This window comes from Vibrio sp. ZF57 (assembly GCF_001691235.1).
Taxonomy (GTDB): Bacteria; Pseudomonadota; Gammaproteobacteria; order Enterobacterales; family Vibrionaceae; genus Vibrio; species Vibrio crassostreae_C.
The window spans coordinates 1-81,504 of sequence record NZ_MAKD01000041.1 but is presented as its reverse complement, the minus strand read 5'-3'; the positions used below and the strand labels follow the sequence as shown (position 1 = coordinate 81,504).

The window sequence follows — 81,504 nt, the reverse complement described above, 5'->3', positions numbered from 1 at the left end:
GGTGCCTGAAATAGAATCCGGCGTAAATGCATTATCTGGATTATCAACATCGGTACTGGTGAGGGTTCCAGAAGTTGTTATGGCGCTGTCCGTTTCATCCACACTGACTGTTACGGTACTGACTGTCGCTGCGTCATTAGTGCCGTTAATCGTAACTTTAATGGTCGAAGGGGTGCCATCAACAGACGACACCGTGAAGATTTCTTCGACCTTATCGCCGACGTTTAATTGGTTAAACGAACTGTTGGCGGTGAACACCCAATGACCATTGGCATCAATAATAAGGTCGCCATTGGTGCCTGAAATAGAATCCGGCGTAAATGCATTATCTGGATTATCAACATCGGTGCTGGTTAGGGTTCCTGAGGTAGTTACCGCTTTGTCGGTTTCATCGATGGCAACGGTCGCACTGCTGACAGTAGCTTTATCATTAGTGCCATTAATCGTCACCTTGATGGTCGACGGTGTGCCATCAACAGATGACACAGTGAAGGTTTCTTCGACTTTGTCGCCAACGTTTAATTGATTAAACGCGCTGTTAGCTGTGAAGCTCCAATGACCATTGGCGTCAATAGTCAGGTCACCGTTAGTGCCTGAAATGGAATTCGGTGTGAACGTATTATCGGCGTTATCCACGTCAGTACTGGTTAGCGTACCTGAAGCCGTTACCGCTCTGTCGGTTTCATCTATACTGACCGTTGCTGTACTGACCGTCGCTTTATCGTTGGTGCCATTGATATAAACATTAAGTTCAAATACCGATCCATCTTTTGTATGTATTTTAAAGCGCTCGGTTAGCGTGTCGCCATTATTCAGTTGTTCTATATTCGGATTGTTATTGTTAGCAATGTAAGACCAAGTGCCTTGACTCGTAAGTTTTAATTCGCCATAAGCCCCATGTAGATTCTCAGGCAAAAATGTTGATTCGTTGAAGTCTTTATCATCAACATGTAATTGACCGCCGGTATGTAAATGGCCATTTTGCACATTTACATCCTCATATATGGTTTTCCCCAGTCCCGAAGGAGGTGCACTAATATTTGCCTTTGAGGGGAGGTGTGGAGATTGACTGCTTACTACTGGATTATCATTAGTGCCTCTCACGTTGATAGTTACGTTGTGAGGTGTACCGTCGGCAGAGTGAACAGTGACGATGTCTGTCGCAGTTGAACCTTGGCCAAGTCTTTGAACTACTGGGTTATTGTTGTCTAAATTGTATGTCCACGCACCGTCTTTGGTGATGCTTAGCGTACCGAAATTACTAGTCACTTGTGAGGCTTGAAAGTGGTCCTCTCCAAGATCAGAGTCCGTTACCGAAAGCTGCCCTTGAACTTGTGTCGTTAAATCTTCAGTTAACGTGCCAGCATCCACACCCGTAATTACGGCATTGTCGTCGTTTCCGCCAATCGTCATATCGATCGTTTGCGGTGTGCCATCTTTGGTGTGAATTGTGAAACTTTCATGCAGTGAAGTGGCTGCGGTTAAAGCTTGAACATTAGAGAGCGAGTTATCAACTTGATACTGCCAATGTCCATCAGCATCGATAGTTAATGAACCATATTTACCTGAGATAACTTCCGGCGTAACCGAACTTTCATTTTGGTCAGGGTCTATGACATCGATTTTGCCGTTCGCATGTAACAAGCCTTGTGAATCAATATTGTGATCTTCTGTTACCACACCTGTTAAGTCTCCAGAAATATTTGGCGTGTCTTGCTTACCTGTTACCGGTATCTGAACAATGATGCTCGAGCCGTTAGATAGATGTAACGCAAAATGATCAGTACCTGGTTGGTGCTGGTTTAACAGGATGTATTGAGGAGAATTTGGATTCAATACGAATGTGTATTGACCATTTGCATCAACATGAAGCTCTCCGTAGGTACCTTTTATGACTTCTGGCATAAAAGTGACAGGTAAAGCGGGCGTCGTAGACGCATTCGAATGAGTCGGCTGACCGTTACTCCCTGAGGAGATAGTCGGCATCGATACCGAAGGAATGTAATGGACTTGCGGGTGAGAAAGCGTCGACAAATGATGAGAAGGAACCAAGTGAGAGCTCGAACCATGGGCGGCATGACTTGCACTTAAGGTGGAGTTTACGTCGCTGTCACTCGTCTGAGCTTTTTGGAGAGCAACCGCTGATGAGTCCGCCTTGCTATGGTCATCGGTGACATCTTTTTCGGTCACGTTATTTGCGGTTACTTGATCTGCAGCGTCGCTGGAATTGTCTATACTTTCTGCAGCAGCGTGTTTAGCCAATGATGGCAAAATCATAATGAGTGACTGAAAAAGTGGGATATTCACTTTTAGATGTGAATGCAGTCTGCGCTTCTTTTTTTGTGTTGGTTTCTTTTGTTCTAGCTTGTTACTTTTCTTATTTTTGATTTCTGTATTTTTCTTGTTTGCTTCGACGTTTTTTTTGTTAGCCATTTTTATCATCCGTGAATCGTGGTTGCACTATCTTAAGTAAAATACACAGATAGAGGTTTCGCTAGCTAATTGGATAATTTTTAAAGAAAAAACTGCAAAGTCGAAGAATTATCTCATTTTGATGAAAGAGAGGATGAATACTTTTTCAACGGTCAGGTAAATATCGGCACAATGGCATTGACCTTACCCTAAGGGGAACGTTTATAGTTGCGTTGTAAATTCAAAGGTAAACTATGACAAACACATTCCGAAAAACTTGGATTATTGTTTTCAGCATCATTGCGATGTTGATGTCTAGCTATGCCTCAAGCTCCTCAGCCTTGATGACTGAAGTAATGATGATGGAAATGGGGTCGAGCAAGTCGGCTTGTTACCACAGCGATACTTCGGTTAATGATTCAATGGCAGGGTGTCATGTGATGAGTGAAGAAGTACACGCTGAAGACTCTAACATGAGTGCCCATGCTTTGATGGCTCAATTCGATATGTCTTCAATGAGCGAAGACGGCAGTCCGATGATGGGTAACCATTGTTCGAGTGCCGATTGCTGTGCCTCAATGTGTTCTGCAAGTCCCTATCCAATCCAGGCTGTTCAAGCCGTTGATCAACTTTCCTTTTCATTAGCTCGTTTTCAATCGGTCACGATTGGCCAGAAAGTCGCACGCGCTCAATCTTTGCTACGCCCACCTTCCGCATAAATCTATATCTAAAAATACAGCTATATCAGTTAGATAAACCTGATAAGCCATTCTTTTTTATGCGCTAATTAGCGCTAGATATGGACATTCATTGTGAATATGAAACCAACAACCTCTGTGTTTGTCATGAACACGAGCTTAGTGGTTGCTGCTGCCTTGCCTATGGCCTTGTTTTCAAGTGCTACGCTCGCGGCTACCACGGCGTCAGCTTCAAATGCTCAACACATTTCAGCACATGACCAAGCAAGCTCGACGCAGCAACTCAATACACTGATTGAGATAGCGTTAAGCGAAGATGGAAATCGCAAACAGTACTTTGCTCAGTCTCAAGCGATGCGAGAAACGGGCATTGCCAGCTCGACCTTAATGGACCCGAAATTGAAAGTTGGATTTGGCGGTTTGCCTGTCGATAGCTTTCAATTCGATGAAGACCCGATGACCAATATATCGGTAGGGCTGATGCAGCAGTTTGAGCGTGGCGATACGCTTAACCTCCAACAGAAAAAGGCAGGCCAGCAGGCTGATGCTTTAGCTTTGCAGGTGCAAGCAAGAGAATTGACGGTTGCGAATAGCATGACGCAGCTTTGGCTTAAGTTAGGTTATCAGCAAAAGGCTGAGTCGGTGATTCGTCAAAATCGTCGTTTGTTGGTTGAGCTTGAAAACTATGTACAAACCAATTACTCGATTGGTAAAAGTGAAGCGCAAGATCTGCTTAACGCTCAGCTTCAAGTGAGTAAGCTTGATGAGAAACTTCAGGCAAACCAGCAGGTTCAGCGTCGTCTAATCTCTCAGCTTTCTGAATGGTTGGGTTCTGATTGGCTAGGCTCTCAGGTTCTTGATTCTCAGGGCACACTGAATGCAACTAACCAAATCGATTGGTCGTTGTTGGAAAGCAAATTAGCGACCAATATCGATTCAACCAAGCACTACCAGCTACTGACTGACCATCCTTTGGTTAAGATCTCCGATGTCAGTATTTCCTCCAATCAAACTCAGGTCGAGTTAGCCGAGCAAGCTTATACCCCGCAGTTTGGGGTGGAAGTGATGTATGCACACCGTCAAGCCAATAACATGGCGGGTGAACCTGCTTCTGACCTGGTGAGTGCTTATCTGACAGTCGACATCCCGCTGTTTACAGGGAGCCGACAAGATAAGAACTTATCGGCTGCTCAGTATCAAGTTGGTGCGGCCAAATCTCAAAAAGACACCTTACTTTCCCAAATGAACGCGCAAGTGAACGCATTGCTGGTGGACAGATCAAATCTGATCCAGCGATTAGATCGCTATCAAACGTCCTTGCTTCCTCAAACCGCAGCACGAATCAGCGCGGTTGAAAGGGGCTATCAAAACAATACCGCTCAGTTTAACGATGTCATTTTAGCAACGACCGATGAGCTGGCGCTTAAGTTAGAGCAACAACGTTTGATCACCGATCTCAACATCGTTAACAGCAAACTGGCGGCGTTAGTCAGTGGCTTTGAATACCAAGTAAACCAACCACAACTCAGCTCAAGCGCAACTAAACACACAGCCAATCAATAAGGGAATAGACAATGAGTACAGTAAAAGTAGCAACAATCGCTTTATTGGTCGGTGGTGCATTGGGTTTTGGTGTGAACCATTTTCTAATTAATCCAACACATAACATGTCAGCAATGGCAACGAGTACAGGCGCAGATGTAAGTAAACAGGCCAGCGATGAGCCTTTGTATTGGGTAGCTCCGATGGACCCAAATTATCAGCGTGATAAGCCGGGCCAGTCGCCAATGGGGATGGATCTTATCCCTGTGTATGCAGACGATGTGAACGGCGGAGCTAAAGATAAGCCCGGAACCGTGTTTATTGATTCTTCCGTGGAAAATAACCTTGGCGTGAAAACCGCACAAGTCACACGAGAAGCGCTATCACCGCGCATTGAAACCGTGGGTTATGTGGCGTTCGATGAAAGTACATTGTGGCAAACCAACGTAAGAGCAGCTGGTTGGGTTGAGAAGCTCTACATCAACGCAGTGGGTGAGAAGGTAAACAAAGGTGATGTACTTTTCACACTCTATTCTCCAGAGCTTGTTAAAGCACAAGAAGAGTTGATCAGTGCTTATAAAACGGGTCGTAAAGGTTTGATCAAGGGCTCGACTGAACGCTTGGTCACCCTAGGTGTAGATAAAGCGCAGATACGATCCATCGCTCGTAAAGGGAAAGCCTCGCAAACCATCGAAATCAAAGCGCCTGCGGATGGTGTCATCGCTAGCCTGAATATTCGAGAAGGTGGTTATCTTTCACCTGCACAAGCGGTGATCAGTGCTGGCCCATTAGGCGAGGTATGGGTTGATGCTGAGGTGTTTGAGCGCCAAGCACACTGGATCTCATCAGGCAGCAATGCCGAAATGACACTGGATGCGATTCCCGGTAAGGAGTGGCAGGGCAACGTCGATTATGTCTACCCAATTCTGGACCCGAAAACTCGAACCTTGCGCGTTCGTTTGAAGTTCTCCAATCCCCATGGCGAGCTTAAGCCAAATATGTTTGCAAATATTGCGCTGAAACCCATTAGTGATGAAGCGGTTCTTACTATCCCAAGATCTTCGGTGATTCACTCCGGTGGTATGACTCGAGTGGTGATGTCAGAAGGTTCTGGCAAGTATCGCTCTGCTCGTATTGAGGTTGGTCGTGAAGCTGGCGAAAAAATAGAGGTGCTTCAAGGGCTAGAGCAAGGTGAGAGTATTGTCACTTCTGCACACTTCATGTTGGATTCTGAATCGAGCCAATCAGCTGATCTGTCACGCATCAATGGTGTTGAGGAAGAAGCGGAAACCGTATGGGCAAACGGTGAAATTTCCGATGTTATGCAAGGCAGCCGTATGGTGACGATTAACCATCAGCCTGTTCCAGAATGGGATTGGCCGGGCATGGTGATGAATTTCACCTTTGTGGAAGGCTTGGACATGAGTGACGTGCAACGTGGTAAGGCAATTGACTTTGAGATGAGAAAGACAGAGTCAGGGCAGTACGAGGTTGTGGATTACAAGGTGAACAAACACAAGATCGCTGGCGAAGTTTGGGTAACGGGTGACATCACTATGTTGATGGCAGATTTTGGCATGATCACCGTAAAACATCAGCCAGTCCCTGAGTGGAATTGGAAAGCGGGTGAAATGAATTTCCAAGCCAGTGATGACCTTGATTTATCTGAGTTTTCCGAGGGTCAAACCATTCGGTTTCTAGTGGCGAAGCAAGGTTCTGATTATGTGCTCAAATCTCTCGAACCGACGAATAGCACGGGTGAGGGCGAACTATGATCAATGCAATCATTCGCTGGTCTATTAGCAACCGCTTCTTAGTGTTGGTTGCTACTGTAGCCATCGTATTTGGCGGCTTATACAGCGTTAAAAATACACCTGTCGATGCCATTCCTGATTTGTCAGATGTTCAGGTGATCATCAAAACCAGTTATCCGGGGCAAGCCCCACAAGTGGTCGAGGATCAGGTGACCTATCCATTGACCACCGCCATGTTAGCTGTACCGGGTGCTGAAACAGTTCGTGGCTACTCGTTCTTTGGTGATTCCTATGTCTATATCATCTTCAATGACGATACCGATATGTACTGGGCACGTTCACGAGTGTTGGAGTACTTAAGCCAAGTTGCACCTAACTTGCCATCGAGTGCCAAGCCAACACTAGGACCCGATGCAACCGGTGTGGGCTGGGTTTACAGCTACGTGTTGCAAGATAAAACAGGTCAGCACGACTTAGCGGAACTTCGTAGTTTGCAAGATTGGTTCTTGAAGTATGAATTGCAAACTGTAGAAGGCGTGTCTGAAGTGGCGACCGTTGGTGGCATGGTGAAGCAGTACCAAGTACAGATTGATCCTGCCAAGTTACGTGCTTACGACCTAACGCTTCAGCAAGTCAACAAGGCAATCCAAGATGGTAATCAAGAAACAGGAGCGTCTGTTGTTGAGATTGCGGAAGCCGAACATATGGTTCGTACCACCGGTTACCTGACAAGCATTGAAGACATTCAATCTTTGCCGCTAAAAGTGACTGACAAAGGTACTCCTTTGTTATTGGGCGACATTGCCGATATTAACCTTGGCCCACAAATGCGTCGTGGTATCTCGGAACTCAATGGTGAGGGCGAGGCGGTTGGCGGCGTTATCGTGATGCGCTTTGGTGAAAATGCCAGTGAAGTGATCGACTCGGTTAAATCCAAACTCGCTGAACTGCAAGCTGGCTTACCTGATGGTGTCGAGATTGTCGCGACTTATGACCGTTCGACTTTGATTGATTCAGCCGTTGAAAACCTTTGGAAGAAGCTGGCTGAAGAGTTCATCGTGGTCGCCGTGGTGTGTGCGCTGTTCTTGTTCCATATCCGCTCATCACTGGTTATCGCACTAAGCCTGCCTGTTGGTATCTTGGGTGCATTCATTGTGATGCATTGGCAGGGTATTAACGCCAATATCATGTCTCTTGGCGGTATAGCGATTGCGATTGGCGCCATGGTGGATGGTGCCATAGTGATGATTGAGAACGTTCATAAACACATTGAACGGACTCCGCTCACTGACAAAAACCGTTGGCAAGTGATTGGTAAGGCAGCAGAAGAAGTTGGCGCGCCGCTGTTCTTCTCTCTGATTATCATTACCTTGAGTTTTGTGCCTGTGTTCGCGCTAGAAGGGCAAGAGGGCAAGATGTTCTCGCCACTTGCGTTTACTAAGACGTATGCAATGGCCGCTGCAGCCGGTTTGGCTATCACGCTTGTGCCTGTGCTAATGGGTTACTTCATTCGTGGCAACGTGCTACCTGAACACAAAAACCCAGTAAACCGCAGCCTAGTGGCGATGTATAAACCGCTTCTGAACCTCAGCCTCAAGTATCCCAAGGTGATGATTGTTATCGCACTTGGCTTAATGGCGTCTGCTTATTACCCAACCAGTAAGCTTGGTAGTGAGTTCATTCCTCCTTTGGATGAAGGGGATTTGATGTACATGCCAACCACGTATCCGGGCATCTCAATTGGTAAAGCGCGTGAGTTGTTGCAACAAACCAACAAACTCATCAAAACCATTCCAGAAGTCGAAACCACGTGGGGCAAAATTGGCCGAGCAGAGACAGCAACCGATCCTGCACCGTTAACCATGATTGAAACGGTTATTCAGCTTAAACCGCGAGAACAGTGGCGTGACGGTGTCACTACGGAGTCTCTGCGTAAAGAGTTTGATGATCTGATTCAATTCCCCGGTTTGACCAACGCTTGGGTCATGCCAATCAAAACGCGTATCGACATGTTGGCGACCGGTATTAAAACGCCAATTGGTATCAAAATCGCAGGCCCAGATCTGAGCGTGATTGAGGATATTGGCTCTCAACTTGAACCCATCCTCAATAGCGTGAGTGGTACGGCTTCTGTCTACGCTGAGCGTGTGGCTGGTGGTCGCTATGTCACGATAGACATCAAGCGCCGCTCTGCTGCTCGTTACGGATTAAGCGTCAAAGAGGTTCAGCAGGTTATTTCGACCGCAGTTGGCGGTATGAACGTGGGCGAAACCGTTGAGGGGCTAGAGCGTTACCCAATCAATGTCCGTTACCCACAAAGCTATCGTGATTCTGTCGTTAAGCTGCAGAACCTGCCGTTAGTGACACCAAATGGAGCGCGAATTGCTTTGTCTGATGTCGCGGATATTCGCTATGAAGATGGGGCACCAATGATTAAGACGGAGAACGCGCGTCCTAATGGTTGGGTGTTCGTGGATATCGAAGGGCGTGACCTTGGTTCTTATGTGGCAGAGGCACAAAAAGTCGTTACCGATCAAATTGTTTTTCCTGCGGGTTACTCACTGGCTTGGTCTGGTCAATACGAGTACATGGAACGCGCCAAAGATCGCTTAAGTGTGGTCGTGCCTATCACCATTGCCATTATTATGTTGCTGCTGTATTTGAGCTTCCGCCGTGTCGGTGAAGTGATGATGATCACGCTGACATTGCCACTCGCAATGGTGGGTGGTTTATGGCTGATGCATGTCCTCAATTACAACTTCTCGATTGCGGTGGGTGTGGGCTTTATCGCCCTTGCCGGGGTAGCTATTGAGATAGGCGTCATTATGTTGGTCTACCTAAACCAAGCATGGCACTACAAAAAATTGGATGCGGAGCAGAACCAGCAAGCACTTCAGAGTGAAGACTTAACGGATGCGATTCGTGAGGGTGCAGGACTGCGTGTTCGCCCAGTGATGATGACAGTACTTACGGTGATCATTGGCCTCATTCCAATTATGTATGGCGAGGGAACGGGCTCAGAAGTGATGCAACGAATCGCCGCGCCAATGATAGGTGGTATGGCTTCTGCACTACTGCTTACCTTACTGGTGTTGCCTGCAATCTTTAAGCTCTGGAAACAGCGTGAGATTACGCAAAGCCAAAGCGTGACAAAAAAATAACGTATTGACTATTAGCCCTTACTTACCAAAAACAGAGAGGTAAGGGCGCATTACATGAATATGTGAAACTAACATAAAACAGAATTAATCTAAGGAACGACCATGAAAAAGACACTAATTGCTATCGCTCTAACACTGACCACTGCAACGGCTTTTGCTGAAATGGATCACTCAATGATGAAAAATGGAGAGTTGGATCATTCAAAAATGGATCACAGCATGATGAAGGATGGAAAGATGGACCATTCGATGATGAATATGGAAGGCATGTCTGAAGTGGGTATGCCTGCGACAGGCGCAAAGCCGGATAAAGTGGTTCATGTTCTGTTAAGTGACGATATGAAAATCACATTTAAGAACAAGGTTGATATTGAGCCAAACGACGTGGTGCAGTTTGTTGTGATGAATACGGGCAAGATTGATCACGAATTCTCGATTGGTTCTGCTTCAGAGCAGCTAGAGCACCGTGAAATGATGAAAAACACGGGTAATCACGCCCATGACTCGGGTAGCACAGTTACAGTTAAGCCGGGTAAAGCGAAGCAATTGCTGTGGCATTTCCATGGTGATAATAACGTAGAGTTAGCGTGCAATATCCCTGGTCACGCTGAAGCGGGTATGGTGAAGTCGTTAACGCTTTAGACGTTAATCAATAGCGCTTTGTTGAATTAGAAATTCAATGAGGGCTAGAAAATTAAAGATAAGTCTTAACTTATACCTTAAAGCGCTTTGCTGTGAGGGATTCGCTGAGGCTTATCTTTATTTATAGTCACTGTAGCAAGATAGAAGTTTCAAGCAGATGGTGTGCTTCGCCGCTCAGATGCGGTAGCTCTGCCATGATCTTTTTAAACTTGTCATCGATTGACTCTGCTTCATTCAGCGATCGAAAAGCCAGTACAGCCTGTTCAGGCTCGCTGTTCACATAACCTTTCAATGTATCTAGCTGAATTTTATTGGCATTTTCAACTTTTGCTAGCGCGACATTAATTGCTTCGATGCTAATTGTTAACTCATTGCTTTTAAACATTTTTTATTATTTATGGGTTGTTGCTAATGCGCGCACATTAACACAATGATTTTTGCAGATATTGACCAAGATTATTAAATTGGAACAATTTTGAAAATCATTAAAAGCTGAACTGCAATGTGTGATTTGGATAGGTGTCAGAAATACGAAGCGAATTAAGGAGTTAATAGCTTTGGTTGGTCAATCTAAGCTTAAACAAAATAAGTTTAATCAGTATAGATTTAATGACTATGGATTTAACTAACGGAGAAAGTTTTTGAATAGCGTGTCGCTGAAAGAAAGCACGTCATGGAGCGTAAGGATAAGTTGGAGCGTGCAGCGGGAATCGAACCCGCATCATCAGCTTGGAAGGCTGAGGTAATAGCCATTATACGATGCACGCACACTGTCTTAAGAGTAAGACTGAGGTATCAAGAAGACTGGAGCGTGCAGCGGGAATCGAACCCGCATCATCAGCTTGGAAGGCTGAGGTAATAGCCATTATACGATGCACGCACATCGTCTTAACGAGTTTGATAATGCCACATCTAACTGAAAACGAAACCTTTTTCTTTCATTTTTATTCTAAGTGCTCGCATAACCACCACTCCGCTAGTTTTTCCATCATGTTCGGCGTTTTCAGAGTGAATAAAATGTGACTAAAATCTCTAAAAAAGGAGGGCGAGAAATAATAGTAAATGTCATGTTGCTTTTTGCGATAAATCCGCCTTAATTTATAAACCTGTTTCAGTGGTGCTTGGTTGTCATAAATCTCCTGAAAATTAAGGAATTTGGAGTGTTAACATAAACTGATTTTTATTCGTGTTTTAGCATCCGATAATAACAATCTGAATGCATAAATTTAACTTATCAGCCTGTCAAAACATTCAGTAAACTAATCCCAAATGAGTAGAGTTATAGACACTTATAAGCCTTTGCAGAAAAAAGTAACGAGTTCAGTTGATAATTCACGCAAAAGTCTCGTCATTCCGTCTATCGTTTGGTACATTTGCCGCACATTTTGTCTCCCCTAAAATTCCCATGCCTTCTCAGTTCCGAATTAACAAAATTGTTGAAATTGGTGACACTCTTCACCGCAGTGGCTGTGCTCCTTACAAGCTAGAGAAATACACTCAATTCTATGCAAAAAAGCATGGTGTGGATGTGATGATCCAAGCAACGCCAACTGCGATTAACTATCAATTTCCAGACGATAACAACGCCGTTATTCTTAAGCGTCTAAAGCCTGCGTCAATTAACCTGAGTTTGTTGGCCAATACGATCATTCGTATTAACCAGCCAAGCAGTGAGCCTGTACCAGAACCTGTCGGTTACTCAAAATTTGTGACTGCACTTGCCAATATGGGTATTCCGCCTGCTTATTTGATGCTGGTGGGCAGTACGTTGGAAGCGGTGGGCTTTTCTGCGTTATTGGGTTTGATGGTGTGGGTATGTCAGCAAGTTCTTCATTCACGTCGTGCTATCGCGGTTGAGTTCATCTCGGCACTGCTAACCGGTATCTTCGTGGCGTTTCTGGCGAGCACAGGGTTGCCGATTCCGGTGTGGGCGTTGTGTATCGCCTCGATTGTCTTGTTTGTCCCCGGGTTATCCATAGCTAACGCATTAGAATGTTTGGCGTTTAATGACTTGGTTTCTGGTACCAGCTTGCTAGGGCAGAGCGCCTTAACCCTGATTAAGCTGTTTGTCGGGATTATCATGGGGCTCAACATCGGTGAAGCGATATGGGGACAAGCGGTCTCCATCGACTATACCAACGCGGTACCGATGTGGATGCACATATCTGGCTTGGTGCTGATCTCTGTGTCTATCGGTGTGATGTTCAATGCTCGCCCTAAAGACATCTTACTTGGTTTGCCAGTTGCCGTTCTCGGTATGTGGGGCCCATTCTATCTAGGTTTTGATAGTGGTTGGGTTGTCGGCACTTGGGTGACGACGGTTCTTATTACTTTGTACGGAACTTGGATTGCCAAGAAGATGGAGCTCACGGGTTCTATTTATATCGTGCAAGGGATCATCATCTTGGTTCCGGGTAGCCGAGTATTAGTGAGTGCCAGCCAGTCGGTGTTTGAACAATCGATTTTGCCTATCCCGAGTATTGGTTTATCGGCGTTATTCATGTTCTCGGCAATCGTGGCAGGGCAAATTACCGCTTACTCGATTTACTCACCAAAAGTCGAACGTTAAGCCGTTCCGCTTTTCAAACCTTTAAACAAACACAGCTTAGCGGCTGTGTTTGTTCGTTTTAGGTGCTGCTCTTTTTTGAAGACAATTAGCTCTCCGTAAAACTTGTTAGATTTATGCTCGCTAAGCCTGACAAGAGCCATTAAAATGGAACAAATTCTATTTAAATTAAGTATTAACGTATGTCTCTACCTCCTTGCCCGCAATGCCAATCTGAATATGTTTACCCAGACCAAAACAACCTAATCTGCCCTGAGTGCGCCTACGAATGGAACCCAGAAGAAGAGCGTTTAGAAAGAGAAGCCGCGCGTGTTAAGGACGTGAATGGCGTTGTATTGGAAAGTGGCGATAAAGTTACCTTCATTAAAGATCTAAAAATTAAAGGCAGTTCTAGCGTATTGAAAATTGGTACTAAAGCTGTGATTCGACGCATCAATGAAGGCAAAGATCACCAACTAGATTGCAAGCTGGATGGTGGCGGTGAAATGCTGGTTACGGCGAAGTACGTTAAGAAGCAGTAGTCGATAATAGGTCAAAATTGCGAGTCGCTCCTGAACTAAATAGCGTAGAAGCCGTTGGAGAATCAACATCATATGGACATGGTTAAAGCTGCTCTTTCACATTCAACGGCCTTTCATTACTATGTGAACGCTTGCGCTGAGGATGGGGTAGATATTTACACGGGGATTTCCGATGGCAGTGATGCCTATTTAGAAAGACGAATTGCTTATTCAAAAGGCGAGGGTTTGCCAGAAGGGTGGACGCCTGCTTCTACGTATTTTTGTATCGACTCTGGTCAAATCCTTGGTGTCATAAGAGTTCGTCATGGTACCAGTCCGCACATTCACGATGTTATTGGACATATCGGATATGAGACGCTGCCACAAGCCAGAGGGCGGGGTATCGCAAGTCATATGTTGTCTTGGGTTCAACGACACGTATTGACCGAAAGCGCTATTATTACGTGTGAGAGGGGCAATATTGCTTCGCAAAAGGTGATAGAGAAGTGCGGTGGACAATTCCTGAATACCTTTTATTCAGAGCAAGATAAACACGAAGTCTTACGTTACCAACTAGAACCAAAATGAACATTTAAGCGTGGCATCTTTTGGTTTGATCGGGGTTACTATGTCCCGGTTTAAACGAAAATGAAGCCATAGCCAATTATTGTTGGAGGTATTTTGAAGTATTCAACAAGACCTGCTCAGTCATCAGATTATGAATTTCTGTTCGAGCTTAAGAAGGCCGCTGAGTTTGAACCAATCAAGGCCGTATTTGGCTGGGATGAACAAATTCAACGAGATATACACGCCGAAGAGTGGGCAGAAGAACGCCCTGAAATCATTGAATATCAAGGTAAAACGATTGGTAGTGTGTTGTTGCAAGACAAAGGCGAGCACTTCTATTTTTGCCGATTCTTCTTACTACTTGAGTATCATGGAAAGGGCATTGGCAGCCAAGTATTGAAAGATTGCTTAACTAAGGCTGACAGCCTCAATAAACCCGTCGAACTTTGTTACCTGCAAGGTAATCGAGTTGGGGAGTTGTATTTAAGGTTTGGCTTCGAAATCACCTCGCAAAACGATCAGTTTGTCTATATGTGGCGTAAATAGACACTCATTCAAAATGATCACACCGTGTCGGTAACTTGATAGGCACCTGACACTTATCTAACGTAAAACCTTGTAAAGCTCCCTATGCTTGATGACTAAGCGATTACACTTAGAAAAGATCGAGCGTAAGGGAGTGTGCAATGAATTATTACCCGACTTCAAAAATCGTGGGTGAACAAAGGTTTGGCTTTGGGCCAAAACTAGGTCAAACAACCTATTATTCTCCTGTAGAACAGTTGGATAAAAAGCCATTCGTTCACCAAGCTATACAAGACTTACCGAGTACTGAATCTACTCTGATTAAAGTAGGAGAGAATCGTGTACAACGAATGAAGGCCAAGGGTGACGAACAACAGATGCAAGCCACGAAGAAAGAAGCGCAGTCTTTTCTTCGAACGCAGTATCGACAACAAGCTCAAGCTCGCCACCTACAAAGTGTTGAAACTCCTTATGGTTTTCAAGAGCGCATCATTCAGTTTTGGAGCAATCACTTCGCCATCTCGGTCGATAATCGAAAACTGATGCCCTTGGCCGCCAGCATTGAAAACGATGTGGTTCGCCAGCATTGGAATGGTAACTTTGGCGAGATGCTGATGGCTTCTTCTAAACATCCTGCGATGCTTCTGTATCTCGATAATCAACTCTCGATTGGTCCCAATTCAAAAGTCGGAAAGCGCCGTAATAAGGGGCTCAATGAGAACCTCGCTCGTGAGATCTTAGAACTCCACACTCTTGGCGTTGACGGTTCTTATACTCAGCAAGATGTTATTGCTTTAGCAAAAGGCATTTCAGGCTGGGGCATTAAATTCAAATCTCCTGATGCTGGTTTTCGATTCGCTAATAATCTGCATGAGCCAGGAAGTATCACACTGCTTGGAAAGTCCTATTCTCAATCCGGGGTCTCGCAAGGAGAGTCGTGTTTAAAAACCTTAGCGACCCACAAAGACACTGCTGCGCACTTGGTTGATAAGCTTTGCCAGCATTTCATTGGCGACATATCTAAAGAACTCTCAGAGCAAATGGTTGCTGAATATCTGAAAGGCGAGGGAGATTTACTGCCTATCTATCGCTTGTTATTGAACAGCGCTGAGGCGAGTAAACCTAACCCTAATCGTTTTAGACCGCCGAAGGAGTGGCTGTTTGCCGTTCTTCGTAGTGCCGATATTTCTTTAAACGAGAAACAGGCATTCAATGCACTCAACAATTTAGGGCAGCCTCCTTTTAAACCGGGTTCACCTGCAGGCTGGTCGGATCAAGACAGAGACTACAATAGCCCTTCGGCGTTGACTCAACGTATGCAAGTTGCGAATAGGCTTGCGTCTGTTGCAATAAAATCGGCTAAAGCGTCAGGAGTTAAGCCGAAAGCGGTAGTGGATAAAGTGATCGCGGGTTTATATGGCGATGCTATTGATGAACACACCCAAATTGTATTGAACAAAGCCGACAGCGCTGCAATGCAACTTTCCCTGTTGTGGCTAAGTCCGCAGTTTCAATATCGTTAGGAGTGGGTATGAAAAAGCCAGATTGTTCTCAGAATAAAGCACCACATAGTATTAACCGCCGTCAGTTCATGGGCATTGCAGCGGCTGTTGGCGTCAGTGCGATACTGCCATTTCCAAGCTTTGCAAAAACAGCTTCAGACAATATCTTCATTTGGGTATCACTGCGTGGCGCGATGGATGGTTTAAATGTTGTAGTGCCGCATACCGATCCGGATTACTCTAATTTGAGACCCAACATCGGATTGAAACCAGAACAGCTACTGAAGTTGGATGATTTCTTTGGGCTCCATCCGTCTCTAAAGCAGTGCCATCAATGGTATAAAAGTAACGAACTCAGCTTTGTACACGCTTGTTCAACCGCTTATCGCGAGCGCTCACATTTTGATGGACAGAAAATATTAGAGAATGGCACTTCCGACCCGTTTAACACCGTAGGGTGGATTAACCGTTTACTCACGTTGAGCTCAGAAAAATACGATGGAATAGCGATTGATTCGGGCTTACCACTTATCATGCAGGGCGAATCGACCGTGGCAAGTTGGTACCCAAACCGCTTAAAAACACGTGATAAACAAACGGAACTGCTGGAAGAGTTGTTTCAAAGTGACCAAATGCTGTCTTCAAACTTTGAAAGTGTCATGAAGATAGATCAACTGGTAGGCGACCAAGGTGTCGGCAAACAGTTTAAATCATTGATGGGTAAAACAGGCGACATATTGTCGGCTGATAACGGACCAAACATCGCAGCGTTAGAACTCGGTGGGTGGGACACTCACGCCAATCAAGGTAACGTAAATGGACGGTTGAGTAATCAGCTTAAAACTTTGGATGTTGGGTTAGCGGCTCTCAAGGCTTCACTTGGTGATCGTTGGCAGAAGACAGTGATCATTGCAGCCAGTGAATTTGGTCGAACAGCAAAAGAAAATGGCACTAAAGGAACCGACCATGGCACCGGCAACGTCATGTTTGTTGCAGGTGGCACGATGCCATCGTTGAAAGGAGCGGGTGGTAAGGTTATTGCCAATTGGCCGGGCTTGAGCCAAAGCCAACTATATGAAGGCCGAGATCTTAATCCAACGATTGATATGCGTTCGGTTATCAAGGGTGTGCTCAACCGACATTTATCGATAGAAGTGAAACAACTCAACGCTATCTTCCCTGATAGTGCCGATATTAGACCGATAAATCTTGTTTAGAGTTTTACCAAGACCCAGTTAGATGCGATTCAGTCGTTTGAATCGCTTTCTATTTCTGACTCGCTTGTTTACGATTTAATCGCCAACAGTGCTCCGAACGTCACTAAGCCAACCCCACACGCTTGATTGAGTCTTTTCTTGGCTCTCAATAAGTGCTTTTGTAACGTCTTCGAAGTGAAAAGCATGGCGACAACTCCAAACCATAATCCGTGAAGAAAAATCATATAAAGTCCATAGCCGAGTGCGACATGCTGGTTCTCTGCATCAGGTGAGATGACTTGAGTGAAGATGCTCAAGAAGAACAACATGGTTTTTGGGTTGAGCACGTTACACAAAAAGCCCTGGGCTAAATAGCGCCAAACACTGGTGCTTTGCTTCGTATCTTCCATCGGTGCAAGTTTGTTGTTTGCGCTCAGGATACCTTTTAGCCCTAGATAAATAAGGTAGGTTGCACCTGCGTATCTAATCATGTCAAACAGCTGCTCATTCTGTGAGATTAAGTAACTGATCCCAAGCATTGAATAACTGATGTGAACACAAATCGCTAAACTCACACCGATTGCAGTCCAAATCCCTGCTTGTCTTCCTTGATTGACACTGTTTTTCAAAACTAAAACGAAATCAGCGCCTGGGCTGATAACAATCAATAGTCCCAATACTGCTAGGCTTAACCACTCCATAATGACTCCAACTCTTTATATTTGATGAGCGAGCATTGTATGGTTTTTTATTGCTGCGTATAATCGAAATGAATTCCATCTGTCTGTGAGAAAAAATCACACATGAGACATTTGAAAGCATTTCATATTTTCCACGTAGCAGCGCATTCGAGCAGTTACAGTGATGCGGCGGATAAACTCAATATCACACATGGCGCAGTGAGTAAGCAGATCAAGGTATTGGAAAATCACTTATCTCACGCCTTGTTCTATAAACAGGGCAGGAATGTGTGTCTCACCAAAGAGGGGGAATTACTCAAAGGTTACACAGAGCAAGCGTTCCAAGCCTTGGAAACTGGAGTCCATAAGCTTAATCAGCTGAATCATCAAGCGTTGGAGGTTTCATGCGAACCCACATTGACCATGCGCTGGTTAATGCCTCGACTCGGTGATTTCTATAACGAATCCGGAATTGATGTTCGATTGTCTACCGCAGGTGGGCCTGTGACATTAGGCGCAACTGGATTAGATATGGCCATTCGCCGAGACGACTTCAACGTAACCGAGCATTACAAACAGATACCGTTAGTTGAAGAGTGGGTTGGCCCTGTGTTCTCGCCTGATTACTGGCAACAGGTCAAAGACAAGCTAGCCGATGTAAAATTACTGCACAGCAGCACGCGACCAAACGCTTGGAGCCACTGGGCATCCATCACCAAAGATAGTGAATTTGATCGCCGATTGGTGTTACAAACTATATCAAACCAGACCTTTGCACACTTCTATTTCTGCTTTCAAGCGGCTGTTGATGGGCTAGGAGCGGCTCTTGGTTCTTATCCATTGGTGGTTGATGATTTGAATAGAGGCAACTTAATCGCACCGTTCGGCTTTGTGCCTTCCGGTCATCAGTACATATTGCTCACACAAGATAACAAGCGCGATGAGCCAGAAAGCCCGTTTGTGGTTTGGCTGAAAAATGAGTTATCGCAGTGTGTTCCAACCTTAAAGGAATGACAGTCTTCGACCTAGAAGTTTACTTGTCTTATGTCAGACTCTAGTTCGTTATTGTGGAAATCACTCAATAGGTAAAGACAGCACGCCGCCATTGAGTTCGACTTGGTTTAACCATTCTGTTGGAATCGCTCCGGCTTCTTCATAGAAGCAAGCCGCTAATACCGCGCCAATCACGATCGCACGCCCGCAGCTATCGCCCCCACATAAAATGTTGTCGCGGATACCTTGTTTAAAGCTCTGAGCGCCAGCAATGATGCGAATCAGCAGCGGGAACGCGGCACTCAATTCGCAATGCAACCCGAACTTTTTCGCGGCATCTGTTATTGAAAGCTCAGGCGCTGAGAGGGCTTCATCGATTTGATCGTGTATAAACTTGCTGCAGGTTTGTCGTACCATCTCTACTGATTGTAATGGTGAATTGCCTTGTATCGCGGCTTGAATCAGTAGGGTGATGGCTTGTGCCCACTCTACCGCTTTATCATTATTATTAGTGACTCGTACCGCACTCTCTACCATTGCAGGTAAGGTGTGAGAGGTGTAAGTACACGCCACTAATGGAATGATCTTTGAGACTGCGGGGAGCTGTGTATCATCCGCGCCACAGGCAGTAATCGGGGCATTTGCCAATTCTAATTGATGGATGTTCAACAAGCTCATACGAGTCGCTTTATCAATATAGCCTCGCCAACTACCACCAAAATCAAACCAGAATCGGAAGTGCTTGATGTAGTTCGCTTCATCGTACTGTTGGTTGTCGACTAAACTGTCGACCATCGCCAATAGCTGAGCACCATACTGTGATTGTTCACCTGCGGTTTTTCCTTGGTGAGCAAAGTAGCCCTTGTCTTGATAATCGAACTGATTCGGTGAGCGAAATTCTGGCTCAAAACCTGCTACGTGTAAGATCCTCTCTTGGTCATATAGCCAGTGCAGCCCCATTGAAGCAGCGTCTCCAACTAATGCGCCGACAACGGCGTAAAAAGCTCTTTCTTTATGATTGTCCATGTTGAGCGATGTCCTTGAGATGAATCAACGTAGTTCGATACGTTAAGTATAGTGATTAGCCGAGCATTTTGCTGTGTTTCTAAGAAGAAATATGAAGGAATAAATCCTGACTGATCAATAACTTAAATCAATCAGGTGAAATGGGTAAGGGTGATGAATAGCTGGGCGAGTCGGTACTTCTTATTAATGACGTTACTGATGGTTAAGGTAAGCACTAGAACGTTGCTCAATCACTTTGAACAGACGCGAAAGCACAAAGCATAAAGCAAAATATACGAAGCCTACAATCAGCCAGATCTCGAAGATCAAACCTGACGAGTTTGCCATTTCAGTACCAACGAAAGTCATCTCTTGGATAGAAATCAGAGACACAATCGACGTGTCTTTAACCAAAGAGATTGCTTGGCCAGCCAATGGCGGTGTGATGGCCGTTAATACTTGCGGGCCAACCACAAATCGATACTTAGACAATGCCGATAAGCCGAGTGAATCGGCCGCTTCCCATTGCCCTTTAGGAATACTTTCTAAGCCAGCTCGAATCACTTCTGCGATGTAAGCCGAAGAGAGCAAACCAATACAGATAACACCAGACGCCAAGTTTTCCCAAAGGTTAGCTGGGCCGAACAGAAAATCTTGAACAGCATTAATCTCGCCGTTGTGTTCACGTAAAATGCTTTCTAAACCAAGCAATGGGATCAGCTGGTTAGAAACAAAGAAGTAAAAGATAAAGACAAACACCAGCGGCGGAATATTACGAACCAACTGAATGAAAATCAGTGCCGGTGTTTTGAAGAAAGCGATCTTTGAGTGTCTTGCCACACCTAACAATGTGCCAAAAGAGAGTGCTAACACCATACTCCATAAACTTAAGCGCAGTGTCGCGATCAAGCCTTGGAAAAAATAGGGAATACTGCCTTGAGAAGGCGGAATAAAAATCAGGGTAAACGCATCTTCCCAGCGCCATTGGTAGTTAATACCAACAGCAGAGCGATAATAAAGCCAGCCTGCAAATACACACATGACAGCGAGTAACACGCCATCCAAAAGGTTAAGGCGTTGATACCAAGGCTTCATATGAACGTTGGGCTTAGGTGTTGTCAATGCGCTAGTACTACTCACGTCATTCCTGTTTAAACAATAATAATTAGTAGGCTGTTTTGTTGAGTTTTAGATCATCAATAAAGCGAATCAAGTTGCCGATGAGAAGGCAGTGCAGACAACGCACTGCCTCGATTCACTAGCAAAAGTTCTGATTACTGACCTTGAGCAATCTGGTCTTGCCAATCTAGAGTAGAGAACCAGTACTCGTAACGCTCTTTCAACCAACCGTCTTCAGTACGTGCTTTGATCCATTCGTTGAAGAATTCTGCCTTGTCAGTTTCACCTAGGCGAACTGCAAATGCTTCGTTACCTTTTGACAGACGCTCTTCAAATGGAATAAATAGCGTGTCTGCGTTTTTGATCGTTTCGTGTTCTGGTTTCGGGCTAGACGCGATAACCGCGTGTGCGTTGCCGTTCAACACTTCTTGGAATGCTTGAGCATCGTCATCGAACTGTAGAACTTTCGCTTTAGGGAAGGTTTCACGAGCGACTTGAACTGTGAATGCTCCCCGACGTGCTGCAATTTTTATACGGCGAGAGTCAAAATCAGAGATCTGAGTAAAACCTTCCGCTAGCTCTTTATTAGCCGCCAGTTGAACGCCAGAGTGCGAGTAAGGTTCAGTGAACAATACGCTTTTAGCTCGAGCTTCAGTGATAGACATACCGCCAATGATCACATCAAACTTCTTCGATAATAGAGAAGGGATAATACCGTCCCATGCCGTAGGTACAAATTCGACTTTCCAACCAGAATCTTCGGCAAGGCGTTTCGCCACGTCGATTTCAAAGCCAACGAGATCGCCTTGTTTGTTACGCATCGCCCAAGGAACAAATGTCGACATACCAACGCGCAGTGAGCCACGTTCGTTGATTTTATCGAGGTTAGGCGTTTCAGAAGCAAGTGCAGGCAAACTTACGGAAAGCGCAAGTAGGGCTGTAATCGCGGTTTTAAATAGCTTCATGCTGATAAATCCTTATTGTGTTCGCCAGTTAGCTCCGAGCTTATGCTCAAGCCAAGCAGCAACGGCAGAAAGTGAAAGTGTAAGAGCAAGATAAATGATCGCCACAGAGAACCAAATCTCGAATGGCATCGCGGTTTCAGAAACTATGTTTCTGGCTTCGGTTGTTAGGTCAAAGATAGCCATGACACTCACAATCGAAGAGTTTTTGATAAGAGAGATCACTTCATTAGTCAAAGGTGGCAAGGTGCGTTGCACCACCTGAGGAAGAATCACATCCCAGTAAGTATAGGTCTTTGATAAACCCAAAGATTGAGCTGCTTCAAATTGTCCTCTCGCAATACCATTTAAACCAGCACGGAAGATTTCGGCGGTGTAAGCACCTTGGAAAAGTGCCAAGGCCAAAACGGCAGTGCTAAAACGATCCAGCCCTAACACGGGGCCAAACACAAAATAGAGCAAATAAATTTGTACTAATAACGGCGTGTTACGAATCAACTCAACATAGCTGGTGGCCAAGGTGCGTCCAACCACAGAATTTGAGTTTCTCAATAGCGCCGTCGTTAAGCCGATGATCAGTGTCGCGACCAAAGAAATCAGAGAGATATTGATGGTAACCAGTAGCCCTTCAACTAACTCTGCAGGCCACCATTCGCCATCTTCATAGAAAGCAATATAGTCCGGCACGCGCTCCCATTGCCAGCTGTATCCCATGGTTTGTGCGCCAGAATCGAGAATCCAGACAACAGCGGCCACTAGTACAACAATTTGTATTAGAGCGGAAAGGGCTGGTTTAATAATTCGAATCAACATCAATAAGTCAGGATCTGATTTAGGAACGCTTGAGTACGTTCATGTTGAGGGTTTTCAAAGAGCGCTTGTGGGGTATTCGATTCCACAATTTGTCCTTCATCCATGAAGATAACGCGGTCGGCCACTTGTTTTGCAAAGCCCATTTCGTGGGTGACACACACCATGGTGATGCCTTCGCTCGCCAGTTCAACCATCACATCGAGTACTTCGTTGATCATCTCCGGATCAAGCGCTGAAGTGGGTTCATCGAACAAGAGTAATTCCGGCTTCATACACAGAGAACGGGCGATAGCCACACGTTGTTGCTGGCCGCCAGAAAGTTGCACTGGGTATTTGTTGGCTTGTTCTGCAATGTGCACACGCTCGAGATAGTGCATTGCTATCTTTTCGGCTTCTTGTTTGCTTTTTTTAAGCGTACGAATTGGAGAAAGAGTAAGGTTCTCAAGCACGGTAAGATGGGGGAATAAATGAAAGTGCTGAAACACCATTCCGACTTGGCCCGGTGTGTTGAACTTACCCGGGAGTACTTTTTCTAGCACGGAAAGTTCGCCACTTTCGAAAGGTTCTAGCTGATTGATACAACGGATCAAGGTTGATTTACCCGAACCAGACGGCCCGCAAATCACCACTATCTCTCCTTGTTCAATATTTAAATCGATATCCTTTAGGGCATGAAAATCACCATACCACTTGTTAAGTGACTTAAACTTAACCATTTCCTTGAGATTGTTCAAATCGTTGTTCATACCTAGTAAAGAGACAGGTTTACCTTAACAATATAGAAATATGATTGCACATAAAATTAGGGACTTATGAGAATTTAATAGCATCTTGTAGGGCAAATTAAAAAGCAGCGCCCAAAATGAGCACTGCTTCTGTTGTACGAAAGAAAAAAGTAATGGGTTCAGTCAGATGTGAAAATTCATCGTTGTATGACCACTATCTTTACTTTCTCTCTATTTTCCCGATTCTTAGTGAATCGCAGACTCTAGAATCTCACGTGTTTTCTCTGGCGTGATTGCTTGATTCTCACCAAGTTGTAGGTAGCCGTGTGATTCAAGTTGAGCGACAACATTGTCAATCGCCGTTGCTTTGTTTGTTTCGTAGCCGTCAAACATGGTTGCTACGTCTAGGCTGTGGTAGAACGCTTCGATTGCAGCGATTGTGCGTTCTGCTAAATCAGCACCCGCTTCTAGGCCAAATACGTTACGACCCATTTGCTCAAGCTTGCCACGTTTTGCTTCGATTTGGTTACGAAGTAGTGAAGGTTGAACAATCGCAAGCGAACGTGCGTGGTCTACGTGCCATAGTGCTGTGAATTCGTGGCCAATCATGTGAGTTGCCCAATCTTGAGGAACACCCGTACCAATTAGGCCGTTAAGCGCTTGGTTTGCTGTCCACATTAGGTTTGCACGCCATGCGTCGTTGTCACGCTCGTCGTATTGCTTACCCAGTACAAGTAGGTTCTTAAGCAGTGTTTCCGCGTAACCGTCTTGAACCATCGCGTCTGTTGGCATCGTGATGTATTGCTCACACACGTGTACCCACGCATCAACTAAACCGTTGATCAATTGGCGCTCAGGTAGAGACTTCATTACATCTGGGTCCATAACCGCAAACTTAGGCTGTACTGCAGGGTTAAGGAAAGCAAGCTTCTCTTGAGTCGCTTTACGCGTGATTACCGCACCCATGTTAGATTCAGAACCTGTCGCAGGAAGTGTCAGTACCGCACCGATTGGCGTCGCTTCAGTTACTTGGTGTTTGCCCGTTAGGATGTCCCAACCGTCGCCGTCATATTTAGCCGCTGCAGCAACGTACTTAGAGCCGTCGATTACTGAACCACCGCCAACAGCGATAATGAATTCTACGTTTTCTTCTTTAACAAGAGCGACTGCTTTGTCTAGCGTCTCTTTGGTAGGGTTTGCTTCAACGCCAGAGAACTCGATCCAAGAGTGATCTTTCAAAGATTCTACAACTTGGTCGTAAACACCGTTGCTCTTGATTGAACCGCCACCATAGATGACCAGTACTTTCTTCGAAGTATCAACCGCTTGGCTGATAGCGTTGATTTGGCCTTGGCCGAAATGGATAACAGTAGGGTTAACGTAAGTAAATTGCATCAGAGATTCCTTGTGTAAAGCGAAATTTGTTATTTTGGTTTATTGCTCAATTTCTATATTTGCATATTAGTACAGTAATCTAGGTCAATGAAGAGCTGTTCCTCCAAATAAATTGCCTATTTCTACAAACTTGATATTCTTCCTCTGCTTTAGCTTACTTACTCTTAGCACTTGGAATGGAAAGTCGCCACTTATGAAAACACTCGCGCAGTTATTACAGTCTTATGTAGAACACAAAGGTTGGGATGATCTCGAAGGGATCAGAGAAACTGAAATTGGCGGTGTGTGGTTGTATAGAAGCAGTGGCGGGAATCAGCGTCAGCCATTTACTTACCAGTCGGGTATTATCATGCTCGGGCAGGGCAAAAAGAACATCTACATTGGCGACAGACCCGTTACTTACGCTGCAGGTGATTATCTTGTGGTGGGTGTGCCAATGCCGTTAGAGTGCGAAGCCTTGCCTGTTAATGGTGAACCATTGCTTGGCTTGTCGATTAGCATTGATTCTCAACGCTTGCATAGCTTAGTCAAAAAGCTCGAAGATCAAGGCTTCTTAGACAGCTACTGCAACAAGCACAAACAGAACTCGAGTGGCTTAGAATCGACGCCAATGGAAGAGCAAATGCTAGAGAGCTTTACCCGATTGGTGAAAACGCTGCATTGCGACATTGAGGCCAACATATTGGGCGATGCCATGGTAACGGAGATTGTCTACCGCGCATTAACCGGTTCAGAAGGGCGTGTGCTGTTTGATTTAGCTCATCATGATGGCCATTACGCACGTGTTGCCAAAGCGCTGTCTAAAGTGCATGAAGAGTACGACCAAACCATCACCGTTCAATCGCTTGCTGACGAAGCCAACATGAGCGTGTCTGCCTTCCACAATGCATTCCGTAATGTCACCTTTGAATCACCTCTTCAATACTTGAAAAAGGTTAGACTTAATAAAGCGAAAGAGCTGATTCAACTAGAAGGCCTTCGTATTAGTGATGCTGCACGTCGAGTCGGTTACTCCAGCCCATCTCAATTTAGCCGCGAATTTAAGCGCCACTTCAATACTACTCCAAGAGCGGTTTAGTTCTTCTTTCAACGAAACTATGTGTTGAGAGCTATAATGCCAAAAGCTATGGTGACGATTGCTCATATTTGTTGAATTATATGAGTAAATGTATCTAATCATAGGCATTGTCAGATTGTAGGTATTTGATTCTCGAATATATTATTAACGTACTTATATAAAATAAGCTCTCGAAAATAATTAATTAAATAGCCTAAGAGTTTATGCACAGGTATAGGGGAGAAACTCACTAACTTAGCTATTAACGAAGTTTTAGTGTGAACAACCTATCAAATATTATCTAAAATTCTGGAATTACTCACCGTACTATCAGAGAGAGTATTCAGGATTATTGAATAGACTTAAAATTAAAGATAATTTAGCAGTTGATAAAGCCTAGTACGACGGATAATTAGTCGTTTGATGACTAATTATTCTGTAACTTGCTGATTTATAGTCAACTGAGAGTCTGATGGATATCACGTTTACCCTAAAATAATTCACTTAACATGGCGCTACTTTAATCATTCTTCCAAATACGATTGTTAAATATAAATACGTATACCTATTTTATTTAAAGGATAATACCGATGAGTAGCGATATCATTAAAATTTCAAGAAACACTGAAAACGCGCCAATTAATTCTGTATCTACACAAACGGTCGCTTTTTCTCATTATAATAACTTTTCTGCTCAACTACCGATTGACCCTAAAACGGGTGAAATAGTCATCGGTGATATTAAAGATCAAGCAGCACAATGTTTGAATAATATTAAAGCGATTGTTGAAAGCATCGACCATGTTATGGATGATGTCGTGAAGATTCATGTTTTCGTTAAGAATATTTCTGATATCGATGCTATTGATGAAGTTTACAAAAGCTTCTTCCACAACAGTCTGCCAACACGCACTGTCGTGGGTGTCGCTGCACTGACAAACAGCGATGCGCTGGTTCAAATGGATGCTCTCATTTCTAACGGTGAAGGCACTAAACCACAAGCACCTTGCGCTCTAATTAAGGTATCAAGAAATACGGATAATGCACCTCAAAGTACTGTGTCCACGCAGACTGCTGCCTTTTCTCACTACAACAATCTTTCAGCTCAGTTGCCTATAGATGTAGCCACAGGTGAGTTGGTTGATGGTGGTATCGAAGCGCAAACAGCACAATGTCTATCAAACATCAAAGCTATTCTAGAAAGTATCGGTCATGTCATGAATGATGTGGTTAAAACGACTATCTACCTAAAAAATATCGCAGATGCGGAAGTGGTAAATGAAGTATGTGCTAAATTCTTCCCAAGCTACGTTCCTGCTCGTACTGTTGTTAACGCAGCTGAATTACCAATGGGTGCTTTAATTCAAATTGATACATCCATTTCACATGGCGACGGTACACCGCCGCAATTACCAGAAGACACTCGCTTACTGGTTATTGAAACCAATAATACTGTTTCTGCACCATTCATGCCTTATTCGCATACTGTTGCTTTCTCTCACTACAATCATATTTCAGCCCAATTACCTTTAGATCCGAAAACAAATGAAATCGTTGCTGGCGGGGTAAAAGAACAAGCGGAACAATGTTTAAACAATATTAAGGCGATAATTGAAAGCGTTGACCATAGCATGGACGATACGGTGAAAATTAATATTCAACTTAAGGATATTTCAGATATTGATGTGGTAAACGAAGTCTACACCACATTCTTTAATGCTGAGCTGCCTGCAAGAACGGTAGTAGGGGTTTCAGAAATCCCAATGAATGCTTTAGTACAAATTGATGCTGTCGTTTCTAACTGTGAAGGGACACCTCCACAAGACGTTGTTGCATAAATCAATTGAACCCTTCTCGATAATATCGATCAGATCTCGGTTTAGCTTCCAAATAGGGAGCAAACTCAACAGGCCGAGATCTGATCCGTTCACTTCATTACTCAAGTCCATCGAAGCGACACACCTAAGCTTATCCCGTAAACATGGTATTTATAAGGTTGAAGTGTTTTAATATGAAAAACGGACGCTTAACGTAATAAAGAAAACCAGTTTATGCAATTTCGAGCCATTTTACTGCTATGCCTTACCCTAATAGGGTGTTCGTCCAATCAAGAGTTGGTACCCGACCCAACAACCATCACGCTATTTTATGGTGATACATCCATCGCCGCAGGTGTTTTAGAGGATAAAACATTCAATTCAGTCCTTGCCGATAGGGTTGAAAGCGTTACGTTTTCGGGCTCAATATCAAAGAAAGACTCTGGCTATTTTGTCGATATGTTAGTGATTCGAGAAACAAAAGAGCCACGTTCAACACGACAGCTTAACACCTCGCTTCTAATGAAACCGGGAGAGTTAGTAGATGTTGGCGGCGTGAATAACGATGTGTTCAGGGTAATCCTCGAGTAACAAAAATAAAGTGTTCAATTAATCTGATTTTTTGCTTTACCTCAACCTAACTTCAAGTCTTAAGCTTCTCTTACTGATTAAGAAGGAGCTTATTATGCAAAATAACTACGTAAAAGAACTCGCCGTTAAAACTTACCAAGAAGACCTTCAAAAAGAGTACGTTAGATCTAAAGCTCAGCCATTCCACGCCCCAAGTTTTATCGGTGGGGTGCTGTTGTCAGTTGTGCTGGTGGGACTGTTTTAATTTATGCAGAATTTCTGATCCATTGCCAACTCTCAACATATCTATTTGCTGCACTTTAATGCTTACGGCACAATCTCTTAGGTTGAATTGTGACGCTAATGTCGAGAGGAAGTGAAGTATGGCAAGTCCAAGAGTATTAAAGTCACAGATTACTGATATTACCTGTGGCGAGAATGTCACTATCATCGAGCCAAGTAACGTTTATGGCTGTGAGCTTAAAGATGATGTGTTCGTTGGCCCCTTTGTTGAGATTCAAAAGAACACCGTGATAGGTGCGAGAAGCAAGATTCAATCTCACACCTTTATCTGTGAGTATGTGACCATTGGAAGTGACTGCTTTGTTGGTCACGGAGTCATGTTTGCCAACGACTTATTCAAAGAGGGCAAGCCAGATCCTAATCCTGAAAGTTGGGGGCGTACCTTGATAGCTGACAACGTCACGATCGGTTCTAACGCTACGGTTCTGTCTGTCAGCATTTGCGAAGGTGCAGTAATCGGCGCGGGCAGTGTGGTAACGAAAGACATCACCGAAAAAGGTATCTACGCAGGTAACCCAGCCAAGAAATTGAGAGGTTTACCGTAACCGTATTAATAAGCCGTGGTTCATGAATCATAAGGTGCGGCTTTTTAGGGAAACATTAGAGTATTTGTCATGGATGTATTTTTACACTTACTTCAACCGAATGACGCGAGTGCGCTTTTGGATTTTGAGGTCGAAAATCGAGAGTGGTTTGAGCAATTTATTCCAGTTAGGGGTGATAGCTTCTATTCAAATGCAGGTGTGACCGAGCAAATCACCAGCTTTCTAACTGAATACGAGAATGGTGAGATGATTCCTATGTTGATCAAAGACGCCAATGGCACTGTCTGTGGAAGAATCAACATCCGCGATATCGACCAGATCGCCCATAGTGGAGAGCTAGGGTATCGAGTAGGTCGTTCCTTTGCTTCAAAAGGCATTGCGTCTAACGCAGTAAAGCAGTTTCTACTCTATTTGGAGGAACAGACCAACCTTAAATATGTTGATGCCTATGCGTTAGTGGGCAATATCGGTTCCAACAAAATCTTATCCAATACCGGTTTTGAATTGGTCGAGTATGTTGAGAGCTACGCGGTGTTTAAAGGAGAACATCAAGATGCTAATTTTTATCGTAAGGTTTTAGCTGACTAGGTGACTATCAGTGCCTTATACATTAGAAGCTGGCAGCGTCCTTCTAGCCAGCTTCGAGTATTTTTATTTAAAGGTTTAAGGTTACTTCTAGGTTTGGCCACTTCTAGATTTACGGTTACTTCTGAGGTTTGTTATGTTCGATTACGCTAGTCGCGATAGCCAAAAACAGGATATCTTTCACTAGGAAGAAGTTAGTGACTAAGATGCCATCCGATACTTTCCAAGCGTTTGGCGTTGTAACCAGGAAGCTAAGTGTCACAACAAAGATAGCCGATGCAGCAATGCCTGAGTAGAAAGCTACTGTCGGCTTCTTAAATCCAACGATCAATCCAATCGCGACGATGATCTCCGCGCCACCCACCATGTTAGACACAGCTTGTACTGAGAACAGATTGTAAAGCCAGTTCATTGCAGGATGGTTTGCGATTAAAGGCTCGATAAGCATTGCTTCGGTTGGCGTAAACTTGTAAATACCAATCCAAGCTAACACCAACGCTACGCCAATCACGCCTAGGTTATATCCCACATTACTCTGTTTTAAATCATAGGTTTGAACATGCATAAAAGTACTCAATTTAATAAACTCCCTGAATATGACCGCAATAGCTCAGATTAAATTTCGCATTGAGAATAATAATTAATATATTTATCTAAAAACTTAATAGGTAGCGACTTATTGTCTCGATAGAAACTCAAAGGCTAGTGATGTTGAGAACCAAAGCAATGGGTAGGCGATAGTGCTGTTCAAAAGGTAACGCGAGCTTTCTAATTTTTGTTTTCAATATTCATGATTTGGATTAGATTACGCTGATGTTCACCCTAATTATAAGAAGAGTATAACCAGTGAAAATTCATAGAATTAACCCGACCAAACGTTGGTCTGATGTAACTGTTTTTAACGGTATTGCAAGCTTTGTGGAAGTGGCAGAGACGGATACAACAGCAGGAATTAAGAGTCAGGTTCAGCAAATCTTCGAACAAGCCGAAGAAATGATGAGTTTGGTAGACAGCGACAAATCTCGCGTATTGTCAGTGACTATTTATCTCACGGATTTCGCTAACTTTGATGCACTCAATGAAGTTTGGGAAGCGTGGTTCCCTGAAGGCTGCGCGCCAAGCCGTGCATGCGTGAAAGCAGAACTTGCTAATCCTGAGCTACTGGTTGAGATGTCGTTTATGGTTGCTGCGGGTGAAAAGTTTCAATAAGCCGAACTATCGATTGAAATAAGCTTCGTAGATAGAAGTAACGAACAGATAAAACAAAGCCACTCAGGTGAATCACTTGAGTGGCTTTTTAGTGTTCTACGCTACCCGAAACTAAATCGGGTCAGGTATTAAGCGATACCTTGATCTCTTGCCATCTGCTTCGCGATCTTCGGCGCGTGCCATAGACACGGGAGCAAGATAAACGATACCGGAACCGCTGTGATTACAATGAACGACTGTAGAGCGGAGATGCCGCCTGAACCCATCGAGATAAGTGTGATCGCTACCGCACCCATGATGATACCCCAGAAGGTACGTACCGCTGCGTTTGGCTCTGTCGTACCCGTCATTACCACACTGATGGTGTAAGTCATTGAGTCACCTGTTGTCACGATGAACGTGGTCGTCAGGATCAGGAACAGAATTGCAATCAGAGTTGGGAACGGCAGTTGCGCGGTAATTGCTAGAAGAACCGCCGGAAGGTTGAAGCCTTCGAACGCACTAGAAATCACACCTGGGTTCTCTAATTCAAACGCTAGACCACTACCACCAACGATGCTGAACCAGAAACACGTTACAAGCGGTGCAACGATGCTAATAGAAACGATCATTTGGCGAATAGTACGGCCACGTGAGATACGAGCAATGAAGATCGCCATCATTGGGCCATAACCTAAGAACCAACCCCAGAAGAACACAGTCCAGCCACCTAGCCATGCTGTATCTTGGCGGTATAGCGCCATTGGGATGAAGTTATCAACCATTTCGCCCATACCTTGCAGGTAGCCATCAACGATGAAGCTCGTTGGGCCAACAAGAAGGATGTAGCCGATTAGACACACAGACAAGATGATGTTGTAACGGCTTACCAGTTGGATACCTTTGTTCACGCCGCTCAAAGCAGAAAGCGTGTACATTGCGATAGCAAAGATAATAACAACACTTTGAGTTGCAAAGCTGTCTGAAATGCCAAATAGTTCGCTCAGTGCGTAGCTGATTTGTAGGCCAAGGAAGCCGATAGGGCCGATAGTACCTGCGGCTACAGCCACGATGCTGCATGCGTCGACAACGTTACCAACCCAACTGTTAATCGCTTTGTCGCCAAGTACTGGGTAAAGCAGAGTGCGAGGCTTAAGAGGAAGGCCTTTGTCGTAATGCAAGTGCATTAACACGATGGAAGACAAACCACCTAAGATTGCCCATGCAAGGAAACCCCAGTGCATGAAAGATTGTGATAGAGCATTGAACGCCATCGCTTGAGGATCTGCGTTGCCATACAGTGGCGGAGCTGAAACAAAGTGAGCGATAGGCTCTGCGGCTGCCCAGAACACACCACCGCCGGCTAGCAGCGTACATAGGACGATAGACATCCATTTAAAGGTGGTCATTTCAGGTAGGGCAAGCGTTCCTAAGCGAACGTGGCCGGTGCGACCTAGTGCAAGCACTAAACCGATAATGAAGTTGAGAAGTAGTAGGACTTGCCAGAAAGCACCGAACCACTTAGTTGAATAACTAAAGCCGATGTTTACAAGTTCGGACAACACGGAGGTGTTGGTGAAGGCTAGGATGACAAAGAGGGTTAAAAAACTGCCACTAAGCCAAAAGACTGGGTTTCCGAGTTCCAGTTTTTCACCCAAAGATTGAGCTTTATTGAAATCGATAGAAGTAGATTCTGCGTTGATGTTTTCGTTGGCGACTTGCGTCAAGTTGGACATTATTTCTTCGCTATATTTGGCTCTTTCGAGCCTATGTATTTCTCCCACACTTGCATTGGAAATGTGAGGTTCGTCAAAAAAATCCGCGATACTACCACAATTGTTAAGAAAAAGTGGGCAAATTTAGAAAAGAAATCAGTTCTACGGCGAAATCAATCCCTTTTGGTTAGTTTTAAAACGAAATTTCAGAACGAACAAATAAAGCAGATATGAATAGAGTTTTGTAATTAAGGATACGAATTAGGCGATATTTTTTAGCGTACCGAAATAAATTTAATATTAGTTGTTCGTGCAAAATAAGTGTCGACTCATTGCATGCTATAAACAAATTAATGCGAGTCATTTTATAAATATCGAATATTTTAGGTGTTAAATTGGCACTGTTACCTACAGTTGTTTTGCGAAGAGATTTAAGTGATGAGAAATATGACACTTAAATTAAGCATCTTGAAACAATAACTTAAGGGACAGCTAACATGCACCTAAACCAAGGAAGAGTGGCCAAGAAGGTTTTTACACTCAGTACTCTCACCGCGTCATGCTTAATGGCGTTCAACAGCTACGCGGCTGTGGATTGTTCAACGTTAGAAGCGTGGGATTCCGCCACGGTGTACACCGGTGGTGATCAGGTTTCACATGACGGCAGCGCGTACTCAGCGAATTACTGGAATCAAAATAACAACCCGAGCCAATTTGAGGGTGACTATGCACAATGGAAAAAGATTGATGTGTGTAGTGGTGGCGGTACGCCAAATGAAGTACCAACGGCTTCATTAACGGCACCCTCTGCTTCTGACGTGATTACTGAAGGCGATAATGTTGTATTGAGTGCAACAGCACTAGATTCTGATGGCAGTGTGGCTTCGGTTGAGTTCTTTGTTGATGGCGCATCTGTTGCGGTAGTCACAGCGGCACCTTTCGAAGCGACTTGGGCTGCAACGTCGGGTAATCATCAGGTTTCTGTTGTTGCAACGGATAATGAAGGCGCAGCAAGTGTTGCAAGTGCGGTTTCTGTTTCTGTTGATTCAGCACAACCAGGGAATGAAGCACCGACAGTTTCAGTTGCACTTTCAGTGACATCTGTTGATGTTGGTGGTGTAGTCACACTGACAGCAACGGCAGCAGATAGCGATGGCACGGTTGATAAGGTTGATTTCTACGTAGCGGGTGCTCTTGTGGGCACTGCTGCAACGAGCCCTTACACGTTAGATTACACAACAACTCAAGCGGGTTCTTTAGCGGTTTACGCGAAAGCAACAGACGACCAAGGTGCGACTGCAGATTCTGCGTTGGCATCTTTGACCGTGAACGGCGCTCCAACAGTGAGCACATGTCACCCTGATGGCTTATATCAAACTCAAGGTGTCGATGTTCCTTACTGTACAATTTACGATGATGAAGGCCGTGAGAAAATGGGCGCAGACCATCCCCGTCGTGTCATTGGTTACTTCACAAGTTGGCGTGCAGGGGATGACCCACAAGCTGCTTACCTAGTAAATGATATTCCTTGGGAACAACTCACACACATTAACTACGCTTTCGTGAGCATCGGTTCAGATGGCAAAGTAAACGTCGGTGATGTAAACGATCCAAATAACGCAGCGGTTGGTAAAGAGTGGCCGGGTGTGGAAGTTGATCCGGCATTAGGCTTCAAAGGTCACTTCGGTGCATTAGCGACAGCGAAGAAAAAACACGGCGTGAAAACGTTAATCTCAATCGGTGGTTGGGCTGAAACAGGTGGTCACTTCGCGACTGATGGCAGCCGTGTGGCTGATGGTGGTTTCTACACCATGACGACCAATGCTGATGGTTCTATCAACCATCAAGGTATCGAAACATTCGCGACTTCAGCGGTCGAAATGCTGCGTAAGTACCAGTTCGATGGTCTAGATATCGATTACGAATACCCAACCTCAATGGCGGGTGCCGGTAATCCATACGACAAAGACTTCATGGAACCACGTCGTCAATACCTGTGGGCTTCGTACCAAGTGTTGATGAAAGTGCTACGTGAGAAGCTCGATGCGGCGTCTGCGCAAGATGGCAATCACTACATGTTAACGATCGCAGCGCCTTCTTCTGGTTACCTATTACGCGGTATGGAAACATTCGATGTAACCAAGTACCTCGATTACGTAAACATCATGTCTTACGACCTTCACGGTGCGTGGAACGATCACGTAGGTCATAACGCAGCCTTGTTTGATACGGGTAAAGATTCAGAGCTAGCGCAGTGGAACGTATACGACACGGCGGCTTACGGTGGTATTGGTTATCTGAACACGGATTGGGCTTACCATTACTTCCGTGGTTCTATGCCAGCAGGCCGTATTAACATCGGTGTGCCTTACTACACTCGTGGTTGGCAAGGCGTAACGGGTGGTGAGAATGGTCTTTGGGGCCGAGCAGCACTGCCAAACCAATCTGAATGTTCAGCGGGTACGGGTGAAGGCGAGAAAAACAACTGTGGCCATGGCGCTATTGGTATCGACAACATGTGGCACGATACCGATCCAAAAGGTAACGAAATGGGCGCGGGTTCTAACCCTATGTGGCACGCGAAGAACCTAGAGAAGGGTATTTGGGGCTCTTACGCTGAAGCTTACAAGCTTGATCCTGTGAATGATCCTTCAGATGTTCTAACGGGCACTTACACGAGAAACTACGACAGTGTGGCGGTTGCCCCTTGGTTGTGGAACGCAGAGAAGGGCGTATTCCTTTCAACAGAAGATAAACAGTCTATCGACGTGAAAGCGGACTACGTTATCGACAAAGAGATCGGCGGCATTATGTTCTGGGAACTAGCAGGGGATTATAACTGTTATGTTCTCGATGCGAATGGCAACCGAAGCTCTATCGATACGACTGAGCAAGCGTGTAACAGCGGTAACGGTGAGTTCCACATGGGTAACACCATGACGAAAGCTATCTACGATAAGTTTAAGTCTGCAACACCATATGGAAACAAAGTAGCGACGGGTGCTATTCCAACAGAAGCGCTAGATATCGCGGTATCGGTTGGTGGCTTCAAAGTCGGTGACCAAAACTACCCAATCAACCCTAAGATCACGTTCACGAACAACACAGGGCAAGCTCTTCCGGGTGGAACTGAGTTCCAATTCGATATCCCAGTATCTGCACCTGATAACGCGAAAGATCAATCGGGTGGTGGTTTGACCGTGATTGCTTCAGGTCATACTCGCGCGGATAACATCGGTGGACTAGATGGAACCATGCACCGAGTGGCGTTTACGTTGCCGACATGGGAAGAGCTTCCTGCTGGCGGTGTGTATGAGTTAGACATGGTGTATTACTTGCCAATTTCTGGCCCTGCTAACTACGCGGTGAATGTCGGTGGCGTTGATTACGCGTTTAGCTTCGAGCAGCCAGATCTACCATTAGGTGATATCAGTTCAGGTGGCGGTAACCCTGGCGATGGTGGCACCAATCCAGGTACATGTGATACGGCAGGTTTAGCGGTTTACCCAGACTTACCTCAGAAAGATTGGGCAGGTAACCCAAGCCATGCAAACACAGGAGACCAAGTGGTTCACAACGGCAGTGTTTACCAAGCAAACTGGTGGACAAGTTCTGAACCGGGTAGCGATGGTAGCTGGACTCAAGTTTGTTCTTAATTTAATGCTAAGCAAACTATTTATAGACAATAGAGTGTAGTAATAGGTAATAAACACAAATGCTTTTAAGTCTATTTATCAGGAATTAGTATCAATTAAGTAATCAATCTAGACGTAAAATCAAAAAGCCGAACTGAATCCAGTTCGGCGTTTTTGTTATAAGTCACAGATTACGTATAGAAACCCTTAAAAATATCGACACTCGTTCAGTAAAAAACAAAAACATGATATAAAACAGTTTGTATATAAGAGAAGTCACAGCGTTACCTGAAATTATAAATCTACGGGGTAATCTTGAAAGTCAGACGTAAATACATTCTTAATTTTTCAATTGCGCTCGCCGTCGTGTCGATGATTCTTTCTGCCTTTCAATTTAATCGAACTGAAAGGTCATTGTTGGAATCTAACCAACTGTTTTTTCGTACGATTGTGAACGCGAGTTACGATATTGTCGACACCACAGTTAATGAGGCGATAAAGACATATCTTAAAGGAATTACGGATACCGTTGCGTCTCATGTATGGCATACCACGCCAGAACAAGAAGTTGAACAGGTAAGCCAAATTGCCCGTGAATTGCATATTGGACAATCGGGTTATATCTATTTGATGTCACCCCAAGGCGTCCATCTCTACCATCCATTCTTGCAAGGTCAGAAGCGTGGGCATCTTACTCATATCCAAAAACAGCTCACTATTGACTCTGGCATGATCGAGTACTTTCACGCTAACCCTCATGAGATAAGCCGCAGAGCCAAAGTCGCTTATTCGATGAGGCTACCGAGTGGTAATACTTTGGTTGCGACGACCTATAAAGAAGAATTGATGTATTTGGTCGATCTTGAAGGTTTAAAAGATAAACTTAGAAAGTATGCGTTTGGTGATAGCGGATATGTGTACATTGTCGATCTGCAGGGTAACTTAGTGCTTCATCCAGATTATGAGCACAAATCATTGAAATCCTTAATAGGCTACTCGTCTGAACTGCTTATTGATCGAATCGCCACCAAACCAGAAGGTCAATTCAGTTACTCGATTTCCAGTGATAGTGGCACGACCAACAAAAAAATCTTCTATAAGTTTTACCCTTATCTTAATTGGGTCATTTCTGCAGGTATCTTAGAGCAAGAGCTTAATCGAAATCATAGCCTATTGTTTATTAGCTTGATGGCTTTGGTTGTAAGTTTGTTGAGCATTATTGTCGTGTTGGTGCTTTACCTGCGGCATCGTCATCTTAGAATCTTGGATGTGGCAAGCCTCGATTACCTTACTGGGCTTCCTCGTCGACGGAGTTTTATCGAACAGCTAAAACTGAAAATTACTCAAAGGTCGCCTTATCCGCTAACAAATGTCGGTGTCATTTTGCTGGATATTGACCATTTCAAGCGGGTGAACGATCAATATGGTCATGCTCAAGGCGATAGGGTTATCTGTGAGGTCACAAAATCACTGAAGAGATTTGTTAACCGTCGTCGTTTGATTGCACGCTATGGCGGTGAAGAGTTTATTTTGGTGACGTTTGATTGTGATGAACATGAGTTATTCGAATTATCAGAGGCGTTACGGTTATGTGTTGAGCAACTTCAAGGCTTAGTGTCGCCAGTAACAATCAGCGCTGGTTGTTGCCATGCTCAAGCACTGACTGACATTGAAACCGCTATCGATAAAGCCGACAAAGCACTTTATCAAGCAAAAGAGAGTGGACGTAACAACACTCAAGCGTATCGAGAGAACGAATATCACGTTGCTTACATGTGATCGGTTGAAAGCCTCATTGAATTGAAAAGTTTTGTTCACACAAATCGAGCTCTTGAGAACGACAAACACAAAAAAGCCCAAATAGATCGCTCTATTTGGGCTTTTTCAGAATTATTTGAAAGGCTAATCGTTAATTTAAGCTTTCGCTGCTTTCATCGCTTTCGTTTTTTTTTCCTTTTGCATTTTTGCAAGGAAGTAGATGTTTACACAAGCGATAAAGCCGTTGGTGGCTGCAACTGGCCATGCGTCAATCATGATGCCGTATGCTGTGAAGAGTGCACAGCCAATAAAGTTAAGGACACGCAGACGAACGATATCTTTCATTGTTAATGAAATTGCGACCATAATAGACGCAGCGTAACCTAAAATTTCAACCATATTGAATTCCATTGTTTGACCCTCTTAAATTTGCCGATACTTTGTCGGTACCAATTCTTCTCTTCATGAGATGATTGAGGAAGCTCCGTGCCTCGAATGGTCTGGTTTTGTTTAACGGGGAGAACTATACCAACTCTGTTTTTGTGATTAAACCCCCAAAACAGACAGAGGTGAAGGTTAGCGATTACGCAAACGTTTAATGACCTTTCTATTAACATAATTACTATTTATGTTGGAGGTTGAATTGATAGTTATTCTTATATAGGTAAGGAAGCCTCGAATGATAAAACGATCCATTTGTGCAACAAAAAGCATAAAAAAAGCAGCACTATTGGCTTTGATGGCTATTGGGCTGACCGCATGCTCTACACAAGAAATACCATCCACACACAATTATGGTGTGGTCACTAGCGGTGACTTTGGTTTCATGAAACACGGCGTGATGACGTACTCCTGGCACCCTGAGTCAGAAAAGGTTTACCTTTCTCAAAAATACGACGAAACCGTGGTAACCGATTTAGTGCGTGATTCGATTCAAGAACAGCTCTCAAGTAAAGGTTATCAGTTAAAGCAGGATGGTGTCGGTGATGTTGTTGTAGGCTTTGGATTAGCGGAAGAATCGGAACTGAACGATGAGTCTATCTTCGATGCGATTAAGCTATCTACTGGTGTGCCATTTTACGATGGTGAAGGTAAAGTCGCGGAGAAAGGGTCGTTGTACATTGCGTTTTTCGTACCTAACTCAGAGGTCGTACAATGGCAAGCATTAGCACAGTCTGGCATCCAACCTGATTTAGAGCCAAGCGAGAGCAAACAGCGTATTACTGGCTTTGTTGAAATGTTATTTAGACGCATGCCTGAGCGATAGTATTAGGCGTTGAATGCATTCGTGGAGTAAATATTAGTTGTGGAAAATATGGTCAGATCGCAGATTATACTTTTTTATTTGTAACGAATGGTACAAATACGTAAAGCAACGTAAAGTTCGCGCTTCTTTTGCTAGCATTTGTCTATACTGCTCAAAACGTTAACTTAGGTTTGATTCAATGAAACTGTTTTCCAAATACTCTCTCCCTCTATTAAGTATATTCATTGTAAGTAACGCCGCGATGGTAAGTAATGCAGCTATCGCAGCACCTTCTATAGTACCAAGCCCACCTAGCCTAGGCGCAAAAGGGTATGTGTTAATTGATTTTAATTCTGGTGATGTGCTGGTAGAAAAAAACGCACATACGAAGTTAAACCCAGCAAGCTTGACCAAACTGATGACCAGTTATGTGGCAGGTCAAGAGATGAAGCGAGGCAACATCTCTGCTGATGATCAGGTACGAATCAGTGAGAACGCGTGGGCGAAGAACTTCCCAGACTCTTCAAAAATGTTCATCGAAGTAAACACCGATGTAGCAATGATGGATCTTTATCGTGGCTTGATTATTCAATCCGGTAATGATGCTAGCGTTGCGATTGCAGAGCATGTTGCAGGCTCACAAGATGCATTCGTTGACCTGATGAACTCTTGGGCTACCTCTCTGAAGCTAGAAAACACCCATTTTGCCAATGCACATGGTTTGGATGCAGACGACCTCTATTCGACTCCTTACGATATCGCGTTACTCGGTCGTGCCATTATTCGTGATTTACCGGATGTGTATGGCTTATACAGCGAACGCTCTTTCAGTTACAACGGCATCACTCAACATAACCGTAATGGCTTGTTGCGTGATAGAAGCTTAACCGTAGATGGCATGAAAACGGGCTACACCTCTGGTGCTGGCTACAGTTTGGCGAGTTCAGCGACACAAGGTGAGATGAGACTTATCGCGGTTGTGATGGGCGCATCAAGCGTTAAGAGCCGTGAATCAGACAGCAAACAGCTGTTGAGCTACGGTTTCCGTTTCTTCGATACACTAAACCCGCATAAAGGCGGCGATCAAGTGGCTGAAGAGAAGGTATGGTTTGGTGAGCAAGACACATTGAAATTAGGTGTGGCAGAAGACACGTTCATTACGTTGCCTAAGTCAGACAGTAAAAAGCTGACTGCATCTATCGAGCTTAACTCTGAACTGAAAGCGCCAATTGCAGAAGGTCAAACTCTAGGTGTGGTTCATTACACCGTTGATGGCGAAGATGTTCAAACTCAGCCTTTGATCGCGCTTGAAGCGGTTGAACAGGGCGGTTTGTTCAAACGTTTAATAGACTACGTTAAGCTGTTCTTCGCGAGCCTGTTCTAAATAGAGCCTGTGGCGATAAGCCGCGCTGAAAAGTCGAAATATTATGGGTGTTGTGAGTGAATCACAGCGCCCTTTGTTATTTCTACATCAATGAAAACGCCGCGCCGCACTATCTTTATTAGCCGTAGCGGGCGGTTTCGATTACTATACGCAAAATTTAGCAGTGTAGTCACTTATGACGATAGATATAAAGAACGTAACCGAACCCGAAGTAACCTGTGCAAATTGTCAGGCATGCTGTTGTCGTTTAGAGGTTATGATCATCACAGATACGGGCGTACCTGAAGAGCACATCGCTTATGATGAATGGGGCGGTGAAACCATGAAGCGCTTAGACGACGGCTGGTGTTCTGCGGTAGATAGAGAAACACTGATGTGTACTATCTACGAAAACCGACCATGGATCTGTCGCGAGTTCGAAATGGGCTCTTTCGAATGTGTTGACCAGCGCAAAGATGTGATGGGCTAGGCGTCTGCAGTATTGAACTCAGTAACTAAAGTACGCTAATGAACTGTGATAATCACATTAAAATTAAATATCAGGGTTCTATACCTTAAGCAGTTGTAGAACCTTGATGCGTTTTATGAGATCAAATATTGAGTGAGATAAGAGTCTTAGCTCGATAAGTTAGAGTTTAGAACTCGGAAGGCACTTCAAACTCCATCCATTCACCGGTTGTCGGGTGAATCAACTTTAAGTAGCCAGCGTGCAGGTGTAAGCGCTCGCGTTTGTATCCGTATAAGTCGTCACCACGAATAGGTACAGCAAGCCCTAATGGATGAGCACAGTGCACTCGCAGCTGGTGGGTTCGCCCTGTTTTAGGGTACAAGTGAACCTTGGTTTTGCCATTGTGAGTGCTAACCACTTGCCAATGGGTCTCTGCATTTCGGCCGTGTTGGTGACAAATCAGTTGTCTTGGTCTGTCCGTGATGTCGCCGCGCAAAGGAAGGCTGATATTGCCAGATTCGCCCGTTATCTCGCCATCTAACAAAGCGGTGTAGCGTTTCTCTACGGTTCTATTAATGAACTGCTTCTGAATATGCTTGTTTGATTCCGCCGTGAGCGCCAAGATCAACAAACCTGACGTCGACATATCCAACCTATGGATAATCAAAGGACCAGTCGCATCCGGGTAACGCGCTTTTATGCGGGTATAAACTGAATCTTCGATGAACTTACCGGGAACCGACAAGAACTCTTCAGGCTTATTGACGACTACGATTTCATCGTCTTCATAAACAATATTAAAAGACTTACCAACCGCAGGGTTCACGATAAGCGGGTTATCTTCTAGCTCTATGCCACTTAACTGGTGTTCGAGGATCTCAAAGCTTTTACTCTGACAAACAGGGTAGAGGTTTGCGTGTTGTCGAATGATGTCTGTAGGCGGTAATCCCCACCAAAACTCAGATAATGCTAACGGCTTGAACCCGTGTTCAAACGCAAAGTTAAGCAACTTAGGTAGGCAGCAGTCACCAGAGCCTTCAAGCGCGTCTTTACCATCGAGCAACTCGAGTAAATTCTTAGATTGCTTGGCTTGATTGATAAAGCGATAGTGAGAGAGGCGTTGAGTTTCCAACTGTTGTGAAACTGCTTGATGATCTTGCTTACGGTTTTTCAGTTCGCTTTCAATCAAATCAATTTGTGATTGGCGCTCTGCGATCTTCTGTTTCCACTCAATACGAAGTGCTTTTAGGTCACGTTTCTCTTGGCTACTTTGATTGCCCAGTTGTTTGAGCAAATTCGCCGCTGACTCTAGATTCCCTAATGCTTTTTCTTGATTGGCTTGTTCTCTGAGTTCGTTACGCTGAGCTTTGTTTGCGGCCATTGCTAACTGAAAGGCTTCGATAGCTTTTGCTGATTCGATTTTTAACCCTTCAAGCTCGGCCAATAATGTGTCTAGATTGTGCGACTGTTGCAGCTTTTCAATGTCGTCCGAGAGCTGCAATTGTCGAGCAAGGTTCGCACTGTTTTGAGATTGAAACTGTTTTGAATCGAAGGCTGGTGGAACAAAGTGAATGTTGTTTAACTGAGAGACCAAAGCCGGATCTAACTGCAAGCCTGAAAACGCAGAAAGGTAACCTAACCCTTGTGTGGTTGGATTCTGAACAAGAAGCACAGCGTAGAGATTACCTTGCGAGGTTTCATTCACACCACAGTCGACAAGTGATTGCTGAAGCTGCAGCATAGCGAATTCACACACAGGGTGCGGGGTATAGTAATACGGAAACGTAAAACGAGTCGGTAGCGCTAAATCGACATTCGTGTTTGCTAGGTGCAGAGGTGTGTATTGAGCGACGTTTGTTGGCATTAAGATCAGACTCTATGGCTGTTCAGTTAGAGTTCGGTATTGTTGTCGAAATGAAGACAAATGAGAAGCCAAAGCAGAAGATAAATCGGCTTTGGCTTCATTTAGTTTCTTGTGTTTACTCTAGCAAGCACGTGTTTGAGTGAAACTCGATCAGTTCGAGTGTTCTAGCTCTACTTGCTCAGCTTTTTGGTAAGCAGGGTGGCTCTTTAAAAGTTCACCGTATTTAGCGATGTTAGGGTAAAGCGCAGTTGCACCAAAGTTACCCACGATTTCTACGATGAACGACATCATAAAATCTGCACCTGTTAGTGTGTCTGCAACCAAGTAGGTTTTACCTTCAAGTGCATTATTCACGTAAGTGAGGATCTTTTGGTTTTCGTCGTCTGCATAACCGCCTAGGAAGTTAGTTTCGCAGCCGTCTTTCATCACAAAGATCTTAAGTAACATTGGCAAAATACCTGAACTCTCAGCGAAGTGAAGCCATTGCGAATACTCAACGTAGTTTGCGGTGCCGCGTGTAGGTGCGAACTTACCCTGACCGTATTTGTCGATTAGGTATTCCGTGATAGCACCAGATTCAGTGATCACGACGCCATCGTCTTCAATGACAGGAGATTTACCCAATGGGTGAATGGATTTGAGTTCTGGTGGTGCAAGAAAAGTGACACTGTCTCGTTGGTAGGGTTTGATTTGGTAATCTACCCCAAGCTCTTCCAATAGCCAGATGATGCGCTTTGAGCGCGACTTATTCAGGTGATGCAAAGTAATCATGATTCTACCTAGTTAACGGGTTCAGTTTATTGAATTTATTTAGCTTCGTTCGTTTTGATAACAAGCTTACCGAAGTTCTGACCTTCCAATAGGCCCATGAATGCTTGTGGCGCATTTTCTAGACCTTCAACCAGGTGCTCACGATAGTGCATCTTGCCTTGAGACAACCATTCTGTCATTTGAACAGCAAATTCGTTGTAACGGTGTGCGTAGTCATCAAAGATGATGAAACCTTGCATCTTAATTCGTTTAACCAGCAACATACCCATCAGGCTAGACATACGATCTGGTCCTTCAGGCAGTGAAGTCGCATTGTATTGAGAAATAAGACCACACACAGGAATACGAGCACCTGTGTTAAGCAGAGGCATTACTGCATCGAATACCTTGCCGCCAACGTTTTCAAAGTAAACGTCGATGCCGTTGTCACACGCTTTAGCCAATTGCTCCGCGAAGTCGTCAGCTTTGTGGTCGATGCATTCATCAAAGCCAAGAATCTCTTTCGCGTACTGACACTTCTCTTGACCGCCTGCAACGCCGATAACACGACAGCCTTTTAGTTTGCCGATTTGTCCAACGGTTGCGCCTACAGCACCTGTTGCTGCTGCAACGACTAGCGTGTCGCCTTCTTTAGGTTGGCCGATATCAAGCAAGCCCATGTAAGCAGTAAAACCAGGCATACCCATGATGCCAAGCGCGTAAGAAGGGTGCGTTGGTTCTTTACCTAGTTTGATAAGGCCTTCACCGTTAGACACACCAAGATCTTGCCAACCTGTGTAAGCCAGTACCCACTCGCCAATTTCGTAATCAGCGTGGTTTGATTCTTCAACCTGACATACGGTTGCGCCTACCATCACTTCATCAATCGCAACGGGATCTGCGTAGGATTTAGCATCGCTCATACGACCACGCATGTATGGGTCTAGAGAAAGGTAAACTGAGCGAAGTAACATCTCGCCGTCTTTGATGCTTGGCGCAGCTATTGTCTCTAAACGGAAGTTGTCTTGAGTCGGTGCGCCAACTGGGCGAGAAGCCAATACGATTCGGCGATTGTCTTGTTGAGTCATTGGATGTCCTTAATTGTGTATTTTATACATTTAGAATTAGACCAGTCGTCTAGTCTTGTTGTCTAAAAATCCCGCCGTCATCAAATTGATAAGAGGGCGGGTGATTTTTTTAAGTTAAAGCCAATAAAGCGCGCTGCGCGTTATTAGCTTTCACCTTTTAAAATTCGTTCGGTAAGGCTCAAAGCTGACTGTAAGCTATGTGAGCTTTGGCTCAGCTTGCTCAATAAGCTGGCGCCTAACCACATTGAGTATAGGTTCTGAGCTGCTTCTTGGCTCTCTTCAACCTTTATGGAGCCATCTTCAATACCGCCGACAATGCACTGTTCGATGGTATTCGTCACTTTTTCTGCACCCTTTAATAGCGCTTGGCGCATAGGATCAGAAAGATCAGAAACTTCCGCGCTGAGTTTAACGACCAAGCATTTATGAGCATTGCAGGTGCCGTTTTCAATCTGTGACCATCGAGTGAAATAACTGACAATTCTCTGGTAATGGTTGCCTTCACCATGAACCAAAATAGTTTCAACTCTGCTGATGTAGGTCTCAAAATAGTGCTGGATCAGAGCCTCGCCAAATTGCTCTTTCGATTTAAAGTAGTGGTAAAACGACCCTTTCGGCACGTCCGCTTCTTTAAGCAATTGCGATAAGCCAACGCCGTTAAAGCCGTTGTTCACTATTAATTGGTAGCCAACATCTAAAACATGCAGGCGTGTGTCATTCGTTTTTTCGTTCATGGGCGGTACTATAAGTTAAATTAGACCAGTCGTCTAGTGGTCGGTTTTCGAGGGTATATTTGGTCGTTGTTACAGTAGCTAAATAGCTAAATAGCTAAATAGCTAAATAGCTCAATATCTAAAGAGGCTTCAAATGTTCAGATATAAAAAAGCCCCGACATAGCGCGTATGTTGGGGCTTAAATCAGTAACTTCGATTATTTGATAGAGATGAGTTCTACATCAAAAATCAGAGTCGATGATGGTGGGATAGGGCCTGAACCGCCTTTACCGTAAGCTAGAGTGCTTGGAATAAATAGACGAACTTTTTGGCCTTCAACCATGTAAGTCAAACCTTCTTGCCAGCCTTTAATTACTTGCTTAAGAGCAAATGAGATTGGCTCGCCGCGCTCAACAGAGCTGTCGAAAACAGTGCCGTCGATTAGCGTACCGTGGTAGTGAACCGTTACTTTGCTGTTCTTAGTTGGGTGCTCTGTGCCTGTACCTTCTTCAAGAACAAGGTATTGAAGACCGCTTTCAGTCGTAATCACGCCTTCTTTAGTGCCGTTTTCAATTAGAAATTGTTGGCCTTGTTCGAAGTTTTCTCCGCCAGACTTATGATTCGTCCAAGTACGGTAAATCATGAAACCCGCCAAAAGAAAGACAATGACCGGGATGACAAATTTAGACATAGTAAAACCTATTTATATTGGGTGCTGAATTTCGTAGTTAATACAAAATGTGTTAATCAGTTGACTAAAGCCGTGATTATGGTTGAGTCAAAAGGTAGTTGATCGTTTTTGCAATGCCAGCAACGTCTTGGTGACCTGCTGTTAGTACTTGGTATTTACCGTTGATGATAAAGGTTGGTACTGAGTTGATCTGACCTTTTACTGAGATCTCTTCTGCTTGCTTAACGTAGTCGAAAAGAGCGACTTGCTGTTCTTTATTCAGCTGGTATGGGCTAACCAAACCACGAGAAGTAAACGCTGTCTCTAGTGCTTGTTGACGCTGCTCAGGTGTTGCATCTGCACCCATTTGAACGGCACCAAATAGGTCGTCCATGAATGCGTGGTCAGGCGTCGCATCAAGCTGCATCACTGCTGTGTAGTAGATCATTGCGCTGATTTGAGCGCTTTCGTTGAACGTCACGTGCATCTTGCCAATAGTTTGGTCTGTTAGAGATTCAATCTCTGGAATGGCACTTTCCATTTGACGGCAGTGACCACAGTTAAGAGAGAAGATTTCAGTGATCGGAGACAAGTTAAATTCTGTTAGAGCAGTAGGAAGCGCTTCGTATTGAACGCCTTTTTGTGGCTCGTCTGTTTCACTACAACCCGCGATAATGAGTACGGCAGCGAGTGCTGTGATGAATTTAGTAAATGGTTTAAACATAATGTTTGCTCTAGCGTTGAGAAGTCGTGAGATTCTAACTATTTAGTACGAATTGGAAAACAATTATAAGGTAAATAAATGCAAACAGTTCGAACTAGCGGCTGAAGACAAGCTAGTAGACGGTTAACTGTGATCAACAGCACTTTTTTTGGGTTCTGCTTTCTTTTCGTCTAAAGTTTTTCCCTCGGTGCCGATATAGACATTAGTGAATGGTTTATCTGCATGAGTGGTTGGTGAAGTAATGAGATATTTAGCGATAATGTTAAGCATAGCTTTGGCTGGGTGTGAAGCCACGTCACCAACTGACTTACTTGGCGGTGACATGCTAGAGACTGCACCACAAACCGATTACGACTTGATGCATCCTGAATGGGGTGTGGTTCAAACGACTCATGTAGCAAGCAATCGTGGGTACTCTATCCAGAGTAGCACTCATCAACACAGAACCATCACGACCAACTACGGACGTGGCGTTTCGACTAACGACCCACTGGAAGTCTTTTTAAGACAAAACCGCATCGATTTTGAAGTGTTGCCGGGTAACCATGTGATGGTAAAGCTTGAGCAGCACGTGAACTTTAAAACAGGTTCAGCATTCCCTGAGCCAGCGTATAATCAATGGCTAGATACGCTAGGCAGCTACCTTGCTCAACGCCAAGATATTGATGTGGTGATTGAAGGGCACACCGATAACACGGGCACAGATCGAATCAATGATCCGCTTTCAGAGCAGCGAGCAAAAGAAGTGAAGGCTCGATTAGAGAGTAACTATGTGTCGAGTCGTTCTATTTATACTCGTGGCTTCGGTGAGTATGTTCCAGCTTGCACCAACGCTTCTGCCCAAGGCAAGGCGTGTAACCGCCGTGTGGAATTGATGCTGATTGTCACGAAGTAGTCGTTTGAACTTTCGCGCCCAATTTGAAGCGATTAACGCCAAATAACAGACATAAAAAATCCCTCACATTCGAGGGATTTTTTGTATCTGACTTTTGTTGCTTTATTGCTTATGCAAACTGCTTTTCTAAGTAAGTCACGATATCTGAAGATTCGTACATCCACTCAGTTTTACCGTCTTTTTCGATACGTAGACAAGGCACTTTCACACGACCGCCGCCAGCTTCAAGCTCAGCACGGTGTTGCTCGTTGTTTTTTGCATCACGAAGTTCAAATTGAACCGACTGACGTTTCATCGCGCGGCGCACTTTCACACAAAATGGGCACGCTTCGAATTGGTATAACGTGTGCGTTTTTGCTTGCTCATTTACTTTGCTTTGTTCTTCTTGAGAACGCTTCACACCACGTGGGCTGAAAACAAAATTTAATAACAAGATGACACGACCTAAGAACCAACGGATAAACTTCATAACTCTCTCTACATATTTAAAATTAGCGTTACAATTTGCAGCATTATATACACAAGTTTTGTCAGATGCTCGCAACAAACCGCTAATATCTATTTTGTCCGTTCGATCGTATGAGACTTAGCCACATTTAGCCCTAAACGCTTAGACAGTCGAGTCAGATTTGCTCGGTCTGTTTTCAGAACTCGCCCTGCTTGTGCCCAGTTAAAGTTGGCATCTTCCAACACCTCAGTAATGATACTGCGTTGAAAATCGTCCGTTGCACCACGTAGCCCTGCAGAAAGGTCGATCGTTGGTGTCGATAATGGTGTGTTTTTCACCTGAGTCGTCGCAATTGGCTGATCTTGGTCTAGAGGACCACAATCTTCCTTGGTGATTGTCACCAGGTTTTTATTGGTGCTGCGCGCTAACGCTTTCAATGCGGAACGACTGATCACATGCTCAAGTTCACGCACGTTACCCGGCCAACCATAACGGTTTAGGAAAGAAAGAACGTCGGAGCGGAACTTAACTTGGTTGATACCAAGCTTACGACGCGCTTGTTCTAAGAAGAAACCCGCTAATAGGCTGATGTCGTCACCACGATCTTTCAGTGCTGGCACCGCGATAGGATACACACTCAATCGGTGGTACAAATCGGCTCTGAATCGACCGTCTTCAACTTCTTGTTTTAGATCTCGGTTTGTCGCTGCCAATACTCGCACATCAATGGTTTGAATGTTGTCTTGGCCAACCGGTTGGATTTCGTTGTTTTGCAGCGCACGTAGGAGCTTACTTTGAGCGGCCAAAGGCAATTCACCAATCTCATCAAGGAACAGTGTGCCACCATCGGCTAAAGCAAATTTACCTAAGCGGTTTTTGTCTGCGCCAGTGAACGCGCCACGAACGTGACCAAACAGTTCACTCTCTACTAAGTTTTCAGAAATTGCAGCACAGTTTACGTAGACGAGTGGGTTACGTTTACGTTGAGATTGGTGGTGCAGGGTGCGAGCCACAAGCTCTTTACCAACCCCGGTGTCACCATGAATCAAGATATTAAACTCAGATGGAGCTACAACAGCGATGTCGTTCTTAAGCGCGACCATGGTGTCACTGTTACCAATCAACTCACCGCCGTCACGTTCCCACGCTTCTACGTTCAATTCTTCGAGTAATTGCTTTGACTGTTTTGCTTGATGTTCAAGTTGCGAGAAGGTCAGTGCCATCTGCATGGTTGAGGCTGCAATAGCCGCCAGCACTTCAAGGTTACGCGCCGGAATATTCGCGAAGACATCAGGTTTCAAGCTGTCTAGAGTCAGAATACCTAAGAGCTTATCGCCAAATAGCAAAGGCAAGCCCATACAAGCATGCATTGGTAAATCGCCATCATGGTCAATAAGCAAACCATCGAAAGGATCGGGTAAGGAGCTGTCAGCATCGAAACGAACAGGAGAGCGAGACGCGCAGATCTCTTCAAACCGTGGGTGTTCTGAAATGATAAAGCGACGACCGAACGTATCTCGGCTGAGCCCTTGCATTGCGATAGGTACTAGCGTGTCGCCTTGAAGGCTTAAAAGCGCGACACAATCACACGTTATGGTTTTGCGAATGGCATCGATCAGGCGATTGAAACGATCTTGATCGTTGACACCACTTGCGAGGCCAATGGTCATTTCCATGAGGGTAGATGCGGAGATATCTTGCATAAAAAACTCTAACTGTGTGTGTTTATCTACATAATAGAGTCTTATTGACTTAAAAAAAAGGTCTTTTTGACATTTTTATAAGATGAGTTTTGAGAAGAAAACCAGTAATGACGGGGATTGATAAAGTTGGCACTGATTGTGCAGAAGATACAGAGAAGCCCAATTATAGCGCTGATTAAACAGACTATTCTTGATCTCAATCAATCAGGTTGCATTAATCAGGTTTCGCGATTTTTTGAAATGAAAACGAGTCAAAATAACTCAGTTTCTAAAAATAACTAAGGTTTCAGAAAATCGATAAGTCATTCTTAATTTTTAGTAGTCAAAATGACATATAGGTCATAAGGCTCAGTGTTCGGAGTAAATTCATGCTTAACAATGCACATATCGAAATCATCAAATCTACTATTCCTCTACTTGAGAGCGCAGGCCCAGCTTTAACTCAGCATTTTTATCAACGTATGTTCACGCATAACCCTGAGTTGAAAGATATCTTCAATATGACTCACCAAAGAACAGGTCGCCAAGGCGTAGCACTGTTTGAAGCTATCGCGGCATATGCAAAGAACATTGAAAATCTAGCAGCGTTAACAACTGCCGTTGAACGTATTGCTCAGAAACACACAAGCTTTAACATTCAACCAGAGCACTACCAAATTGTTGGTTTGCACCTGATTGAGACATTACGTGAACTAGCTGCTGACGCCTTTACTCCAGAAGTGGAAGAAGCATGGACAGCCGCTTACCTATTCTTGGCGCAAGTATTCATCGATCGTGAAGCTGAACTTTACCTACAGCGTAAGCAAGCTGTTGGTGGTTGGGAAGCAGCGCGTGCGTTTGTGATTGCAGACAAAATCGAAGAGTCAGCGCTAGTAACAAGTTTTATCCTTCAGCCAAAAGACGGCGGTGAAGTTCTGGATTACACACCAGGTCAATACATCGGTATCGAAGTGAAACCAGAAGGCTCTCAATACAGCGAGATTCGTCAATACTCACTGTCTGATAAGCCAAACGGCAAGCAATACCGTATTTCTGTTAAACGTGAAGGACAAGGCCAAGAGACACAAGGCGTTGTATCTAACCACCTACACGATAAGGTTGCTGTTGGTGATGAGGTTAGCCTATACGCACCAGCGGGTGACTTCATGTATCAAGAGCGCAGCAAGCCAGTAACACTTATCTCTGCAGGTGTTGGTGTAACGCCAATGCAGTCTATGCTTGAGTTCCTAAACACGGAAGATAAAAACGAGCCAGTACTTTACCTTCACGCTTGTGAGAACGTAGGCCAACACTCTTTCACGACTCGTGTTAAAGATATTGTTGCCGACAAAGGTTGGGAAGCGAAAACGTGGTACATGAACAAAGATGAATCTGCATGTGAAAACACGCATCAAGGTCAAATGGATCTAGCGTCTATCTCTGATACTAAAGGCTTTGAAGAGAGCGATTTCTACATCTGTGGTCCTGTTGGTTTCATGAAGAACATCGTAGAGCAGCTAGATGCAATGAAAGTTGACCGTTCACGCGTTCACTACGAAGTATTCGGCCCTCACGCTAACTTCTAATAGGTCTCGGCATTTCTAGTAACACTCGCCTGAACTATTAATACCTTGCCTATTCAAAGGCCTCACAGTGTGAGGCCTTTTTGGGTTTGGTTGGTTTTGTCTGACATCATCGACTACTGCAGAACACGATGGTTCAGCTAAGATCTTTTCGCTTCTATCTAAGAACGTTTCATCTTCTTGGACATGTAGTCGGAATCGAAAAACTCAGGCCAGTACATTTTTACGTAACCACCGGCAACCCAAATCACTAGAATGGTGGCGATGGTTAGCTCAAAGAAACCAAACTTGTGTAGCCAATACCATTGTGGGTATTCCGCGCCGAAAAATGTAGTTAGACGATGCATGGCAATAGCGCTGATCACAGATGGGAAGGTGACGGCAGCAATCGAAGGTTGGAACTTCAAACGCATCAGGCGGATGTAACACAAGTAAATCAACAAAGTCATGGTGATGGCAATGCCCGCCAATGCACCTGTTAGAATCGGGTCTGGGTTGTCGAAGTTAACCAAGTAAGCGGCTAAAGATAAGTTAACCGGAGCTGCCATGATAGCGAGTGTTGGTCTTGCTCGGCGAGGAAGATTGCCTTCGAACACCAAGCGGTACAACACCACTGGCAACATAAGGAAATAGATACCAATACAAGTGACCGCAAGTGTTTCTGAAAATACGGTGTGCCCGAACTGTGTGCCAGCTAAGGAACTGCTGATCAAACCGACCGGATACAGAAACCAACTCGGTACAATGTTCGACATTTTGAAGTTGATGATCTGAAAACTGAAGAACAACACCATCATGGTAAAGTGAAGCAATAGCGCGCAGAACCAAACTGGGTAGGCGATAGCTGGCGATATCTCGGCTAAATAGTCGCACAGAATCAGTAAAGCCATGCTCATTGGTGCCATCAAGCTTCCGCTTAACGGGTGGCGAATATCATTAATGAAGGTATTAAAGCTCGTTAAATAGCGCAGTAAAACAGGCAGCAATAATAGCGCGCCGAATGCAGCGAGGTAGGGACGAATTATCTCACCAATGCCCGGGATATATAACGCCCAAGCTTGTCCTAACCCAATAACGCCAAGTGCTAAAGACGCCTGAGATGGCGGCACATTTTTTACTTGGGTTAATCTTCTCCAGTTCAACGACTTGCTCCGACTTAGTTAATTACAGAATATTGGACTATTTGCCTTAGTTAGAGTGTGTAGGTCTTCCATCAATAGATTTTGAGGGCACTCAACTAATTTTGAGTGGATGATACCAAGTTTAACGTTTGCTTTTTTGATTTTGATACGGAATCGGGAGATTAAGCACGTTGAATGTGTGCTTTTGTTTCATGAGTCATTTGTAATTAACGTACTTCCTCTTGTTGAGGGAGATCTTGTTGTCTTAGTTTTTCGTTTTTCAGCGTACGGTTAAGCAGTTGACTGTAAATTGGCTGCCCACCTAACATTTGAGCAATGATTACCGCACCTAAGCAGGTGATGATCAACGGCAGGATCAGGTAGTAGTTATTGGTCATTTCGATAACCAACAGTATGCCAGTGATAGGCGCTCGCACGGTGGCGGCAAATAATGCTCCCATGCCAGCAATTGCAAACATACCCGGTTCAATATTAAGTTCGGGAAAGAATGCCGCTGCGATAAGCCCGAACGCATAACCAAAGAGTGTTCCTAGCGCAAGCATTGGTGCAAAGATACCGCCTGGCGCACCAGAGCCGAAACAAAGCAGAGTAGTGAGGACTCGGCCTAAGAAAATCAACAGCAACACATTGGCGCTGTAGCTGCCATTCGTGATGTTCGGGATGATACCAATACCACCACCAGTTAATTCAGGTATATAGAGCAGCAACAAGCCAAAGCAACCACCAAGTAGGGTACCTGTCATCAAGTAGCGTTTACGGTCATTCTTGTGGATCGCCACAAACAGGTCTTGGGAAAGCGTAATCAGCTTATTGAAAATTACACCAAACAGACCGAATAACACTCCTAACAATAAGAATAACCAAAGTGCGTCGAGTTCAGGCGGCTGGTACTGAGGCATTGTAATAACGGCAGATTGGCCATTGATAGAACGAAATACAATGTTGGCTGAAACTGCTGAGATGATGACGGCTTTGATTGATATGAGTGAGTAGCGAAACTGTGGTCTCATCTCCTCAACCACAAACATGATGCCAGCTAGCGGTGCATTGAATGCGGCGGCTAAGCCACCAGCGGCACCTGAAGCCAACAGTGAATGGCGAGTGTCATCATCTTTGACTCGAAAGATATCTGTGACCATACGACCGATACTGCCGCCCATTTGAACGGTTGGCCCTTCGCGGCCTAAAACCATACCAGAGCCTAACGCGCCCATGCCGCCAAAGAATTTTACGGGTAATACTCTCCACCATCGAACAGGGCGCATGCCGTCCATTGCACCTTCGATTTCAGGGATACCTGAACCAGCAGCTTCTGGAGCAAAGCGATGAACGAGGAAATAGCCAATAAAGGCGAATGCAGCACTAATAAGGAAAGCAGCAAGCCACAGTGGTAAATGGCTACCGATTTCATCTTTTAGCCAATCGGTACGAGTTTCTGTGATGAAATGAACCGCAACTTCGAAATAGGTACCCACTACACCCGCAAGTACACCCACAATACAAGAAAGAAAGAGAACTGAAGCTGGGGTCTTATCTCTTGAGAGAAATTGATTAATAGCATCCCTTGGCATCTTGGCTAGTAAGGACTGCTTAATTTTCTCTCTTCTGGTCATAAAGATAAGTTTCCTGAATGAGTTAAGGCGGGGTTGCATTAAATTATACGCTTCCTCTGCATATCCTATAGCAACAAAGTTGAAAAGTTGAATTTCATTTATGGAATGTACGTGTTACATAAATAGAATATATGCTCAATAGTGGAATCACCGTCACAGTTTTGAACGATTCTCTGGCGGCGGCTTGAATATCCCCAAAAATGAACCATAGTTAAATCGTAAAGCAACATAACGAACCGCAAGGAGAAGTGAGGTTTTACACACAATTTGGATGGATTCAGAAACAAAGTTTTAGTTCCTCGTTAAATGTTCAGGTCGATATTTAAGGCTTCCTGATTCGCGAACTCACGATTGAGTAACGAGGGTGAGGCGTACTGAGTAAGTACGCCTTTAGTTCGTCTGGAGCATCCCATTTCCACATTCTGCCTCTACTGTTTATCTCTTCTGATTATTTTCGCGCCAACCTCTATTAACGAATCTCAGTGTAAACAATCGATTGGGGTCAACTTTTTGGTGATTGAGTATATACTCCCTTAAAAAGGAGAACTGATATGACTAAAAAAGTTCCTACGAACATCATTACGGGTTTCTTGGGTGTTGGTAAAACGACAGCCATCTTGAACCTGCTAAAAAATAAACCTGAGAATGAAAACTGGGCTGTTCTGGTTAATGAGTTCGGGGAAATCGGTATTGACGGTGCATTAATGACAGATCAAGGCGCTTTGATTAAAGAAGTGCCGGGTGGCTGTATGTGTTGTACTGCGGGCGTGCCGATGTCGGTAGGTATTAATGCCTTACTTCGCCAAAAGCCAGACCGTTTATTGATTGAGCCGACAGGGCTTGGTCACCCTAAACAAGTGATTGCGACACTAACTTCAGAGCAATACACACCTTATGTTGATTTAAAAGCGACGCTTGGCTTGGTTGACCCACGAAACTTATCCAATGAAAAGTACACCTCGAATCAGAATTTCAATGATCAACTGGATAGTGCAGATGTGATTCTTGGTACTAAGGTTGACCTTGTTCATTCTGAAGATATCGATGTGTTTAATGATTGGGTGACGGATCAATCGCCAGCAAAAGTCTTCCATAAGCTAATTCACGATGGTGAAGTGCCATTGGAAGTGTTGGACATTGAAAGAGTATACGGCGGTGCTTCCTCTCATATTGAAGCGCATCATCATGATCACGCTGAACAAGAGCCTCAATTCCAACTTCCTCCCGGTGAAGCTTTCATCCGTAAAGAGAATAAAGGTCAGGGCTATTTCAGTTGCGGTTGGTTGTTTGGCGCAGAACATAAGTTCGACTTCGATGCGCTATTCTCTATGTTGTCAGATCTAACGGCCGAGCGTGTAAAAGCTGTCGTGAACACTGACCAAGGTTGCTATGCATTCAATGTGGCGAATCAAGTCGTGTCTGTGAACGAAATTACGCTTGATGGCTTTGAATCTCGATTGGAAGTGATCGACTCGCAGCTCATGCCATGGGGCGAGCTCGAGCAGATTCTACTCAAGCTGTGTGGTATCAAATAGCCCTGTTTTTGCTGTTTGAACCAAGGATCTCGGTGTTTACTTCGTTTAAGGTGGGGTAAACACCAGATTAAATGAGAAAGTTTGCGTTATATCACGATAAATGTGAGATAAATCACTCTAATTACTTTATAGTGCTCGGCTGAAATAAGAATGTAGGCTGTCTGCTTAAGGAACCCGTAACAATGTCATTTTCCTCTCAAGGTTTTGCTCCTGAATTAGTCAAAGCGTTGACTGAGTGTGGTTATGAAAAACTCACTCCAATTCAACAAAAAGCGATTCCAATGGCTCGTAAAGGCCATGATATTTTTGCTACTGCTCAAACCGGTACGGGTAAAACAGCGGCATTTTCATTGCCTGTTATCCAACACCTTTTGAACAGCGGTAAAAAGGCGTCTAGAGGAACGGCTCGCGGCCTTATTCTTGCTCCAACTCGTGAGCTTGCTGCGCAGATCGCTCAAAACATTAAAGACTACGTTAAATACACAGATCTAAGTGTTTCTGCGGTTTACGGTGGTAACAAGATGTCTTCACAAGTTCGTCAACTAGAACTGGGTGTGGATATTTTGGTTGCAACACCTGGCCGTTTAGAAGAGCACTTAGAAGCGGGTAACGTGTCTATTGCTAACCTAGAATTTCTAGTATTTGATGAAGCTGACCGTATCCTTGATATGGGCTTTATCAATGCCGTTCGTAAGATCATGTTGGATGTAGAAACATCACCGCAAATCATGATGTTCTCTGCAACGACTTCTACTCAGTTAAACCAACTGTCTGTTGATATTCTGCGTAAACCAAAACGTATTAGTGTTGAGCGCGAAAACTCAACGGCTGCTACGGTGGGCCACGTGGTTTATCCAGTGGATCAAGAACGTAAAACAGAACTGCTTTCTGAGCTGATTGGTCGTAAAAACTGGCGCCAAGTGCTTGTTTTTGTTAACTACAAAGAAACAGCGAACGATGTAGTTAAAGAGCTTAAGCTAGACGGCATTAAAGCAGTACTGTGTCACGGTGATAAAGCGCAAAGTGCTCGTCGTCGTGCTCTAGACGATTTTAAAGAAGGTAAAGCGCGTGTAATGGTAGCAACCGACGTTGCGGCTCGTGGTCTTGATATCGAAGACTTACCACACGTAATTAACTACGACATGCCTTTCCTAGCAGAAGACTATGTTCACCGTATTGGCCGTACAGGTCGTGCAGGTAAGCAAGGTCACGCTGTCTCTTTCGTTAACCGCGAAGAAGAGCTGACTGTCGTTCAAGTTGAAAAACTGATTCAACAGCGCATTCGTCGTGTTGAACAACCGGGTTATGAACCGAAGAAACGTGATGCTTACATCGAGAAGCTGAACACTAAATCGGCTTACAAAAACCGTCAGGGTCGTAAGAACAACGCGAACGAAGAGCCACAAGATCAAGCAAGCGCTGAACGTCGTTTGACTATGATGAAGCGAATTAAAAACCGTCGTAAGTAATTACGGTTGGTGATTGAAAAGAGCCACTGTTATGTGGCTCTTTTTGTTTGTATTGATCGCAATATTGTTTATTGTCATTACTGCTTCGTTTCAACCTCGCTTCATTTCAAGCCCGATCAAGAAACAAGAACTAATAAATAAAAACAAGTCGATAAGGTAATAATATGGATAGCGCACTACTTTGGGCTTTTATTCCCACGTTTTTCTTCGTGTCAATCACGCCCGGTATGTGTATGACTTTGGCGTTGACACTTGGAATGAGTGTTGGATACAAGCGTACATTATGGATGATGATCGGTGAACTGGCTGGTGTCGCTGTGGTTTCTATTGCCGCGGTATTGGGTATCGCTTCGATCATGTTGAATTACCCATGGCTATTTACGGGCTTTAAATTTGTTGGTGCGGGTTACCTGTTTTATTTAGGCGTTCAGATGTGGCGTTCGAGAGGCAAACTGGCGATCAGTACTGACAACCAAACAACAAAAGTCAGCAATGATTGGGACTTGGTGGTTCAAGGTTTTGTCACTGCAATTGCGAACCCAAAAGGCTGGGCGTTTATGATTTCTTTGCTGCCTCCTTTTATTAACAGCAATAAAGACTTAGCACCGCAGTTGTTCATTCTCGTGTCAATCATTCTGGTTTCTGAGTTTGTTTGCATGACCTTATACGCGACAGGCGGAAAGAGCTTAAAGCATATGCTGGGCAAAGCCGACAATGTTAAGTTGATGAACCGCATTGCAGGTACGTTGATGATGGGCGTTGGTGTTTGGTTGTTCGTGAGCTAATTCTGGTTAGCCTACAACGAGCAGAGATCCCCGACTCAGTCGTTCCTCCTTCTCGAGGGTGACGCGTACGTGGGATGATGACGACTTAGGATTACGGTGAGTTTTGAAAATTCGGATTCTTACTTAAACCGAAGAATGCATAGAATATAAAAAGAGCGATAGGGCATTTGGCCTTATCGCTCTTTTTGATTTTACTTAGCTAGATAACAGAAACTAGATAACAGAAATGTTTCTGATCTTAGCTAGATTTGCGTATTAAACCGCGATTTCACCGCCGTCTTCACGACGAATCACAACCGTAGATGCTCTTGGACGAACATTGCCTTGAGTTTGTGCTGTTGCATCTTCAGACGATGGCCAGTTTGCAGGGTGTTGAATGTTCACAAACAGTGATTTGAAATCTGGGCTGATGGTAAAGCCAGTCACTTCACAACCGTTTGGACCCACAAAGAAGCGTTTAAGCTGTGCTTGGTTGTTTGCATCAATCACCGCACTGTTGCCGTTGTCATCCGTTAACTGAGATGGAACCACTGCCAGCATTTGGTCATTGGTGTAGCCAGTGACTTCGTCTGCGCCGTTATCTGTCTGAATCCACAAGATGCCACGAGCATCAAACGCTAAGCCGTCAGGGCTCGCGAATTGGTTCATGTCTGTTAGACCAGAGCGGTTAATAGACTTGTCTTCCACTGCTGGTGAACCAAATACGAAGATATCCCAATCGAACTCGCCTGCCGTTTTGCCTTCATCCCAACGGATAACATGACCGAACTTGTTGTCTACGCGAGGGTTCGCAGAGTTCGCTTCTTTACGCTTGTTGTTATTAGTCAGCGTTAGGTAAGCCGTACCCGTCATTGGGTCAACAGAGCACCATTCAGGGCGATCCATTGGCGTTGCACCAACAAGGTCGGCAGCGCCCGCTGTATTGATGATAAGCGCTGCTTGAGAGTCAAATGAATCACCTAGCTTGCCGCCGTTTGTAGTCTTGCTGCCCAACGTTAGTGGTAGCCACGTACCTGAACCGTCATCGTTGAACTTAGCCACATACAGCGTGCCTTTATCCATGTACTTGTCACCCGCACTTAGGCGATTACTCGGTTCTGCGTCACGCGGGTCCCATTTCTCTTCAGAAACAAATTTGTATAGGTATTCAAAGCGAGAATCGTGACCAGAGTAGAATACGATTGGCTCGCCTTCGGTCAACTTACCAAACGTACAGCCTTCGTGACGGAAACAACCCAGTGCAGAACGTTTCTTAGCGCGAGAGTTTGCTGTGTATGGGTCTATTTCAACAATGTAGCCGTGACCGTGTGCTTCGTTACGGTAATCGTCCATTGCTGACTCACCTGTTGGTGTTACGTCAAAGCGAGCAAATTCGTCTAGGCGTTCTTGTTTGTTACCTGAAAGCGTGTCCCAACCGTAACGTGTTTTGTCAGTAGCGATACCAATACGTTCTTGCGCTGGTGTTGTCTCGCCTTTGTTAACGAAATAACCCGGCCAGTTTTCTTCACACGTTAGGTAAGTGCCCCATGGTGTGTAGCCATTACCACAGTTGTTCAACGTGCCACGAGCTTGGCTGCCGTCTTGTGAGAACTTGGTTTTGGTAAATTCACTGTGTGCAACAGGACCAGACAGATCCATTACGGTCGCGCCTGTGTAGCGGCGGTTCAGAGGATCGTTATCGACCATCACCCATTGGTTGCCTTCAAGTTTTACACGAACCACACTCACGCCGTGTGCGTTGATCTCTTTACGTACTTCATCAAGGCTAGGGCGGTTGCCTTCATCGTATGTAGGACCATTACCGTGCAGTGCTTTTTGGTCGATGTATTCGTGATTAATCACCAACAAACCGTCGTTGCTGTTGCCATTAAGCGGGAAGAAGTGCATGCCGTCGTGGTGCATGCCCAGTGAGTTTGCTTGATCTTGTGCGTTGTTGGTTCCATCTTTTAACCAAGCATTGCCTTGCTTGTTAAGTGGAGTACCCCAAGGAACCAATACTTGTGCTGTATAGCCTTTTGGCACAACGACACTGTCTGTCAGTGAGCCTTTAACCGATTCGAATGCAAGTGTAGCAGTGCTTTTTTGCGGTGCGCTAGATGATGCTGTCGCCGCGTGCGCTGTGCTGTGGCCTGCTAAACCAAAAGCACCAAACGCCGTCATTGCACTGATGCCTAAACCGCCTTTGAGAACATTTCTTCTTGAAAGGTTCGCATCTAAAACTTCTTCGAAGGGTTTGTTTTTGCTCTTATTAAAACGAGTGCTATCAAATGTTTCCTTGCTCATCTTTACTGCTTCCTATTGGCTGATTTTATTATTCGTTATTCATGACTTACCCACCTACTAACTAATTGGTTAATAAGTTGGGTCAATGTGTGACTAATCGTGAAGCAGTTAAGTGACAGATTTTTATAGATTTGATTAAGGTTTTGTTTCTGTAGCACGATTTTTGCCATTAACACCCTTGTGTAATACAAAACTCTTGGGGATTGATGTGGAACTGTGTATAAATGCTTTATCAAACGAAAAGAGAGGCAGTTATGAAATTAGATAAAATCGAAAACAAAAATCGTCGCCTACGCAAAAAGCTATACCTAGGTGAATTCGCGATTCTGGGTTTTGAAGTAAGCTGCAAGACATCGATTACTGATTTTGATCAATACGATGTGTTCATTGATGAGTTCATTGATTTCATCGACAGCATCGGTCTGTGCTTTGGTGGCGGCGGCCTTGAGCTGTTTGAAGGTTTCTTATGCTCAATTGAGCGCTACCGTTCAGTAACAGAAGCAGAACAACTGCAAGTTGCTCAATGGCTTGAAGCTCGTGCTGAAGTAAGCAAAGTGGAAGTTAGCGAACTGATTGACGCAAACTACGCGTTCTAATTTGATGTTGTGTTGTTAGCTCGATTGAAAGGCCAAATACGGCTTAGGAAAGAGTAACAACAGTACGCTAGAATAAAGGCCGAATCGTTAAATCGATTCGGCCTTTTTGCGTTTTATTCGTTCCATTTCTATTCTTTATCTTCTTTTCTATCCCTTCTGACGTAAATGATAAATTGATATTTTTCGATTAAATATTAGTACTTTATCGCTATTTTTATTTGCAGTAATAAGTTTGGATAAACTTGTGAGAGTTTTATGAGAATTCAATGAAGTTGCTGATAGATTTGATCGTCATTCTTAGAGTCAACAACACCACAGTTCGTTCTGGCAAAGGTAACGGTATATCGCTGTTATTCGTTTTGTTGGCAACGATAGGACTCGATAAAGGATGGAATCAAAATGAATAAACGTACTCAAATCAGCTTAGTGATCAGCTCGGCTATGTTGGCCTTCGGAGCGGCTCAAGTTCAGGCTGCTGAGCTTGAAGTCACTGTCACTAATGCAACGAAAGGGATCTACTTTACGCCTATCTTAGCGGCGGCTCATGACTCAAGCTTGTTCATGTTTAGAACGGGTGAAACGGCTTCTTCGGAACTAGAGTCCATGGCCGAAGGTGGCGATATTTCAGGTTTATCTGGTGTCATTGCCAACGCGGGAGGCGTGGTGGTTGAGAACCCAGCGGCCGGCATCCTCAATCCAGGCGTCGCAACTACGTTTGATATCAGTACTGGTGATTTAGAGTACCTATCATTGGGTGCAATGTTGCTGCCGACAAACGACGGCTTTGTTGGTCTAGATAGCTGGAAGATCCCAACTCAAGCGGGCACCTACAAAGCGACTCTAAATGGTTATGACGCAGGCACAGAAGCCAATGATGAGCTGGCGGGCAGTATGCCGAACCCTCCATTCATTACCTTTGGCGCTGGTGGCACAGGTGTAGAAACGGCAGTATCAAACGCTAAGGTTCATATTCATCCAGGTAACATTGGTGATGGTGATGCGGCGGGCGGCATCAGTGACCTCGATAGCAGTAGCCATCGATGGTTAAACCCTGTTGCAACTATCACCATTGTTGTGAAGTAAGGGGGATGTATGAAAGCTAGAATTCTATTTATCGCTGCATCAGTAGCTGTGTTAGCGGGTTGTCCGGACGATGACGACGATTACTATCGCTATGATGTGAGTGTTACTAACCTCACCCCCAATCAACCAATGTCACCACTCGCGGTGTTGACTCACAATACGAATTTTGATCTGTTTGAAGTTGGGCAAAGTGCCTCTGTCGATCTGGAATACTTGGCGGAAGGGGGTAGTAATGCACAATTGCTTGCGCTCAGTGACAGTGACGCCAATGTTTATCAAGGCATCTCAGGCAATGGACTGATTCTTTCAGGTGAGCAAGACACGGTGTCGATTCGTGTCGACCCAAATCAAGAAGGGTATATCTCAGTTGCTTCCATGTTGGTGAACACCAATGATGCGTTTGTCGGCGAATCCGGATTATCGCTCAAGTCATTAGCGGTGGGTGATACCTTTACCATGAACATGAATGTTTGGGATTCGGGAACTGAGCTGAACGATGAGCTTGCTGCAACCATTCCGGGACCAGCAGGCGGTGGTGAAGGTTTTAATACCACACGAGACGACACCGATATAGTGAGTTTTCACTCTGGCGTAATCAGCCAAGATGATGGCCTTACGACTTCTACTTTAAGTGCAAATCATCGTTTCCTTAACCCCGGTGCAAGAATCACCATTACTCGAACTCAGTAACAGGTTGAAAGCACGATGAAAGAATTCCTGCTCTGTTCCGGTCAATTGAAAGGTGGGCGGACTCAGAATAGAGCAGGGATCATGAATAGTGCTGCGGTAAATTTGATGGCAAACATATTGTTGGTTGAAGACGATGATGACTTGGCTGAACTGGTGCAGATGCATCTTAAGTTCCAAGGGCATAACGTAATCAGAGCTAATGTGATTGAAAAGGCTCAGGCGCTCTATAAAGAGGGTCATTTCGATTTGATCGTACTGGATCGTGGCTTACCAGACGGTGACGGACTCGATTTCTGTCGAATGTTGCGTCAGCAAGAGGATTGGACGCCAGTACTCATGCTAACCGCAAGAGACGCTGAGTTAGATAAGGTGTCAGGCTTAGAAGCCGGTGTTGATGACTACATAACGAAACCTTTCAGCGTTCTCGAGTTTCAAGCAAGAGTGAGGAACGTGCTTCGCCGTTTAAGCCATGTCGAATCAGCGACTCAAGAGGTTGTGACAGCAGAATCGATTATGAATTTTGGTGTGCTCACTATTCAACCTGAACGCCATCAGGTGTCACTCAATAACCAAGACGTACCGCTGACAGCTACCGAGTTTACCTTACTTCATTTCTTAGCAACCCGCCCGGGGCGTGTGTATAGCAAAGACGAGCTGCTCGATCATGTTTGGAATACTCATCACTCTGGCTATCACCATACCGTTTGTAGCACAGTCAACCGGTTAAGAACCAAGCTTGCGATGCCGAATAGTGATGATGATTTCATTAAAACCGTTTGGGGTGTGGGCTATAAGTTTGAGTCGAAAGCTTAGGCCTATGTGTCGCGCCCGAAGTTTACTAAAAGGCCAGTAAGACCTAAGAGCCATCGAGGAGAGAACATGAGTTTCAAATCGCGTTTAGTGTTGTTCACCAGTTTGTGGTTTCTGCTCGTGAGTGTGGTGATTGCTTATACCTATAATTGGCAAAAAGAGACCATAGAACAAAGAACTAAGCAGAGCTTACACAAAGAGCTCGCGGTTCATATGCGCGATGATAACCCTCTGATGATAGGGACTGACTACAACCCCAAAGCCCTTAAATCCATATTTCATACCTTGATGTTGATTGGTCCCGATTTCGACATTTATTTTCTCGACAGCCAAGGAAATATCACGACGCACGCTGCGCCAGAAGGCACTGTGTTGGCAAGCCAGATAGACTTAGCACCCATTAGACAATTTTTAAATGACGAGCCTTATCCGATTCTTGGCGAAGACCCTATCAATCCTGATTCTCGTAAGGTGTTTTCCGTTGCTGCGATTGAAGAGTTGGGTTCAACAGTTGGGTATCTGTATGTGTTGATTGGCAGTAATCGCCATACCGTGATTGCTAATTCGCAAGTCGACACACCTTATATGGCGCTAGCAGGACTTATGCTGATCTCTATCTTAGGTTTTGCGATTGGGGCTTACCTGCTCGTGAAGCGCAGCCTCTTAAACCCTATCGAAGAAGTTACAAACAAGCTGCAACAACAAGCAGAGCAAGATTTTCGATTGGACCCGAACTTCATTCATCAAGTACCAGAATTGGTGCCGATTGCACGCTCGTATCAGTTGATGGCGAAGCACATTCAACAGCAATTTTTGCAACTTGAATATCAGTCGTCACATCGAAGACAAAGCTTATTACAGCTCAGTCATGATTTGAAAACGCCATTGTCGAGTGTATTGGGGTATCTAGAAACGTGGAGGATTCAAAACCCACATTCGGAACCACTCATAGATGTGGCATATCGCAATGGCAACAAGTTATCTGAACAGCTCCATTCGCTGTTAGATAGCGCCAAGAATGATAACCCGGTACCCACATATCAATACGCTTCAATCGATTTCAATGGGCTGATGAGCGAATGCTTAGAAACGATACAAAGCCAATATCGCCATAAAAATGTTGAGTTGAACATTAATATGCCTATTGGAATCAAGGCTGTGGGTGACAGTGATCTGCTTGAGAGGTTGATTTTGAATCTGTTAGATAATGCATTGAGGCATAGCCCAAGTGGCACTGTGGTGTCGTTAGATGTTGGTTTTGAAGCGGATTCCAAACGGGTGAAGGTGGTGATTCATAATGAGGTTGAACTGGAAGCGCCGAATGGTTCTTTGGGAATAGGAACCAAGATCGCGCAGTCGATACTGATGTTGCATCACAGTGTGCTAGAAACAACAAAGGCAGAGAACTCCTTTCAGCAAAGCTTTTACTTGCCTTCGGTATAGCTCTATCTGCCTTCGATTTAGCTTGATGTGTACTTACGTAGAAGTAACGTTAAGCGTCTTTTCTGTCTTCGTTACCTTCGTTCACTTTCGCGTAGAAGTGAAGCAGCTCAGTTAATTCTTTAACCCAGCCAAACGCATCTTTAGGTGCGTTCTTTAAGATCTTTTCTACTTTCTCACAGTGCACTTCGATTGCGATTGCTTCTTCAAGGTTGAAAGAAATTGAGTAGAAGTGCCAAAGCAGTAGGCGAGTCATTCGCTCGATGTTCTGTTGCGAGTTATCCGACTCTGAGAAGGCGAGGTTCACTTCACCAAGCGCGATAGCGGTCATTCGAAGCATTGCGTCAAATTTTGCTGATTGCATGCGCTCTTCGCTGGTGACTTCTTCTTGCTCGAACGTAAACAATTCTGTCATTGCATCTTCAGGAACAAGGCGATGAATCATTCTTAAACTAAATTCTTCTAGTTCATGGCGAGGCATGGTGATTAAGCAATTTAAGGTGTAGTCGCGTTGCATGGTGTTCTCTTGGATCTGCAAAAAGGTCGGACAGTTTAATGGAGAAGCGAGTTTAGAAAAAGCAGATTTTAGATAAGCCTGCGTTGGCAGGCTTATCAGTGTACTACAAGCCCTAAAATCGATGCTTAGGGGAACTGTATTTAGGTTTGAACGCAGTATCAGGCTTTGCTATGGCTTGGCGGTTGGTACTGCATCGACTGGTCGTTTCTCATGAATATGTTGCTCGCGACCAAACTGCCGATGCAAATAGAACCAAGGGCGAGCCAAGTCATCGCATCAGGAATCTCGTTGAATAGTGGGATCGCCAACAAGGTCGCCACTGCGGGTGTTGCACTGCCAAAAGCGGCAGAGCGTTCAGCCCCTAAGGTATTAACCGCATAAAGGTAAGTGAACGCAGCGATTAAACCCGCCCCAACGCCTTGCACTGTTGAATGAACGGCAAGCTCCGTGAAGGGCCAATTAGCGATTGGTGTTTCCATTAGGTGGCTTGGGAGGGTTCCAGTCAGGATTAGGACGAGTAAAAGCAAAGTAGAACAGAGAGAAATAAAACCGGCACTGACTAACGCATTAAGATTAGCGACACGGGCTGAGATGGTGAACATCGCCCACATTAAGCTTCCGCATAAAAACAACAAATGACCTTTGGTGTATTCGAAGTTGAAGCTGCTTAAGCTACTCCCTAAAAACAACAGTATGCCGAGCAAAACCAAACCTAAACCAACAACACGATGTCGGCTGAGTGGCTGCTTAAAAAAGAGTACCGCAATTCCTGTAACGAACAGAGGAAGCGTGCCCGGAACAAGAGCACTGCCATGAGATACCGGAACAAACTGCATGGCCGTTCCGGCAACAAGCAGATAAGGTAATCCGCTACCTACGAACATACCCGTTAGATACCGTTTAGGGACGACGGCAATTGCGCTGCGTGCTTTCCACATCAAAGGCAATAACACCAAAGCCGGTATGAGAAATCTTGTGAGAGCGATATCGGCAGGTGTTAAATCTGAATTTGCGCCGCCTTTAAGAGAAAGAAAAAAGCTCGCCCAAATGAGTAGGGTGACAGTAATAGATAAGTAGCCAAGATTCATAATATAGAAGGAGAGTGGGTGATGACTCATTATGGAACAGTTGGTGTGCCACAGGTTGGCAAGTTTTGGCTAAACTTGAACTATCGTTGATGATTTCTGCTAATATTCACCAAATAATTAACGGATTTAACTAATGTTTGGCATTTACTATGGATAGAATTGATAGGCATCTTCTCGAACTGCTACAAAAAGATGGCAGGTTAACCACGGCTGAACTTGCTGATGAAGTGGGTTTATCACCTTCGCCTTGTGCAAGACGAGTCAAAAGGCTAGAAGAAAAGGGCATTATTGACGGTTATCGTGTGAGCTTGTCACGAGAACAAGTCGGCATCGCAATGAGTGTGTTTGTTGAGGTGAGCCTAAACAACCACCAAGAAGTGTCGATAGATAAGTTTGAGGCGGCTGTTGTAGAGATGGAAGAGGTGATCAGTTGCCACGTTGTATCTGGGGCTTATGACTATTTGCTAGAAGTGGTTAGCCCGAACTTGATGGCCTACGAGGCATTTACAAGAAAACTTCAAAGGCTCTCTAACGTGAAAGATATTCATACCCACCTTGCGATAAGACAAGTAAAAGGCAATGCACCACTGCCAATTTATACCGATTAAGCCAAATTCTGAGCAGTAACACGAAGGCAGAATGAGCTGAAAACGAAATGGTTTACTCCTGAAGTAGAAGCGCGGTCAATATCAAAAATCATCCATTAAGTGTCAGGCTTCAGGCAATAAAAAACGGAGCACCTCGTGAAAGGTACTCCGTATATGATAGGTGCAAAACTTAGTGATACTTAAAGTTAGAGATTGAACAATCCCCAGTTTGTGCATTAATTCTGAATGAAAAAGCATGTGAATGATAATCCACGCCGTCATTCCAAATTGTCTCTCCAAATATCTTACATAGCTCTAGCTCACTTACTGAACCGAACTCTTCCATGTGTTTAGCTACAGATAAAAGTTTACCTCTTATCTCTGCAGTCCATTCCGTGTTACTCAAGCAGTTGAAAGCCATAGTCTTTTGCATATTACCTAGCCAAAATGTTTCTTGTTATTAAGTTATATGAAGATTCATGATAACAATTTTCTGGCGTTTGTAAATCTATTTTGTGATGAATATCTCACATACTCGCTTGCATTGGTCGGAAATTGAACTTCATTGTTGATAGATAGCACATTACTTTTACAACCTATTGATAAAGCTTTGATTAACGAGTTCTTAGAATATTATGAATGGGATTGAGCATATTTATCGGAAAAGTCCAGTCGAACGAGTGAGAGAATCTAATGGTGATTTCAGTTTGATGCATCGTTTGCTGGTTGGTTTATGTGGCGCGCTTCATCAATCATCGTCGCTTCTCTGCGGTATTTTGAAGACAGCTGACGGAATTTTTCACTGAGTGTATGGAGATCTCGGGAGAGTGATTGTGAGCTTTGGACGTGCACCTGCGCGCTTTCTGCCTGGCGTGGGAGTTTTGCTTTGGTGCAGTGTTTGGCGACGGCTTGCCATGAATACGCTAGAGAGTCAGCGCCTTCAAGTTCACTAGACACAACATACGCCTGTTGTAGCAAAACCTCGGAGACGTCATACGCGGTATTCATATGACTATTGAGCTGCACATTAAACCTTTCTTCATACTTTGCCCAAAGCTCAATGATCTGCTTTTCATTAAAGTGTTTAGATAACAATGTCTGTGACTCATAGGTTGAAAGAACTTGGTTGAACTCTTTGGTGTACTGACTATAGCGACCTTCAAAAGAGAGCTGACGATCCAACAGTGTTTGCCAGTTTTCACGGTCACAATGATTCGCTAGAGCGACATTGGCACTCAAAGTTACGCTTACAATGATAACTTTCCCCCAAAAACTCATGACTTTCCTCTACTTACCGTGCGCTCTATTGAGAGTATAGATGAGCAGCAGCATGAGTTGATGTACACTTGAGACATACCTATAACGGAAGAGCTGGTGGATTTGATGAAAAAAGCGCTGATCGCTTTACTTGTGTTGTTGATATTGGGCGGAGGGGGAGGAGCGGCATACTACTTCTTAGTCATGAATAAAGACCCAATCCCACAAGAGAAAACGGAAGAGCCGGCGTTAGAAGCTACCGAGCAATCTGAATCTGACCTCGTACCCATCATGGATCTTCAGCCTGAACCAGAGCAGACGGAATTTTACGTTTTGGAGAGAAAGCTAGAAGTGGTCGAGCAACCTGAAATTGATGGCTTGATAACGGATTACCTCTACAAAGGGGAAAAGGTGGAGGTACTCGAGAAACAGGGAGAATGGGCTCGTATCTCAGACTATATTGTCCTTAAAGATGGCGGCCCACAGACGGCGGAATGGGTCTCTATGTCAGGCTTATCGAATGATGAAGTCATTATTTCGGAAAAAGAAAGCAAAGAGATATTGGATTCCTATTTGGTTAAGTCTGATGATCTCAAGATCCATCAAGAAAAATTCCGTAATTCGGTGGCTAAACTGATCTCTGAGGGGGAGTGTGCCCCAAGTGATTTTGAAGAATTAGGCGGATGGGTGAAATCTGTTAAGTACAGCAATCGAGATGTATATTTTATTTATTGTGGTGGGTTGTCCCTTGAAAACAAAATTTATCTTGATGTAAATACAAATGAAATATTTACGAAGTAAGATCCCACGCTCTATTTAATAATGCTATTTACTAAAGCCCACTCATAGGTTGAGTGGGCTTTTTTGTCTATCCATAATGTTCATCTTTCCCATTTAGAACGTTAATTATATCGAAGGTTATATAGAATAATTAGGAACCATTTATTAATGGCTAATAAGAGTTTTGTTATTATTCTCGTGATCAATCATTTCAAATTCCCACATTGCATTATTCTTGAAACAAGCTGAGAGATATAGATTTATCTCGTATTTACAAAGGCTTATCTGCTTGGTGATAAAAGTAAAATTAAACAAACCTTATTAATATCAGAGTCTTGCGTTGATTTACATAATCGTAACATTTCATTGGTTTTGGGATGCAAGTCTAGTTTTTAATCATAATACGAAAATATTTTATATTTGTAATAATAATTTTTGATTTTGAGTTGTAGGGTTTAATTAAAGCAAAACGTAAAGTTTAATTATCAACTAAGACATTATCTTATTAACATCATTGTTATTTAATTGCTTGTAAGGGATGGAACCATTAATGAAAAAGCTTGCTTTAATTACAGGGTCAAAAGGCGGTATCGGCTCAGCAATTTCCTCTAAATTAGTTGCAGACGGCTATCGTGTTATCGCGACTTATTTTACTGGAAATTACCAATGTGCCTTGGATTGGTTTAACGAAAAACAATTCACCGAAGATCAAGTGAGATTGTTTGAATTAGATGTTACCAATACTGCGGAATGTGCGCTGAGCTTAAGCAAGTTGTTAGAAGAAGAAGGCACGGTGGATGTGCTGGTCAATAACGCAGGTATTACACGTGATAGCGTCTTTAAAAAGATGGATGCCGAAGCGTGGAAAGATGTGATTGAAACGAACTTAAACAGTTTGTTCAACGTGACTCAACCTTTGTTCGCTCCTATGTGTGAAAAGGGTAACTGCCGTGTCATCAACATCTCTTCCGTCAATGGTCTTAAAGGTCAATTTGGACAGACTAACTACTCAGCAGCGAAAGCTGGAATGATTGGTTTTTCTAAAGCTTTGGCTGCAGAAGGCGCTCGTAGCGGCGTAACCGTGAACGTGATTGCCCCTGGCTACACAGCAACTCCTATGGTTGAGCAAATGAAGCCTGAAGTACTGGATTCAATCAAGAACCAAATTCCGATGAAACGCTTAGCAACACCTGTTGAAATTGCAGACGCAGTGGGCTTTTTAGCGAGTGAATCTGGCGCGTACATTACAGGCGAAACATTGTCTGTGAATGGCGGCTTGTACATGCAGTAATTGGCGAAACTGAAGGGGTTGGAATGATGGAAAAAGTATTTATTGTTGCGGCTAAGCGCACTCCTATTGGTGCATTTACCGGGTCGCTAAAAAACGTATCTGCGGGTGAACTGGCTGGCGTTGCGATCAAAGGTGCACTTGAGTCTGCCGATCTTTCGTTAGATGCGATTGATGAAGTAATCGTCGGCAACGTGATTTCGGCAGGTCAAGGCATGGGGGTTGCTCGTCAGGCTTCCATCTATGCAGGGCTTCCTGAGGAAACACCAGCATACGGCGTGAACATGATTTGCGGCAGCGGAATGAAATCAGTGATGGACGCAGCGGCGCACATCAAAGCACAAGATGCTGAAGTGGTTATTGCTGCTGGCGTTGAAGTGATGTCACAAATTCCTTTTGTGGTACCAGCGAGCGTTCGTAATGGTCACAAAATGGGTGACATCTCAATGAAAGACTTACTGGTTGGTGATGGCTTAACCGATGCGTTTAATCACTACCACATGGGCATGACCGCTGAAAATATCGCGAACACGTTGAATATTTCGCGCCTAGCTCAAGATAACTATGCCTTAGAAAGCCAACAAAAAGCCGTTGCTGCGATTGAGGCGGGTAAGTTTAACGAGCAAATCGTGCCTGTAGAAGTTAAGCAGCGCAGACAAACCGTCACTTTTGATACCGATGAGTATCCGAAGTCAGACGCGACATTCGAAGGTCTGCAAAAGCTTCGTCCAGCTTTTGACCGTGAAGGGTCTGTTACGGCAGGTAACGCTTCGGGCATCAATGATGGCGCGAGTGCAATCATCTTAGCCTCAGAGAGTGCAGTAGCGAAATACGGACTGACACCACTGGTAGAGCTAACGAGCTACGCACAGTCTGGATTAGATCCAAAGATTATGGGTTTAGGCCCAGTAGAAGCCGTTTCTAAAACGCTTGATAAGGCGAATCTCACTCTAGAAGAAGTAGATTTGTTTGAATTGAATGAAGCGTTTGCAGCACAAGCTCTTGGCGTAATGTACCAATTGTCAGAGCAGCATGACTTACCGCTTGATGAGTTCAAGCCAAAGGTCAATGTGAATGGTGGTGCAATCGCGCTTGGCCATCCTTTAGGTGCTTCAGGCAATCGAATTATTGTTTCACTCATCCATGAAATGCTTGAACAGAAAACGACTTATGGCGTTGCTTCACTCTGTGTGGGTGGGGGAATGGGAACCGCTGTTTTGCTAAAAGGTATTGAAGGTTAGAGCCTGATATATCGGTAGCAAGCTTAAATATCGGATCAGCTTTTCAAAGCATCGCGAGTTAATCGATGAGCGTTGGCTGAAACGATAGTGACACAAATTTATTAAACTATGTATTCATCAGGAGTTACTTATGTACACGGATATTTTCAAAACAATTACTGACCAAACTGAAAAGCAATTTGAACCGTACTTAAAGTTCAACAAGTTGGTTGCAAAGAACGTCCAAACGATGACAGAACTGCAAATGAATGCAATGCAGACTTACACGAACATGGGTCTTGCGCAAATGAAAGCAGTGACTGAAATCAAAGACGTGACTAGCCTAACGGCGTTCAACAGCCAGCAACTAGCAGCGCTAACTCAATTGTCTCAACAGATGATGAGTGATAGCTCAAAAATGCAAGCTGCTGCAAAAGAGTTCAAAGAAGATGTTGAAACACTAACAACTGAAAACTTGAAAACAGTTACACCTGCATAAATAAAATCGCCATCGAGTCAGCACAGTGTTTACTGTGAGGCTAGGTGGCGATTTTCCGATTATTGGAGTCATGTTATGTTTCAACACTTCTTTTCGGACTACCTTGTTAAACTTCAACAAACAAACCAGCAATGGTGGGAAAACTTTGAACAAAACAAGGAAGCCGCGCAATCTCCCCTAAATCAAGCGATGCAAGAGTTGAATTTTGATGATGCGTCAAAAATCTTCGAGCAAGCCGCTAACCAACCCGCCGTTCTCCTTCAGTTACAATCCCAGTGGTGGGAACAGCAACTTAAGATTTGGCAAAATGCCGCACTGATGGGTAATACCGAAAGCGTCATTACTGAAGAGCGCAGTGATAAACGCTTTATTGATGAAGCGTGGAAAAATGACCCGTTTTACAGCTTTATCAAGCAGTCTTATTTGTTATTCAGCAAAAGCTATATAGACACCATTAATTCAATCGAAGGCATAGACGAGAAAACCAAGGAACGTGTGGCGTTCTTTTCACGTCAGGCTATCAATGCTCTTTCTCCTAGTAACTTCATTGCGACTAACCCAGAGTTGATGAAGCTAACGCTTGAGCGCAATGGTGAGAACTTGCTAGATGGGCTAGAGCAGCTACAAGCTGACGTTGAAGCGAGCGCGGATATCCTCAAGATCCGTATGACCAACAATAATGCCTTCCGATTAGGTGTTGATGTTGCGAACACGGAAGGTGATGTCGTTTTTCAAAATGATCTGTTCGAGCTTATTCAATACTACCCAAAAACACCTCAGGTGAACGCCACGCCTTTGTTGATCGTTCCTCCATTCATCAATAAGTACTACATTCTCGACCTTCGTGAAAAGAACTCAATGGTTCGTTGGTTGCTTGAGCAAGGGCACAGCGTCTTCATGATGTCTTGGCGCAACCCAGGTGAAGCGCAAAAAGACTTAGAGTTCGGTGACTATGTCACGGAAGGCGTAGCGAAAGCCGTGACGGCAATTGAAGATATCACGGGTAAAGAGCAAATCAATGCTGCAGGTTACTGCATTGGTGGTACTGTTCTCGCTTCAACGGTCGCTTACTATGCTGCTAAAAGAATGAAGAAACGCATTAAAACTGCGACCTTTTTTACGACTCTATTAGACTTCTCTCAGCCGGGAGAGGTTGGCGCATATATCAATGAAACGATCATTAACGCCATTGAGAAACAGAACGATGCTAAAGGATTCATGGATGGTCGTTCATTAAGCGTGACATTCAGTTTGCTTCGTGAAAACAGCCTGTACTGGAACTACTACATTGATAACTACCTAAAAGGCAGCAGCCCAATGGAGTTTGATCTGTTGTACTGGAACAGTGACAGCACTAACGTTGCAGCTAAATGCCATAATTTCTTGCTGCGTGAGCTTTACCTTGAGAATAAACTTGTTCAAGACAAAGGCGTGAAAGTAGGCGGTGTCTGGATTGATCTCAATAAGATAAAAATACCAAGCTACTTCATTTCAGCGAAAGAAGATCATATCGCGCTTTGGCAGGGGACTTACCGTGGTGCCTTGAATACCGGTGGCAACAAGACGTTCGTGCTTGGTGAATCTGGTCATATCGCGGGTATTGTTAACCATCCAGATAAGAAGAAGTACGGGTTCTGGCTGAATGACAACCTAGACGACTCGGCGGATGAGTGGCTAACTAATGCGACTCATAATGAGGGGTCTTGGTGGACACACTGGAATCAGTGGCTACAAGGTTTTGAAACTGACGAAAAAATCGAACCTTTCAATCAAGGCTCAGAGCTTAATCCTGTGATTGGCAAAGCGCCAGGCAACTATGTAAAACAGGTGCTGCCGATTGTCGATCAAGAGCAGGTTGATAAAGAGACCGCAGAGAAAGAAGCGCCAGAAAACGAAGCTTAGGGCGTTAAGTCACATTCAATTATAAAGATACACAACGTCAGATAATAAAAAAGCCACTGAAATCAGTGGCTTTTTCGTATCAACTCATATCAGAATTATCTGGTAGAAGTTGATGGAATCTCGATTGTTAATCGATTTCTTTGTCTTTACCCATAGATAAAATCCAAAGAGATACGGCTGCAACACCTGCAAAGCCACCAAGAATGATAACTGGCATAGCGCTGTAACCTAGGATGTGCCAAATTACGCTTTCTAAAGTACTCATTCAATCGCTCCTTATTGCCAGCCTTCAACGCCGTGCATGTCTGGTAGTTTGTGTGCAATACCTTTGTGACAGTCTACACACGTTTTATCACCAGAAGCTAGCGCAGTCGAGTGTTGTTTCGCACTACGGGGGCTCTGCTCTGAGAAGTCCATGTAATCGAACTGGTGACAGTTACGACACTCAAGTGAATCGTTCTTCTTCAATCGAGCCCATTCGCGTTCCGCTAGGTGAGCACGACGTGCTTTGAACTTTTCTTCAGTATTGATGGTTTTCGCAATAAAGTGTGCGTATAGCTCTTTAGATGCTTGAACCTTACGAACAATTTTATCTGTCCATTCATGAGGAACGTGACAGTCTGAACAGATAGCACGAACACCAGAACGGTTAGAGTAGTGAATTGTCTCTTGGATTTCAGCAACGATAGGTGCGTGACAGCCAGAACAGAATTCTTCCGTGTTGGTTGCCTCCATACCCGTGTTGAATGCACCCCAGAACAAAAGACCACCCGAGAAACCCAAGAACAAAACAACGCCTACGGCTGCTTTGCTTGGTGTCGCAAGTCTTTTCCAAAACGCTTTAAGTAATTTTATCATATATAGCCTCTCTTACAGTCCGGCTACGATTAACGCAGTGAATCTACAGGTTTGAACTCGTTCTCAACTAGTGGCTTAGCATTAGCTTGAGGTACGTGACACTGTAGACAGAAGTAACGACGAGGTGATACGTCTGCAAGTACCGCATCTTCACGGTTCATGTAGTGAGTTACACTCACTTTAGTAGCACCCATTTCTTTTGCGTTTTTCCAGCTGTGGCAAGAAAGACACTTGTTAGCGTTAAGAGAAACTTCATAGCTACGAATAGTATGAGGTACTAGAGGTGGTTGGTATACGTAGTCACTCTCAAGTACTTGGTCACGAGGGAACTTTTTGAAGTCATCTGCTGCGCGAGTTGCTTCAAGTTCACTTGCACCACGTAGAGATTCTACGCCACCAATGCCGCCTGGGTTATCCAGTTCAGCTTCAGCTTGAACTGCACCAGCTAGCAAAAGACCAGCTGATAGTAGGGCAGTAATCAGTTTTTTCATGGTTAATTTCTCCGCCTAAAGGCTAATTCTTTGAGTGGACTACTTCTTTCAAAAAGTAACGAAAAAAGCAGTCGCAATATTAAAAACGTCAGATCTACGAGCTAAGTGGTAAGAACATATTGTCCTTAAGCGACCTTAGTGATCTTAACTGGACACTTCTTGTAATCCGTCTGTTTAGACAGAGGATCCGTTGCATCCAAGATCAACTTGTTGATCAGAATTCTTGCATCAAAGAATGGTACGAATACCAAGCCTTGTGGTGGACGGTTACGACCACGAGTTTCAACACGAACGCGTACTTCACCACGTTTGTTTTCGATAAGAACTTCATCACCACGGCGAAGACCACGAGCTTTAGCATCAGCAGGGTGGATGTAACAAAGTGCATCCGGTACTGCTTTGTAAAGTTCTGGTACACGACGAGTCATAGTACCTGTGTGCCAGTGCTCAAGAACACGACCTGTACATAGCCACATATCGTATTCATCGTTTGGTACTTCAGGTGGCGCTTCGTATGGTGCATTGATGATCAGTGCTTTACCATCTGGTTTGCCGTAGAAGTCCCAATCAGAACCTTTCTTAGCATATGGATCTGAACCTTCTTTAAAGCGCCATAGTGTCTCTTTACCGTCAACAACAGGCCAACGTAGACCACGAACTTGGTGGTAGCGATCGTATGGTGCTAAATCGTGACCGTGGCCGCGACCAAAGGCTGCGTATTCTTCGAATAGACCTTTTTGAACGTAGAAACCTTGAGCTTGTGCATCGTCGTTAAGCTCTTGAGCTTCAGACAGTGGGAATGCATCAACGTTGCCGTTTTTGTAAAGCACGTCGTACATGGTTTTGCCACGGTACTCAGGCATTTTCGCAACCAGTTCTTCACCCCAAACTTCTTCAATAGTGAAGCGCTTAGAGAATTCCATGATTTGCCATAGGTCAGACTTAGCTTCACCTACAGTTTTCACTTGTTGGTACCATGCTTGTGTACGACGCTCTGCGTTACCGTAAGCGCCTTCTTTCTCAATCCACATTGCTGTTGGAAGGATGAGGTCAGCCGCTTGAGCTGTTGCCGTTGGGTACGGGTCAGAACATACAATGAAGTTATCTGGGTTACGGTAACCTGGCAGACGTTCAGTGTTGATGTTTGGACCCGCTTGCATGTTGTTGTTACACATTACCCAGTAAGCGTTGATTTTACCGTCTTTCAACATACGGTCTTGAAGAACAGCGTGAGCGCCGGGTACCGGTGGAATGGTGCCTTCTGGAAGTTTCCAGATATCTTCTGCAATTTTACGGTGTTTAGGGTTAGCAACCACCATATCGGCAGGTAAACGGTGAGCGAATGTACCAACTTCACGCGCTGTACCACACGCTGACGGTTGGCCAGTTAGTGAGAATGGGCTGTTACCTGGAGTAGAAATCTTACCTGTAAGAAGGTGGATGTTGTACACAAGGCTGTTCATCCATACGCCACGAGTATGTTGGTTCATACCCATAGTCCAAAGTGACATTACTTTGATGTTTGGATCGGCATATTGCTTAGCCAGCTTGATAAGGTCTTCTTGAGATACACCTGACATTTCAGACGCTTTCTCAACTGTGTATTCAGCAACAGACGCTTTGTAGTCTTCGAAAGAGATAGCAGTCATTTCGCCTGAGTTAGGGTTTGCGGCTGCTTTCTGTAGTGGATCATCGTCACGCAGACCGTAACCGATGTCTGTCGTTGCTTGCTTGAAGTTCGTGTGCTTGTTCACGAAGTCCCAGTTAACCGCATCGTTTTGGATGATGTAGTTTGCGATGAAGTTTGCGATCGCAAGGTCAGACTGAGGGTTGAAGATGTAACCCGTGTCTGCAAGCTCGAAAGAACGGTGGTAGTAAGTAGACAGTACGTTTACTTTAACGTGTGGGTGGCTTAGACGACGGTCTGTAATACGAGTCCATAGTACTGGGTGCATTTCTGCCATGTTTGAACCCCACAGTACGAATGCGTCTGCGTGTTCAAAGTCATCGTAACAACCCATTGGCTCATCAATACCGAAAGTGCGCATGAAGCCTACTACAGCAGAAGCCATACAGTGACGAGCGTTTGGATCTATGTTGTTTGAACGGAAACCCGCTTTCATCATCTTAACGGCTGCGTAGCCTTCCATTACTGTCCATTGGCCTGAACCGAACATACCAACACCTGTTGGACCGTTCTTCTTCAGTGAAGCTTTCCATTTCTCAGCCATCACGTCGAACGCTTTGTCCCAAGATACGGGTGCGAAATCACCATCTTTATGGAACTCACCATCTTTCATACGAAGAAGAGGTTGTTCTAGACGGTCTTTGCCGTACATGATTTTTGAAAGGAAGTAGCCTTTGATACAGTTAAGGCCTTTGTTTACAGGAGCTTCTGGATCGCCTTGAGTCGCAACCACTTTACCGTTTTGAGTACCTACTAGTACTGAACAGCCCGTACCACAAAAACGACAAGGCGCTTTATCCCACGTGATTTTTGTTTGATCAGAGCTAGCAATCAGGTTGGTTGCTGTTGCCGGTAGAGTTACACCTGCAACGGCTGCCGCTGATGCAGCTGCGTTTGCTTTCACAAACGCACGTCTTGTCATTTTCATACTTCACCCTCAAGTTGAGAATTGTTGCTTCCAGTTTCTAAATCCGTTTCGTCCAGTCCAGTCTCGATTTGGTGATAAACCAAAGCTGTCCCTAAAACGTTCGTAATATTATTAATTTCTTCGATGGTGTCCGTTACAAAACCTTGGTTCTCGGTTTCTAGGACCACGATGATTTTGCCTTCAGGGCTGCTGCCGTAAATCTCTGCATTATCGAATTGCTCGATTTGTGCTTTGATCTCGTCTAGATGCTCTGGGCTCACATGCACGACTAAACTTGATATATGCACTTCATTTAGTGCCATAAATTGCTCTCGTTATTTTTGTTTTATGCATTACTCACAAGAATAGCCGAAGTAGGGCAAATTGCTACGCAGGCCCCACAACCGCTACACTCATCTAACTCGATTTTTGGTAGAGCAACACTGCCTGCTCTAAGTTCAAATTGAATGGCCATAGGTTCACACATGTCACCACAGCTTCGGCATTCAACATTTTGTTGCGCTAAACACTTATCAGAGATTTGTGCTTTTGCTTGCCAAGGCTCTCCTTGCTTTGGCTTAAAAATGGGTTCGGGACAAACATCTGCACATTGATAGCAGAACGTACACTCATCAATAGAGAAATCTACAGTGGGAAAACCACCATCGCCTACAATGATTATCTTAGTCTCACAACTCTCGATGCATTTACCGCAGCGAGTACAGTCATCTGTAAAGCTTTCTAGGCTGTCAATCCAAGGCAAACGAATCTGGCTTGAGTCAACTTTTCGTCTTGAAAAAAGACGGCGTTTTGATAGATCTACCACTAGATACCTATAGATGTTACTAAGATGTTGTAATTGTAGGTCATTATTCTATTAATATCTTGTAATGAGTCCTCACAAGTAGTGTAGTTTTAGAAACAATTGTATAAATACCCCCTAAGGGCTAATTGGGGGCATATATTGTCTTAGATCAATAAATTACGGAGCGAGTGATCACATATTGAATGGAGCTATGATTTTTGATGTGTGACAATACGATATCGCTGGCAAGTCATTTATCAATAGGAAGGCACTTTTGCTTATAAAACCGGTTTCATCTGTAACAAGTACGATAGCAAAATCTTTGCTCTCTATACTGCTGTTGTCGGTTGCTACGACTGGCTTTGCCATCTTTACTTTGGCTTCAAGTTTGAATGATGCGGAAGCGGTTAACGTGGCCGGTTCAATGCGAATGCAAAGCTACCGTTTAGCCCATGATATTCAAATAGAATCTGTCGATTATGAATCTCATATTCGTGAATTCGAAAGTTCTCTTTACTCTCCATCCATGACTAATTTGGTCAGTTGGAATGTTCCGACAGACATCACAGAAGATTACTATTTAATTATCGGCCGTTGGCATGAGCTAAAACAGGTCTTGAATAGCGAAGAGCGCGATCACTATCTCGTGTTGGTTGAAAACTTCGTGGCTGAAATCGATGGCTTCGTTTATAAGCTGCAAGAGTTCTCTGAAGACAAGTTAATAAAGTTAGCGTGGGCTGGTGGTATCGGCCTTGGTGGGATTCTGGTCATATCTCTTTTTGTTGTTCACTTTGTACGTAAACAAGTTGTTAAGCCACTCCACGCGCTCGTTGGAGCCAGTCAGCGGATCAAAAACAGTGACTTTGAGGTGGAATTAAATGTCACTAACAACAATGAACTGGGCATTCTGACTAAGACATTTAACTCGATGGCCAAAGATTTGGGCGTGCTTTATCGAAACCTTGAAGATGTGGTGGATGCAAAGACGATTGAGCTGCAAAATGCGAACCAGTCGCTGCAGGCACTTTATAACTCGTCACAAGAGCTCACGGTGACGCGTATTGCTCCTGAAAACTTCCGAGCTATCTTGCAGCATCTCGTGAGCTTGGAAGGGATTGGATCACTGAGGCTCGAGATTGTCGATAACTCAGGCCGTTCATTGATTATGGATGAAGGTTACGATTCGAATTTAGACTACGAAAAGTTTGAGATGAAACTCGACGATAACGAACTTATTCTCGGCTATTTATACTGTTCATATCACCACGGGCACTCAACTAAAGCTCTGATCGAAAGCTTCATTCAACTGCTATCGAGAGCGATCTACTACAATCGTGCTCAAAAGAAAGCTGAACAGCTTATTATCATGGAAGAGCGTGCCACGATTGCACGTGAACTCCACGATTCATTGGCTCAATCACTGTCGTACTTGAAAATTCAAGTTACACTATTAAAGCGTGTGATTGGCAAACTGCCAGAGCAACAGCACCGAGAGCAATCTGAACAAATCGCGTCTGAGATCGGAAACGGCTTAGCCGACGCTTATACCCAGTTAAGAGAGCTACTCACCACATTTAGGTTGACCATTAAAGAGGGCAACTTTGGAGACGCCTTAAGTACCATGCTTGAGGCGCTCAGCGAGAGAACCGATGCGAAGATTAACCTCACTAATAATCTCTCATCGATCGAGCTTGATGCGCATAGTCAGGTTCACTTGCTTCAATTGATTCGTGAAGCAACAATAAATGCAATAAAACACGCCAATGCCGACTTGATAGATGTATGCTGTATCGATGAGGACGGTGAAGTATTAGTCGTGATAAAAGATAATGGAGATGGCTTTGACTCAAGTAGTTCCAAGGTGAACCACTACGGGATGAGCATTATGCAGGAGCGTGCGGCAAGACTGAATGGCGACTTGACGATTGAAGCGGCGCAAGGTGAAGGCTGTACAGTCATATTGAAATATAAAAGTTTGAAGGAAGTTAAAGTTGACGATTTGTAAAGTAATGCTGGTTGATGATCATCCATTGATGCGCAGAGGTATAAGCCAATTACTGAGCTTTGAAGACGAATTCGAAGTGATTGCAGAAGCAAGTAACGGCACTGAAGCGGTTGCTCTTGCTCATGAAGAAGAACCTGATTTGATCCTTTTGGATCTCAATATGAAGGGCATGTCTGGTTTAGATACCTTGAAAGCACTTCGCACTGACGGTTCTAGCGCAAACATTGTTATTCTAACGGTTTCTGATAGCCCTGCAGACATTGAAGCGATTGTAAAAGCAGGCGCTGATGGCTACTTGTTGAAAGACACTGAACCCGATGAGTTAATTGAACTGCTTAAGCAAGCACACAGCGGTGACAAGGCTTACAGCAGTGTGGTTGCTCGTTACCTAAATGATGCTGGAAGCCGCAATGATATCTTCGAACAACTGACTGAACGTGAAATGCAGATCCTTCAAGAAGTCGCGAAAGGTTACCGTAATAAGCAGATCGCCGATCACCTGTTTATTTCTGAATCGACAGTTAAGGTACATATGAAAAGCTTGTTGAAAAAGCTGCAAGTGCCTTCCCGTACCGCTGCAACGGTTCTGTATCTAGAACGCTATGGTGAAATGAAGTAGGGCTTGTTCCTTTGAGATAACACTATTTCAAGCCTGACTGTTTATACATTTTGTACATGTCTCGATAGTTTTAACGATGTTGAGAAAGTGACATTAAAAAAGGCGCTGAACTTATTAAGTTCA

76 protein-coding genes and 2 tRNA genes are annotated in these 81,504 nt (G+C 44.3%); 43 read left to right on the top strand and 35 right to left on the bottom strand.

The window, feature by feature from the left end:
- Positions 1 to 2,433, bottom strand: a 2,433-nt coding sequence (locus tag A6D97_RS04935) for a VCBS domain-containing protein (RefSeq protein ID WP_240492691.1), incomplete at its 3' end; no start/stop codon positions are given.
- Positions 2,434 to 2,666: 233 nt separating this feature from the next.
- On the opposite strand from A6D97_RS04935, the gene A6D97_RS04930 reads away from it, so the two are divergent.
- The 5 genes from A6D97_RS04930 to A6D97_RS04910 all read left to right on the top strand — a co-directional run bounded on the left by A6D97_RS04930 (position 2,667) and on the right by A6D97_RS04910 (position 10,209).
- Entirely contained in the window at positions 2,667 to 3,131 is a 465-nt protein-coding gene (locus tag A6D97_RS04930; RefSeq protein WP_017059270.1) for a hypothetical protein, read from the top strand.
- Positions 3,132 to 3,230: 99 nt separating this feature from the next.
- On the top strand, positions 3,231 to 4,673 hold the full coding sequence (locus A6D97_RS04925) for a TolC family protein (RefSeq protein ID WP_065583937.1): 1,443 nt from the start codon (positions 3,231 to 3,233) through the stop codon (positions 4,671 to 4,673).
- Positions 4,674 to 4,684: 11 nt separating this feature from the next.
- Positions 4,685 to 6,427 (top strand): efflux RND transporter periplasmic adaptor subunit, encoded by a 1,743-nt coding sequence (locus A6D97_RS04920; RefSeq protein ID WP_065583936.1) that lies wholly within the window; start codon positions 4,685 to 4,687, stop codon positions 6,425 to 6,427.
- Positions 6,424 to 9,567 carry an efflux RND transporter permease subunit gene (locus tag A6D97_RS04915; protein WP_065583935.1) on the top strand — a complete coding sequence of 1,048 codons (3,144 nt, stop codon included), beginning with the start codon at positions 6,424 to 6,426 and terminating at the stop codon, positions 9,565 to 9,567. Before A6D97_RS04920 ends, A6D97_RS04915 begins: the two co-directional genes overlap by 4 nt.
- A gap of 102 nt (positions 9,568 to 9,669) precedes the next feature.
- Positions 9,670 to 10,209 (top strand): cupredoxin family protein, encoded by a 540-nt coding sequence (locus tag A6D97_RS04910; RefSeq protein WP_065583934.1) that lies wholly within the window; start codon positions 9,670 to 9,672, stop codon positions 10,207 to 10,209.
- Positions 10,210 to 10,336: 127 nt separating this feature from the next.
- Here A6D97_RS04910 and A6D97_RS04905 read toward each other — a convergent pair whose 3' ends face one another.
- From A6D97_RS04905 to A6D97_RS04895, 3 genes are all read right to left on the bottom strand, one after another.
- Positions 10,337 to 10,594 carry a hypothetical protein gene (locus A6D97_RS04905; RefSeq protein ID WP_065583933.1) on the bottom strand — a complete coding sequence of 86 codons (258 nt, stop codon included), beginning with the start codon at positions 10,592 to 10,594 and terminating at the stop codon, positions 10,337 to 10,339.
- 307 nt (positions 10,595 to 10,901) lie between these two features.
- Positions 10,902 to 10,976 (bottom strand) — tRNA-Gly (locus A6D97_RS04900).
- Positions 10,977 to 11,014: 38 nt separating this feature from the next.
- A tRNA-Gly gene (locus A6D97_RS04895) sits at positions 11,015 to 11,089 on the bottom strand.
- 525 nt (positions 11,090 to 11,614) lie between these two features.
- Between A6D97_RS04895 and A6D97_RS04890 the strand changes: the two genes are divergently transcribed.
- From A6D97_RS04890 to A6D97_RS04865, 6 genes are all read left to right on the top strand, one after another.
- Complete coding sequence (locus tag A6D97_RS04890; protein ID WP_004731486.1) at positions 11,615 to 12,778, top strand: threonine/serine exporter family protein; 1,164 nt, start codon at positions 11,615 to 11,617, stop codon at positions 12,776 to 12,778.
- A gap of 179 nt (positions 12,779 to 12,957) precedes the next feature.
- On the top strand, positions 12,958 to 13,296 hold the full coding sequence (locus A6D97_RS04885; RefSeq protein WP_004731484.1) for a zinc ribbon domain-containing protein YjdM: 339 nt from the start codon (positions 12,958 to 12,960) through the stop codon (positions 13,294 to 13,296).
- Positions 13,297 to 13,368: 72 nt separating this feature from the next.
- Positions 13,369 to 13,863, top strand: coding sequence for a GNAT family N-acetyltransferase (locus tag A6D97_RS04880; RefSeq protein WP_017069746.1), 495 nt, complete (start codon positions 13,369 to 13,371; stop codon positions 13,861 to 13,863).
- A 93-nt stretch (positions 13,864 to 13,956) separates the two neighbouring features.
- Complete coding sequence (locus A6D97_RS04875) at positions 13,957 to 14,388, top strand: GNAT family N-acetyltransferase (protein ID WP_065583932.1); 432 nt, start codon at positions 13,957 to 13,959, stop codon at positions 14,386 to 14,388.
- A 140-nt stretch (positions 14,389 to 14,528) separates the two neighbouring features.
- Positions 14,529 to 15,890 (top strand): DUF1800 domain-containing protein, encoded by a 1,362-nt coding sequence (locus tag A6D97_RS04870; protein ID WP_065583931.1) that lies wholly within the window; start codon positions 14,529 to 14,531, stop codon positions 15,888 to 15,890.
- Positions 15,891 to 15,898: 8 nt separating this feature from the next.
- Positions 15,899 to 17,086 carry a DUF1501 domain-containing protein gene (locus A6D97_RS04865; RefSeq protein ID WP_065583930.1) on the top strand — a complete coding sequence of 396 codons (1,188 nt, stop codon included), beginning with the start codon at positions 15,899 to 15,901 and terminating at the stop codon, positions 17,084 to 17,086.
- Between the two features lie 68 nt (positions 17,087 to 17,154).
- On the opposite strand, the gene A6D97_RS04860 is transcribed toward A6D97_RS04865, so the two are convergent.
- Entirely contained in the window at positions 17,155 to 17,766 is a 612-nt protein-coding gene (locus A6D97_RS04860; RefSeq protein ID WP_065583929.1) for a LysE family translocator, read from the bottom strand.
- A 102-nt stretch (positions 17,767 to 17,868) separates the two neighbouring features.
- Between A6D97_RS04860 and A6D97_RS04855 the strand changes: the two genes are divergently transcribed.
- Positions 17,869 to 18,759: a LysR family transcriptional regulator gene (locus A6D97_RS04855; protein ID WP_065583928.1), complete on the top strand. Its 891-nt coding sequence runs from the start codon at positions 17,869 to 17,871 to the stop codon at positions 18,757 to 18,759.
- Positions 18,760 to 18,819: 60 nt separating this feature from the next.
- Here the strand turns inward: A6D97_RS04855 and A6D97_RS04850 are convergent, their stop codons facing one another.
- The 6 genes from A6D97_RS04850 to A6D97_RS04825 form a co-directional block, all read right to left on the bottom strand.
- Positions 18,820 to 19,764, bottom strand: a complete 945-nt coding sequence (locus A6D97_RS04850) for an ADP-ribosylglycohydrolase family protein (protein WP_065583927.1) — start codon at positions 19,762 to 19,764, stop codon at positions 18,820 to 18,822.
- 192 nt (positions 19,765 to 19,956) lie between these two features.
- Positions 19,957 to 20,883, bottom strand: coding sequence for an amino acid ABC transporter permease (locus A6D97_RS04845; protein ID WP_065583926.1), 927 nt, complete (start codon positions 20,881 to 20,883; stop codon positions 19,957 to 19,959).
- Positions 20,884 to 21,017: 134 nt separating this feature from the next.
- The gene (locus A6D97_RS04840) at positions 21,018 to 21,827 is read right to left on the bottom strand and encodes a transporter substrate-binding domain-containing protein (protein WP_065583925.1); all 810 of its coding nucleotides are present in this window, start codon (positions 21,825 to 21,827) and stop codon (positions 21,018 to 21,020) included.
- A 12-nt stretch (positions 21,828 to 21,839) separates the two neighbouring features.
- Complete coding sequence (locus tag A6D97_RS04835) at positions 21,840 to 22,637, bottom strand: amino acid ABC transporter permease (RefSeq protein WP_017062664.1); 798 nt, start codon at positions 22,635 to 22,637, stop codon at positions 21,840 to 21,842.
- Positions 22,637 to 23,383, bottom strand: a complete 747-nt coding sequence (locus A6D97_RS04830; RefSeq protein WP_065583924.1) for an amino acid ABC transporter ATP-binding protein — start codon at positions 23,381 to 23,383, stop codon at positions 22,637 to 22,639. The genes A6D97_RS04835 and A6D97_RS04830 overlap by 1 nt, the downstream gene beginning before the upstream one ends.
- 225 nt (positions 23,384 to 23,608) lie before the next feature.
- Entirely contained in the window at positions 23,609 to 24,757 is a 1,149-nt protein-coding gene (locus A6D97_RS04825; protein WP_048615371.1) for an iron-containing alcohol dehydrogenase, read from the bottom strand.
- A 193-nt stretch (positions 24,758 to 24,950) separates the two neighbouring features.
- Here A6D97_RS04825 and A6D97_RS04820 point away from each other — a divergent pair, with 193 nt between their 5' ends.
- From A6D97_RS04820 to A6D97_RS04800, 6 genes are all read left to right on the top strand, one after another.
- The gene (locus A6D97_RS04820; protein WP_065583923.1) at positions 24,951 to 25,835 is read left to right on the top strand and encodes an AraC family transcriptional regulator; all 885 of its coding nucleotides are present in this window, start codon (positions 24,951 to 24,953) and stop codon (positions 25,833 to 25,835) included.
- A gap of 569 nt (positions 25,836 to 26,404) precedes the next feature.
- Positions 26,405 to 27,652, top strand: a complete 1,248-nt coding sequence (locus A6D97_RS04815) for a RidA family protein (protein WP_065583922.1) — start codon at positions 26,405 to 26,407, stop codon at positions 27,650 to 27,652.
- Positions 27,653 to 27,865: 213 nt separating this feature from the next.
- Positions 27,866 to 28,222 (top strand): hypothetical protein, encoded by a 357-nt coding sequence (locus A6D97_RS04810; protein ID WP_017062659.1) that lies wholly within the window; start codon positions 27,866 to 27,868, stop codon positions 28,220 to 28,222.
- A gap of 94 nt (positions 28,223 to 28,316) precedes the next feature.
- Positions 28,317 to 28,466, top strand: coding sequence for a hypothetical protein (locus A6D97_RS21965; protein WP_017062658.1), 150 nt, complete (start codon positions 28,317 to 28,319; stop codon positions 28,464 to 28,466).
- 118 nt (positions 28,467 to 28,584) lie between these two features.
- Positions 28,585 to 29,049 carry an acyltransferase gene (locus A6D97_RS04805; RefSeq protein WP_017062657.1) on the top strand — a complete coding sequence of 155 codons (465 nt, stop codon included), beginning with the start codon at positions 28,585 to 28,587 and terminating at the stop codon, positions 29,047 to 29,049.
- A 69-nt stretch (positions 29,050 to 29,118) separates the two neighbouring features.
- A complete protein-coding gene (locus tag A6D97_RS04800; RefSeq protein WP_017062656.1) occupies positions 29,119 to 29,637 on the top strand; it encodes a GNAT family N-acetyltransferase in 519 nt (172 codons plus the stop codon).
- A gap of 115 nt (positions 29,638 to 29,752) precedes the next feature.
- On the opposite strand, the gene A6D97_RS04795 is transcribed toward A6D97_RS04800, so the two are convergent.
- Positions 29,753 to 30,199: a DUF417 family protein gene (locus A6D97_RS04795; protein WP_065583921.1), complete on the bottom strand. Its 447-nt coding sequence runs from the start codon at positions 30,197 to 30,199 to the stop codon at positions 29,753 to 29,755.
- A gap of 281 nt (positions 30,200 to 30,480) precedes the next feature.
- On the opposite strand from A6D97_RS04795, the gene A6D97_RS04790 reads away from it, so the two are divergent.
- The gene (locus tag A6D97_RS04790) at positions 30,481 to 30,843 is read left to right on the top strand and encodes a RidA family protein (RefSeq protein WP_017062654.1); all 363 of its coding nucleotides are present in this window, start codon (positions 30,481 to 30,483) and stop codon (positions 30,841 to 30,843) included.
- 128 nt (positions 30,844 to 30,971) lie between these two features.
- Here the strand turns inward: A6D97_RS04790 and A6D97_RS04785 are convergent, their stop codons facing one another.
- Positions 30,972 to 32,558, bottom strand: a complete 1,587-nt coding sequence (locus tag A6D97_RS04785) for a BCCT family transporter (protein ID WP_017062653.1) — start codon at positions 32,556 to 32,558, stop codon at positions 30,972 to 30,974.
- A 476-nt stretch (positions 32,559 to 33,034) separates the two neighbouring features.
- Between A6D97_RS04785 and A6D97_RS04780 the strand changes: the two genes are divergently transcribed.
- Positions 33,035 to 36,193 (top strand): glycosyl hydrolase family 18 protein, encoded by a 3,159-nt coding sequence (locus A6D97_RS04780; protein WP_065583920.1) that lies wholly within the window; start codon positions 33,035 to 33,037, stop codon positions 36,191 to 36,193.
- Between the two features lie 294 nt (positions 36,194 to 36,487).
- On the top strand, positions 36,488 to 37,951 hold the full coding sequence (locus A6D97_RS04775; RefSeq protein WP_065583919.1) for a sensor domain-containing diguanylate cyclase: 1,464 nt from the start codon (positions 36,488 to 36,490) through the stop codon (positions 37,949 to 37,951).
- A gap of 135 nt (positions 37,952 to 38,086) precedes the next feature.
- Here A6D97_RS04775 and A6D97_RS04770 read toward each other — a convergent pair whose 3' ends face one another.
- Entirely contained in the window at positions 38,087 to 38,341 is a 255-nt protein-coding gene (locus tag A6D97_RS04770; protein ID WP_065583918.1) for a YgjV family protein, read from the bottom strand.
- Positions 38,342 to 38,609: 268 nt separating this feature from the next.
- On the opposite strand from A6D97_RS04770, the gene A6D97_RS04765 reads away from it, so the two are divergent.
- From A6D97_RS04765 to A6D97_RS04755, 3 genes are all read left to right on the top strand, one after another.
- A complete protein-coding gene (locus tag A6D97_RS04765) occupies positions 38,610 to 39,197 on the top strand; it encodes a DUF4136 domain-containing protein (RefSeq protein WP_065583917.1) in 588 nt (195 codons plus the stop codon).
- Between the two features lie 178 nt (positions 39,198 to 39,375).
- Complete coding sequence (locus A6D97_RS04760) at positions 39,376 to 40,560, top strand: D-alanyl-D-alanine carboxypeptidase family protein (protein ID WP_017064476.1); 1,185 nt, start codon at positions 39,376 to 39,378, stop codon at positions 40,558 to 40,560.
- A 175-nt stretch (positions 40,561 to 40,735) separates the two neighbouring features.
- Positions 40,736 to 41,029, top strand: coding sequence for a YkgJ family cysteine cluster protein (locus A6D97_RS04755; RefSeq protein WP_080582263.1), 294 nt, complete (start codon positions 40,736 to 40,738; stop codon positions 41,027 to 41,029).
- A 166-nt stretch (positions 41,030 to 41,195) separates the two neighbouring features.
- Here the strand turns inward: A6D97_RS04755 and A6D97_RS04750 are convergent, their stop codons facing one another.
- The 6 genes from A6D97_RS04750 to A6D97_RS04725 all read right to left on the bottom strand — a co-directional run bounded on the left by A6D97_RS04750 (position 41,196) and on the right by A6D97_RS04725 (position 46,817).
- A complete protein-coding gene (locus tag A6D97_RS04750) occupies positions 41,196 to 42,872 on the bottom strand; it encodes an RluA family pseudouridine synthase (RefSeq protein WP_065583916.1) in 1,677 nt (558 codons plus the stop codon).
- Between the two features lie 150 nt (positions 42,873 to 43,022).
- Positions 43,023 to 43,643, bottom strand: a complete 621-nt coding sequence (locus A6D97_RS04745) for a glutathione S-transferase (RefSeq protein WP_017064479.1) — start codon at positions 43,641 to 43,643, stop codon at positions 43,023 to 43,025.
- A gap of 35 nt (positions 43,644 to 43,678) precedes the next feature.
- On the bottom strand, positions 43,679 to 44,710 hold the full coding sequence (locus A6D97_RS04740; RefSeq protein ID WP_017062644.1) for an NADP-dependent oxidoreductase: 1,032 nt from the start codon (positions 44,708 to 44,710) through the stop codon (positions 43,679 to 43,681).
- A 143-nt stretch (positions 44,711 to 44,853) separates the two neighbouring features.
- On the bottom strand, positions 44,854 to 45,444 hold the full coding sequence (locus tag A6D97_RS04735; RefSeq protein WP_017062643.1) for a TetR/AcrR family transcriptional regulator: 591 nt from the start codon (positions 45,442 to 45,444) through the stop codon (positions 44,854 to 44,856).
- A gap of 196 nt (positions 45,445 to 45,640) precedes the next feature.
- Positions 45,641 to 46,114 (bottom strand): FKBP-type peptidyl-prolyl cis-trans isomerase, encoded by a 474-nt coding sequence (locus tag A6D97_RS04730; protein ID WP_017062642.1) that lies wholly within the window; start codon positions 46,112 to 46,114, stop codon positions 45,641 to 45,643.
- A gap of 76 nt (positions 46,115 to 46,190) precedes the next feature.
- Entirely contained in the window at positions 46,191 to 46,817 is a 627-nt protein-coding gene (locus A6D97_RS04725; RefSeq protein ID WP_017062641.1) for a thioredoxin domain-containing protein, read from the bottom strand.
- Positions 46,818 to 47,076: 259 nt separating this feature from the next.
- Between A6D97_RS04725 and A6D97_RS04715 the strand changes: the two genes are divergently transcribed.
- Positions 47,077 to 47,712, top strand: a complete 636-nt coding sequence (locus A6D97_RS04715) for an OmpA family protein (protein ID WP_029235219.1) — start codon at positions 47,077 to 47,079, stop codon at positions 47,710 to 47,712.
- Positions 47,713 to 47,821: 109 nt separating this feature from the next.
- Here A6D97_RS04715 and A6D97_RS04710 read toward each other — a convergent pair whose 3' ends face one another.
- Positions 47,822 to 48,181, bottom strand: a complete 360-nt coding sequence (locus A6D97_RS04710; protein ID WP_017062638.1) for a glutaredoxin — start codon at positions 48,179 to 48,181, stop codon at positions 47,822 to 47,824.
- Between the two features lie 89 nt (positions 48,182 to 48,270).
- The gene (gene norR / locus A6D97_RS04705) at positions 48,271 to 49,863 is read right to left on the bottom strand and encodes a nitric oxide reductase transcriptional regulator NorR (RefSeq protein ID WP_017062637.1); all 1,593 of its coding nucleotides are present in this window, start codon (positions 49,861 to 49,863) and stop codon (positions 48,271 to 48,273) included.
- Positions 49,864 to 50,231: 368 nt separating this feature from the next.
- Here norR and hmpA point away from each other — a divergent pair, with 368 nt between their 5' ends.
- On the top strand, positions 50,232 to 51,428 hold the full coding sequence (gene hmpA, locus A6D97_RS04700; RefSeq protein WP_065583915.1) for an NO-inducible flavohemoprotein: 1,197 nt from the start codon (positions 50,232 to 50,234) through the stop codon (positions 51,426 to 51,428).
- A gap of 158 nt (positions 51,429 to 51,586) precedes the next feature.
- Here the strand turns inward: hmpA and A6D97_RS04695 are convergent, their stop codons facing one another.
- Together A6D97_RS04695 and clcA are read right to left on the bottom strand one after the other, a co-directional pair.
- Positions 51,587 to 52,567, bottom strand: coding sequence for a TDT family transporter (locus tag A6D97_RS04695; RefSeq protein ID WP_170791803.1), 981 nt, complete (start codon positions 52,565 to 52,567; stop codon positions 51,587 to 51,589).
- Positions 52,568 to 52,773: 206 nt separating this feature from the next.
- Positions 52,774 to 54,180: a H(+)/Cl(-) exchange transporter ClcA gene (clcA, locus tag A6D97_RS04690; RefSeq protein WP_017064484.1), complete on the bottom strand. Its 1,407-nt coding sequence runs from the start codon at positions 54,178 to 54,180 to the stop codon at positions 52,774 to 52,776.
- A 551-nt stretch (positions 54,181 to 54,731) separates the two neighbouring features.
- On the opposite strand from clcA, the gene A6D97_RS04685 reads away from it, so the two are divergent.
- The 3 genes from A6D97_RS04685 (at position 54,732) to A6D97_RS04675 (ending at position 57,969) form a co-directional block, all read left to right on the top strand.
- Positions 54,732 to 55,715 carry a GTP-binding protein gene (locus tag A6D97_RS04685; protein WP_065583913.1) on the top strand — a complete coding sequence of 328 codons (984 nt, stop codon included), beginning with the start codon at positions 54,732 to 54,734 and terminating at the stop codon, positions 55,713 to 55,715.
- Between the two features lie 182 nt (positions 55,716 to 55,897).
- Positions 55,898 to 57,184 carry a DEAD/DEAH box helicase gene (locus A6D97_RS04680; protein ID WP_017062632.1) on the top strand — a complete coding sequence of 429 codons (1,287 nt, stop codon included), beginning with the start codon at positions 55,898 to 55,900 and terminating at the stop codon, positions 57,182 to 57,184.
- A 164-nt stretch (positions 57,185 to 57,348) separates the two neighbouring features.
- Positions 57,349 to 57,969 carry a LysE family translocator gene (locus A6D97_RS04675; RefSeq protein WP_017064486.1) on the top strand — a complete coding sequence of 207 codons (621 nt, stop codon included), beginning with the start codon at positions 57,349 to 57,351 and terminating at the stop codon, positions 57,967 to 57,969.
- Between the two features lie 255 nt (positions 57,970 to 58,224).
- Here A6D97_RS04675 and A6D97_RS04670 read toward each other — a convergent pair whose 3' ends face one another.
- Entirely contained in the window at positions 58,225 to 60,252 is a 2,028-nt protein-coding gene (locus A6D97_RS04670; protein ID WP_065583912.1) for a PhoX family phosphatase, read from the bottom strand.
- A 254-nt stretch (positions 60,253 to 60,506) separates the two neighbouring features.
- On the opposite strand from A6D97_RS04670, the gene A6D97_RS04665 reads away from it, so the two are divergent.
- From A6D97_RS04665 to A6D97_RS04645, 6 genes are all read left to right on the top strand, one after another.
- Positions 60,507 to 60,848, top strand: a complete 342-nt coding sequence (locus A6D97_RS04665) for a YggL family protein (protein ID WP_017062629.1) — start codon at positions 60,507 to 60,509, stop codon at positions 60,846 to 60,848.
- Between the two features lie 266 nt (positions 60,849 to 61,114).
- Positions 61,115 to 61,255 carry a hypothetical protein gene (locus tag A6D97_RS21960; protein WP_017067451.1) on the top strand — a complete coding sequence of 47 codons (141 nt, stop codon included), beginning with the start codon at positions 61,115 to 61,117 and terminating at the stop codon, positions 61,253 to 61,255.
- Positions 61,248 to 61,931, top strand: coding sequence for a spondin domain-containing protein (locus tag A6D97_RS04660; RefSeq protein WP_065583911.1), 684 nt, complete (start codon positions 61,248 to 61,250; stop codon positions 61,929 to 61,931). Before A6D97_RS21960 ends, A6D97_RS04660 begins: the two co-directional genes overlap by 8 nt.
- Positions 61,932 to 61,940: 9 nt before the next feature.
- Positions 61,941 to 62,621, top strand: a complete 681-nt coding sequence (locus A6D97_RS04655; RefSeq protein WP_017072230.1) for a spondin domain-containing protein — start codon at positions 61,941 to 61,943, stop codon at positions 62,619 to 62,621.
- Between the two features lie 81 nt (positions 62,622 to 62,702).
- Positions 62,703 to 63,434 (top strand): response regulator transcription factor, encoded by a 732-nt coding sequence (locus tag A6D97_RS04650; protein WP_017067448.1) that lies wholly within the window; start codon positions 62,703 to 62,705, stop codon positions 63,432 to 63,434.
- 66 nt (positions 63,435 to 63,500) lie between these two features.
- On the top strand, positions 63,501 to 64,874 hold the full coding sequence (locus tag A6D97_RS04645; protein WP_065583910.1) for a HAMP domain-containing sensor histidine kinase: 1,374 nt from the start codon (positions 63,501 to 63,503) through the stop codon (positions 64,872 to 64,874).
- 49 nt (positions 64,875 to 64,923) lie between these two features.
- Here A6D97_RS04645 and A6D97_RS04640 read toward each other — a convergent pair whose 3' ends face one another.
- Positions 64,924 to 65,388 carry a hypothetical protein gene (locus tag A6D97_RS04640; RefSeq protein WP_017064489.1) on the bottom strand — a complete coding sequence of 155 codons (465 nt, stop codon included), beginning with the start codon at positions 65,386 to 65,388 and terminating at the stop codon, positions 64,924 to 64,926.
- A gap of 158 nt (positions 65,389 to 65,546) precedes the next feature.
- Complete coding sequence (locus A6D97_RS04635; protein ID WP_065583909.1) at positions 65,547 to 66,476, bottom strand: DMT family transporter; 930 nt, start codon at positions 66,474 to 66,476, stop codon at positions 65,547 to 65,549.
- A 149-nt stretch (positions 66,477 to 66,625) separates the two neighbouring features.
- Here A6D97_RS04635 and A6D97_RS04630 point away from each other — a divergent pair, with 149 nt between their 5' ends.
- Positions 66,626 to 67,084 carry an Lrp/AsnC family transcriptional regulator gene (locus A6D97_RS04630; protein ID WP_017062622.1) on the top strand — a complete coding sequence of 153 codons (459 nt, stop codon included), beginning with the start codon at positions 66,626 to 66,628 and terminating at the stop codon, positions 67,082 to 67,084.
- 169 nt (positions 67,085 to 67,253) lie between these two features.
- Here A6D97_RS04630 and A6D97_RS04625 read toward each other — a convergent pair whose 3' ends face one another.
- Together A6D97_RS04625 and A6D97_RS04620 are read right to left on the bottom strand one after the other, a co-directional pair.
- Positions 67,254 to 67,496 (bottom strand): hypothetical protein, encoded by a 243-nt coding sequence (locus A6D97_RS04625; protein ID WP_017062621.1) that lies wholly within the window; start codon positions 67,494 to 67,496, stop codon positions 67,254 to 67,256.
- A gap of 269 nt (positions 67,497 to 67,765) precedes the next feature.
- Positions 67,766 to 68,341 (bottom strand): hypothetical protein, encoded by a 576-nt coding sequence (locus A6D97_RS04620; RefSeq protein WP_065583908.1) that lies wholly within the window; start codon positions 68,339 to 68,341, stop codon positions 67,766 to 67,768.
- A 96-nt stretch (positions 68,342 to 68,437) separates the two neighbouring features.
- Between A6D97_RS04620 and A6D97_RS04615 the strand changes: the two genes are divergently transcribed.
- The 5 genes from A6D97_RS04615 to phaC all read left to right on the top strand — a co-directional run bounded on the left by A6D97_RS04615 (position 68,438) and on the right by phaC (position 74,009).
- Entirely contained in the window at positions 68,438 to 69,121 is a 684-nt protein-coding gene (locus A6D97_RS04615) for an SH3 domain-containing protein (protein ID WP_017072234.1), read from the top strand.
- Between the two features lie 529 nt (positions 69,122 to 69,650).
- Complete coding sequence (locus A6D97_RS04610) at positions 69,651 to 70,391, top strand: SDR family oxidoreductase (protein ID WP_017062618.1); 741 nt, start codon at positions 69,651 to 69,653, stop codon at positions 70,389 to 70,391.
- 26 nt (positions 70,392 to 70,417) lie between these two features.
- On the top strand, positions 70,418 to 71,629 hold the full coding sequence (locus A6D97_RS04605; protein ID WP_065583938.1) for an acetyl-CoA C-acetyltransferase: 1,212 nt from the start codon (positions 70,418 to 70,420) through the stop codon (positions 71,627 to 71,629).
- A gap of 130 nt (positions 71,630 to 71,759) precedes the next feature.
- Complete coding sequence (locus tag A6D97_RS04600) at positions 71,760 to 72,107, top strand: phasin family protein (protein ID WP_017062616.1); 348 nt, start codon at positions 71,760 to 71,762, stop codon at positions 72,105 to 72,107.
- 75 nt (positions 72,108 to 72,182) lie between these two features.
- On the top strand, positions 72,183 to 74,009 hold the full coding sequence (gene phaC / locus A6D97_RS04595) for a class I poly(R)-hydroxyalkanoic acid synthase (RefSeq protein WP_017072236.1): 1,827 nt from the start codon (positions 72,183 to 72,185) through the stop codon (positions 74,007 to 74,009).
- A gap of 127 nt (positions 74,010 to 74,136) precedes the next feature.
- On the opposite strand, the gene A6D97_RS04590 is transcribed toward phaC, so the two are convergent.
- The 6 genes from A6D97_RS04590 to napF all read right to left on the bottom strand — a co-directional run bounded on the left by A6D97_RS04590 (position 74,137) and on the right by napF (position 78,778).
- Positions 74,137 to 74,274 (bottom strand): TIGR02808 family protein, encoded by a 138-nt coding sequence (locus tag A6D97_RS04590; RefSeq protein ID WP_010430103.1) that lies wholly within the window; start codon positions 74,272 to 74,274, stop codon positions 74,137 to 74,139.
- A gap of 11 nt (positions 74,275 to 74,285) precedes the next feature.
- Positions 74,286 to 74,867 (bottom strand): NapC/NirT family cytochrome c, encoded by a 582-nt coding sequence (locus tag A6D97_RS04585; protein ID WP_017064495.1) that lies wholly within the window; start codon positions 74,865 to 74,867, stop codon positions 74,286 to 74,288.
- A 29-nt stretch (positions 74,868 to 74,896) separates the two neighbouring features.
- Positions 74,897 to 75,358, bottom strand: coding sequence for a nitrate reductase cytochrome c-type subunit (locus A6D97_RS04580; protein ID WP_017062614.1), 462 nt, complete (start codon positions 75,356 to 75,358; stop codon positions 74,897 to 74,899).
- Positions 75,359 to 75,483: 125 nt separating this feature from the next.
- Entirely contained in the window at positions 75,484 to 77,973 is a 2,490-nt protein-coding gene (gene napA, locus A6D97_RS04575; protein WP_017062613.1) for a periplasmic nitrate reductase subunit alpha, read from the bottom strand.
- On the bottom strand, positions 77,970 to 78,275 hold the full coding sequence (locus A6D97_RS04570) for a chaperone NapD (RefSeq protein WP_019824440.1): 306 nt from the start codon (positions 78,273 to 78,275) through the stop codon (positions 77,970 to 77,972). The genes napA and A6D97_RS04570 overlap by 4 nt, the downstream gene beginning before the upstream one ends.
- Before the next feature lie 23 nt (positions 78,276 to 78,298).
- The gene (gene napF / locus A6D97_RS04565) at positions 78,299 to 78,778 is read right to left on the bottom strand and encodes a ferredoxin-type protein NapF (protein WP_017062611.1); all 480 of its coding nucleotides are present in this window, start codon (positions 78,776 to 78,778) and stop codon (positions 78,299 to 78,301) included.
- A 253-nt stretch (positions 78,779 to 79,031) separates the two neighbouring features.
- Between napF and narQ the strand changes: the two genes are divergently transcribed.
- Both narQ and A6D97_RS04555 read left to right on the top strand, forming a co-directional pair.
- Positions 79,032 to 80,762 carry a nitrate/nitrite two-component system sensor histidine kinase NarQ gene (gene narQ / locus A6D97_RS04560; RefSeq protein ID WP_065583907.1) on the top strand — a complete coding sequence of 577 codons (1,731 nt, stop codon included), beginning with the start codon at positions 79,032 to 79,034 and terminating at the stop codon, positions 80,760 to 80,762.
- Positions 80,749 to 81,381, top strand: coding sequence for a response regulator (locus tag A6D97_RS04555; RefSeq protein WP_017062609.1), 633 nt, complete (start codon positions 80,749 to 80,751; stop codon positions 81,379 to 81,381). Before narQ ends, A6D97_RS04555 begins: the two co-directional genes overlap by 14 nt.
- The last annotated feature ends 123 nt before the right edge of the window (positions 81,382 to 81,504 follow it).

What these genes read in the sequence shown, in the direction of transcription:
- A6D97_RS04655 (WP_017072230.1), top strand. Translation starts at nt 61,941, where the DNA reads ATGAAAGCTAGAATTCTATTTATCGCTGCATCAGTAGCTGTGTTAGCG.
- A6D97_RS04585 (WP_017064495.1), bottom strand. Translation starts at nt 74,867, where the DNA reads ATGATAAAATTACTTAAAGCGTTTTGGAAAAGACTTGCGACACCAAGC.
- A6D97_RS04855 (WP_065583928.1), top strand. Translation starts at nt 17,869, where the DNA reads ATGAGACATTTGAAAGCATTTCATATTTTCCACGTAGCAGCGCATTCG.
- A6D97_RS04630 (WP_017062622.1), top strand. Translation starts at nt 66,626, where the DNA reads ATGGATAGAATTGATAGGCATCTTCTCGAACTGCTACAAAAAGATGGC.
- A6D97_RS04755 (WP_080582263.1), top strand. Translation starts at nt 40,736, where the DNA reads ATGACGATAGATATAAAGAACGTAACCGAACCCGAAGTAACCTGTGCA.
- A6D97_RS04750 (WP_065583916.1), bottom strand. Translation starts at nt 42,872, where the DNA reads ATGCCAACAAACGTCGCTCAATACACACCTCTGCACCTAGCAAACACG.
- phaC (WP_017072236.1), top strand. Translation starts at nt 72,183, where the DNA reads ATGTTTCAACACTTCTTTTCGGACTACCTTGTTAAACTTCAACAAACA.
- A6D97_RS04815 (WP_065583922.1), top strand. Translation starts at nt 26,405, where the DNA reads ATGAGTAGCGATATCATTAAAATTTCAAGAAACACTGAAAACGCGCCA.
- A6D97_RS04625 (WP_017062621.1), bottom strand. Translation starts at nt 67,496, where the DNA reads ATGCAAAAGACTATGGCTTTCAACTGCTTGAGTAACACGGAATGGACT.
- A6D97_RS04910 (WP_065583934.1), top strand. Translation starts at nt 9,670, where the DNA reads ATGAAAAAGACACTAATTGCTATCGCTCTAACACTGACCACTGCAACG.
- clcA (WP_017064484.1), bottom strand. Translation starts at nt 54,180, where the DNA reads ATGACCAGAAGAGAGAAAATTAAGCAGTCCTTACTAGCCAAGATGCCA.
- A6D97_RS04605 (WP_065583938.1), top strand. Translation starts at nt 70,418, where the DNA reads ATGGAAAAAGTATTTATTGTTGCGGCTAAGCGCACTCCTATTGGTGCA.
- A6D97_RS04805 (WP_017062657.1), top strand. Translation starts at nt 28,585, where the DNA reads ATGGCAAGTCCAAGAGTATTAAAGTCACAGATTACTGATATTACCTGT.
- A6D97_RS04920 (WP_065583936.1), top strand. Translation starts at nt 4,685, where the DNA reads ATGAGTACAGTAAAAGTAGCAACAATCGCTTTATTGGTCGGTGGTGCA.
- A6D97_RS04725 (WP_017062641.1), bottom strand. Translation starts at nt 46,817, where the DNA reads ATGTTTAAACCATTTACTAAATTCATCACAGCACTCGCTGCCGTACTC.
- A6D97_RS04865 (WP_065583930.1), top strand. Translation starts at nt 15,899, where the DNA reads ATGAAAAAGCCAGATTGTTCTCAGAATAAAGCACCACATAGTATTAAC.
- A6D97_RS04660 (WP_065583911.1), top strand. Translation starts at nt 61,248, where the DNA reads ATGAATAAACGTACTCAAATCAGCTTAGTGATCAGCTCGGCTATGTTG.
- A6D97_RS04675 (WP_017064486.1), top strand. Translation starts at nt 57,349, where the DNA reads ATGGATAGCGCACTACTTTGGGCTTTTATTCCCACGTTTTTCTTCGTG.
- A6D97_RS04915 (WP_065583935.1), top strand. Translation starts at nt 6,424, where the DNA reads ATGATCAATGCAATCATTCGCTGGTCTATTAGCAACCGCTTCTTAGTG.
- A6D97_RS04870 (WP_065583931.1), top strand. Translation starts at nt 14,529, where the DNA reads ATGAATTATTACCCGACTTCAAAAATCGTGGGTGAACAAAGGTTTGGC.
- norR (WP_017062637.1), bottom strand. Translation starts at nt 49,863, where the DNA reads ATGCAAGATATCTCCGCATCTACCCTCATGGAAATGACCATTGGCCTC.
- hmpA (WP_065583915.1), top strand. Translation starts at nt 50,232, where the DNA reads ATGCTTAACAATGCACATATCGAAATCATCAAATCTACTATTCCTCTA.
- A6D97_RS04590 (WP_010430103.1), bottom strand. Translation starts at nt 74,274, where the DNA reads ATGAGTACTTTAGAAAGCGTAATTTGGCACATCCTAGGTTACAGCGCT.
- A6D97_RS04760 (WP_017064476.1), top strand. Translation starts at nt 39,376, where the DNA reads ATGAAACTGTTTTCCAAATACTCTCTCCCTCTATTAAGTATATTCATT.
- A6D97_RS04835 (WP_017062664.1), bottom strand. Translation starts at nt 22,637, where the DNA reads ATGTTGATTCGAATTATTAAACCAGCCCTTTCCGCTCTAATACAAATT.
- A6D97_RS04905 (WP_065583933.1), bottom strand. Translation starts at nt 10,594, where the DNA reads ATGTTTAAAAGCAATGAGTTAACAATTAGCATCGAAGCAATTAATGTC.
- A6D97_RS04885 (WP_004731484.1), top strand. Translation starts at nt 12,958, where the DNA reads ATGTCTCTACCTCCTTGCCCGCAATGCCAATCTGAATATGTTTACCCA.
- A6D97_RS04710 (WP_017062638.1), bottom strand. Translation starts at nt 48,181, where the DNA reads ATGAAGTTTATCCGTTGGTTCTTAGGTCGTGTCATCTTGTTATTAAAT.
- A6D97_RS04715 (WP_029235219.1), top strand. Translation starts at nt 47,077, where the DNA reads ATGTTAAGCATAGCTTTGGCTGGGTGTGAAGCCACGTCACCAACTGAC.
- A6D97_RS04860 (WP_065583929.1), bottom strand. Translation starts at nt 17,766, where the DNA reads ATGGAGTGGTTAAGCCTAGCAGTATTGGGACTATTGATTGTTATCAGC.
- A6D97_RS04770 (WP_065583918.1), bottom strand. Translation starts at nt 38,341, where the DNA reads ATGGAATTCAATATGGTTGAAATTTTAGGTTACGCTGCGTCTATTATG.
- A6D97_RS04780 (WP_065583920.1), top strand. Translation starts at nt 33,035, where the DNA reads ATGCACCTAAACCAAGGAAGAGTGGCCAAGAAGGTTTTTACACTCAGT.
- A6D97_RS04600 (WP_017062616.1), top strand. Translation starts at nt 71,760, where the DNA reads ATGTACACGGATATTTTCAAAACAATTACTGACCAAACTGAAAAGCAA.
- A6D97_RS04825 (WP_048615371.1), bottom strand. Translation starts at nt 24,757, where the DNA reads ATGCAATTTACTTACGTTAACCCTACTGTTATCCATTTCGGCCAAGGC.
- A6D97_RS04610 (WP_017062618.1), top strand. Translation starts at nt 69,651, where the DNA reads ATGAAAAAGCTTGCTTTAATTACAGGGTCAAAAGGCGGTATCGGCTCA.
- A6D97_RS04810 (WP_017062659.1), top strand. Translation starts at nt 27,866, where the DNA reads ATGCAATTTCGAGCCATTTTACTGCTATGCCTTACCCTAATAGGGTGT.
- napA (WP_017062613.1), bottom strand. Translation starts at nt 77,973, where the DNA reads ATGAAAATGACAAGACGTGCGTTTGTGAAAGCAAACGCAGCTGCATCA.
- A6D97_RS04680 (WP_017062632.1), top strand. Translation starts at nt 55,898, where the DNA reads ATGTCATTTTCCTCTCAAGGTTTTGCTCCTGAATTAGTCAAAGCGTTG.
- A6D97_RS04665 (WP_017062629.1), top strand. Translation starts at nt 60,507, where the DNA reads ATGAAATTAGATAAAATCGAAAACAAAAATCGTCGCCTACGCAAAAAG.
- A6D97_RS04785 (WP_017062653.1), bottom strand. Translation starts at nt 32,558, where the DNA reads ATGTCCAACTTGACGCAAGTCGCCAACGAAAACATCAACGCAGAATCT.
- A6D97_RS21965 (WP_017062658.1), top strand. Translation starts at nt 28,317, where the DNA reads ATGCAAAATAACTACGTAAAAGAACTCGCCGTTAAAACTTACCAAGAA.
- A6D97_RS04880 (WP_017069746.1), top strand. Translation starts at nt 13,369, where the DNA reads ATGGACATGGTTAAAGCTGCTCTTTCACATTCAACGGCCTTTCATTAC.
- A6D97_RS04640 (WP_017064489.1), bottom strand. Translation starts at nt 65,388, where the DNA reads ATGCAACGCGACTACACCTTAAATTGCTTAATCACCATGCCTCGCCAT.
- A6D97_RS04580 (WP_017062614.1), bottom strand. Translation starts at nt 75,358, where the DNA reads ATGAAAAAACTGATTACTGCCCTACTATCAGCTGGTCTTTTGCTAGCT.
- A6D97_RS04820 (WP_065583923.1), top strand. Translation starts at nt 24,951, where the DNA reads ATGAAAACACTCGCGCAGTTATTACAGTCTTATGTAGAACACAAAGGT.
- A6D97_RS04795 (WP_065583921.1), bottom strand. Translation starts at nt 30,199, where the DNA reads ATGCATGTTCAAACCTATGATTTAAAACAGAGTAATGTGGGATATAAC.
- A6D97_RS04650 (WP_017067448.1), top strand. Translation starts at nt 62,703, where the DNA reads ATGAATAGTGCTGCGGTAAATTTGATGGCAAACATATTGTTGGTTGAA.
- A6D97_RS04735 (WP_017062643.1), bottom strand. Translation starts at nt 45,444, where the DNA reads ATGAACGAAAAAACGAATGACACACGCCTGCATGTTTTAGATGTTGGC.
- A6D97_RS21960 (WP_017067451.1), top strand. Translation starts at nt 61,115, where the DNA reads ATGAAGTTGCTGATAGATTTGATCGTCATTCTTAGAGTCAACAACACC.
- A6D97_RS04745 (WP_017064479.1), bottom strand. Translation starts at nt 43,643, where the DNA reads ATGATTACTTTGCATCACCTGAATAAGTCGCGCTCAAAGCGCATCATC.
- A6D97_RS04740 (WP_017062644.1), bottom strand. Translation starts at nt 44,710, where the DNA reads ATGACTCAACAAGACAATCGCCGAATCGTATTGGCTTCTCGCCCAGTT.
- A6D97_RS04730 (WP_017062642.1), bottom strand. Translation starts at nt 46,114, where the DNA reads ATGTCTAAATTTGTCATCCCGGTCATTGTCTTTCTTTTGGCGGGTTTC.
- A6D97_RS04830 (WP_065583924.1), bottom strand. Translation starts at nt 23,383, where the DNA reads ATGAACAACGATTTGAACAATCTCAAGGAAATGGTTAAGTTTAAGTCA.
- A6D97_RS04925 (WP_065583937.1), top strand. Translation starts at nt 3,231, where the DNA reads ATGAAACCAACAACCTCTGTGTTTGTCATGAACACGAGCTTAGTGGTT.
- A6D97_RS04850 (WP_065583927.1), bottom strand. Translation starts at nt 19,764, where the DNA reads ATGGACAATCATAAAGAAAGAGCTTTTTACGCCGTTGTCGGCGCATTA.
- A6D97_RS04840 (WP_065583925.1), bottom strand. Translation starts at nt 21,827, where the DNA reads ATGAAGCTATTTAAAACCGCGATTACAGCCCTACTTGCGCTTTCCGTA.
- A6D97_RS04890 (WP_004731486.1), top strand. Translation starts at nt 11,615, where the DNA reads ATGCCTTCTCAGTTCCGAATTAACAAAATTGTTGAAATTGGTGACACT.
- A6D97_RS04685 (WP_065583913.1), top strand. Translation starts at nt 54,732, where the DNA reads ATGACTAAAAAAGTTCCTACGAACATCATTACGGGTTTCTTGGGTGTT.
- A6D97_RS04800 (WP_017062656.1), top strand. Translation starts at nt 29,119, where the DNA reads ATGGATGTATTTTTACACTTACTTCAACCGAATGACGCGAGTGCGCTT.
- A6D97_RS04670 (WP_065583912.1), bottom strand. Translation starts at nt 60,252, where the DNA reads ATGAGCAAGGAAACATTTGATAGCACTCGTTTTAATAAGAGCAAAAAC.
- A6D97_RS04930 (WP_017059270.1), top strand. Translation starts at nt 2,667, where the DNA reads ATGACAAACACATTCCGAAAAACTTGGATTATTGTTTTCAGCATCATT.
- A6D97_RS04570 (WP_019824440.1), bottom strand. Translation starts at nt 78,275, where the DNA reads ATGGCACTAAATGAAGTGCATATATCAAGTTTAGTCGTGCATGTGAGC.
- A6D97_RS04645 (WP_065583910.1), top strand. Translation starts at nt 63,501, where the DNA reads ATGAGTTTCAAATCGCGTTTAGTGTTGTTCACCAGTTTGTGGTTTCTG.
- A6D97_RS04620 (WP_065583908.1), bottom strand. Translation starts at nt 68,341, where the DNA reads ATGAGTTTTTGGGGGAAAGTTATCATTGTAAGCGTAACTTTGAGTGCC.
- A6D97_RS04635 (WP_065583909.1), bottom strand. Translation starts at nt 66,476, where the DNA reads ATGAATCTTGGCTACTTATCTATTACTGTCACCCTACTCATTTGGGCG.
- A6D97_RS04765 (WP_065583917.1), top strand. Translation starts at nt 38,610, where the DNA reads ATGATAAAACGATCCATTTGTGCAACAAAAAGCATAAAAAAAGCAGCA.